A 112,204-nucleotide genomic window follows, 5' to 3' on the forward strand; every position below is an offset into this window, starting at 1 on the left:
CGAGAATCCAGTTTGCGAGTGCTGGTTCGGGCAAGGGGTCTGTACGCTCAGGGCTGAGCTCAACTTCCTCCCTGGCCAAAGTGTCCTTAAAGGCGTGGGTAAAAACTGCGTTGACCGCCTTTACCAGCTCCGGACGTGAACGCCAGGATGATGGCAGGACCTCCTTGACAGCCCCCATATCCGGCAATGCCTTGAGAATGGCCTGCATGAGCTCCGTATCACTGCCCCGGAATCCATAAATCGCCTGTTTGATGTCCCCTACCCAATAGACCTTCTTGGCAAAGCTGGCGAGCTTCAAGAAGAGAGCGAGCTGGATCGGACTCGTATCTTGAAACTCATCGACCATCAGGAGATCGAGTTCATCGTCGAGTACAGCCGCTACTTCGGGGTGATCAAGCAGGCCGAGCAGTTGGTGCTCCTGGTCGGCAAAGTCCAGAACACCAAGTTCCTGCTTAAGGGCCTGATAACTCTCCAGAGCCTTGGCAGCAAGATTGAACATCAACTCAAGGTATCGGCGTAGGTCGTTATGCAACCCCGCGTGCTCGCCTGCTCGACCTGCCAAATCAGCAATTGGCTCGATGGTCAGGCGCAAGCTCACCTCGGGAGACTCTTCCGCGACCTTGACCCACTCGCCCCAAGAAGCTGTCTGCCGCTCCAGGCCACGAGCGAAGCCTTTGATCAACGCCAGGTAGGCATTGGTGTTCTTTTTGCCTCCAGACTGAGCAGTGGCTTCAATGGTCGGCAGTGCTGCGTGAATCGCCTTCAGCAGATCAGCACTGAGATCCTGCTTCGACGGCTTCGGGAAATAGCTCAACAGATCGTCTGCATTCGCCGATGCAAAACAAGGAACCTGAGCCGCTGGGATGTCATTGCTACGAATCTGGTCAACCAACTTCTTCAGGTCAGACTGCCAATGATCCTTGTATTTATCCCGGGGATCCGGCTCCAGTCCCAATCGGCGCACCAGGCTCAACAGCTCTTGCATTGCTGGGCTATCCAGCACCGTATCGATGGCATGACCTAGCAGAGCCTTGCTCTGCACCTCCTCCAGAACCTGCAGGTCGGTGGACATGCCGGCCTCAAAAGCAAAGCGCGCAATTAGCTGGCCGCAAACGCTGTTGACCGTGCCGATGCGAGCCTGCCCCATTGCATTGGCGAGACTGAAGTCCCCCTGATTGAGCAGATGCCCGCGCACGCGCTCCCGGAGCTCAGCCGCCGCTTTTTTAGTAAATGTGGTCGCAATGACACCCGAAGGACGGATATTGCCTGCGGTCAATTCGTCATGCAGAAGATCGGTTAGCCGGTGCGTCTTGCCACTGCCAGCCCCTGCACTAATGAAGGTGATATGGGCTTTCATTCTGCTCTCCATACTCAGCGCCCCCACCCGGCAAGCGTCCGGTAATCGTTATAAGCCTCATTGAGCGTTTCCATCGCCATGGCGTCCTCAGGCGCTTCTGAAGCATCGCTACCAGGAATCGCATCCAGTACGACTTCAAACTGGCCAGCCTGTATCTGCGCCACGCGCCAGCGCCAAGTTACAAGGAAGCGTTGCCACAACTGTGCTGTGTTCTCGCCATCAGTAGGCGACACCACGTCGGCATCCGGGAAAGCGCGATCGTCAGGCGCAAAGAGCCGTGCTTGATCAAGGATGTAGTAGCCAACCGATGGCCAGCGGCCGGTCTCCTGCCGCAAAAGTTCGGCATAGATGGCGAGTTGGAGATGGCGGTTTTGCCGCAGCTTTTCTGGGTACTTTTTTAGCCCGGACCATTTCATGTCGACAATAGCCAGCTCACCTCGGTCATTCTCCATCATGAGGTCAACCGATCCTGCCAGCTCGCCCCCGGCGAAATGACCAGAGACCTCCCTTTCCGGTGCAACCTGCACCATGCCAGCCTGGGAAACCTGCTCTCGCAAGCTCTGCATGGCTCGCTGCAAACGGTAGCGAAAGCTCTCCATATCAGCTCCCTTTCCGGGAGCCTTCAAACTGGCACCTTCCTGATCAATCAGCTCATCGAAGGAAGAATCGAACCACGCTTCAAACTCCTTGTCGGGCATCGTCAGCGCATCCTGGTGCAGGAAATACTGTTCAACTAATCCATGCGCCAAATTACCCAGCATGCGGAAATCCTCACCGAGGCTAACGATACGCGACGATTGCAGTCTGGCCGGGTATTGCAGCAACCAGTGATACGGATTGAAAAGCAGCTTTTCGAGACTGGAAAAAGACTCTTTGGGTCGCAAAGAGACAGATACATCGTCAGGCAGCTGCCACCAGCGTTTGGGAGCTGGAAGTGGCAGAGGTGTGACCAGCGACAGCGCTTCTCCACTTGAAGAGAGAAGCGTCTCCAAGGAAAGTATTTGGGGCTTTTCGACGACTGCTTCGATCATTTGCCAGAGAGGGTGCACTTCCTCTTCCGGTGGGGGCAGCACCAGCACCAGCTGCTCCTGAGCAGCCATTACGGGCCGCAACCAGCTGGCCGTAATTTGCTCTAGCCTCTCGGCAGCTAACGGCAACTCCACACCTGCCTCTTTCAGAGCGCGAATCTCACTGGCCGACCACGGATCATTGCCAGGCAGCGCCGGCAGCATCAACGGCGACCAAATCACTCGTGCAAACGACTCAGTAATCGCCCCTGGGTTACTCACCACCGCCCCCGCTCCGATCTCTGCGGGCCATAGCGGGTTGTCAGTACCGTTGGAGGTAGCTTGTGCAACAAGTTTTTGAAGCTGCCTCGGCCGGATAATCGTCTCCCCCTGGAGCTGCAATCCCTTAAGCGAATCCAGACAAGATTTGCACTGGCCGTATCCCGTCTGAAAAGCAAGTCGTCGAGCGATATCAGCTTCGCCGAGACGCAATCGGAAGAACTCCGCTAATCGCGCAACCCTATCCAGCACAACTTCTAACGGTGCGCCTGACTCGGAAGGGAATCGAGGGTGCTCAATCCAGAGAGCGATCTGTTCACGGACTTGACTGGCTCGCTCTTCGCCATAGTGCTCGTCGATTTGAGCCAGAGTACGTTGCCAATAGGCCCCGCCGATGCCTGGAGCGTCAGCAACCTTCTCGGCAAGGCGACGCCGAGCATATCCAGGGACAGGGCACACTGGATGAGTAAGGAATTGCACCAAAGACTGGAAGTGAAGCGGATCCCAGAGCAACTCCATAGCCAATGGCAAAACCTGCAGTGCAGGACGGAAAACACTAGCCTCCTTGAGTCCTTGTCGAGGCCGCCCAGTAGCGGAAAGCTGAGCATCAAGGCGTACGCCGTCGTGAGCGCAAACCATCAACGTCGGTCGATCCACCGCGAGTTGAGCAGCAAGCCAGTGGTTGGCCAGTGCCGGTGCCTCTGCCTGAACGACCAGTACAGTACCGTCGCCTTGCCATGCAAGCCTTGGAAGAACCTGGCCTTGCTCTGCGCAGTAGAGCTGTTTCTGGAGCATGCCCAGGAATCCCTGCCCCTGCCCTGCAAGCTCGCCCGCAACGACAACAGGCAACTCTGCAAGAACCTGCTGCCAGCGATACGGCAAGGTTTCAATCGAATCAACGAGCCGCACTTGCTCAATATCTGGTTTACGTTGCTGGAGTGCATTCAGCACAGCCTTAAGGCGCTGACCAACGCTTGGGGAAACAGCCTCACTGGCCAGCGCTTCAACCTCCCCTAGATCTCGCAAGCGCATTGGCGCCCCAGCGGGCATGGTGCCACTCCACCCATACAGGGCCCACTGATCCCTCCAGTCGAGCAGATAGGCCGCAGTGCCTAGAGGGTCAGTCGCGAAGCTGCGGTGATAGAAACGCTGCTCGGAATCAAGCTGTCGCAAGCAATCCTGGTACTGAACGATGCGCTCGGCCGACGAGGGCTGTAGCGCCAAGAGCCCTAGTTGAGTTTCGAGAATATTCAGAAAACCCAAAGGGCCAACCAACGCCGTACCGAGTGCATTGTCCGGCGCCGAAGGACGCTGGCCGTCGAGGTGCAAGCCAAAGGTTATGTGCTGTCCTTGCATAGGGGCTCCCTGTAATTGACCCTGGTCAGCTCGATTGAAGCTGACCTTTCTGAAACTTAAATGGCCTCAAGCCGGTAGGTGTCGGCGTCATCGATCAACTCAAAGAACAGCTCACCATCCGAAGATTGAGGCGTGTCAGATGCTGATGACCAGAACGAAGAATGCTGCCCCACATAAGCACAAAGCGCGGCTACCAACGGATGAGTATTCCAAAGCTCTGTCAGCTCACGCCGATACAAACCCGGCATAAACAGCGGCGCAAGCTTCTGCTTTTGCTCCAACGAAAGCTCAGCCAACTCCTGCCCATGCTGACTGATCCACTTGCTAATCAAACGAATGTCGCTGTGGTAGCGCGCATCTGTCACTTGAAGCTGAGCAATACGGATTTTCTGTGGTTCTACAACGACCCGGCAGGCAACGTATTCATCACCATCCACCAGCGGAGCACTGGCATTCTGCAAGGCGAGCTCAGGGGTTGGGCTGGCGTAAATGGCATGCCGGCGGGACGGCATATTCTTCGGCCGAAGAGACTCCCACAGGTTATCGACCACGTAGGGAACATTGCCGGGAACACGAATAGTCGACTGACCTCGAAAGCCCTTTTCTGCCTCAGCCAAGCGACTTGATGGAATTGCTCGAAACAGTTCCATGCTTCTTTACCCCAATAACCGAACCAAAGATTCAAAATACAGCGTAGATTTCAAGCGCATCATTTAGACGTCCAGTTCTGATCAGATCGAAAAATCCGCGCTCCACGTCAGCAACCCGATACTTCCCGGCATAGTAGGTACTGCTGATATGTCGGCACTCATCGCGCCAATGGTCGTAAACCTTTTCGTTGTGAACAGATATGGGGATGATTGTCGGATTAACCTTCAGCTGATCTAACGCCCGACCGATCGAGCGCCCAGGCACACCTAGCTTACTTATCTGCAAATCGAGCACGCAGAAATTCTGCGGATCAAGAAACATCAGCACTTTGGACACAAAGGAAATACCTGAGTAGCCGGGATAGCCAAGCTTTTTGATTCCGAGTAGAGACACAGTTCCCGCACGCTGAAGTGAGCAAAAGTCACCATAGGGATGAAGTGGTTTAATTTTTTTAAGAAAACTACTGAAACGATGCTGCCGATACCCTGCTCCAGTGTTCCCCCAATAGATGATGTTAGCCAGCCCCTGCTCCACATCCGCAGGAGCCCCCGACGTTAACGCCGTATAGATGATCGATTCAAGATGCTGAATGCTACTCGCCACTTGAGGGTTGGCCGTTGGCGTCCGGTTAAAATCGTAGTATTCAAGAGGGAATCCATAGCTGAGGATTGCCTGCTCTAGAACATGAATCTGGGTAGAACTTAAAGCCATCGGGTGCCGTCCCCTCTAGTCAAGAATTTACTATTTTCAACCATTGCTAGCCATCTCACTCGAGCGCCATTACCAATCGAGCCGCCGTTAATGTCTACATGCTGGAAGGCTGCCACCCACAATACACAACTCTTTAGCCCAAGAACTTCCCTGGGTAATCGCCAGATCCCTCCAGAAACGAAACAGCAGCCCATCAGGATCCGGCGGGGACTCAAAGGTAGAGAAGTAAAAATCGGTAAGCCGCTCAGTCGCCAACACCTGCCCTTTCATCGCAGCCCACTGCAACCAGTAGAGGCCAAGCGCGGGATCATACTCAGTTGACTCCTCATCCAGAGCCAGCCTGCCAAGTAAGAAACTCGCCATCACGTCATGCTCCACTACACCTCGCTTGTACCAACTGATTGCTTTGCCATGATCAGCGATGACGCTCTCGTCCCCGCGCTCATACAAGTTCCCTAATGCTTGCGCAGCACAGGGAATCCCAGCACCAAAAGCCTGCTCGTAATAGTCGATGGCCAAGGCCAGATTGGTGGCCAGCCCCTTCCCATAGAACGCCTGCTCGGCAAGGTTGAATAGTGCCTCGGCAGAGCCCATCACTGCTGCAAGCTTGAATAACCGTCGAGCCAGCGCAGGGATTGGTTTCAGCCGCGACCCATTTAGCCACAACCAGCCCAGATCATTGAGAGCCTCGGCATCGCCCTGCAAAGCCTGCCCGCGCAGCTCCGCATATCGGTGGCGAACTCTGATCGGATCAACCAAGCCAAGCAGTGGATTGGCTGCTTTGATTTGGTGATACGTCACGCCGGCCACCCCACTCAACTCCATTACTCGTAGCGATGGCATACCGATGCCGGCATACAAGCGAGTTAACTCATCAAGCTCGGCAAGCTCAACGTGCTCGGCACGAGGAAGAAGGTTGTCCATGAGATTGAACACATCTGCAGATTTGCTCATGCTACCGCCTCATCGGTGATCATGCCTGTGCATTCTCAACAGTTTTGCGACAGCTCATGTCGCATACAGACAAGGACGACAATTTGGACCAGCTACTCCGTCACGATCTGATTCTTCGCCTTCTCCCTGGAAAGGAAGACGCCATCAGCATCAACACCATTCGACAGCGGGTGGCAAGCCAAGGGATTGATGTCAGCATAAAAACCATTCAACGAGACATAGTTGATCTCGCACTGCAATACCCTCAGATACGCAGCAAGCCCATGGGAAAAGCCAATTTGTGGTGGGCCGAAAAGTCGTTGTCACGCCTGTACATGCTGCCAACCGATGCAATGAATCTCGTCATGATCATGAATCACGCAGCCCGATTTGGCATGGCCGCTCAGGTGCAGAAACTAGCGCCGATACGGGACTATGCAGTCTCCTTACTCAAGGGAAACCGCCCTGCTCAGGACTGCACTGGCAAGGTGATCAGCAACACTCGCTTCGTCGTGCTGGAGCCAAGCCCAGTAAATCCTGACGTGCTAGAAGTCATCCAACAGGCTCTACTGGAGGATGAGTCTGTCGAAGCTCTTTACCTAAAGCGCGGAGCCCACGAGCCACGCCTGCTTCACCTCAAACCCTTGGGGCTTTCCTACCAGGACTCCAACATCTACCTGTCATGCATTTTCAAGGGTTTGCCAAAAGGCCAAGTCGCCGCCCTCCCCCTGCATCGTTTTCAATCCGCCAAAGCCACCTGGGAGAATCTGGAAGCACCTAACGACTTCGATATCAACTCGAACGAAGCCAGACGAAGCCTTATCAGTCAGAGATCAGAGCATCCTGTTCGATTCAAACTGCGTGTTTCGCAAGCCCTCTATGAACGCCTGGACGAAAACGCACTCACCACCGATCAACAGCTACAACCGACAGCCGATGGCTGGTGGTTGATGACAGGCAGCCTGCATCTCAGTCAAGGACTGGACCTATGGCTGTTAAGCCAAGGCGAACACCTGGAGGTTCTCGAACCCATGGAGCTGAGAGAGCAAATCGCTACTTCGGCGAAACGGATGGCGGCGCTGTACGAAAAAAGCTAATGCGACACAGGCTGTCGCATACCCGAAGCACCCTGTCTCATGCCATCTAACCACGGAGACTCAGCGATGAAGACCTACTCTGCCTTCCTGCAACGCGTGACGCCCAATGCGGGACCGCGCGCCAACTTTACGATCACGGTACAGGCCGTCAGCTCCGAGATGGCACGAGTGACAGCCGAGGCCCAGTACCCCGGCTACAAATGCGTGAACGCCCCCGTGCAGGTGCGCTGAAGGTGCCCAAGCCACACGCAAGCAAATCGGGGCTTCGAGAGTATCTGTACTACCTGATCAACCAAGGAGAGACTCTCGAAAGCCCACACAGCGCCACGAGTCAGACAGCTGCACAAGAGAGCCCATGCCTGGTGGTGAACCAAGTTGGGCTGATTGCCGCTACGCAAGCGGAAGCTGACCGACTCAACGAGCGTATTGCAGGGGCCATGCATAAACATCTATCCAGCCCGGCAAGGCACCGCTTTACGGCTTATGGTTTGGATCAGGCATGGCGCCCGCAACACCTTTTTGATGAGATCCATTGGTTTCATGGCCTTTCTACCTGCACACCACCGCAAGAGCTTCTGCAGAGCCTGGGAAGCAGCGTGCACATCCATCGTTATGAACACAGCGAGACAAAACTACAGCCTGGATTTCGCATTTATCACTGGAGGTCAGAAAAGGACCTTACAGATTTTTGGGCAAGCTTATATCTCTCCCGGGAGATAGGCTGGCCATCAGGTCTGGACTGGGAAAGCTATTGCAGGTGGCAGCCACCTATTGAGTGCATTGCCACAGTGATCTCTGGCTGGGGCTCGACACCTAGGACTGCTCTGGATGCTCTACTAGCGTCCGTGGACGCAACCAATCCAATTCACTCGGAAGGTGAAATCCTGATCATTGAGGGCGGCATGGATACATGTCTTGGTGATTACGTCGATATTGTCAGAGCGCTGGAACGAAGCATCGAACTCGAATGCATAACCACTATCTGGGTGAGCCCGAACTATTCAGGCTTTGGCCTGAAGCTTCTGACGTTTCGAGCCCCATAACAAAGCAACGGCACCATCCTCGCCAATATTCGGGACAGGTTCTTCAGCCTGACTGGGAGGCAACGAATGAAAGAACTTTCAAGATGCTTTCGCCGAACACTGAAGACATGTCGACCGACAGATCAACACATCGCCTGGCACCAACGACGCCGACCTCGAATGCTCAGCAGCGCGGAGGAAGCCCTATTGACCGAGCTTCTACACCGACTTGAATCCGCCGAACTGTTACACACCTCAGAGAACGAATTATGGCTCGTCTTCTACCTCCCCAGCCCTGGACATCCGGCTGGACTGCGGACAATCAGTCTCCGTTGAAGCCTTCATCTACGACCTGACCTATGGAGGACTCATTGAAGGAGCGCCCAATGAGAGCCTCAATATCATGATCATGGAGCGCGCGCTGATTCGCCACGAGGCGTTATGGGGAGAACGCCAGACTTACATGATTCCACCTGCAGTGGATGTCAGTGATCCGGCACACCCTACCCTACCCCGACTCAACCTGCATGTATGGCTGACCAGCGCTGAGCCTATAACGCCAATGTTCGATGGCTCTCAAATGGTGGTCACCTGGTTTGTGGACGAGTGCCATACGCAACCTCTGGCGGAGGTGATTTCAAGCGCTATTCGACATCTGCCATGGAAGCATCTGGCACGCGACTTCGACCATTAGCGCACCACTCCAGTCAGTCAAAATCATTACTGCCTTCCTCAAAGCCTTGGTATGGTCTGGTTTTCAGTAAAGGGAGTTATTGCATGCACTACCAAGCTTTGAAGGAACGTCACCGCCAAGAGCGCGACCAACAGCATCCCAATCTCAGCCTACGACTGCATCGAGCACTGAGCTGGCTAAACCGAGCAGAACAAGCAGAAGACAGTGATGGCCGATTCATTTTTCTGTGGATCGCATTCAACGCTGCCTACGCCACCGATATCGACGAGCAATTGCGATTATCCGAGCAGGAAACCTTCAAAGCCTTTCTCGAAAAGCTTTGCTCACTTGATAGCACCAACAGCATCGAGAAGCTCGTCTGGTCGGAGTTCCCTAGCAGCATTCGGGTGCTGCTGGACAACCAGTATGTCTTCCAAAGTTTCTGGGATCATCAAAGCGGAAAAATCAGCGCAGAACAGTGGAAAGAACGTTTTGCCAGTGGAAAAAAAGCAGCAGCTTTAGCGCTGGCCAACCGCAACACACCAGCAGTACTCGGTGTGATGTTCAATCGGATCTACACCCTGCGGAACCAGCTCATTCATGGCGGAGCGACCTGGAATGGCCGAGTGAACAGGGATCAACTCCGAGACTGCTGCAGCCTGCTAGGCAAACTGGTGCCATTGATCATCCAGATCATGCTGGACAACCCAGACACACTATGGGGCGATGCCAACTACCCAGTGGTTGGCTGACGTTGGACGCCGGCTCATCTTGAATAGATGAATAACCATCAATCTATTTTTGAGGGAGCAACAGCAGCTACCTCGACAAGCGAAGGATTGCCGCCATGCAGAAGAAACTTAGAGACGAAAAGGGTGGTAGTAACCCTCCAGAGACCCCACCGCTACCCAATGGCGACCTATTCGCCGGCATCACTCCTTCGCGTAAGGGAGCAATCAGTGCTGCGCTTAGCGACGAGATAAATTCGCACCGGGCCAGGCTGGCACCGTTTTTCAATGGGCACGCCAAGCCTAACCCTTCGGTAAGTTTCGCCAACGACGGCACCGGCTTCGGCAAGTCCTACAACGTGTTCGACCAGTTCATCGAGCACGCAGCAGTGCGTGGCGAACGTGGTGGCCACCGCAACCTGTTCTTTATCACCCCGCACAAGGCACAGATAGACGTCTCTAAGGCAACCCAGGAGAAGGCGGCTGCTCAGGGCGTCAGTATCCTCAGCTTCCTGGCGGAACAGGACTTATCCGACCTAAATTTTGTCGGCTGGGTATCGGGTATTTGCAATGAAGATCTCTACGTCGGCTGGACTAGGACTCTCAAAACTGACTACTACCGCGAGACTATTGGCGAACTGAGTAGCGCGATTAGTGGACTCAAGATCACTGAGGCGGAGCAGACTCGATTCCTGAAGTCAGGGGTCACCGACTACCTGCGAGAAGCTGACCTTGAGCGTCGGATTGATGCCGCTAAAAGCCGGCTGCTCTATGCGTTGCAAGACTTGGCCAAGGCTGTAATCCGGGAAAAGATTGGCTCTGAGTTCCAGACCATTCACGAGCGTTTTCAGCGCGCCAAGGACGACCGTGATCGGGCTAAGATCCAAATCATCGATCACGTTCTACCGTTCGAGCGGGCCAAGGTGGGACCTACCATCTTCGTTGCCACCACCGCCCGATTCCTGAAACGCGCGTTCATCGGATATTTAGACAACAAGAAAGAACCCAATATCAAGAAGTTGGGCTTTGACTGTTGGCGCTGATGGAAAATTGACCCACCCTGCCGATTGAAATTTGACCCAGGGCGGATTGCTGATTTTGTTACCAGCAACTGTGGATAAGTCTACCAGCGCAGCTGCTGTTGCCCCCACTCCCTCGCTGTCCCAGTTCAGCTGTTGAAGACCTGCCACATGCAGCCATGCAGCAGGCCGTCGTCACCATGAAATCAGAACGGCTCATCGTCCTCCGGTTCCTGGCCGCCCTTACGCTTTCGCTCGCGTGATTTGATCTTGGCCTGGGCCGCCAAGCTACTGTGTTGCAGGCGATAGGACTCGTTACCGGTTTCGACGATGTGGCAGTGGTGGGTCAGCCGATCCAGCAGGGCGGTGGTCATCTTGGCGTCGCCGAACACGCTCGACCATTCGGCGAAGCTCAGGTTGGTGGTGATCACCACGCTGGTGTGTTCGTACAGCTTGGACAGCAGGTGAAACAGCAACGCACCGCCAGCCTGGCTGAACGGCAGATAACCCAGTTCGTCGAGGATGACCAGATCCATGCGCAGCAGTGCCTGGGCGATCCGCCCGGCTTTGCCGTCGTGTTTTTCGCGCTCCAGCAGATTGACCAGATCGACCGTGGAGTAGAAGCGCACGCGCTTGCCATGCCGGGTGATGCCGGACACGGCCAGCGCGGTGGCTAGGTGGGTTTTACCGGTGCCTGGCCCACCGATCAGCACCACGTTCTGCGCGGTGTCGGTAAAGGCCAGGCTGGCCAGCTCGCTGATCAGGCGTGCGTCGGCGCTAGAGGCGTTGAAATCGAAGCTGGCCAGATCGCGGTGCATCGGCAGCTTGGCCATGTTCATCTGGTGGCTCACCGAGCGCATGGCGCGATCTGTGTGCTCTTGTTCCAGCAGGTGTTCGAGCAGCCACTTGGACGAGGCTGTGTTCGACTCACCCTGTGCAGTTAACTCCGCCCAGGCCGTGGCCATGCCGTGCAGGCGCAGCTCCTTGAGTTCCGCCATCAAATCACGCATGACCGACCTCCTCGGCCTGGCCACGCAGGCGGTCGTAGCGCGCCGTGTTAGCGACGGGGGCTTCCTTGAGCGACAAGTGGGTTTCGACGCTGGGTGGTGGTTCGGTCGCGGCCAGGCGCGCCACGACATTGAGGATGTGTTCGGCGCTCAGGCTGCCGCTTTCCAGTACCAGCTCAACAGCCACCAACACCGCATCGAGCCCGGCGACCGGTACGGCAGCCAGAACTTGCGCCATGATCCGGTCACCGCCGGCATGACGCCCCAGACCGTGCTTAAGTTGACGCAGCGGCGCCGGCAGATCAGCAAAGGGCGCGCCGTTGCGCAGCGCACCGGGCTTGCGTTCGATCAGCGGGAGGTAGTGCTGCCAGTCATAGCTGACCTGGTCGCGATCCAGCAAGCGGACATGGCTGGCGATCAGCGCGTCGTCAGCCACCACCTCGATTCGCGTCGGATACAAACGGCTGCTGACCCACTTACCCGCGTACTCACACGGCACCGAGTAGCGGTTGCGCCCGACGCTGACCAGGCAGGTGCTGGAGACCCGCGCAGGCCGCTCGACGTAACCGTCGAATGGCGCTGGCACAGGCATCAGTTCAGCGCGCTCCAACTCAAGCACTTCGGCCACACTCAGCCCGCTGTATTGAGGGTGCGTCAGCTCGTTCCAAAGCGCGCGGCAGCGCTGGCCCAGCCAGGCATTGAGTTCCTCGAAGGAGTGAAACTGACAGTCCTGGGCGTCTAGCCAGATACGCCTGCGGCTGTCTTGCACGTTCTTTTCAACGATGCCCTTTTCCCAACCAGCGGCGACGTTGCAGAAGTCCGGATCGAACAGGTAATGCGCGCACATCACCGCAAAGCGTGCATTCACCGCCCGGCCTTTGCCCTTATTGACCTTGTCGACGGCGGTCTTCATGTTGTCGTAGATGCCCCGGCGCGGCACGCCGCCCAAGGCGCCGAACGAGCGTGTATGGGCGTCAAATAACATCTCATGGCCCTGGCTCGGATACGCCACAAGCCAGAACGCACGGCTGGCACACAGCTTCAGATGTGCCACCTGCATACGCCGGTAAATGCCGCCGACCAGCAAGCCTTCCTCGCTCCAGTCAAACTGAAACGCCTCGCCAAGAGCAAAGGTCAGCGGCACAAAGGCCTGCGACGCCTTGCCCTGTCCCCCTCGCCAGGCACGGATAAACGCGGTGAGCTGGCTGTAGCCACCGTCATAACCATCGGCTTTGATTTGCGCCAACAGCGCCTTGGCACTGCGCCGCTGTTGCTTGGGGCGCAGCGAATCGGCTTTTAGCGCCTGCTCTAGCGTGGCGTGAAAAGGGCTGAGTTTGTTAAAGATCGCGCGGCGTTGGTACACCGGCTGCTTGGCCTCAGGTGCTCTGACCCACTTGCGAATCGTGTTGCGCGCCAGCCCGGTGCGCTTGGCTATCTCATGCAGCGACAGCTTGTCGCGGAAATACATCCGCCGAATTTTGCCCATCATTTCCATACTGATCACCCTGTGTTCTCCTGCTCAAAAATTGAGCAGAAGCAGTTGAACACCTGGGTCAGTTTTCAGTCGGCAGAACAGCCTCTACTGGGTCAGTTTTCGGTCAGCGGCAACACCCTGACGATTCGGCGGCTCACCGCCCCCGCCGCCGACAATGACGCAGCCGCCGAGCCCACCGTTTGAACCACCGTGCGGACGCGGGTTCGATTCCGTGTATGGGGGAATTTAACTGGCGCTGGAAAGCAGATGGGTTTGATGTCCGTTTCCGGTGACAACCAAGGTTGGAAAACCTGTGTGCAGGCCTACAATCCAGCAGGCTTTTCGATGGAGTTCGCAGCAGCCCGCAGCGCTTCGATTGCGTACTTTCAAATAGCAGTTTGGTGCGAGGTGCCATCCCACCACCATTTTAGCTCTATAAATCAGGCGCTTAGCGTATAGCTACAGTGCCTTTTTTGTGTCTTTTGAGGCTGTTCTGGCTGGGTTATACCAGCTTTATGACAGCCTCCCTGCCCGCGGAGCCCATCCGCGGCTGTCGCCTCTACCTCAACAACCGACAAAACGTTTTCCGTCGCTTTTCCGGTTTGAAAACGCGCCACGGCGGTCTGTCAGAGGTATTAAATCTGTGTCGGCTTACACACAGAGACCCACACATACCGACACATGCCCCCCAAGAAATACCGGCTCCATCATGCCGGCCGAGGATCATCCGATTCTGGTCAGCCGCCCGCTGGTAGACCCGGTAATCAGCCGCACCCTTGGCCTGGTGCGCCGCCGCGGCTCTTCACTGTCACCAGCGGCCGAACAGTTCGTCGAAACCCTGCTGCGGCAATGGCCGAGCTATACCTCCATCGGCACCAGCAGCCTCGCCGAACCCGAAAGCTGAGCTATCGCCGGGCCGGCGTCGCACTCGCCGCCGGTCCGGCGCGCCTTCGTCGCCAGCCGCCAAGCAAGACAGGCCGCCGAAAACCCGGATAATGGCGGCCATTTTGTTTCGCTCGCTGGTATTGCCCCATGGAAATCAAGGTCAACTTTCTCGACAACCTTCGCCTCGAAGCCAAGTTCGATGACTTCACGGTGATCGCCGATCAGCCGATCCGCTACAAGGGTGATGGCTCGGCGCCGGGGCCGTTCGACTATTTCCTGGCCTCCTCGGCGTTGTGCGCGGCGTACTTCGTCAAGCTGTACTGCCAGACACGCGACATTCCCACCGAGAACATCCGCCTGTCGCAGAACAACATCGTCGACCCGGAGAACCGCTACGCGCAGATCTTCAAGATCCAGGTCGAGCTGCCGGCGGACATTTCCCAGAAGGATCGCCTGGGCATCCTGCGCTCCATCGACCGCTGCACGGTGAAGAAGGTGGTGCAGCAGGGTCCCGAGTTCATCATCGAAGAGGTGGAAAACCTCGACGCCGATGCCCAGGCGCTGCTGATGCCGGTGAGTGACACCACCACCTACATTCCAGGCAAGGATCTGCCGCTGGAGCAGACCATTGCCAACATGTCGGGCATCCTCGCGGATCTCGGGATGAAGATCGAGATCGCCTCCTGGCGCAATATCGTGCCCAACGTCTGGTCGCTGCATATTCGCGACGCGCAGTCGAACCTGTGCTTCACCAACGGTAAGGGATCGACCAAGGAGAGCGCCCTGGCCTCGGCTCTGGGCGAGTTCATCGAGCGGCTGAACTGCAACTTCTTCTACAACGACCAGTTCTGGGGCGAGGACATCGCGGGCGCCGAGTTCGTCCATTACCCCAACGAGCGCTGGTTCAAGCCGGGGCCGAAAGATGCGTTGCCCGAGGAAATTCTCGACGAACACTGCCTGGCCATCTACAACCCGGATGGCGAGCTGCGCGGCTCGCACCTGTATGACACCAACTCGGGCAACACCCTGCGCGGCATCTGTTCGCTGCCATTCGTGCGCAGGAGCGACGGCGAGACGGTGTACTTCCCGTCCAACCTGATCGAGAACCTGTACCTGTCCAACGGCATGAGCGCCGGCAACACCCTGGCCGAAGCCCAGGTGCAGTGCCTGTCGGAGATATTCGAGCGGGCGGTGAAACGCGAGATCCTCGAAGGCGAGCTGTGCCTGCCGGACGTGCCGCAGGAGGTGCTGGCCAAGTACCCGGGCATCGTCGCCGGTATCCAGGGCCTGGAGGAGCAAGGCTTCCCGGTGCTGGTCAAGGATGCCTCGCTCGGCGGTGAATTCCCGGTGATGTGCGTGACCCTGATGAACCCGCGCACCGGCGGCGTGTTCGCCTCCTTCGGCGCCCATCCGAGCCTGGAAGTGGCGCTGGAGCGCAGCCTTACCGAGCTGCTCCAGGGCCGCAGCTTCGAAGGCCTCAACGACCTGCCGCAGCCAACCTTCGACAGCCTGGCGCTGACCGAGCCGAACAACTTCGTCGAGCACTTCATCGATTCCAGCGGCGTGGTCTCCTGGCGCTTCTTCGGCGCCACGCCGGACTTCGAATTCGTCGAATGGGATTTCTCCGGCGAAGGCAGCGACTCGAATGAGCAGGAAGCCGCAACGCTGTTCGGCATCCTCGAGGACATGGGCAAGGAGGTCTACGTGGCCACCTATGACGACCTCGGTGCCAACGCCTGCCGCATCCTGGTGCCGGGCTACTCGGAGATCTACCCGGCCGAAGACCTGATCTGGGACAACACCAACAAGGCGCTGCTGTTTCGCAAGGACATCCTCAACCTGCACGCCCTGAGCGATCGCGATCTCAAGTCGCTGCTGCGCAACCTCAACAACGCCGAAGTCGACGACTACACCGACATCACCACGTTGATCGGCGTCGAGTTCGACGACAACACGGTGTGGGGCCAACTGACCATTCTCGAGCTGAAGCTGCTGATCAACCTGGCGCTGAAGAAATACGACGACGCCAAGGAGTTGGTCGAGGCCTTCCTGCAGTACAACGACAACACCGTCGAGCGCGGCCTGTTCTACCAGGCAGTCAACGCCGTACTGGAGATCCAGCTGGACGACGAGCTGGAGCTGGCCAACTACGAGCACAACCTGCGGCGCATGTTCGGCAGCGAGCGTATGGACGCGGTGATCGGCTCGGTGGACGGCAGCGTGCGCTTCCATGGCCTGACACCGACCAGCATGCAGCTGGAGGGCCTGGACAAGCACCTGCGCCTGATCGACAGCTACAAGAAACTGCATACCGCCCGCGCCAAAGCGGCAGGTCTGGCCAGTTGAACATGGCCAACGAGCGCCCAGTCCAGAGGGTCGCCGCACTGATGCTGGCGGCCGGCTACAGCCGCCGCTTCGGCGCCGACAAGCGGCGTGCAACACTGGCCGACGGTCGCTCGCTACTGGCGGCCAGCCTGGCACTGCCCTGCTCGATGCTCGAAGAAATCTGGCTGGTGTTGCGCCCGGACGAGTCCATCGCGGAGATGGGATTACCCGCCAGCATCAAGCTCGTCCAGCACCCGCTAACAGCCCAGGGCATGGGCCACAGCCTGGCGGCAGGTGCAGAGCATCTACTGGCCGAATCCAACGCTGACGTCTTGGCGATCTTTCTCGCCGATATGCCGTCGATACAGCGGGACAGCCTGGAAACCCTGATCGCCCACTCCAGCGCGAACACCATCGTGCTGCCCAGCTATCAGGGCAAGCGCGGCCATCCGGTGCTGTTCGGCCGCGCTTTCTGGCCGCAGCTCGCGGCGCTGAGCGGCGATGCCGGCGCCAAGCCTGTGCTGCAGCAGCACCCCGAGGCTGTGCGTATCGTCGAGCTGGACGATCCTGGCGTACTGCAGGACATCGACACCCCGGCAGACCTGTCTCAGTTCTAGGTCCGCCAAGGGGATTCACTCGCCACAACGCAGGCGGCGGGTTTCACCCGCCCTACTGCCCGGCCTGATGCAGCAGCACCTCGCTCAATGCCTGCGCCGCGCTGGATAGCTGATGCCCGGCCTGGTGCAGCAGGCCGACGCGACGCGACACCTGTGGCTCGCTCAGCGGTAGGCAGCGGGCGCCCAGCTCTTCCATCTGCTGCCGGCACAGTTGCGGCACGGCGCTGACGCCGAGGCCTTCGGCGACCATACGCCCGACCGTCACCAACTGATGACTTTCGAACGCTACCGGCAGCTTGCCGTGGCTGGAGATCACACTGTCTTCCAGCAGCAGGCGCACCGCCGAAGGCCGTTGCAGGGTGATGAAGGGCTGCTCCAGCAGCTGTGCCCAGGTCAGCGCGGACTGCTCGGCCAACTTGCTGGCGACCGGCACCACAGCGACGAAACGATCCTCGTACAGCGGCGTGAACTGCAGGCCATCGAGGGTTGCCGGTTCGAAGGCGATGCCCAGCTCGACGCGACCGTCGCGCACCATCTCCATCACCTGTTCGTTGATCACGTCGTGCACCGCCACGTTGACCCGTGGGTAGGCGTCGCGGAAGGCGCGCAGCGCCGCCGGCAGGCGGTTGCCGGCGAACGACGGCATGGCTGCCACCGCCACCTTGCCCATCTGCAGGGTGAAGTGCTGGTGCAGCAGATCCTCGGCGTTGTCCCAATCGGCCAGCAGACGCACGGCAATCGGCAACAGCGTCTCGCCTTCCGGCGTCAGCGCCACACTGCGGGTGGTACGTACCAGCAACTGGCCGCCGAGCGATTGCTCCAGATTCTTGATCGCCAGGCTCAGTGCCGGCTGCGACAGATGCAGGCGTTCACAGGCCTGGACGAAGCTCAGGCTCTGCGCTACGGCAAGAAAGGCGCGTAGCTGTTTGACGGTCATTAATTTACTTACCTGATCAATCAAGAGGAAAAACAAACTTAACAAATAAGACGGCAGCACTGAAGCTTGGTCTCACCCCAGATAAAAACAAAAGAGGCAGCCTCTAATGAGCGGACTCGACAAACGCGTCGGCAGCTATGCAGAAGCCCTGGACGGCCTGCAGGACGGCATGACTGTGCTGGCCGGCGGTTTCGGCCTGTGTGGCATCCCCGAGAACCTGATCGCCGAGATCCGCCGCCGTGGGGTGCGCGATCTGACCGTGGTGTCCAACAACTGCGGCGTCGACGGCTTCGGCCTCGGCGTACTGCTGGAAGACCGGCAGATTCGCAAGATGATCGCCTCCTACGTCGGCGAGAACGCCCTGTTCGAGCAGCAACTGCTCTCCGGCGAGCTGGAAGTCGAACTGACCCCACAAGGCACCCTGGCCGAGAAGCTGCGCGCTGGCGGCGCCGGCATCCCCGCGTTCTTCACCGCCACCGGCTACGGCACCCCGGTCGCCGAAGGCAAGGAAGCGCGCGAGATCAATGGCCGCCACTACATCCTCGAACCGGCCATCACCGGCGACTTCGCCATCGTCAAAGGCTGGAAGGCCGACCACTTCGGTAACGTGGTCTACCGCCACACCGCGCAGAACTTCAACCCGGTGGTCGCCACCGCCGGGCGCATCACCGTGGTCGAGGTCGAAGAGATCGTCGAGCCCGGTGAACTCGACCCTACGCTGATTCACACCCCCGGCATCTACGTCGACCGGCTGATCTGCGGCAGCTTCGAGAAACGCATCGAAAAACGCACCCTGCGCGCCTGAGGAGAGACCAGCATGGCACTGACCCGTGAACAAATGGCCCAGCGCGTCGCCCGCGAGTTGCAGGACGGCTTCTACGTCAACCTCGGCATCGGCATCCCGACTCTGGTGGCCAACTATGTGCCCGAGGGCATGGCCGTGATGCTGCAGTCGGAGAACGGCCTGCTCGGCATGGGCGCCTTCCCCACCGAAGAGGAAGTGGACGCCGACATGATCAACGCCGGCAAGCAGACCGTCACCGCGATCAAGGGCGCAGCGATCTTCGACTCGGCACAATCCTTCGCCATGATCCGTGGCGGCCATGTCGACCTGACCGTGCTCGGCGCCTTCGAGGTGGACGTACACGGCAACATCGCGTCCTGGATGATCCCCGGCAAACTGGTCAAAGGCATGGGCGGCGCCATGGACCTGGTGGCCGGCGCCGACAACATCATCGTCACCATGACCCACGCGTCCAAGGACGGCGAGTCCAAACTGCTCGAGCGTTGCAGCCTGCCACTGACCGGCAGCGGTTGCATTCGCAAGGTGCTGACCGACCTGGCCTACCTGGAGATCGAGAACAACGCCTTCGTCCTGCGCGAGCGTGCACCGGGCGTGAGCGTCGAGGAAATCGTCGCCAAGACCGCCGGCAAGCTGATCGTCCCCGAGCACGTCCCGGAAATGCAGTTCTAGGTTGACTACCGCCCTGCAGAGCGCCACCACGACTGGCGTTTTGCGGGGTGTTTTTATTTGGTGTTATCTGCTGCACTCCCTGTAGGAGCGGATTCATCCGCGAAGCTCTCCGTCCTACCGTACCCAGAGGATTACCCATGCAAGACGTCGTCATCGTCGCCGCCACCCGCACCGCCATCGGCAGCTTCCAGGGCAGCCTGGCCGACATCCCCGCGCCGGAACTCGGCGCCATCGTCATCAAGCGCCTGCTGGAGCAAACCGGCCTCGACGCCGCCCAGGTCGATGAAGTCATTCTCGGCCAGGTGCTCACCGCTGGCAGTGGCCAGAACCCCGCACGCCAGGCCGCCATCCACGCCGGCCTGCCCCATGCCGTACCTGCCATGACCCTGAACAAGGTCTGCGGCTCGGGCCTGAAAGCCCTGCACCTGGCCACCCAGGCCATTCGCTGCGGCGACGCCGAGGTGATCATCGCCGGCGGCATGGAGAATATGAGCCTGGCGCCCTACGTGCTGCCCAAAGCCCGCACCGGTCTGCGCATGGGTCACGCACAGATGCTCGACAGCATGATCGTCGACGGCCTGTGGGATGCCTTCAACGACTACCACATGGGCATCACCGCCGAGAATCTGGTGGAGAAGTACGGCATTAGCCGTGAAGCCCAGGACGCCTTCGCCGCTGCATCGCAACAAAAGGCCGTGGCTGCCATCGAGGCCGGTCGCTTCGACGCTGAAATCACTCCAGTGCTGATCCCGCAGCGCAAGGGCGACCCGATCGCCTTCGCTCGTGACGAGCAGCCACGCGCCGGCACCACCGCCGAATCCCTGGCCAAGCTCAAACCCGCATTCAAGAAGGACGGCAGCGTCACCGCCGGCAACGCCTCCAGCCTCAACGACGGCGCCGCTGCCGTGCTGCTGATGAGCGCAGCCAAAGCGCAGGCGCTGGGTCTGCCCGTGCTGGCGAAGATCGCTGGCTATGCCAATGCCGGCGTCGATCCGGCGATCATGGGCATCGCCCCGGTATCGGCTACCCGCCGTTGCCTGGACAAGGCCGGCTGGAGCCTGGCCGACCTTGACCTGATCGAAGCCAACGAAGCCTTCGCCGCTCAGGCGCTGTCCGTCGGCCAGGAACTGGGCTGGGATGCCGACAAGGTCAACGTCAACGGTGGCGCCATCGCCCTCGGCCACCCCATCGGCGCCTCGGGCTGCCGCGTGCTGGTCAGCCTGTTGCACGAGATGATCCGCCGCGATGCCAAGAAAGGCCTGGCCACGCTGTGCATCGGTGGCGGCCAGGGCGTAGCGCTGGCCATCGAACGCGAGTAAAGCGCGAAACCGTAGGGCGGGTGCAACCCGCCACTATCGGAACCGGCGGGTTTCACCCGCCCTACGGAGCAACACAACCACTCGCTCGGCTCCGGCCGGGCGTTGTCATTTCCACCCGCCAGGCACAACCGACCTGAATGCCTGGAACAGCCCTTACACAACCATAAGAAAGAGGCGTCATCGATGTTCAATACCCTCACCCGCATGAGCGTGAGCCTGGTACAGAAGTACCTGCCTTCGCCCTTCGTGTTCTCCGCCTTGCTCACGCTGGGCGTACTACTGGCTGGTATCTTCTCCACCGGCCAATCGCTACCGGCCATGGTGCAGCACTGGAGCGGCGGCTTCTGGACACTGCTCGGTTTCGCCATGCAGATGGCGCTGATCTTCGTCACCGGCCATGCACTGGCCAGCGCACCGATCATCAACCGCCAACTCGATCGCCTGGCCGGTATGGCCCGCACCCCCGGTCAGGCAATCATCATGGTCACCCTGGTGGCGCTGGTCGGCTGCTGGGTCAACTGGGGTTTTGGCCTGGTGATCGGCGCGGTATTCGCTCGCGCCCTCGCGCGCAAGGTCGACGGTGTCGACTACCCGCTGCTGGTGGCGTCGGCCTACTCGGGCTTCCTGGTCTGGCACGGCGGCCTGGCCGGTTCGGTGCCGCTCTCCCTGGCCACCGGCGGCCCGGATCTGGCACGCATCACTGCAGGCGTACTGACCGACCCGGTAAGCATCACCGAAACCCTGTTCAGCACCCTCAACCTGACCATCGTCGCGCTCCTGGTGATCGGCCTGCCGCTGCTCAACCGCGCCATGCACCCGCGCCAGGGCGCCAAGGTCGCCGACCCGGCCAAACTGGTGGAATCGCGTGCGGAACTGCCGTCCCGTGAAACCCCGGCGCAGCGCCTGGACGATAGCCGCATCCTCGGTCTGGCACTGGTGGCCATGGCTGGCATCTATCTGTTCAACCACTTCGCCACCAAGGGTTTCGTGCTTGGCCTGGACGTGGTCATCGCCATCTTCCTGTTCAGCGGCCTGCTGATGCACGGCACTCCGGAGCGCTACATGCGTGCGGTGGACGAAAGCGTGCGCGGCATCGGCGGCATCGTCCTGCTGTTCCCCTTCTACGCAGGGATCATGGGCATGATGATGGGCGCCAATGCCGACGGTATCTCGCTCGGCCGGCAGATCACCGAAGCCTTCATTTCCTGGTCCTCGGCCGACACCTTCCCGCTGCTGGCCTTCCTCAGCGCAGGCGTGGTCAACGTGTTCGTCCCGTCCGGTGGCGGCCAGTGGGCCGTGCAAGGCCCGATCATGCTGCCAGCCGCCCAGGCTCTGGGTGTTTCGCCGACCGTCACCGCCATGGCAATTGCCTGGGGTGACGCCTGGACCAACATGATCCAGCCGTTCTGGGCGCTGCCGCTGCTCGGCATCGTCGGCCTCGGCGCCCGCGACATCATGGGCTACTGCCTGATGATGCTGCTGTACTCGGGCGTGGTGATCTGCGGCGCGTTCTACTTCCTCGGCTAAGTGCTTTCAGGCCCGCTCGCCGTCCTGAGCGGGCCTTTCTCAACGCCAACGATCCAACAGATTCACCGCCAGCCGATCCAGCCATCCCCACAACCGCTGCTGCGCACGACGCCACCAGGGGCGCTGACGCCAGTCGTCGAGGGTGATTTCGCGGCTGACGCCAAAGTCCTCGATGAAGCTGGCCGTCACGGCCTGGGTAAAGTCCGGGTCGAGCGCCTCGACGTTGGCGTCGAGGTTGAAGCGCAGGTTCCAGTGGTCGAAGTTGCACGAGCCGACGCTGACCCAGTCGTCCACCAGGACCATCTTCAGGTGCAGGAAACGTGGCTGGTATTCGAAGATGCGTACCCCTGCCCTGAGCAACTTGGGGTAGTAGCGCTGGCCAGCAAAACGCACTGGAGGATGGTCAGTGTGGCGCCCGGCCAGCAACAGGCGCACTTCGACGCCACGGGCCGCTGCGCGGCGCAGGGCACGGCGGATTTTCCAGGTAGGCAGGAAGTACGGCGTTGCCAGCCAGACCCGCTGCTTGGCCCCGCGCAAGGCACGTAGCAGCGACAGCAGGATGTCGCGGTGCTGCGCCGCGTCGGCATAGGCCACACGCCCCAGGCCAATCCCTGCTGGCGGGCATTCGGGCAGGCTCAGCGCGGCCGGCTGATGGCTGGGGCGCCAGGAAAAACGCGCCAGCCAGAGTTGCTCGAACAACTGCTGCCAGTCGCCCACCAGCGGCCCTTCCATTTCCACCATGACTTCGTGCCAGGGGCTGCGGGGTTCCTCTGGCAGCCAGAACTCGTCGGTAGAACCGGTGCCGCCGACGTAAGCCAGGCGTTGGTCCACCAGCAGCAGCTTGCGGTGGTCGCGGTGAAAATTGCGGATGCCACGCCGCCAGCGCACCGGGTTGTACCAGCGCAGCTGCACGCCCGCGGCCGCCATCCGCTCACGCAGCGCAGCACCCAGCCCCGCCGCACCATAGGCATCGAACAGGCCGCGCACCGCCACGCCGCGCTCGGCCGCCCGGCACAGGGCATCGACCAGGCGCTCACTGCAGCGGCCGTCCTCGATCAGATAAAGCTCGATTTCCACCTGCTGCAGCGCGCCCTCGATGGCCGCCAGCATGCGTGGGAAGAACGCCGGCCCGTCCAGTAGCAACTCGAAGCGATTGCCGCCCCGCCAAGGAAAGATGCGGCCGCGCTTGTGCACGCTCAACGCGCCGTGAAGATCAGCACGGCGCCCACCGGCACCGACAGGCTGATGGCCGGCAGGTCAGCGACCTTGCGCAGCGCCTCGACGCCACTGGCCAGGGCGAAGTCTTCGGCGTGCAACACCAGCGGAGCCAGGGTCACCACCTGAAAGCGTCGATCATCCAGGCGAGTCACCAGTAGCTCGCTGTCCAGCTCGCGGCTGTGCTCGTTGAGGGTCAGTTGCAGCGGCAGGCGCAGTTCCAGCTGCGCGCCGGGCGCCAGGTCGGTGAGTTGTGGCAGGTTGACCTGAGCGCTGATGCGCGCCTCGGGCAGGCGCGAGGTATCGAACAGCAGGCTGCGCAAGCGCTCATCGCGCAGCGCGATACCGGTGCTTACAGAATCCAGACCCACCCGCAGGCGCGCACGCCCATCAGCGGCGATCTGCCCATGCAGGGTGAGAAAGCGATGCACCTCCGACTGGCTGCCGGAGTGGGTAGAAATGAACGACAGCCGCGAGGACTCGTTGTCCAGATACCAGTCGGCGTGGACGGGCAAGGCGGCAGCAAGCAGCAGGGCGAAAAACGAAAGGCGCATGGGGACTCGGAAAACGGCATGACCAAGCGGCAACGATAGTCGCCAGCGCAGGCCTTGCAAAGCCCAACGCACACAGCACCGTAGGGCGGGGGCAACCCGCCGCTGCCGAGGTGGCGGGTTTCACCCGCCCTACTTGCTCGGCAGCAACTGGCAGCCCTGCCGCTCACCCAGCCAGGCTGCGCTGTGGGTGCGGCCTAGGCCGCTGGCGGCCACACGCTTGGCGCTTTCGTCATCCAGCAGGCTGCTAATCGGCACGTACTGCACGACATAGCCTTCACAGTAGGCCGCCGGGTTACCGCTGACGTAACGGCAGGAGCAGTATTCCTTGGCCGTGTAGGCGCCGATGATGTCCGGAAACGCTTGCAGGTAAACGCGGTTCGGCCATGCCCAGGCCAGCAGCAGAATCAGCAGCAGTGCCAGCGCGCTGAGAATCGGGTGACGACGGATCATGGCTGCACCCCCACGGCGAAGGCCGCACGCACGCGCTTGAGCAGCTCGTTGTGCTGGAAGCTGCCATCGCGGTCATCGGCGTAACGCACCACCACCAGGTTTTCCTGCGGCATCACGTACACGCCCTGACCCCAATGTCCGAGCGCGGCGATGGTGTCGGCTGGCGCATCCGGCCAGGGCCGCGTGCTACCCGGCAGTTCAGCGTTGAGCCACCAGTGCCCGCCCGGCACCGCGTCGCCAGGCGCGAAGCCCTGTGGTTGATAGCCGGCGAAGGGCGTGGCGACAAAATCGACCCAGGCTGCCGGCAGCAACTGGCGCTCACCCCAACGGCCACCGCGCTGCATCAGCAGGCCGACACGGGCCAGGTCGCGCGCAGTCATGTAAGCGTAGGACGAGGCGATGAAGGTGCCGCTGGCATCGCGTTCCCAGGTCGCGCTGCTGATACCCAGCGGCTCGAACAATGCAGTCCAGGGATAGTCGGCGTAAGCCCGCTCGCCGACCATGCCACGCAGAGCTGCCGCCAGCAGGTTGCTGTCGCCGCTGGAATAACGAAAGCGCGTTCCCGGCGCGGCATCGGCCTCATGTGCGGCGGTAAACGCGGCCATATCATCGCGGCCACGGGTATAGAGCATGGCCACCACCGAGGATTTCAGCGGCGCGTACTCGTAGTCCTCCTGCCAAGCCAGGCCCGAGGCCCAGTTGAGCAGGTGACCGATCTTGATCTGCGGGTGGTCCGCCATCGGCGGGTAGTACTGCGCCACCGGTGCATCGAGCTTGAAGCGCCCCTCGCCATAGGCCACACCGAGGGTGGTGGCGAGCAGGCTCTTGGCCATCGACCAGGAGAGGTGCGGCGTCTGCGCGGTGGTCGGCTCGGCGTAGCGTTCGTAGACGATCTGCCCATCGCGGATCACCAGCAGCGCATCGGTGCGCACACCTTTGCGTTCGGCATCGTCGCGCGGGGCAAAGGCATAGGCCTCCAGCTTGGCGATGGCGGCGGACGGTGGTGCGGGTTGGCTCTGCCAGTCAGCTTGCGGCCAGCTTTCCGCCACGGCGGTGCTGACAGCCAGGCTGAAACCGAGCGCCAGGCTCAGTCGACGAAGCAAGGAAGTGGGCATGGGCGGCCTCGATCAGAAATCGTGGCGCACCCTAGCACGGCGATGATGACGGCTTGAAGCGACGAAACCGCCATCGCCAGCCTTCATTTGGGCAGTTGGTAATCCTCAGGCCCCATCAGATCGAGACCGCATTCGAGATTCTCGATCCAGTAGAGGAAGGCGCTGATCATTTCCGGGCCGACGAAGGGCCGGCCATGCTGCGGCACGATCATCGCCACGTCCATCTGCCGCACCATCGCCGCCCACAGCCGACAGGCCTTGTTACCAGCCATGTAACGCCGGTGGAAGCCTTCCATGTTCGGCACATGGTTGACGAAGTCGCGCACCGGCGTGGCGTCATCCACCAGCGAGGCGCCCATGTCGCCGGAGAAGAGAATCTTGCTCACCGGGTCGTACACCTGGAAGTTGCCCACCGAGTGCAGGAAGTGCGCCGGCACGGCCTTGAGCGAGCATTTGCCCAGCGGGATGCTCTGGCCTCGATCCGGCAGCGCGATGATGCGATCGAAGGTGTTGATGCCGCGGCTCAGCACCAGGTAGTTGGCGGTCAGGTGCGGCAGAAAACGCGCCCACAGCTTGGAGCAGATCACCCGCGCGCGGGTGTGCAGCAGCCACTTGTCCAGCGAGGCGATGATGTCCGGGTCCTGGTGCGAGGCGAAGATGTAGGTCAAGTCCTGCACCGGAATGTGCTTGGACAGCTCCAGCGACAGCGGCGTATAGGTCAGGTCGCCGCCTGGATCGAGCAGCAGGTACTGCTCATTGTCGGTGATCAGGAACTGGTTGGATTGCACGCCTTCGCCGCTGACCAGGTCATCGAACATCAGGCATTGGTGGCTGCCGTTATCGAACAGCACGATGGGCTCGCGGCGCATGGAAACCTCGTAGATGAATCGCGAGGCAACCTTATGCGCACACTGCCGAGAGGGTACTGATATGGATCAAGAGCCGGCGACAATCTGCCGCGCTTTCTCCAGGCGTTTGCTGCGCGCCGCCTCTGCAATGCGCAGCAAACCCTTGTCGCGCTGCCACAGCGCGGCCCAGTGCGTAGGCCCCGTGGCGAAAGCGTCATCCAATTCACCAGCCAGCGCCTGCTGTTGGGCGAACAGGCCGGCGAGCAGCAGATGAGTGGTGGCAGCATTGGGCGCTTGCCGCGCCACCTCGGCGCAGCCGGCCAACAGTGCCTGCAAACGCAACTGCAGGGATTCGGGCCAGGCGCTTTCGCGCCCGACACCGAACAGCCAGGCCGCCACTGCCGCGAGGACGTGCGCGTCTTCCAGCGTACGAAAGGGTTTGACGTAGTCGTCCCAGCCATCGCCTGCCAAACGCTCGCCCTGCGCCTGATCCAGATGCAAACGGGCATGGCCGATATCCGGCATCAGCGGCAAGGCAGGCAGCGGCTCGATGCGCACGCCGGGTGCGCCCTGGCGCACCACACCGAGGGCTAGACGCGGCGCCTGCCCTTCGCCTTCTTCGCGCGCCGCTACCAGCAGCCAGTCGGCGCATTCGGCGGCGGTGACAAAATCCTTGCGACCCACGATGTGCAGACCGTCTATACGCGTGTTCATGTCCGCCGGGCGGGTGCTGCGGTTCTCCGTCACACACAGCGCACCGGCCGTCCAGGGCGCCGCCGGCCACAGCACACGCAGCGCCGCCTGATAGCCAGCGAGAAAGGCCAGCCCAGGCGTAGCCGCCTGCAAACCGCCCACCAGCGCCAGTTCGAAGGGCTGTGGCGTGCCGCCCAGACGCGCCAGCAGGCGCGCATACCAGTCTTCCAGCCCGGCGTCGGCTGTCAGACGCTCGACCGGCTGAAACAGGCTCGACCAGGGCATCACAAACCTCCTCGCAGCAGCAGTCGGACACCTCTAAAAACTACCTGCGTTGCCATTGCTGCGTAAAAACAGGCTCAAAATGCTCATTTACAGCTCGTAAACTCCGCTTTTTCGCCTGTTTTTGCCTTGCACTGGCTGCCTCGCCTACGTTTTTAAAAGTGTCCACCTGAGCCGCCGTCACATAAGCATCAAAAAAGCTTCACGGTGGTGACACCGCAGCTACCTAGCCTGAGCTTGCCCAACAAGATCGACCGGCTGCAAGCATCCAGCCGGCACACGGAGGATCTGGCATGACTCAAACTGCTCGCCGACTGCAGGCCGAACGCCTGCAAGGCCCCGCCGCCCTGCGTGAAGCGCAGGCCTTGCGCTACCGCGTATTCAGCGCGGAATTCGACGCCAAGCTCAACGGCGCCGAACTGGGTCTGGACATGGACGACTACGACATTCACTGCCGCCATATCGGCGTACGTGACCTGGAAAGCGGCGAGCTGGTGGCCACCACCCGCCTGCTCGACCATCAGGCGGCGGCCGGCCTTGGCCGCTACTACAGCGAAGAAGAATTCGCCCTGCACGGCCTTGCCGGTCTCGAAGGCCCGGTGCTGGAAATCGGCCGCACCTGCGTCGATGTCGCCTACCGTAACGGCGCCACCATCGCCGTGCTCTGGGGCGAGCTGGCTGAGGTGCTCAATGAAGGCGGCTACCGCTACCTGATGGGCTGCGCCAGCATCTCCATGCAGGACGGCGGCATCCAGGCCCATGCGGTCATGCAGCGCCTGCGTGAACGCTACCTGTGCACCGAGCACCTGCGTGCCGAGCCGAAACACCCGCTGCCGCAGCTGGACCTGCCGGGCAACGTCATCGCCGAAATGCCGCCGCTGCTCAAGGCCTACATGCGCCTGGGCGCGAAGATCTGCGGTGAACCCTGCTGGGACAAGGATTTCCAGGTCGCCGACGTGTTCATCCTGCTCAAGCGCGACGAGCTGTGCCCACGCTACGCCCGGCACTTCAAGGCGGCAGTCTGAAACCCGGCTGTAGGAGCGAGCTCTGCTCGCGAACGAGAGTGTCCAGCATTCGCGAGCAGAGCTCGCTCCTACACATCAGCATGCCCCCAAGCATCGCCAAACGACTCTATCAATGGATAATGCCGCCACTCGTCCTCAAGCGGAGGCCTCGATGGCCAAACTGCGTCTGTCCCTGCGCCTCTTTCATCTGGCCCTGGTAATCGCTTTTGGCGCCCTGCTGGCCGGCATCGTCAGCCTGTTCGAGCGGGTAGTTCGGCACGACCTGATGCCGCTGCGCCAACGTCTGACCCGCTGGTTCCTGGCGCGCCTGGGCGGCGCCCTGCCGTTTCGCGTACGAGTGGAGGGGGAGCTGCCCACGCAACCGATGCTGTGGGTCGCCAACCACGTGTCGTGGACCGACATTCCGCTGCTGGGCGCCCTGCAGCCGCTGTCCTTTCTGTCCAAGGCGGAAGTACGCGGCTGGCCGCTGGCCGGCTGGCTGGCGCACAAGGGCGGCACGCTGTTCATCCGCCGCGGTGCAGGCGACAGCAGCCAGGTGAGCCAGCAGCTCACCCGCCACCTGCAGCAGGGCCATCACCTGCTGATCTTTCCCGAAGGCACCACCACTGACGGCCTGGCCCTGCGCACCTTTCACGGTCGTCTGCTGAGTAGCGCCATCGACAGCGGCGTGGCGCTGCAACCGGTGGCCATCCGTTATTTGCGCGATGGCCAACCCTGCCCGGTGGCGCCGTTCGTGGGCGACGACGACATGCTCTCGCACCTGCTGCGCCTGCTCTCGAGCTCGGCCTGCGAGGTCGAGATCCGTCTGCTCGCGCCGATCCCCAGCGAATCACGCAGCCGCAACGAACTGGCCCGGCACAGCCAGGCCATCATCGCTAGCGCCCTGCAGTTGGATACAACCGAGGCGCAACCGGCCGCAGCGGCCTAGGCGGTACGATCAAGGCGTCGCTGTCGAGCGAGGCCAGCAAGCGACTGGCAACGCTGCCCAGGAAGAAACGCGACGCCCCTTCGCGGGCATGGGTGCCAAGCACCAGCAGGTCCGCACCAGACTGACGCAAGGCCTCGCCGATCACCCCTTCCGGCGAGCCGATCTGCACCAGCAGGCGCTCGTGACTCAGGCTCACGCCGACTGCACTGAGGCGCTCCACCAGTTGCTGACGCTGCAGCTCGCGCTGATTCTCCAGCACCTCGGCGCTGATACCCGCCTCCATCATCGCGCCCGCTACAACCGGCTCGACCGCGCTGGCCACATGCAGGTCGTCCAGGCTCGCCAGACCCAGCTCACGCACCCGGTTCAGGGCTTGCTGCGAGGTGCGCGAAAGGTCCATCGCCAGCAACGCATGACGGTATTCATGGGTCACCGGACCATTGACCCGCAGCACCGGCAGATGACTGCTGCGCACCACCCGCTCGAGCGTGGTGCCGACGAAGAAGTCACGCAGCGCCGACTTGCGATGCGCGCCCACCACCAGCAGGTCGGCGCCCATGCCTTGCGCGCTTTCGACAATGACCGAGGCGGCTTCACCAGTGCCCACGATCACCCGCGGCACACTGCCCGCCTGCTCGCCGAGGCGTTCGGCCTGCGACTGCAACAGGGTTTCGGCCTGCTGCACCTGACGTTGCACGTGCGCAGCCGGCGCATCGTCATCGATCACGTGCAGCAGGGCCCATTCGCCACCACCTTGGCGGCGGATCAATTGCACGGCGCGCTGTACCGCGTGCGCCGAACGTTCGGACAGATCGGTCGCTACCAGAATCTTGATCATCTCGTGTTCCTCCATGGGTTTAACACCGCGTTACATTCAAGCGCCTCGCTACCTCGTACTCCTTGATGCAGGTCAGGTCCGACGCGCTAAAGCGGTCTAGGTTAGTAAGGACTGCGGGGTGCGCCGGCCGTTGGCGATCGACAGGCGCAGCCGGCCCAACCAAGGAGACGCGCCCCATGGGCAATCCCCCCTCACAACATAGTGACCACGCCTGGCACGGTTTGACTGCACAACAAGCGCTCGACGAGCAGCGCAGCAGTGCCAGCGGCCTCAGCCAGGAGGAAGCCGAGCAGCGCCTGCAGCGCTACGGCGCCAACCGCCTGCCGCCGCCGCAACGCCGTGGCCCGCTACTGCGCCTGCTCTATCAGTTCCACAACGTGCTGCTCTACATGATGCTGGTCGCAGCGCTGATCACCGCCCTGCTCGGCCATTGGCTCGATACCTCGGTGATCCTCGCCGCCGTGCTGATCAACGTGATCATCGGCTTCATCCAGGAAGGCAAGGCGGAGAATGCGCTGGACGCTATCCGCAGCATGCTCTCCCCCCACGCGATGGTGCTGCGTGGCGGTGAACGCCATGAAATCGATGCCGAGCGCCTGGTGCCCGGCGACATCGTGTTGCTGGTATCCGGCGACAAGGTGCCAGCCGACCTGCGCCTGACCAGCGTGAAGAACCTGCTGGTGGAAGAAGCGGCGCTGACCGGCGAATCGGTGCCGGTGGAAAAATCCGTGGCGCACTGCAACGCCGATGCCCCGCTCGGCGACCGCCGCTGCATGGCTTATTCCGGCACCCTGGTCAGCAGCGGCCAGGCCAGCGGCGTGGTGGTAGCGACCGGTGCCAACACTGAACTCGGCCGTATCGGCGCCATGCTGCAACAGGTGCAGGCGCTGTCCACGCCGCTGCTGCGACAGATCGAACAGTTCAGCCGCTGGCTGGCGGTGATCATCCTGATCCTGGCCTTGGCCACCTTCATCCTCGGCATCCTCTGGCACGGCCAGAACCCCGGCGAGATGTTCATGATGGTGGTGGCACTGACCGCCTCGGCCATCCCCGAAGGTCTGCCGGCGATCATAACGGTGATCCTCGCCCTCGGCGTGCAGCGCATGGCCGGCCACAACGCCATCGTCCGCCGCCTGCCGGCGGTGGAAACCCTGGGCTCGGTGACGGTGATCTGCTCGGACAAGACCGGCACCCTGACCCGCAACGAAATGACCGTGCAACGAGTGGTCAGCGCCAGCCGCATCCTCGATGTCTCCGGCGTCGGCTACGCCCCGGAAGGCGCCTTTCATCAGGATGGTGCGCTGCGTGAGCCTGACGCCGCCCTACTGGAAGTCGCCCGCGCCGCGCAGTTGTGCAACGACGCCCGCCTGCAACAGGATGATGCCGGCCACTGGCGGCTGCATGGCGACCCGACCGAAGGCGCACTGCTGACCCTGGCGCTGAAAAGCGGTGTGGATGGTCAGACCCTGCACGCGCAACTGCCGCGCAGCGATGCGATCCCGTTCGAGTCCGAACACCGCTTCATGGCCACCCTGCACCATGACCACACTGGCCATGGCCTGGTTTACCTCAAGGGCGCCCCCGAGCGCGTGCTGGAAATGTGCGCTAGCCAGCGCAGCGCCAATGGCGGCAATGCGCCCCTGGACGCCGACTACTGGCGGCGCCAGGCCACCGACCTGGCTGCCCGTGGCCTGCGCCTGCTGGCCCTGGCCAGTAAACAGGCCGCAGCCGAGCAGCGCACGCTCAGATTCGACGACGTCGAAAGCGGGCTGACTCTGCTCGCGCTGGTCGGCATCATCGACCCGCCACGCGAGGAGGCCATCGCCGCTGTCGCCGAATGCCAGCGTGCCGGCATCCGGGTAAAGATGATCACCGGCGACCATGCCGAGACGGCCCGCGCCATCGGTGCACAACTAGGCATCGGCGTCGGCCTGCCGGCGATGACCGGCGCCGAGCTGGAACTGCTCGATGACCGCCGTCTGCGCGAGGTGTTGCCCGGCGTCGAGGTATTCGCCCGCGCCAGCCCCGAGCACAAATTGCGCCTGGTACAGGCCATGCAGGACAGCGGCGAGGTCGTGGCCATGACCGGCGACGGCGTGAACGACGCACCGGCCTTGAAGCGCGCCGACGTCGGCGTGGCGATGGGCAACAAGGGCACTGAAGCGGCCAAGGAAGCAGCCGAAGTAGTGCTGGCCGACGACAACTTCGCCACCATCGCCGGGGCCGTGCGCGAAGGCCGCGCGATCTACGACAATCTGAAGAAATTCATCCTATTTTCTCTACCGACCAATGGCGGCCAGTCGCTGATCGTGATCTTCGCCATTCTGTTCCAGGTGGTGCTGCCACTGACGCCGGCGCAGGTGCTGTGGATCAACATGGTCACCTCAAGCACCCTGGGCCTGGCGCTGGCCTTCGAACCCAGCGAGCGCGGTTTGATGCAGCGCGCCCCACGCGCGCCGAACGAGCCCCTGCTGTCCGGCTTCTTCGTCTGGCGCGTGGTGATGGTTTCTGTACTGATTGCCGGCGCGGGCATCGGCCTGTTCCTCTGGGAGCTGAAGCTTGGCAACAGCCTGGAAAGCGCCCGCACCATCGCAGTGAATGCCGTGGTGATGTGCGAAATCTTTTACCTGTTCAACAGCCGCAGCATCTTCGGCTCAGTGCTCAACCGCGAAGCCCTGCTGGGCAACCGCGCGGTACTGGTGACCATCGCCATCTGCCTGGTGCTGCAGCTGCTGTTCACCTATGCACCGCCGCTGCAGGGGGTATTCGGCTCGGTCGGCCTGAGCCTGGAGGAATGGCTGCGGGTACTGCTGGCAGGCCTGACACTGTTCGCCGTGGCGGAGCTGGAGAAATGGGTGGTGCGGCGCTTTGGCCTGCATGCCCAGGCGGCCTGAACCGCTGGAGGAGAGGTTGCAGTGATGGTCGTCGCGGCTGAAGCCCCTCCCACAGCGCTCGACGCGAAACCTGGTGGGAGGCGCTTTGGCGGCGACCGTTGAAGCGGCGAAATCCCCGGTGCGCACGGCGCACCCTACGGTTCAGACTCGGTTCACATGTAGGGTGCGCTGCGCGCACCGCCGCTACCTCGATGCGTTCAGTTCGGCCTCGGCGAAGGCCATCAGTTCGGGGTAGAAGGCGCGGAAGTCTTCGCTGAGCGGCTCATATAACTGCTCCAACTCAATCAGGCTGCCGTCGAGCAACTGCGGTTTGGAGAGGCGCCGCTGCATGCCGGCAATCACCTGCTCCAGCACCGCGAACTCGCGGTAGCTGCCGAGCCAGTCCTGCGCGGCCATGCGCGGTGCCATCAGTGCCAAGCGCCCGGGCAACTCGGGCTCGGCCGCCAGCACGCGATATACCCGACCAGTGAAGTGATCCAGCGGCTGCGACGCGTACGCCGACCAGTCACGGGCCAGGCAATGATCGAAGAACAGATCCAGCAGCATGCCGGCTGTTCTTCGCCGCTCGACAGGAAAGCGCGCCCGTGCGCGGGCTTGCAGTGGGTGGCTGTCGGTGAAGGCATCGATGCGCCGGTGCAGACGAATGGCCGCCTCGATTTGTGCCGGCCAACGCCCGCTCAACGGGCCTTTGACGAAATCGCCGTAGAGGCTGCCGAGCAACTGCGGTGGTGCGTCGCCACCAAGATGAAGATGGGCCAGATAGTTCATCCCGCGAGCTTACCGCCGTGAGCAGAACAATCGAAGCCGTTGATGGAGACTATTGGAACAATCAATCTGTATATCGCTCAGAGACGATATAAGGTTCGCCACATGACGATACAGACCCACACCGCCATGGAAATCGACCTCGACGCCATCATCAAGGCTCTCGCCCATCCGGTACGCCGTGACATCCTCGACTGGCTGAAGGAGCCCGAGCTGAACTTCGCCGAGCAGGATCACCCGCTGGAGATCGGCGTGTGCGCCGGCAAGATCTTTCAGCGTACGGGGCTGTCGCAGTCCACCGTTTCTGCCCATCTGACCACTCTGCAACGCGCCGGTCTGGTGACCAGCCGCAAGGTTGGCCAGTGGCACTTCTTCAAGCGCAACGACGAGCTGATTCAGGTATTCGTCGAGCGCCTCGGCCAACAACTCTGATTTGACCTTTCCTCCGGAGAAACCACCATGCCTACACTGTTCGACCCCATCCAGATCGGCGACCTACAGCTGAACAACCGCATCATCATGGCACCGCTGACCCGCTGCCGCGCCGACGAAGGCCGTGTGCCCAACGCGCTGATGGCTGAGTACTACACCCAGCGCGCCTCGGCTGGGCTGATCATCAGCGAAGCCACCGCTGTCACGCCGATGGGCGTCGGCTACCCGGACACTCCCGGCATCTGGTCGGATGAGCAGATTCGTGGCTGGAGCAACATCACCCAGGCAGTCCATGCCAACGGCGGCAAGATCGTCCTGCAGCTGTGGCACGTCGGACGCATCTCCGACCCGATCTACCTGAACGGTGAACTGCCGGTGGCGCCAAGCGCCATCCAGCCTGCCGGCCACGTCAGCCTGGTGCGCCCGATCAAGGAGTTCGTCACCCCACGTGCTCTGGAGACCGAAGAGATCGCCGATATCGTCGAGGCGTATCGTCAGGGCGCCGAAAACGCCATGGCCGCCGGTTTCGATGGTGTGGAAATCCACGGTGCCAACGGCTATCTGCTCGACCAGTTCCTACAAAGCAGCACCAACCAGCGCACCGACCGCTACGGCGGCAGCGTCGAGAACCGTGCGCGCCTGCTGCTGGAAGTGACCGATGCCGCCATCTCGGTATGGGGCGCCGGTCGCGTCGGTGTGCATCTGGCGCCGCGTGCCGACGCTCACGACATGAGCGATGCCAACCGTGCCGAAACCTTCGGCTACGTCGCCCGTGAACTGGGCAAACGTGGTATCGCCTTCATCTGCGCCCGTGAGAAATCCGGCGACGACAGCCTGACACCGCAACTGAAGAAGGAATTCGGCGGCGTGTTTATCGCCAACGAGCGCTTCACCAAGGATCAGGCCAATGCCTGGCTGGCAGAAGGCAATGCCGATGCCGTGGCCTTCGGCATCCCCTTCATCGCCAACCCGGACCTGCCGCAGCGCCTGGAGCAGAACGCCGCGCTAAACGAGCCGCACCCGGAAACCTTCTACGGTTCCGGCCCGGTCGGTTATATCGACTATCCGCGTCTGTAAGATCGCAGCTGAGGCACCTCCGGCAAGCGATATCCCGTGGGAGGGGCTTCAGCCGCGACCAATAAATGAACAAGCCCCGCATTGCGGGGCTTGTTCATTTAGCGAATTGCCTTAGCGCTGATTGATCTGCTGCTGCAGATTCACCACCTGGCTCTGCAGGGTATTGATGTTGCGCGTCATCTGCGCGCGGAAGGCATCGAACTCGGCAGTATTCGGGCCGGCACTGGCAGCCGGGCGATTGTCCAGCTCGCTACGCAGCACCAGCAGGTCCTGCTCAAGGCTGCGGATGGCCTGGGCCGGATTACCCTGTTTTTTCAGCGCCTCGATATCGCCGCCGAGCCCCTTGATACGGGTATCGAGCTTGGCCAGTTCGGCCTGGGTTGCCTTGGCATCGCCTTGCGCGGCCTTCAGTGCCGCCTGCTCGGTGGAAAGCGCCTGCAGGCGCTTGTCGAAATCGGCGCTGGCGCCGATTCCGCTCTTGAGCTCTGTACCCAACTGCTCGACGCGCTTGTCCAGCGCAGACTGCGCCGTGGCGCTCTGCTGTTGCTGCTTGCTCAGCTCGGCCAGACGCGTTTCCAGCTGCTTGACCTGCAGCTTGAGCGCCTCGCTACCGCTGGTGACGTTGGATTCGGTCGCCACCACCTTGCCGGAAATATCCTGAATGCGTCCTGCCGCCTCCTCGCTGATGCGAGCGAAGCTCTCCTGGGTCGCCACCAGGCGCTGCTCCATCAAGCCGATCTGCTGCAGGCTCCACCAGCCCAGGCCAGCCAGAGCGAAACTCAGTGCACCCACCAGCGCCCACAGCGGCCCGGTACTGGCGCCCTTGACCACTGGAGCCTTGCTGCTGGTAGCGCGGCTGCTGCGCGGCGCGGGCTCTTCGCGCGGCTCGGCAAACTCCTCGCGGCGCTCCGGGGTCAGGCTGGGCAGATTGTCGAGTTCGTCGTTGGCGTCGTTGCGCATGGTCGGACCTATGGTTGGAACGAATAAACAGAAATGCCGCGCAGTATACCGATTCGCCATTACACCATCAGCGTCGCGCCAAGCAGGTGCGCGATGCACCGAGGAAGGGCGCGACAGGGCCATCGACTCGCCTGCAACCCAGCAGTTCCGCAAAACATGAACTGGTACGCAGTTTGCTTTTGATCCTGTCGTGAACGCGCCGATAGAGCGTCGCTAACGAGCCAGCAGGCGGCCTGAAAAGTTCTGCAAAGCAATACAGCACACGTTCGTGTTACAGCCGTTGGGAATAGGCTGCTCAGGTCGCGGAGGGCGTGGAACGCCGAAGCCCGTGACCCTTCAACCAATCGGGGGAAGTGGCAATGGAACTGAACAAAGAAGTACTGGACTGCATGAAAGCGCTGCGTCGCCGTCTACGCGAAGAGCAGGACGTGGATATTCGCATGAGCCAGCCCAACGCGGTCGTCGCCATGCTCGATGGCAGCCTTAAATCCGACAATGAAGAAACCCGTCGCCTCGGCCAACGCCTGGCTGAACTGTCTGATCAACCGCAGCGTGCCACCGTGACGCCACTGGCCGCAGTCGAGCTACCGGTCGGCACGCCAACCGGCTCGGTACGCGTCTATCGCGGCCAGCGCATCTACGCCTGAGGCCCCATCTGCGCCTGCCACCAGGTGCAGAACTCATCCAGCGCATCCCACAGGCTGGCTCGGGGCGCGTAGCCAAGGAACTCGCGGGCGCGATCGATGTTCAGGGAAAAATCCCTGGCCATCACCGCCACGCCGAGGCGAAACAGACTTGGCTCTGGCCGCCCGGGCAGTACCCGGCATACGCCTTCGTTGAGCGTCGCCGCAGCATAGGCCAGCGGGAACGGTACATGCCGCGTCACTGGCGGCAGCTCCAGGCGACGCAACACATAATTGACCACGTCCCACAGCGGTACCGGCGCGCCATTGCTGATGTTGTACACCTGGCCGAGCGCCGCCCCGTCCACCTGCAGCGCGCTGAGCAGGGCATCGTTGAGATTGTGCACGTTGGTGAAGTCGACCTTGTTCAGGCCATTGCCGATGATCGCCAGGCGACCCTTGCGCTGCATGCCGATCAAGCGTGGGAATATGCTGGTATCGCCCGCGCCGGTGACGAAGCGCGGACGCAGGGCGATCACCTCCAGACCAAACTCCTGAGCAGCGAACACCTGCTGCTCGGCCAGGTACTTGGTCTTGCCATAGTGATCGGAGAAGCGTTCGGGCACCTGCTCCTCGCGGATATCGACATGGGACTTGCCATCGAAATAGATCGACGGCGAGGACAGATGCACTAGGCGCTGGACCTTCTGCTTGAGGCAGGCGTCGACGATATTCTCGGTGACCGTGACGTTGGCTTGATGAAAGTGCGCGTAATCGCCCCATACGCCAACCGCGCCGGCGCAGTGCACCACGGCCTCGACATCCTGGCACAAGGCCTGCGCCAGCTCAGCATCACCGAGGTCGCCCTGAACGAACTCGGCGCCACGCTTGATCAGGTGCTGCACACCTTCTGCGCGGCGGCCATTGACCCGCACGGCCAGCCCTTGCTCGAGCGCAAAACGAGCGAAGCGCCCACCGATGAAGCCACTCGCGCCGGTGACCAGAATCTTCATCGTCATCCCCTACCCTTGATTCTTGTAGTTGCCGCACTCTAGCAGTGCCATTGTCGTAGCACGCTGTCGGCGGCGGCCATAACTACGACCCGGCGAGCCGCTCACGGGTGCAACGGCACCAGCACCGACGCGGAGTGACGACGCAGTTGCTCAGTCAATTCGCCGAGCAATTCGCCGCCATTGCGCCAGTGGTGCCAGTACAACGGCACATCGATGCAGTGCTCGGGCACCAGGTCCACCAGCCTGCCGCCGGCCAGCTCTTCTCGTACCTGCAATTCCGGCACCAGGCCCCAGCCGAGGCCGCCTTCGGTCAGGCGCACGAAGCCTTCGGACGAGGGGCACAGATGATAGGCGAAGGCGCCAGTGACACCGAGGCTCGCCAGGTAGCGATGCTGCAACTGATCATCCGGGCCGTAGACGATGGCCGGTGCCCGCGCCAGGGTTTCGGCGCTGACGCCTGCGGCAAAATGCCGGGTGATGAAGCCCGGGCTGGCCAGCGCGCGATAACGCATCGCGCCCAGCGCCAGGCTGCGCGCACCCGCTACTGGGCGCTCGGCAGCACACACGCAACCGGCTACTTCACCGGCGCGCATGCGCTTGAGGCCCACTTCCTGATCTTCCACCACCAACTCCATCAGCACTTGCTGGTCGGCGCAGAACTCGGCCGTCGCCGTCGCCCACCAGGTCGCCAGGCTGTCGGCGTTGATGGCGATGCGCAGGCGCTCGGGCAAGGCCTGCTCGTCCAGCCCTGGCACCTGGCCCTGCAGGTCGCGCTCGAGCAGGCGTACCTGCTGCACGTGGTTGAGCAGACGCCGGCCAGTTTCGGTTGGCGCTGGTGGCGTCGCGCGGACCAGCACCGGCTGGCCGACCCGTGCTTCGAGCAACTTGATGCGCTGCGACACCGCCGACTGCGACAGCCCCAGCACCTGCGCAGCACGCTCGAAGCCGGCCTGCTCCACCACCGCCGCCAGCGCAGCGAGAAGTTTGTAATCGAACAATCGATTTCCCTAATGAGTGATCAGCAATATTGGTTTCTCTTATACATCCAGCCACCGCAGACTCGCCAGCATTCAGCCCAATCAGGAGCCCGCCATGTCTGGCGAAACCAACCTCGCACGCCTGCTGCAGAGCATGACGCCGCGGCTCAATCCCGGTCAGTACGTGTTCTGCTGCGTCCCGGCCGAGCATGACTGCAGCGGCCTGCAGCCCATCGCTAGCCTGCGCGAAACCGAAGGACTGAGCCTGGTACTGACGCGCGAAGTCGCCGACGCCCATGGCCTGCACTACGACTACATCGCTGCCTGGATCACCCTTGAGGTGCATTCGTCGCTGGCTGCCGTAGGCCTCACAGCATCCTTCTCTGCCGCCCTGGCGCAAGCGGGGATCAGTTGCAACGTGGTCGCCGGCTTTCATCACGACCATATCTTCGTGCCCAACGAGCGCGCCGAAAAGGCGCTGTCCAGCCTGCGCGCTCTGTCGGCGGCGTCGATACCGGAGTCAGCGTGATGTGGCAGAGCTATAGCAACGGTCTGTTGGTGGCCATCGGCCTGATCATGGCCATCGGCGCGCAGAATGCCTTCGTCCTGGCGCAGAGCCTGCGCCGGGAACACCATCTGCCGGTGGCCGCCCTGTGCATCGTCTGCGATGCCCTGCTGGTGGCTGCTGGTGTGTTCGGCCTGGCCACCCTGCTGGCGCAGAGCCCGACCTTGCTGGCCATCGCTCGCTGGGGCGGTGCTGCCTTCCTGCTCTGGTACGGCAGCCAGGCGCTGCTGCGCGCTGCGCGCCCGCAATCACTGCAAGCGGCAGGTAGCGAGCCGCGCTCATTGCGCGCGGTGATGCTCGCAGCACTGGCGGTCACCCTGCTCAACCCGCATGTCTATCTGGATACCGTGCTGCTGATCGGCTCGCTCGGCGCCCAGCAACCAGAACCTGGCGCCTATGCCGCAGGAGCTGCCAGCGCCTCCTTTCTCTGGTTTGCCACCCTGGCACTTGGCGCCGCCTGGCTTGCGCCCTGGCTGGCCAGGCCACTGACCTGGCGCCTGATCGACCTCGGCGTGGCGGCGATGATGTTCGCGGTGGCGGCGCAGTTGATCTTGGGAACGCTTTAGGCCCTGACTTTGCCTGACACGCACAAACGCTGCACTAAACCGCCCGCCATCCGGACGGGTGAACGTCTCGTACCGCCGTTAGTCCTCCCCCTGCAGCGACTAATCCTTAGTCATACCGCCCCCACCTCAGCCGGAAAAGATAGCGCAGTCCGCTTCCGACGACCGGGAGCCACACTGCTGCAATCCTGCGGTCTATGCTGAACAGGTGTAACCCAGTCGCGATCGTGATCGACGCCTTGACCTTCCCAGCGCGGAGCCCCCACATAGGGGTAGCACCAAGGTTGCACCATGATGACGCAGCTTATCGGCACGCTGGATAGCACGAGTGCGTGCTAGCGCGCCAACGTCCACGCTGCGAAATGCATTCATGCTCTGAAACCGCCATATTCAGGCGCTATAGCGGCAGACACGTAGACAAAATTAACGTCCATCGGGATGCCGAGCTAATTGGTTGCACCTAGTTGCACCAAGCACCGAAGCGGGTTTAATCTCCCGCAGCTTTTTTGTTGCCCGCCATTCATGGCGGCACCGCTTCGGGCCGTCGCAAGCGACGTCAAAAACTGCTCCGGCAGTTTTTACCGTGCATAACCTGACAATAAGTAGGACTCCCCATGGCTACTACCACTCTTGGCGTAAAACTCGACGATGCCACCCGCGAACGCCTGAAAAAGGCCGCCGCGCAGATCGACCGCACGCCGCACTGGATGATCAAGCAGGCGATCTTCAATTATCTGGAGCAAGTCGAGAGTGGCCTGACGCCCGCCGAGCATGCCGGCCTGGCCGCAGCCGCCGGTGAAGAAGCCCTGGAATCGCTGACCGAACAGGGTCTGCAGGTGTTCCTCGATTTCGCCGAAAGCATCCTCCCGCAGTCGGTGCTGCGCGCCGCCATCACCAGCGCCTACCGCCGCCCGGAAACCGAAGTGGTACCGATGCTGCTGGAGCAGGCGCGCCTGAACCCGGAGCAAGCCGAGGCCTCGCAGAAGCTGGCCCTGGGCATCGCCGAGAAGCTGCGCAACCAGAAAAACGCCAGCGGCCGTCAGGGCCTGGTGCAGGGCCTGCTGCAGGAGTTCTCGCTGTCATCGCAGGAAGGCGTGGCCCTGATGTGCCTGGCCGAAGCCCTGCTGCGCATCCCCGACAAGGCCACCCGCGACGCGCTGATTCGCGACAAAATCGCCAACGGCAACTGGAGCCAGCACCTCGGCCAGAGCCCGTCGATGTTCGTCAACGCGGCGAGCTGGGGCCTGCTGATCACCGGCAAACTGGTCTCGACCCACACCGAAGCCGGCATGACCTCGGCGCTCAACCGCATCATCGGCAAGAGCGGTGAGCCGGTGATCCGCAAGGGCGTGGACATGGCCATGCGCCTGATGGGCGAGCAGTTCGTCACTGGCGAAACCATCGCCGAAGCCCTGGCCAACGCCTCCACCCTGGAAGCCAAGGGCTTCCGCTACTCCTACGACATGCTCGGTGAAGCCGCGCTGACCGAGGAAGACGCCAAGCGCTACCTAGCCTCCTACGAGCAGGCCATCCATGCCATCGGCAAAGCCTCGCACGGTCGCGGCATCTACGAGGGCCCGGGCATCTCGATCAAGCTTTCCGCCCTGCACCCACGCTACAGCCGCGCCCAGTACGAGCGCGTGATGGACGAGCTGTACCCGACCCTGCTGGGCCTGACCCAATTGGCCAAGCAGTACGACATCGGCCTCAACATCGACGCCGAGGAAGCCGACCGCCTGGAGCTGTCGCTGGACCTGCTCGAGCGCCTGTGCTTCGAGCCGAGCCTGGCCGGCTGGAACGGCATCGGCTTTGTCATCCAGGCCTACCAGAAGCGCTGCCCGTACGTGATCGACTACGTCATCGACCTGGCCAAGCGCAGCCGCCACCGCCTGATGATCCGCCTGGTAAAAGGCGCCTACTGGGACAGCGAGATCAAGCTGGCCCAGGTCAACGGCCTCGAAGGCTACCCGGTGTACACCCGCAAGCCTTATACCGACGTGTCTTACCTGGCCTGCGCACGCAAGCTGCTGGCCGCGCCGGAAGCGATCTACCCGCAGTTCGCCACCCACAACGCCCATTCGCTGTCGGCCATCTATCAGTTGGCCGGGCAGAACTACTACCCGGGTCAGTACGAGTTCCAGTGCCTGCACGGCATGGGCGAGCCGCTGTACGAGCAGGTGGTCGGCAAGATCGCCGACGGCAAGCTGAACCGCCCGTGCCGCATTTACGCGCCAGTGGGCAGCCATGAAACCCTGCTGGCCTATCTGGTGCGCCGCCTGCTGGAAAACGGCGCCAACACCAGCTTCGTCAACCGCATCGCCGACCACAGCATCTCACTGAAAGACCTGGTGCTCGACCCAGTGCTGCAGGTCGAGCAGATGGCCGCGCAGGAAGGCACGATTGGTCTGCCGCACCCGCGCATCCCGCTGCCGCGTGATCTGTATGGCAAGGAGCGGGTCAACTCGTCGGGCCTGGATCTGGCCAACGAACACCGCCTCGGCTCGCTGTCCTCGGCGCTGCTGTCGACCGCCAACCACTGCTATCTGGCCGAGCCGATGCTCGGTTGCGATGGCGCCAATCCGGGCGAGCCGGAGCCAGTGCGCAACCCGGCCGATCACCGCGACCTGGTTGGCCATGTGCGCGAAGCCAGCGTCAAGGATGTCGACAGCGCCATCCTCTGCGCCCTAGCCAGCGGCCAGATCTGGCAGTCCACCCTGCCGGCCGAGCGTGCCGCCGTACTGGAGCGCGCCGCCGACCTGATGGAAGCCGAGCTGCAGCAACTGATGGGCCTGCTGGTGCGTGAGTCCGGCAAGACCTTCGCCAACGCCATCGCCGAAGTGCGCGAGGCGGTGGACTTCCTGCGTTACTACGCGATCCAGGCACGCAGCTTCGGCAATGACAGCCACCGCCCGCTGGGCCCGGTGGTGTGCATCAGCCCGTGGAACTTTCCCCTGGCGATCTTCAGTGGCCAGGTGGCCGCTGCACTGGCCGCCGGCAACACCGTGCTGGCCAAGCCGGCGGAACAGACGCCGCTGATCGCTGCGCAAGCCGTGCGTATTCTGCTCGAGGCCGGCGTACCGGCTGGCGCCGTACAACTGCTGCCGGGTCGTGGCGAAACCGTCGGCGCGCGCCTGGTGGGTGACGAGCGTGTGCGCGGGGTGATGTTCACCGGTTCCACCGAAGTGGCCGGCATCCTCCAGCGCAACATCGCCGGTCGCCTGGATGCCCAGGGCCGCACCATCCCGCTGATCGCCGAAACCGGCGGCCTCAACGCCATGATCGTCGACTCCTCGGCGCTGACCGAGCAGGTGGTGATGGACGTGGTCGCTTCCGCCTTCGACAGCGCCGGCCAGCGCTGCTCGGCCCTGCGCGTGCTGTGCGTGCAGGACGACGTGGCCGACCGCGTGCTGACCATGCTCAAGGGCGCCATGGCCGAGTACACACTCGGCAACCCGGAACGCCTGAACACCGACATCGGCCCGGTGATCGACGCCGAAGCCAAGGCTGGCATCGACACCCACATCGCCAAGCTGCGCGAGAAAGGCCGCAAGGTTACCCAACTGGCGCGCGTCAACGGTGAGGAGATCAAGCGCGGCACTTTCGTCGTGCCGACCCTGATCGAGCTGGACAGCTTCGACGAGATGAAGCGCGAAATCTTCGGCCCGGTGCTGCACGTGGTGCGCTACCAGCGCGCGGACCTGGGCAAGCTGCTGCAGCAGATCAACGACAGCGGCTACGGCCTGACCCTCGGCGTGCACACCCGCATCGACGAGACCATCGCTCAGGTGGTCGGCACCGCCAAGGTCGGTAACCTGTATGTGAACCGCAACATGGTCGGCGCCGTAGTCGGCGTACAGCCCTTCGGTGGCGAAGGTCTGTCCGGCACCGGCCCGAAAGCCGGTGGCCCGCTGTACCTCTATCGCCTGCTCTCGACCCGCCCGCAGGAGGCCGTCGCCCAGTACCTGCAACAGGCCGAGGTGCAAGCCCTGCCGGTGCCGAGCGAGCTGGACAAGGTGCGCAGTGCCTTCGCCGACTGGGCAGGCAAGCAGGAGCCGGCCATCGCCGCACTGTTCGAGCACTACCGTGCGCTGTCGCAGAGTTACAGCAGCCACGTGCTGACCGGCCCGACCGGCGAGCGCAACAGCTACACCCTGCTGCCGCGCGAGCACGTACTGAACCTGGCCGACGAGCGTGGTGACCTGCTGACTCAGCTGGCTGCCACCCTGGCCGTCGGCAGCCGGGCGATCTGGCTGGAAGGCCAACGCGCGCTGTACGCCGAACTGCCGAAGGAGGTGCAGAAGCACATCCAGCTGGTGACCGACTGGAACAGCGTCGACGTGGAGCTGGACGCCATCCTGCACCATGGCGACTCCGACCAGCTGCGCGCAGTCAGCGAGCAAGCCGCGCAGCGCAAGGGTGCCATCGTCGGTGTACACGGCCTGAACAAGGGCGAGACCGACATCGCTCTGGAACGTCTGCTGGTGGAGCACGCCCTGAGCGTCAACACCGCTGCGGCTGGCGGCAACGCCAGCCTGATGACCATCGGCTGATCGCAGCCGATAACGCCGCGGAAAGCTGGCTGAAAGCTTTCCACGGCATGCTGTAACCACATGACGCAACTGCCTGCAGGGGCTACCCGCCCGGCGTCATGCTCCTCCCTTTGACCTTCGGGTCTGCGCCAGCCTATCCGGCCGGCGCGTCGAGCGGGGCCAAACGCCCCGTTCGTTCCCTCCCTCCTCGCTATTCCATCTCGCCTGGCCATCATTGCGTAACGAAAAGTTCGGACTATGGTGTCAGTCGGAGCTGCAGTCCTGATGCTCGTCAGGGGCTCGACAACGCTTAAGGAATGGATGTGCGTTGACGAATCCTGAGCTATTGATTCAGGTCAGGATGCAGTGCTCGCCAAACGCGCTCAATACTCAAGTCCCGCTGTGACAAGGAGGTAATTGAGATGTCTGATTCGACGCAAAAACTCCGCCTTGGCGCGCTGATCGCGCTGGTCGTCGGCTCCATGGTCGGCGGCGGTATCTTCTCGCTTCCGCAAAATATCGCCGCCAGCGCCAGCGCCGGCGCTACCCTGATCGGCTGGCTGATCACCGGGGTCGGCATGCTGACCCTGGCGTTCGTGTTCCAGTCCCTGGCTAACCGCAAGCCCGAACTCGACGGCGGGGTGTACGCCTACGCCAAGGCCGGTTTCGGCGACTACATGGGCTTCTCCTCAGCCTGGGGCTACTGGATCAGCGCCTGGATCGGCAACGTCAGCTACATGGTGCTGCTGTTTTCCACTTTGGGTTACTTCTTCCCGGTATTTGGCGAAGGCAACACCCTGCCGGCAGTGATCTGCGCCTCGGTGCTGCTCTGGCTGCTGCACTTTCTGGTGCTGCGCGGGATCAAGGAAGCGGCCTTCATCAACACCGTCACCACCATCGCCAAGATGCTGCCGCTGGCGCTGTTCATCGTCATCGCCGCCATCGCCTTCAAGCTCGACGTATTCACTGCGGACTTCTGGGGCCGCGGCAATACCGAGCTGGGCAGCGTGATGGATCAGGTGCGCAACATGATGCTGGTCACCGTCTGGGTGTTCATCGGCATCGAAGGCGCGAGCATCTTCTCCGCTCGCGCCGAGAAGCGCAGCGATGTCGGCAAGGCCACGGTGATCGGCTTCGTCGGTGTGCTTCTGCTGCTGGTTCTGGTCAATATCCTGTCCCAGGGCATCATGGCCCAAGCCGAACTGGCCGGGCTTAAGAACCCATCCATGGCCGGCGTGCTGGAGCAGGTGGTCGGCCCCTGGGGTGCACAGTTGATTTCGATCGGCCTGATCGTCTCACTGGCAGGCGCCTTGCTGTCGTGGACGCTGCTTTGCGCCGAGATTCTCTTCGCCAGCGCCCGCGACCACACCATGCCGGCGTTCCTGCGCAAGGAGAACGCCAACCACGTTCCGGCCAACGCGCTGTGGCTGTCCAACGGGCTGATCCAGCTGTTCCTGATCATCACCCTGTTCAGCGCCTCCACCTACCTCAGCCTGCTGTACCTGGCCACCTCGATGATCCTGGTGCCGTACTTCTGGTCCAGCGCCTACGCGGTATTGCTGGCGGTACGCGGCGAGACCTACGAGAACGCGGCCGGTGAGCGCAACAAGGATCTGCTGATCGCCGCCATCTCCACCCTGTACGCGGTGTGGCTGGTGTATGCCGCCGGCGTGCAGTACCTGCTGCTCTCGGCGCTGCTCTATGCCCCTGGCGCGATCCTCTTCGCCAAGGCCAAGCGCGAGCTGGGGCAGCCCATCTTCACCGGCGTCGAGAAATTGATTTTTGTCGCCGTACTGATCGGTGCCGCCATCGCCGCCTACGGGCTGTATGACGGTTTCCTGAGTCTGTGAGAGAAGGAGTTCGAAATGTCCAAGAAAGCCCTCGGCGTTCATTCCGAAGCCGGCAAACTGCACAAGGTGATGGTCTGTTCACCAGGCCTCGCCCACCTGCGCCTGACCCCCGCCAACTGCGATGAACTGCTGTTCGACGATGTGATCTGGGTATCCCAGGCCAAGCGCGACCACTTCGACTTCATGACCAAGATGCGCGAACGTGGCGTCGAAGTGGTGGAGATGCACAACCTGCTGGAAGATACCGTCAGCGACCCCAACGCGCTGAAGTGGATTCTCGACCGCAAGATCACCCCCAACAGCGTCGGCCTCGGCCTGCAGAATGAAGTGCGCGCCTTCATCGAAGGACTGGAGCCACGCAAGATCGCCGAGTTCCTCATCGGTGGCGTATCCGGCGCCGACCTGGTCAAGCACAAGGATTCCGAGGCAGCGAAGATGTTCAACGCCTACCTCGGCGAAGCCAGCTTCATCTTCCCGCCGCTGCCCAACACCCAGTTCACCCGCGACACCACCTGCTGGATCTACGGCGGCGTCACCTTGAATCCCATGTACTGGCCAGCGCGCCGTCAGGAAACCCTGCTCGCCAGCGCCATCTACACCTTCCACCCGGACTTCGCCAATGAGCCCTTCGAGATCTGGTACGGCGACCCGGACCAAGAGCACGGCTCAGCCACCCTGGAAGGCGGTGACGTCATGCCCATCGGCAATGGCACCGTGTTGATCGGCATGGGCGAACGCAGCTCGCACCAGGCCATCGGCCAGGTAGCGCGCGCACTGTTTGCCAAGGGCGCGGCCGAGCGGGTCGTGGTCGCTGGCCTGGGCCGCTCCCGCGCCGCCATGCACCTGGACACCGTATTCAGTTTCTGCGACCGCGACCTGGTGACCATCTTCCCGGAAGTGGCCAACAGCATCGTGCCCTTCATTCTGCGTCCGGACGAGAGCCGCCCAGGCGGCATCGACGTACGCCGCGAGGACAAACCCTTCGTCGACGTGGTTGCCGAATCCCTCAACCTGAAAAAACTGCGTGTAGTGGAAACCGGTGGCGACGCCTACGAGGCCGAACGCGAGCAGTGGGACGACGGCAACAACGTGGTCTGCCTGGAACCCGGCGTGGTCATCGGCTACGACCGCAACACCTACACCAACACCCTGCTGCGCAAGGCCGGCGTCGAGGTCATCACCATCAGCGCCAGCGAACTGGGACGCGGCCGTGGCGGCGGCCACTGCATGACCTGTCCGATCATCCGCGACCCCATCGATTACTGATCACCCAGCCCACCCCTCTCCCCCCGAGAGAGGGGCCGGGGGTGAGGGGCGTCCCTCGCACAGCATTCTCAACGGAGAAAGAACCATGGCGTTCAACATGCACAACCGCCACCTGCTCAGCCTGATGCACCATAGCACCCGCGAGCTGCGCTACCTGCTCGACCTGTCACGCGACCTCAAACGCGCCAAGTACACCGGCACCGAGCAGCAGCACCTGACCCGCAAGAACATCGCGCTGATCTTCGAGAAGACTTCGACCCGCACCCGCTGCGCCTTCGAAGTGGCAGCCTACGACCAGGGGGCCAACGTTACCTACATCGACCCCAACTCCTCGCAGATCGGCCACAAGGAAACCATGAAGGACACTGCCCGCGTACTCGGGCGCATGTATGACGCCATCGAGTACCGCGGCTTCAAGCAGGAGATCGTCGAGGAGCTGGCCAAGTATGCCGGCGTGCCGGTGTTCAACGGCCTGACCGATGAGTACCACCCGACGCAGATGCTCGCCGATGTGCTGACCATGCGCGAGCACAGCGACAAGCCGCTGCACGACATCGCCTACGCCTACCTGGGTGATGCGCGCAACAACATGGGCAACTCGCTGCTGCTGATCGGCGCCAAGCTCGGCATGGACGTGCGCATCGCCGCGCCCAAGGCACTGTGGCCGAGCGACGAGCACGTCGCCGCCTGCAAGAAATTCGCCGAAGAAAGCGGCGCACGCATCCTGCTCACCGAAGACCCGAAGGCAGCGGTCAAGGGCGTGGATTTCGTCCACACCGACGTCTGGGTGTCCATGGGCGAGCCGGTGGAAGCCTGGGCTGAGCGCATCCAGGAGCTGCTGCCCTACCAGGTCAACGCCGAGATCATGAAGGCCGCCGGCAACCCACGGGTGAAGTTCATGCATTGCCTGCCGGCCTTCCACAACAGCGAAACCAAGATCGGCAAGCAGATTGCCGAGCAGTATCCGCACCTGAAGAACGGCATCGAGGTCACCGAAGAGGTCTTCGAGTCACCCTGGAACATCGCCTTCGAGCAGGCGGAAAACCGCATGCACACCATCAAGGCCATTCTGGTGGCGACCCTGGCTGACATCTGACGCTGCACGCTTGTCTCCCCTCTCCCATTAATGGGAGAGGGGGCGGGGAGAGGGCCTGGCTGGCAGCACCGTTGTGTAGCCCGGAGAAATCCGGGAACGACCTGTTCCACTGCCCCGGATTGCATCCGGGCGACGAACACGAACAAGGAGAACACCATGCGACTCGTCATCGCCTTGGGCGGCAACGCCCTGCTTCGTCGCGGCGAAGCCATGACCGCAGAAAATCAACGAGAGAACGTGCGCGTCGCCTGCGAGCAGATCGCCAAGGTGGCAGATGGCAACGAGCTGGTCATCGCCCACGGCAACGGCCCGCAGGTCGGCCTGCTGGCCCTGCAGGGCAACGCCTATGACGCGGCCAATCCTTATCCGCTGGACGTGCTCGGCGCCGAAACCGAAGGCATGATCGGCTACATGATCGAACAGGAGCTGGGTAACCTGCTGCCCTTCGAAGTGCCCTTCGCCACCCTGCTCACCCAGGTGGAAGTGGACAGCGCCGACCCAGCCTTCAAGAACCCGACCAAGCCCATCGGCCCGGTCTACAGCAAAGAGGACGCCAAGCGGCTGGCCGCCGAGAAAGGCTGGAGTATCGCCCCGGACGGCGACAAGTTCCGCCGCGTGGTGGCGAGCCCGCGCCCGCAGCGCATCTTCGAAATCCGCCCGATCAAATGGCTGCTGGAGAAGGGCAGCATAGTGATCTGCGCCGGTGGCGGCGGCATTCCCACGATGTACGACGGCAACCAGTTACGCGGCGTCGAGGCGGTGATCGACAAAGACCTGTGCTCGGCGCTACTGGCCGAACAGCTCAATGCCGACCTGCTGGTGATCGCCACCGATGTTGACGCTGCCTATATCGAGTGGGGTAAGCCCGGACAGAAAGCTATCGCCGCCGCTCACCCCGATGAAATCGAAAAGCTCGGCTTCGCCGCCGGTTCCATGGGTCCGAAAGTGCAGGCCGCCTGCGAGTTCGCACGCAATACTGGTAGCAGCGCGGTGATCGGTTCGCTGGAAAATATCGAAGCCATCGTCCAAGGTCGTTCAGGCACACGCATCAGCCTGGACTGCAACGGCATCGTCTATCGCTGAGAGGGCACGATCATGTTCACTCCCGGTCACCTGCACCGCGACAATCACGACCGCCCCGAGCATATGCGCCTGCTGCCGCCCTTCTCGGTGGACTTCTACTACGAAGTACGCAAGGACCCGCAGCAGGGGCCGATGCTGCATATGCGTCTGGTCGGCGACGTGGACGGTCGGCACTTTGAGGAAGCGTTCGAACTGCATCGCGATGTCGCCTTCAACTTCGCCAGCGTCGCGACCCGCATCGCCGCCCGCCATGGCCTGCCTCCCAACTCCAGCCCGGTGATGCGTGGCCACGACGAGTACGACAAAGTGTTCGCCGATATCCGCAGCAAACTCAATGTCCAACCGGGCGAGCCGGTCAACCTCGATCACATCCTATGACGTAGCCCGGATGTAATCCGGGGCTCTCGCTCATTTCCCGAATTGCACCCGGGCTACGCGCAGAAACAACCATTTATCGTCACTCCCGCGAAGGCGGGAGCCCAGATGATTCCTAGGTTCTGGATGCCGCCTGCGCGGGTATGACGGCGCTTTCAGATGCGTTCGTTCAAACAACGTAACACCCGCTCCGCGCGACCTGAGCAGCCCCACAACGCCCTGCCCGTTTTCACGCCTGCATCGTCCAGCCATGCACACCCATCGCCGCCTGGCGCCCTGCCTCCGAGCGGGTCGGGTGCGGGTGGCAGGTCAGCGCGATGTCCTCGGCCGAGACGGAGAACTCCATGGCCACGCAGTACTCGCCGATCAACTCGCCAACGCTCGGGCCGATCATGTGCACGCCGAGAATCTGGTCGGTGTTGGCATCGGCCAGAATCTTCACGAAGCCTTCGGTCTCGTGGTTGATCTTTGCCCGGCTATTGGCAGTGAAGGGGAACTTGCCCACCTTGTAGGCGCGGCCCTCTGCCTACAGCGCCTCCTCGCCGCCACTTCCGGGCGCGTGTAGATCACCCCGGGTATGACCCCGTAGTTGACCTCTGCCGCATGCCCGGCGATGCGTTCGATGCAGGCCACTGCCTCGTCTTCGGCCTTGTGCGCCAGCATCGGCCCGGAGGTGACGTCGCCGATTACCCACACGCCCGGCACGCCGCTCTGGTGCCTTTCGCTGGCGAGCATGCCGCGTTTGTCGGTGTTCAGGTCGACGTTCTCCAGCCCGAGCCCTTTGGTATACGGACGCCGACCGATGGCCACCAGCACGTAGTCTGCTTCCAGCACTTCAGCCGCGCCGCCTGCCGCCGGCTCCAGCGTCAGGCTCACACCGGACTTGCCTGGTTTTGCGCCGGTAACCTTGTACCCAGCTTGAAGCTCATGCCCTGCTTACCCAGTGTGCGTTGCAGGGTCTTGGCCGTCTCACCATCCAGGCTTGGACAGATGCGGTCGAGGTATTCCACCACGGTCACCTCGCTACCCAGCCGACGCCATACCGAGCCAAGCTCTAGGCCGATCACCCCGGCGCCGATCACCACCAGGTGCTTCGGCACCTCGGGCAACGACAGCGCGCCTGTAGAGTCGAGGATGCGCGCGTTATCGATGCTTACGCCCGGCAACGGCGTCGGCTCGGAGCCGGTGGCAATGACGATGTTCTGCGTCTCCAGCAGGCGCTCGCCGCTTTCGCTCAGTTTGACCTGTACACGCCCGGGGCCGTCGATACGTCACCAGCCCTTGACCCATTCCACCTTGTTCTTGCGAAACAGGAACTCCACGCCCTTGGTCAGCGCTTCGACGCTGCCGGCCTTCTGCTTCATCATCTGCACCAGGTTGAGCGTCGGCGTGACCTCAACACCCAGGGCACTGAGCTCACCACCGGCAGCGGCCTCGCAGAGTTCGGACGCATGCAGCAACGCCTTGGACGGCATGCAACCGACGTTCAAGCAGGTACCACCGAGGGTTTCGCGGCCCTCCACACAGGCCTCCTTGAGCCCCAATTGGCCGGCACGAATCGCCGCGTTGTAACCGCCAGGGCCGGCGCCAATGATGACCACGTCATAGCTGTTCATTGCTTTGTCCTCGAATCAAGGAAGTTTGCCGGCCACCGCAGCCGTGACGACCGGGCGGGTGCGCGCGGAAGGCCGGATCATCCATGTCGGTCGCTCCACCGCCTTGGCTGAAGGGCGTCTCTATGATGTCGACGAACGCCTGTATGCCGTTGCCTCCACCATTTGCCTGATTCTCGATATGAATGCGCCGCGCCAGAACAGCGACGCCAGTGTAAGATGACAAGCATCATTTGATAGACAGACGAGGCCCGCCATGCGCTATTCGGAAGACCACAAGGCCAAGACTCATCAACGCATCATCGAAGAAGCGGCCCTGCGTTTTCGCCGCGATGGAGTCGGGGCCACCGGCCTGCAGCCACTGATGAAAGCGCTCGGCCTGACCCATGGCGGTTTCTACGCGCACTTCAAATCCAAGGACGACCTGGTCGAAACCGCGCTGCAGCACGCCGTACAGACGCTGGAAAGCAGCACAGCCGAGTCGCTGGAAGGGGCCGAAGCGCCGCTGCAGACGTTCATCCAGCATTACCTGTCCAGCCTGCATCGCGCCAACCCTGGCGCTGGCTGCCCACTGCCGACCATATCTGCAGAGCTCGGCCAGCGCGGTGAACCCAGTGCCACCAGCGATGTGATCGTGCGCAACCGCCTGGCGCTGATCGAGAACAACCTGAAAGGCGAACACGCGAAAGACGAAAGCGTGCTGATGCTCTCGGCCATGGTCGGCGCCCTGCTGCTGTCGCGCAGCGTCAAGGATCCTGAGCTATCCGACCGCTTGCTGAAAACCACCCGTCGCCTGCTGATCGAGCAGGCGCAGGACGCGTAGTGACAAGGCTATGCCTGAGTTAACCGTGCACCCGTAGGAGCGGATTTATCCGCGAAATTCGCGGCTGAAGCCGCTCCTACAACGTCACTCACGTGCATATAGCCAATAACGAGACTGCTTCGGACTCACTTGTAACGTGCCGCCGCCTGGCTGTGCGAAAGGTTCGGCCCCAGCGCGGCGCGGGCAGCGACGAAGGCATCCCAGTCGGCTGCATTCGGCAGCGAGGGTATGGTCACCAGTTCACCCTGATCGAAACTAGCCAGCGCAGCATCGACCATCTCGCCCACTTCCATGATCATCGACGGCGGCAGAGCCGACGCATCGGTTCCGCTGCGCTCCCAGATTTCGGTGGGAGTCACGCCTGACATCACCGCCTGCAGCTGCCCCCCCCCCGAACCACGCAATTCGCCAGCCAGGGTCTGGGTCATGCTCAGCACATAGGCCTTGGTCGCGCTGTACACGGCGTTGAACATTTCCGGTGTCAGCGCCACCACCGAGCCGAGGTTGATGATGCCGCCACGCCCAGCTGCTGAGAAATTGCCAGCTGCCGCGGCCGCCAGACGGTTGCGCACCAAGTTATGGCTGTTTTTGTCCTTTTGGTCAGAAAAAGGTGCATCGAAGGCACTGGAGCGAACCTGAAAATTCCGCGCATCCTTTTGATTTGCAAGGGATATGCACAATCAAGAGAATTGGCGCCGTTTTTGCTCTAGCAGCACCAGCCTGACCAGACGGACAGGTTTAAAACCGCCGGGAGCGACTTTTGACGTCGGCTCCGCAAGGGCGACCGCCATGAATGGCAGGCAAAAAACCATAACGACACGTCTTAACCACCAGGAGCTTCCATGAATCGCACTCTCTCTTCGCTGGCACTGGCCGGCGGTTTGCTGGCGGGCGGCCAGGCCATTGCCGGTGACCTGATGCAGTGGCAGAACAACAGCCTGACCTACCTCTATGGCCAGGACTTCAAGATCGACCCGGAGATTCAGCAGACCGTCACCTTCGAGCACGCCAGCGGCTGGAGCTTCGGTGACCTGTTCCTGTTCGTCGACGTGATCAAGTACAACACCGACGCCACCAACGGCGCGGGTGACGGCCATACCTTCTACGGCGAATTCAGCCCGCGCTTCTCGCTGGGCAAGATCACCGGTGCCGACTTCTCCTTCGGGCCGATCAAGGACGTGCTGATCTCCACCACCTACGAGTTCGGTGAAGACGACGTCGAGTCCTACCTGATCGGCCCTGCGGTCGACCTGGACATCCCCGGCTTCGATTACTTCCAGCTCAACACCTACCTGCGCACTACCGACGGCAGCCGCCCCGGCAGCAACGTCTGGCAGATCACCCCGGTGTGGAGCTACACCATCCCCGTCGGCGAATCGGACATTCTCATCGACGGTTTCATGGACTGGGTGGTGGACAATGACCAGAACCGTCGCGGCGAGTACCACGCCAACCTGCACTTCAACCCACAGATCAAGTACGACCTGGGCAAGGCGCTTAAGTGGGGCGAGAAGCAGCTCTACGTGGGTATCGAATACGACTACTGGAAGAACAAGTACGGCATCAAGGACGGCGGCGACGTCAGCCAATTCGTTGGCCCGACCGACCAGAACACCGCCAGCCTGCTGGTCAAAGCGCACTTCTGATCATCTGCCCCCTGCCTGAATGGCCAAGGTCGCAGCCACTTGCGACCTTCTGCCAATGCCATCGACCAGCCGGGCGTGGTTAGCTGCACGGCATCACCAGACCTTCACCCAAGGATGGACGATGCCACCGCGTATCCTGCTGCTTACCTGCCTTGCCATGCTGGCGTTCGCCGGCAACTCACTGCTGTGCCGCCTCGCACTGCGTGAAACCGACATCGATGCCGCCAGCTTCACGGCGATCCGCCTGTTCGCTGGCGCGCTGACGCTCTGGCTGTTGCTCAGGCTGAGGCAGGCCAGACAACCCGTCGCCGGTAACTGGCCAGGCGCACTGGCACTGTTCACTTACGCCGCGACGTTTTCCTTCGCCTATCTGCAGCTGGATACCGGCATCGGCGCCCTGCTGCTGTTCGGCTCGGTGCAATTGAGCATGCTGCTCTGGGGCTTGCTGCGTGGCGAACGCCTGGGGCTGGGCGCCAGCCTCGGCACGGCGCTGGCGACGGCCGGCCTGCTGGCGCTGCTGCTACCCGGCGCCAGTGCGCCACCACTGCTGGCGGCCTTGCTGATGCTGCTGGCCGGCATCGCTTGGGGAGCGTACTCACTGCTGGGGCGTGGCCAGGGTGATGCGCTGGCCGTGACCGCCGGCAACTTCCTGCGTGCAGCCCCCTTGGCCCTGCTGCTGGCGCTGGTGCAGCTGCCACATCTCGACAGGGACGGGCCAGGCCTGTTCTACGCCGTGCTGTCCGGCACCCTGACCTCCGGCGTTGGCTACGCCATCTGGTACAGCGCCCTGCCAGGACTACGCGCCAGCCAGGCCGCCACGGTGCAACTGAGCGTGCCGATTCTCGCCACTCTCGGCGGCAGCCTGCTGCTGAGCGAAGCGTTGTCTCTGCGCCTGACCTTGAGTGCCGTCGCCGTGCTCGGCGGCATCGCACTGGTGCTGGGCAGCCGGCAACGTGCCGGGAGCTAATGGCGCGCACTGCGGTCTTCTATCCTGAACCCATCAAGTCCAGGGAAGATCGTCATGCCTCGCCTGCTCCGTCTCTGCCTCATAAGCCTGCTCGCAGCCACCCTGGGCGCCTGCGCCAGCCTGAGCAATCGTGATCCGCTACGGGTTGATCTGGTCGGCCTGGAACCTTTGCCCGGTCAGGGCCTGGAAGTACGTTTCGCGGTCAAACTGCGAGTGCAGAACCCCAATGACAGCGCGGTAAGCTTCAACGGCATGGCGTTGGATCTGGACGTAAACGGCCAACCGCTGGCCAGTGGCGTCAGCGACCAGAGCGGCAGCGTGCCACGCTTCGGCGAGACGGTACTGAGCGTCCCGGTGAGCATTTCGGCGTTTTCAGTGGTGCGTCAGGCCTGGGGCGCGGCCGGCTATCAACCCGGCCAGGAAGTGCCCTACGTGCTTCGCGGCAAACTCGCCGATGGCCTGTTCGGCACGCGTCGCTTCAGCGACAGCGGCACCCTGAACTGGCCGCAACCGCCAAGCCCCTACTGATGTAGGGACCAGCGGTGCGTTTGGCGCGGATCAGGCAGCCTGACGGCTGTTGCGCGAGGCGACTCGGCGGTGACAGGCGTCACCGAAAGCCTGGAAGATCTTCACCGAATCCGGGTTCAGTGCAGCCTGCCATTCCGGATGCCACTGCACCGCGAACAGGAAGGGCGACAGGCTCGGCGCATGCACCGCCTCGATCAGACCATCCTCGGCGGTCGCCAGCACTTCCAGCCCCTTGCCCAGGTTGCGAATGGCCTGGCCGTGCAGGGAGTTGACCTGAATCTCGTCCTTGCCCATCAGCTCGGCGAACCAGCTACCGGCTACCGGGCGCACACTGTGGCTGGGCGCGTACTGCACCTCGACCGGGTCATCAGGATTCTCGCGATGGTCGTTGAAACCCGGCTCGGCGTAGACCTTCTGGTAGATGTCGCCACCAAGCGCCACGTTGATTTCCTGCATGCCGCGGCAGATACCGAAGATCGGCAGACCGCGGGCGATGGCGGCACGGATCAACGGTAGATCGAACAGATCGCGATCGCGGTCCTGGCCTTTGTTCGGCGTCTCGTTTTCCTGGCCATAGAGCGCCGGGTCGATGTTGCTGCCGGCACCGGTCAGGTACACGCCATCAGCCATGTCCAGATACTGCTCGAGGTCGTCGATGCCACAGCAGGTGGGCACCAGCACCGGAACGCACCCGGAGAATTCGACCAGGGGCTGGATGTATTTGTGGGTCATTACCTGATAGTCGTGGCCCTTGCGCTCTTGAGCGCCCATGGACATCAACACGACGGGCTTGCGGAGATTGTTCTTGCTGGGGGTGTTGCGGATCTTGTTGTCGGACATACGTCACCTTGGGACAGGCCGGGCCTATCGTTGCTGTGCAGACCGCTGGCCAGCAGAACATTCTGCTGTAGCACGTGCGGCCTGTTTGGCTAACCCCGCGCACCGAGACTCATCCTGAGCCTGAGTGCCGCCTTCCGACGGCGGCTCGAACCGGGTCAACTCCATCCAGAGAGGGGCTGCAGCGATGCTGCCCGTTACCCGGTTCGGCAACGGAATCTGCAGCCAGCCTGCCCGAGCCGTAAAATATGTCAAACAAATCTGCTCGATATTTTCTGGTACCTCATTGTTGGCATATCAAGTAAACGCCCATAAAAAGGCGCTTAAAGGGAAATACAGGTAAACCACCTCCCGCTGATAAGTCCAATATTTAAAACACCCATATCTCGGTGGCTTCACGTCCTAGAGCGGCGCCCGCGAACAAAACCCTATATAATCTGCGGTTTATTCCAGCTCACCGAGGACAAGCCTTGACCACTCTGCCGCCCTGCCCCAAATGCAACTCCGAATACACCTACGAAGACGGCACGCAGCTGGTCTGCCCCGAATGTGCCCACGAGTGGAAAGCCGGCGAGAGCGCCGAGAACAGCGATGACGCGCGCGTGATCAAGGACTCGGTCGGCAACCTGCTGCAGGACGGCGACACCATCACCGTGATCAAGGATCTCAAGGTCAAAGGCTCGTCGCTGGTGGTCAAGGTGGGTACCAAGGTGAAGAACATCCGCCTGGTCGACGGCGATCACGATATCGACTGCAAGATCGATGGCATCGGTGCGATGAAGCTCAAGTCCGAGTTCGTCCGCAAGGTCTGATTTACACCTGCCCTGAGCAACTGGTGTCGATGCTGCTGGACGGAGGCTCGACACCATTGCCGGCGATCCCACCCAGCGAGCGCGCCCAGGGACAGGGGCGCGTGCTACTGCACCGGCAGGAAATTCAGCAGGAACAGGCTCTGGGCGTAGTTGGCGCCCATCCGCCGGTAACGCTCTTCCAGCACATGGGTGAGCAGATCGAGGCGCGCCACCATCTTGCCGAACTCCACTGCATAGCTGAGGTTGTTGCCCTGCTCGGAGAACTCGTTGGATAGCAGCATCGGCTGGCCCGTAGCGTCACGCCGTTGCGAGAGCATCCAGCCGGCCTTCTCAAGATTGCGCGCGGCGTTGTGGATGAACTGCGCATTGAAGCTGTCGGTCAGGTAGAACTCGGTGCGCCCACCGTGAGCCGTCACCAGCATGCTGCCAATGGCATAGGTGAAGGCCGCTACGCGGTCGCCCTGAAATGCCGGGCTCAGCGAATAATCCAGCGCCGCAACATCACGTCGGCCGCCCAAGGTTGGCCAGTCCTGGTTATGTTCGATGGCGTACTGGATAGCGCGCTCGGCAGCAGCGGCGTCGGGCAGGGAATTCTTGCGCCATTCGCGTGGGTTACGTTGATACAGCTTGTTCATCAGCCTATAGAGGCTGTTGAGGTTGTTACGCATGGCCAGGGTAGCCATGCGATCAACGTCCGTCTGCAGCACCTCAGTGGGTTTGAGCGGATTGCGCGTGTGCAGGATGGAATCGTTATCCAGACGACCACTGCAGCCGCTGAGCAGCAACAGCACAGCCAGCACCGACAGCACTAACCGCGGCAAAAATACCGAGTTGTTGATTGGCCTGCCGTGTGCAGCAGACGCTGGCCTCGCTCCCATGCAGAGGTTCCCTGGCTGGCACGCGCCCCAATGGCGCGCGCAACACTCAGAACCTCAGTAAAGCGCAAAAATTCCACGCTGCCTGTGCCCTGGCGCATAAATCGTGCCGATCAACGCACGACACGGCAGGAAAATGCGCCTGCTCAGGCCACATTAGCGGCCCATTGCTCCAACCGCGTGACGCTTGCGCGGTACGGCTTGAGGCTCTTGGCCAGGAGGATGATCGACGTCGACACTGCCAGGGTGGTGACGATCAGCAGCGAATAGCGCAGCGCGGCGTCATCGGCGAAGACGAAGTCGGTGACCAGCGCCACAGCGGTCGGCCCCACTCCCAGGCCGATCAGGGTGATGACGAACAGATAGATGGCCGACGCCTGGCCGCGCATCGAATTGGGCATGATTTCCTGGATCGCCGCTGGCGCCACGCCGAACGGCATGCTCAGGCAGAACACCGTGGGGGCCATCAGCACGCTGGCCCAGAATGCGCTGTCCACCAACGGATACAACACCACCATGGGCAAGGCACCCAGAGCCGCGTAAAGGCCGACACGCATGTTGGCATCGCTGCGCCCGCGCTTGGCCATCCAGTCAGCCAGTCGCCCACCGAAGACGATCCCCAGGCAACCGAACACCGCAACGATACTGCCGTAGACGATGCCGACCTGGCCGGCATCCCAACCGTGGGTACGGATGAAGAAGGTCGGTATCCAGGCGGCGCTACCGTAACCGGCGAAGGCCAAACCGGCGAAGCCGAAGTTGTGCAGCAGCACGGTACGTCGATTGGCACGAATGTAGCGCCCCACTTCGCTGAGCGGCACCGCCACCCCAGCACCGGCGCCACGCCGAGCAGGCTCCTTGACCGCGAACATCAACAACGTGAAGAGCACGCCGGCACCGCCGAGAATGAGGAAGATAAGCTGCCAGGGACGCACCTCACCCAGCATCGGCAACGTAACGTCGCCCTGCGCCGAGGCGAACTGAATGACCAGGCCGCCAACCAGAAAGGCCAGGCCCGAACCGAGGTAGACGCCCATGGAGTAGACGCTGATGGCCGTGGCCCGGCGCTCGGCGGGAAAGCTGTCGGCAATCAGCGAATAGGCCGCGGGCGACAACGCCGCCTCGCCCACACCCACGCCGATGCGGCACAGGAGGAACTGCCAGTACAGCTTGGCCATGCCGCAGGCGGCGGTAGCGGCGCTCCAGAACAGAATGCCGACCGCGATCAGCCCGCGCCGGCTGCGGGTATCGGCCACACGGCCCAGCGGAATGCCGCACACGGTATAGAACAGAGCGAACGACAGGCCCATCAGCAGGCTCATCTGCGTGTCATTGATCGCCAAATCGCGACGAATGGGCTCGACCAGCAAGTTGAGAATCTGCCGATCAACGAAGGACAGGACATACGCCACCATCAGGATGGCAACAGTGGTCCAGGCTCGGGCACTGGAGGGATAGCCGTTATTGTTGTTATGCACGGACGCTCTCCTCGGCACCGCAGAACGCGATGCGCGACGGTTGAAAGAAGCGCCAGCTTAGGACGATATAAACGGCAGTGAGTATCGCTCGAAGGTGTTATCAGATCGGCGAATGCTTCATACCCGCCGAGGCGAATGGCTCGCCCCGACGGTCAACAGTCCCTCAGACCATAACGGGCGCGCGCTCGCACAACACCTTCAATGCCGCCGCCCAGTCAGGATGATCGTTCAGGCAGGGGACCAGCTGCAGGCTTTCGCCACCGGCTTCGACGAACTGCTCGCGGCCACGGTCACCGATCTCCTCCAGGGTTTCGATGCAGTCGGCGACGAAGGCCGGACACATCACCAGCAGTTTCTTCACGCCCTGCGCCGCCAGCTCGTCGAGACGCGTCTCGGTGTAGGGCTCGATCCACTTGGCGCGCCCCAGGCGCGACTGGAAGCTCACCGACCACTGTTCCGGGCGCAGGCCCATGCGCTGAGCGAACAGCTCGGCGCTGCGCAGGCATTGCGCGCGGTAGCAGTTGGCGAGTACCGCGGGCGAAGCGCTGCGGCAGCAGTCGTCGCCTTTCAGGCAGTGACCGCTGGGATCGAGCTTGTGCAGGTGACGTTCCGGCAGGCCGTGGAAGCTCAGCAACAGGTGATCGAATTCCTGCTCCAGGTAAGGCTTGGCACTGGCGATCAGGGCGTCAAGATACTCCGGCTGATCGTAGAACGGCGGCAGCGTGGACAGACGCATGTCCAGCCCACGCTCACGCACCACCCGCTTGACCTCCTCGATCACCGTGGTGGTGGTGCTGTCGGCAAACTGCGGATACAGCGGCGCCAGGGTCACCTCACGAATCCCCTGCGCGGCCAGACGCTGCAGGGTCGACTCGATGGAAGGCTCGCCATAACGCATGGCCAGTTCCACCGGGCCCTGGGTCCACTGAGCCTTCATCGCTTCCCGCAGACGGCGGCTGATCACTACCAGCGGCGAACCGTCTTCCCACCAGATCGAGGCATAGGCGTGCGCCGATGCCGCAGGACGCTTGATCAGAATCAGCGACACCAGCAAACGACGCAGCGGCCAGGGCAGGTCGATGACATAGGGATCCATCAGGAACTGATTGAGGTAACGGCGAACATCGGCTACTTCGGTGGACGCGGGCGAACCCAGGTTAACCAGCAACAATGCGTGATCGGTCATGCGAAATCCTAGCTATTGATGGCCCAGCAGATCGGCTAGTGCCACATCCAGATGGGTGAAACGAAAACTGAAACCTGCCTCCAGCAGACGTGTCGGCACGGCGCGCTGACCGCCCAGCAGCAGCTCGGACATCTCGCCGAGTGCAGCGCGCAGAACGAAGGCCGGCGCCGGGAAAATGGTCGGGCGGCTCAGCGCCTGGCCCAGCGCTTTGCTGAACTCGGCATTACGCACCGGTAGCGGCGCGCAGGCATTATAAGGACCGCGAGAATCTCCGTGCTGTAAGAGAAAATCGATCAGGCCGATTTGATCGGCGATATGAATCCAGGGCATCCACTGCCGGCCATCACCAATCCGGCCGCCAACACCAAGCTTGAACGGCAACAACAAACGCTTGAGCATGCCGCCGTCAGGGCTCAGCACCAGGCCGGTGCGCACCAGCACCACACGAACCCCCAACTCCTCGGCGCGTTGTGCAGTTTCTTCCCAGGCGCCACACAACTGGGCGGCGAAATCATCAGTGACCGGCGGCGTATCCTCACTCAGCTCACGTTCACCGCCGTTGCCGTACCATCCCACCGCCGAGCCCGACAACAACACCGCTGGACGCTGTGTACGCCCCTGCAGCCAGGCCAGCAACTGCTCGGTGACCCCGATACGGCTGGACCACAGCAGCGCCTTGCGCTTGCTGCTCCAGGGGCGGTCAGCAATGGGCGCGCCGGCCAGATTGATCACCGCATCCAGTGGTTCTTCACCCAGCTCTTCAAGCCGGGCAATGCCTCGAACATCGGCCCCGCAGAGACGCGCCACCTTGCTTGGCTCACGACTCCAGACAGTCAAGCGGTGGCCCTGCTCGCTCCAGTGCGCGCAGAGCGCTCGTCCGATCAGACCGGTGCCGCCGGTCAGCAGGATATGCATGGCATCGTCCTCGCATGGCAATGGAAGAAACTTCACCTTTAGTCTGGTTCATGACGCGCATACCTGTCGCGTTTGTCCTAAACCTAAAGCAAGGGAGCGCCGCTTTCGGCGACAGCTGTACATGAAAACACTCTTGTATAGCTTTTGTCCAAACCTTAGCCTGTATAGCATTCAGCGCTGACGAGGTAACCATGAACGCACCCATCGCCATCATTGGCACCGGCATCGCGGGGCTATCCGCCGCCCAGGCCCTGCACGCCGCCGGCCAGGATATCGAACTGTTCGACAAGAGCCGTGGTAGCGGCGGGCGCATGGCGAGCAAGCGTAGTGACGCAGGCAGCCTGGATCTCGGCGCGCAATACTTCACCGCACGCGACCGCCGCTTCGTCGAGGTGGTGCAGCAATGGCAGGCGCGTGGCTGGGTCGCCGAGTGGCAACCGAGCCTGTACAACGCCCAGGACGGCCAGCTCAGCGCCTCACCTGACGAGCAACTACGCTGGGTCGGCAGCCCGCGTATGAGTGCCATCACCCGTGCCATGCTCGGCGCCCTGCCGGTCAAATTCAGTTGCCGTATCACCGAAGTGTTCCGCGGCGACCGCTACTGGAGCCTGCTCGATGCCGAAGGCAACAGCCACGGCCCCTACAGCCATGTGATCGTTGCTACGCCCGCCCCCCAAGCCAGTGCCCTATTGGCAGCCGCGCCGAAACTGGCTGGCACCGCAGCGAGCGTGATCATGGAGCCGACCTGGGCGGTGGCGCTGGGCTTCGAGCGCCCGCTTGATACCCGCGTGGAAGGCTGCTTCGTGCAAGACAGTCCGCTCGACTGGCTGGCGCGCAACCGCAGCAAACCCGGCCGCGACAACCACCTCGACACCTGGGTGCTGCACGCCAGCAGCGCCTGGAGCCGACAGAATCTGGATCTGCCCAAGGAAGCGGTGATCGAACAGTTGCACGGCGCCTTCGCCGAGCTGATCGGTTGCGCCGTGCCGGCCCCAAGCTTCACCCTCGCCCACCGCTGGCTCTATGCCCGCCCGGCCCAAACCCACCAATGGGGCGCGCTGGCCGACGCCGACCTGGGCCTGTACGCCTGTGGCGACTGGTGCCTGTCGGGCCGCGTCGAAGGTGCCTGGCTCAGCGGCCAGGATGCTGCACGCCGCCTGCTCGAGCACCTGCAATGAGCACGCCCGACAAGCGTCGTCTCAACCCACGCAAACTGCTGCTGTCGAAATGGACGGCCGCGCAGCCGCAGAATCGCGAGCGTCATTTCCTGGTGACCGAACTGATCCGCGACGAGCAAGACAACGTCCTCGGCGTCGAGCTTCAGGCGGTGCTCACACAACGCAGCCAGCGGCTCGACTGGCGCCAACTGCAAGATACCGAGCGCTGGCTGCAAGGTTGGCGCTGAACCCAGGGCGATGGCCTGTGATGCCCCCACGGGCAGACACCGCTTGCCCGCACAAGAAACCAACACCAAACCTATACAAATAATTTGACTTGTATAACCACACACCTATGATAGACACAAGTTGTACATGGATTGCTTCATGTACAAGGTCTAACGAGGTCAAGTTATGCAAGCGAGCAAAGCCAAACTGGGTATCAGCGCCTGCCTGCTGGGCGCCGAAGTCCGCTATAACGGCGGCCACAAGCTGTCGCGCCTGTGCAGCCGCAGCCTCACTGAACACTTCGATTTCATCCCGGTTTGCCCCGAGGTCGGCATCGGCATGTCGATCCCGAGGGAACCGATTCGTCTGGTTGGCGACCCACATGCGCCGCGTGCTGTCGGCACCGTCGACCGCGCGCGCGACGTCACCGCTGCCCTGGCCGCCTACGGCGAGCGCATGGCCAACGAGCTGCAAGGCATCAGCGGCTACATCTTTATGCAGCAGTCGCCCTCCTGCGGCCTGGAGCGGGTCAAGGTCTACCAGGAAGGCGGACGCCCGAGCGAGCCGGGCCGCGGCATCTTCGCCGCCGCCTTCTGCGCGCGGCACCCGGATCTGCCGGTGGAAGAAGACGGTCGCCTCAACGACCCGGTCCTGCGCGAGAACTTCATCACCCGCGTATACGCCCACGCCGAATGGCAACGCCTGCTGCTGCAGGGGCTGACGCGCCGTTCACTGATCGCCTTCCACTCGCGCTACAAGTACCTGCTGATGGCCACCGATCCGGTGCGCTACAAGTCGCTCGGGCGCATGCTCGGCGACCTCAGCCAGCACGACCTGGGCGAGTTGGCGCCGCGCTATTTCAGCGAACTGATGAGCGCGCTGAAGAAATGCGCCACCCGTGGCACCCACAGCAATGTGCTGCAGCACCTTAGCGGCTACCTCAAACGCACCCTGAGTGCCGACGAGAAGCAGGAGATGCAGCAACTGATCGGTCAATACCGCGAGGGTATCGTTCCGCTGGTGGTACCGCTGACGCTGCTCAAGCACCACTTCCGCCGTCACCCGGATCGCTACATCGCCGAGCAGGCGTATCTGCAGCCGCACCCCGAGCCACTCAGCCTGCGCAACGCGCTGTGATGCCATGACCAGCGAAACCATCGCCGAAGAAGAAACCGGCCACGACTACCGCCAGGCGCTCGACGAGGGCTACCTGCCGATCCGCGAGGTAGCCCGCAGCACCGGCATCAACGCCGTGACCCTGCGTGCCTGGGAACGCCGCTATGGCCTGATCGTGCCGTACCGCACACCCAAGGGGCACCGCCTCTACTCGCCGGCCAACCTCGTGCGCATCAACGCCATTCTCGCCTGGCTGGCGCGCGGCGTTGCAGTCGGTCAGGTCAAGGCGCTGCTCGACCATGAGCAGGTGCCGCAAGCCACTACTACCGATACCTGGTCACGTCAGCGCAACGAATTACTCGGCTGCATCGCCCAGCTCAACGAGCGACGCCTGGATGACCGCTTCAATTCGGCACTGGCGCTCTACCCGGCCAGCACCCTGGTGGAACAGCTGCTGTGGCCACTGCTGGGTGACTTGCGTCAGCGCTGGCAAGGCCAGTTCGGCGCACGTGCCGAGCAAGTGTTCTTCCTCTCCTGGCTGCGCAGCAAGCTGGCCACCCGTATCTACCACTGCAATCGCCAGGTTGGTGGCGCGCCGCTGCTGCTGATCAACCTCGGCGAGGCACCGATGGAGCCGGGCCTGTGGTTGTGCGCCTGGCTGGCCAGCGCCAGTGATTGCCCGGTAGAGGTCTTCGATTGGCCGCTACCGCCCAACGAACTGTTGACGGCGCTGGAGCACATCGCCCCGCGCGCCGTGCTGCTATACGCCGAAGAAGCCCTGGACGGTGCCCTGGTGCGCCGCCAGCTACCCCGGCTGGCCGAACAATGCCAAGTGCCGCTGTTGCTCGCTGGCCCCGCCGCCCACATTCACCGCGACTCGTTGACTGATCTGGAATCGGCCAGCGACCCGCTCAACGCGCACGCCTGGCTATTGCGCCGTGGCTTGCTCGGTGCCCAAGAGGTCCCCCCATGCAGCAACTGATGTGGTTTCGCAGCGACCTGCGCACCCAGGACAACACCGCCCTGAACCACGCCATGAGCAGCGGCGCGACCATCGCCCTGTATCTCGTCACGCCCGGCCAGTGGCAGCGCCATGACGACGCCGCGAGCAAGGTAGACTTCTGGCTGCGCAACCTGGCGCAGCTGAGCAAGGCCCTGGCGGCGCTCAATGTGCCGCTACTGGTACGTCACTGCCACGACTGGAGCGAGGCGCCGCTGCAGGTCGCCGAGGTCTGCCATGACCACGACATCAGCGCCGTGCACGTCAACGAGGAATACGGCATAAACGAAAGCCTGCGCGATCAGCAGGTCTGCGCCTACCTCAGCCAGCAGGCCATTGCCTGGCACAGCCACCTCGATCAACTGTTGTTCAAACCTGGCAGCGTACTGACCCGCTCCGGCGGCTACTTCCAGGTCTACAGCCAGTTCCGCAAGGTGTGCTACGAGCGCCTGCACACAGCCCTGCCAGCCTTGATCGCCCCTCCGAAGGCACAAACGCCGCTGGCCATCAGCAGTGACGTCGTCCCCGAAACCGTAGAGGGTTTCGCTACACCCAGCGACAGCCTGCGCCTGCTCTGGCCCGCCGGAGAGAACACTGCGCTGCAGCGCCTGGAGCGCTTTGCCGACGAGCAGGTGGCCTACTACAAGGATGAACGCGACTTCCCCGCCAAACCTGGCACCAGCCAGCTGTCGGCCTATCTGGCCGCCGGCGTCGTATCGCCGCGGCAATGCCTGCATGCCGCACTCGCGGCCAATCAGGGTGAGTTCGACAGTGGCAACCCAGGCATCGTTACCTGGATCAACGAACTGCTCTGGCGTGAGTTCTACAAGCACACACTGGTCGGCTATCCACGAGTATCGCGCCACCGTGCCTTCCGCCTGGAAACCGAGGCTGTGCCATGGCGCCACGCCCCCGAAGACCTGGCCGCCTGGCAAGAGGGCCGCACCGGCTTGCCGATCATCGATGCGGCCATGCGCCAACTGCTGGAAACCGGCTGGATGCACAACCGCCTGCGCATGATCGTCGCCATGTTCCTGACCAAGAACCTGCTGATCGACTGGCGCGAAGGCGAGCGTTTCTTCATGCGCCACCTGATCGACGGCGACCTGGCCGCGAACAACGGTGGCTGGCAGTGGAGCGCCTCCACGGGCACCGACGCAGCGCCCTACTTCCGCATTTTCAACCCGATCAGCCAGTCGCAGAAATTCGATCCCGATGGCCAGTTCATTCGCCAATGGGTGCCGGAACTGGCCGGGCTGAACAAGCGTGATATTCATGACCCGTCCGCACTCGGCGGCCTGTTCGCGCCCGCCGGCTACCCTCGCCCGATCGTCGATCTGGCGCGCTCACGTGAACGCGCCCTGGCCGCGTTCAAGAACCTCTCTGCGCGGGAGGTTCCGGCATGAGTGCATTTCTTCACGACTTCGCCGAGCGTTTCGCCGCGCTGAACAAGGACAACCTCAATCTGCTCGGCGAGCTGTACAGCGACGATGTGCTGTTTCGCGACCCGCTGCATGAAGTGCATGGGCTGACGGCGCTGCGCCGCTATTTCGCCGAACTCTACGCCAACGTCGAAGCGCTGCGTTTCGAGTTCCATGGTTTCGATCAGGTCGCCGACGGTGAAGGCTACCTGCGCTGGACCATGCGTTATCGCCACCCACGCCTACGTGGCGGCGAGGAAATCGTCGTAGAGGGCTGCTCGCATCTGCTCTGGCGTGAGCGCGTTTATCAACACCGTGACTACTTCGATGCTGGCGCACTGCTCTATGAACATCTGCCAGTGCTCGGCAGCGTGATCGCCTGGTTGAAGCGGAGGCTGGCATGAAACGTATCTGGCTCACTGGCGCCAGCAGCGGTATCGGTGCCGCACTGGCCGAGGAGTTGCTCAAGGGCGGCCATCAACTGGCGCTGAGCGCACGCAGCAGCGGCCCATTGCAGGATTTCGCCGCGCGCTATGGCGAACAGGTGCTGGTCGCTCCCGGCGACCTGACCGACGCCGAGCAGGTGCGCGCGATTGGCGAGCGCATCGCTCAACAGTGGGGCGCGCTGGATTGCGTGATCCTCAACGCCGGCACCTGCGAATACATCGAGGTGCGCCAGTTCGAGGCCGCGATGATCGAACGCGTGGTCAGCACCAACCTGTTCGCCGCCAGCTACTGCATCGAGGCCGCCCTGCCCTTGCTGCGCCGAGGCAACCGCCCGCACCTGGTTGGCGTCGGCAGTTCGGTCACCTTCCTGCCGCTGCCACGCGCCGAGGCCTACGGTGCGTCCAAGGCGGCGATGCGCTACCTGATGCAAACATTGCGTATCGACCTGGCGGCAGAAGGCATCGACGTCACCCTGGTCAGTCCCGGTTTCGTCGATACCCCGCTGACGCAGAAGAACGACTTCCCCATGCCCATGCGCTGGCCGGTGGAACGCGCCGCACGGCACATCGCCGCACGCCTGGACAAGCGCCCGCACGAGATCGCTTTCCCCACCCCCTTCATCGCCATCCTGAAACTGCTCGGTAGCCTGCCCAGCAGCCTGCAACTGGCCATAGGTCGCCGCTTGGCGCGTAACGAGGACAACGCATGAAAATCGCCATCGTCGGCAGCGGCATTGCCGGCCTGACCTGCGCCTACCTGCTCAACCGCCAGCACGACATTCAGGTGTTCGAGGCCAGCGACTGGATCGGCGGCCACACCCATACCGTCGACGTGCAGGTGGACGGCCGCAGCTATGCAGTAGATACCGGTTTCATCGTCTTCAACGACTGGACCTACCCCAACTTCATCCGCCTGCTGGGACAAGTCGGCGTCGGCTTCAAACCCACCGAAATGAGCTTCTCGGTCAGCGACCCGGCCACCGGCGTGGAATACAACGGCCACGACCTCAACACCCTGTTCGCCCAGCGCCGCAACCTGCTGTCGCCGGCGTTCTGGGGCATGCTGCGCGACATCCTGCGTTTCAATCGCCAGTCGCTGGACGACCTGGCCAACAGCCGCATCGACGCCGACACCACCCTCGGCCAGTACCTTGAGCGCAACGGCTACGGCCGCCGCTTCATCGAGCATTACATCGTGCCGATGGGTTCGGCCATCTGGTCGATGTCGCTGGCCGACATGCTCGGTTTCCCGCTGCAGTTCTTCGTGCGCTTCTGCAAGAACCACGGCCTGCTCTCGGTCAGCGACCGCCCGACCTGGCAGGTGATCGAAGGCGGCTCACGCAGCTATGTGGCACCGCTGACCGCCAGCTTCGCCGAGCGCATTCGCCTCAACTGCCCGGTCAGCCGCGTCGTCCGTGATCAGGACGGCGTCATCCTGCACAGCGCAGCCGGCAGCGAGCGCTTCGACAAGGTGATCTTCGCCTGCCACAGCGACCAGGCCCTGGCCCTGGTCGAGCAGCCCAGCGAACAGGAGCGGGACATTCTCGGCGCCCTGCCCTACGCCAACAACGACGTGGTGCTGCATACCGACACGCGCCTGCTGCCCAAGCGCAAGCTGGCCTGGGCCAGCTGGAACTATCGATTGGGCGGGCCGACCGATCAGCCGGCAGCCGTCACCTACAACATGAACATTCTGCAGGGCGTCGAGGCAGACACCACCTTCTGCGTCAGCCTCAACCAGACGGCCGCCATCGACCCGAGCAAGATCCTTGCACGCTTCCAGTACGCCCACCCCCAGTACAGCCTGGCCGGAACCGCCGCCCAGGCGCGCTGGGAAGAATTGCTCGGCGCCCAGCACACCTATTACTGCGGTGCCTACTGGGCCAACGGCTTCCATGAAGACGGTGTGGTCAGCGCCCTGCGCGTGGCGCGCGCCTTCGGAGAGACGCTGTGATGCACAGCGCGCTGTACAGCGGCTGGGTGCAGCATCGTCGCTTCGCCCCGCGCGCGCATGCCTTTCGCTATCGCATGGGCCTGCTGTACCTGGACCTGAGCGAGCAGGCGCAGCTGTTCGCTCTCTCCAAGCTGGCCGGACGCGGCCGCTTCGCACCGTTCGCGTTTCGCGAGAGCGATTACCTGCCCGAGTCCACCCGCCAGGGCGTGGCGCTGCATGACGCGGTGCGCGATCGCGTGGAGCAGGCACTGGGCACACGCCCGCAAGGTCGCATCTGCGTGCTGACGCAGCCGCGCAGCTGGGGCCTGGCGTTCAATCCAGTGAGCATCTTTTACTGCCACGACGCCGACCAGCGCCTGATGGCAATTCTCTGTGAAGTCAGCAATACGCCGTGGCGTGAGCGTTATCACTACGTGCTGCCGGCAGAGGGCGAAGGCCGTCACCAGGTCAGCGTAGACAAGGCCTTTCATGTCTCGCCTTTCCTGCCGCGCGAGCTGCAATACCGCATGAGTTTCAGCGCCGTCGGCGAACGCCTTGGCGTGCACATGGCCGACTGGCAAGGCGATACTAAGATGTTCGATGCCAGCCTCAGCCTGCACCGCGAAGCTCTCGACCGCGCCAGCCTGCACCGCTATCTGCTCAGTTTCCCCTGGATGACCGGCAAAACCCTGGCCGCCATCTACTGGCAGGCGATGCGCCTGCTGTTCAAGCGCATCCCGATTTTCGACCACAAGCCCGCGGAAGGCAGCTTCCGTGTAGCCCGCCCGCAAGCGAAGGACATGCCCCATGAAGAGCTCTAGCCTGACCGCAACGAGAAGCCTGGTACGCAGTGGCAACGGCATTGGCGCCGGTCTGTTGCGGCGCGCCGTGATGCGCCAACTGCAGAACCTGCACCACGGCCTGCTGGTGATTCATGAAGCGGGGGACAGCCTGCATTTCGGTGACCCGCAGGCTCCTCTGCGCGCCGAAATCACCGTGCATGACCCTGCGGTCTGGGGTCTGGTGGCGGGCAATGGCTCGATCGGCTCGGGCGAAGCCTACATACATGGCTACTGGAGCACGCCGGACCTGACTGCGGTGATTCGCATCTTCGTCGCCAACCTCGACGTACTGGATGCCATGGAAGGCGGCCTGGCACGCCTGGGGCGCCCGCTGATCCAGGGCCTGCACTGGCTCAACCGCAACACTCGGCAAGGTTCGCGCCGCAACATCGCCGCGCACTACGACCTGGGTAACGACCTGTTCGAACAGTTCCTCGACCCGACCATGATGTACTCCGCGGCGATGTTCACGAGCGAGGAGGACACTCTGGAACAGGCTCAGCTCAACAAGCTCGAACGCATCTGCCAGAAGCTCGTACTGCAACCGTCCGACCATCTGCTGGAAATCGGCACGGGCTGGGGCAGCATGGCCATCTACGCCGCGACCCATTACGGCTGCCGGGTGACCACAACCACACTGTCGCGCGAGCAGCACGCCCACACCGAGCGACGCATTCGCGAGCTGGGCCTGGAGGATCGCGTCACCCTGCTGCTGGAGGACTACCGCGACCTCGATGGCCAGTACGACAAACTGGTGTCCATCGAGATGATCGAAGCCGTCGGCCACCGATTCCTGCCCACCTATTTCGAGCAATGTTCGCGCCTGCTCAAAGCCGATGGGCTGATGTTGCTGCAGGCCATCACCATTCGTGATCAACGCTATGAGCAAGCCTGCAAGTCGGTGGACTTCATCCAGCGTTACATCTTCCCCGGCGGCGCCCTGCCTTCGGTAAACAAGATGCTCGATGTCGTAACCCGACACACCGACTTCAACCTGCATCACATGGAAGATTTCGGCCTGCACTACGCGCGCACCCTGCGCCTGTGGCACGACAACCTGCGTCACGCGCGGCAGCGCCTGGAGCAATTGGGCTACGACGATTACTTCTATCGCCTGTGGGAGTTCTACCTCTGCTATTGCGAAGGCGGCTTCCTCGAACGCACCATTGGCACCGCGCAATTGCTGCTGGCCAAACCGGCCGCTCGCCCTGCGCCTCTGTTAGGAAATTTCGATGCCTAAGCTGATCGCCAATGCCCTCCTGTTCCAGCTCGGCTGGCTAGTCTGCGTCTTCGCAGGCGACAGCCCCTGGCTGCTGGTGGTGGCGGCAATCATCGGTGTGCACCTGCTGTGGGTCAGCAGTTGGGCTGCCGAAGGCAAGTTGCTGCTCAGCGTGTTTCTCGCCGGCAGTGCGCTGGACAGCTTTCTGCTCAACCTCGGCGTGTTCGACTTCGGCGAGGAGCGCCAGCTGATCCCTCTTTGGCTGGCCTTGCTCTGGCTGTTGCTGGCCAGCACCCTCAATCACTGCCTGGCCTGGACTGCCCAGCCCTGGTGGCGAGCCAGCCTGCTCGGCGCGGTTGCCGCGCCGCTGTCCTACTACGGCGGCGCCAAGATCGCCGGCGTCGAGCTGCCGCTGGGCACCTGGCCAACCCTGGCGATTTTCGCAGGTGTCTGGGCGGTGGTGATGCCGGTATTGCACGGCTTCGCCAAACTCTACCGCACGCAATACGAACAAAGCCTGCGCAGCCGCCAATCGGCCTGACGGCTAGCCTCCGCAGGAACGGCGCCCCGCCGCGAACCTGAGCGGCGCGGCCCCAAAACGCTCGCCCCGAGGCGGGGCTCCTACGACAAGCACCAATGCCCGCCGCGAACCAGGCGTCACGGCCCAAAAACGCTTCGCCCCGGGGCGGGGCTCCTACGTAAAGTGGCTTGCGGCCTGCGACACTGTCCGCTGCACCTTGTCAGCCCAAGCCCCCGCGTATCCACTGCATGGCGTACACTGCCACGCCATGAGCCAGACCATTGCCCATACCCAACTGCCCACCGAACCCGAGATCAGTTGCAGCACCTGCGCAGCCTGCTGTTGCCAGCTGGAGGTGATGCTGCTCGGCGACACCGGCGTGCCGCAGCGCTACATCGACACCGATGACTGGGGTGGCGAGGTCATGCGCCGCCTGGACGACGGCTGGTGCATCGCACTCGATCGCGACACCATGCGCTGCACCATCTACGCACAACGCCCGCTGATCTGCCGCGAGTTCGAACTCGGCGCTGCCGAATGCCTGGAAGAACGCCGCGGCATTGCCACTGCCTACAGCCAGTAACATTTTATGTATGAACTTTAATGCTGATTAAGTGCATTTCTATAAATACATAACGATCAACCATGAAGGAACACCCTGGCTCAACACCGAGCCATTTCAGTGCGCCAGCACCAATCCAGTGCATTACTTGGCCGCACTTTATGGTTTGATATCAAAAAAATAGAATAAAAGCGTATTTATTATTAATTAGTCGAACCTATCGCCGTCCCGCACACTTTCGGTGCTCTCTCCTTCGCCCCCGCCACGCTCTCGCAAACCCGCCAACAGCCCGTTACGAGCGACAGGAGAGGCACGCCTGAAATTTCTCAGCAAGACGGAATCATGATGGCTACCCTTGCGACTGCCCCTCACTATTACAACTACGAGATCGTTCGCCGTTTCACCCTCACAACCCTGTTCTGGGGCATCCTCGGAATGGCCATGGGTGTATTCATCGCGGCCCAACTGGTCTGGCCCGAATTGAACTTCGGTATTCCATGGCTCAGTTTCGGACGCATCCGCCCCGTCCACACCAATCTGGTGATCTTCGCCTTCGGCGGCGGCGCGCTGTTCGCCACCTCGTTCTACGTGCTGCAACGTACCTGTCGAGTACGGATCATTTCCGACGGTCTGGCCAACTTCCTGTTCTGGGGCTGGCAGGCAGCCGTGCTGGCGATGATCGTCAGCTATCCGCTGGGCATCACCTCCTCCAAGGAATATGCCGAGATGGAGTGGCCGATCGCCTTGTGGGTCACCCTGTTGTGGTTGATCTACGCCTACCTGTTCTTCGGTACCATCGCTCGCCGCCAGGTGCGCCACATCTACGTGGGCAACTGGTTCTACGGCGCATTCATCATCGTCACGGGCATGGTGCATGTGGTCAACCACATCGCCAAACCGGTCTCGCTGCTCAAGTCCTATTCGGTGTACTCCGGCGCCACCGATGCAATGATCCAGTGGTGGTACGGCCATAGTGTGGTCGGCTTCATCCTCTCGGTAGGCTTCCTGGGGATGATGTATTACTTCGTGCCCAAGCAGGCCGAGCGGCCGATCTATTCCTATCGCCTGTCCATCGTGCACTTCTGGGCGATCATCACCCTGTATATCTGGGCCGGCCCGCATCACCTGCACTACACCGCTCTGCCGGACTGGGCGCAAACCCTCGGCATGGCCATGTCGGTCATCCTCCTGGCGCCAAGCTGGGGCGGCATGATCAACGGCATGATGAGCCTGTCCGGCGCCTGGCATAAGCTGCGCACCGATCCGATCCTGCGCTTTCTGGTCGTTTCGCTGGCCTTTTACGGCATGAGCACCTTCGAAGGCCCGATGATGGCCATCAAGACCGTCAACGCGCTGTCCCATTACACCGACTGGACCATCGGCCACGTACACGCGGGAGCACTGGGCTGGGTGGCGATGATCTCCATCGGCGCGCTCTACCACATGCTGCCCAAGCTCTACGGCCGCACGCAGATGCACAGCGTCGGCCTGATCAATACGCACTTCTGGCTGGCGACCATCGGTACCGTGCTGTACATCGCCTCGATGTGGGTCAACGGCATCACCCAAGGCCTGATGTGGCGTGCGGTGAACGAGGACGGCACCCTCACCTACTCCTTCGTCGAGGCGCTGGAAGCCAGCCACCCCGGCTATGTCGTGCGCCTGCTGGGCGGGGCGGTCTTCGCCAGCGGCATGCTGCTGATGGCCTGGAACACCTGGCTGACGGTGCGCAGCGGCGAACGCATCGATGCCGTGCACTCCACCCCGGATGTTGGAGCCGCCGCCCATGCCTAACGCCCTGATCCTGCCGGTTCTCGCCACGCTGGGTTGCCTGCTCGGTTGCTGGCTGAGCTGTAGCATTCCGTCGACGCTCGACCAGGCCAGCCTGCTGCCCTTCGCCGACGATCCAGAAGCGGCGGCGCGCATGACGCAAGCCACGGGCCGCCCTTGCAAGGTCACCACGCAGCCACTCGAAGAGCCCGGCAATCCGACCGAAGAGTCTCTGCTCGCTTGACGTTCCTTCGCCCACGGACGGGCGTCCAGAAGTGCCGCTTGCGGCACCCTCAGGGCTTTTCAGTAGTGAAGGGCCCTCTTTTTTGACCGGATACCATGAACACACCATCACGCCTGCACCAATGGTGCATCGCCTTTCTCCCCGAGGCTCCACACACGCGGCCACGCGAATGGCTGCGCGCGGCACTCGGCGCCAGCCTGGGTTTTGTCTTCACCACCTGGCTATGCGGCCAGCTTTTCGGCCCGCAGCTGGCCGTGCACTTCTCCGGCCCGCTGGCCGCCTCGGCGGTACTGCTGTTCGCCGTCTCTTCGGGCGCACTGGCGCAACCCTGGTCGATCCTCGGCAGCTATCTGTGCGCCACGCTGGTCGGTGTGCTGGTCGGTCATCTGCTCGATCACAGCCTGCTTGGCGCCGCCCTGGCGATAGGTCTGAGCCTGTTGCTGATGTGCCCGCTGCGTTGCCTGCACCCGCCAGGCGGTGCCATCGCCTTCTGCGTCGTATTCGCGCCCGTGGCACCGGGTATACCCGCCTGGCACCCAGCCATGACGGTGGTGATCGCCGCGCTGGGCCTGCTGAGCAGTGCTCTGATCTATAACAACCTCACCGGCATGCGCTACCCGCGCCAGACTGCGCCAGCAGCCGATGCACACCATACCCGCGACCCGTTGCCCGGCGAGCGCGTAGGCATCCGCGATACCGACCTCGACCAGGCGCTCGACGAACTCGGCGCCTTCGTCGACGTGACTCGCGAAGACCTGGCGATGATCGTCAAAAGCACCGAGCGCTATGCGCTGCGCCGCAGCATGGGCGATATCCGTGCCGGCCAGGTGATGTCACGCGACCTGATCTGCGCCACGCCGGGCACCAGCATCAAACAGGGCCTGCACCTGCTGCGCCACCACCACCTCAAGGCGCTGCCAATCCTCGACCATAACCAGCAACTGGTCGGCATCGTCAGCCTCAGCGACCTGATCGCCCCCCTGCATCACCGCCCGGCCAAGCGCCTTGGCCTGTTCAAGCGACGCCCTCGCCCACGCCTGGGGGAGCTGATGAGCAGCCCGGTACGCTGCACCGATGTCGATACGCACGTCGTCGACCTGATTGGGGTGTTATCTGATCGCGGCCTGCACTGCCTGCCGGTGCTGGAGAACGAAAAGCTGGTGGGGATCATCACCCAGACCGACGTGATTGCGGCGTTGCAACGAGATCTGTTGGCCCACTTCGATTGAGGCAGCGACCTGCTGCGATCCAAGCTCGCTCCCCCTAATGCGGCTGCTCATCGAAAAGTGCCAGAGCAGCCCTTACACTGCCCGTCTGCCCATCTGCCCGCTTGCTGAGCACCGCCACGACATGGACATCGATCTGACCCGCACCTTTTTGGAAATCGTTCGCAGCGGCAGCTTCATCGCCGCCGCCGAACGCCTGCACGTTACCCAGACAGCCGTCACGGCGCGCATCCAGAAGCTCGAAGGTCACCTCAACTGCACGCTGTTCGTACGCAACCGAGCCGGGGCCAAGCTGACGGCCGACGGCGAAGCCTTCGTCGCCTATGCCAACCAGATACTGCAAACCTGGGAGGCGGCGCAGCGCGACCTGCCCCTGCCGGATGGCTATCACAACGTCATCCACATCGGCGGCGAGGTCAGTCTGTGCAACCCGTTGATGCTGCGCTGGGTCAGCCGCATCCGCACCCACATCGACCAGTACGCCGTGCACTCCCATATCGGCGCTGGTCAGGAGCTGCTGCGTCAGCTTGAACTGGGCGTGCTCGATGCAGCCTTGGTTTATCAGCCGAACTACTGGCCGGGCATGCAAGTGGAGCAGTTGCTGGAAGAAAAGCTGATCCTGGTGCGCGCGAAGAATCCCGAACCCTATGTGTACGTCGACTGGGGCGAGGCCTTCCGCCTGCAGCACGACAGCGCGCTACCGGATCGGGCAAAGGCGCCAGTATCGTTCAACCTCGGGCCGCTGGCCCTTCAGTACATTCTCGAGCACGGCGGTTCTGGCTACTTCCGCACGCGAGTGGTGCAAAGCTACCTGGACAAGAAAGTGCTCAAACGCGTGCCGCGCGCACCCGAGTTCAGCTACCCGACCTACCTGGTGTATTCCCGCGAGCGCGACTCGGTAGTGCTGCAGCAGGCGTTCGATCTACTGCGCGGAATCATCGCCGAGGACACGGACTGGTCGCAGCGCTGGGACCCGATGATCTAAGTACCATCTGAAACGAAATCGCCCCTCGTATAGAGGGGCGATTTCTTCATAGCCATGTCAATGACTGTTCAGAAGCTCATGCGGTAATGCACGGTGTAGGCTTCTGCGCCATCGTTTGGCTTCTTCAGACCGGCGTTGGAATAGTGGATCGCACGCAGGCCGATTTCCTGCCCGGCGAAACGCAGGCCGACGCCGATGCGGTCTTCGAACTGAAACGACGAACCCAGTTCGTTGCTTTCCAGCTCGGTGCTGGAGAAAGCGGCAACGCCGATACCGGCTTCGATGTAAGGACGCACGTTCTGCCCGGCGAACTCGTAAACGAATACTGGCGCGAAGGAAACGCTGTGGTTGCTCGCCGTGTCGTCACCGTCCCAGTAGGTGTAACCCAGGTCCCAGTAGCCAGTCAGACGGCCGTAGCTACTCTCCAGCCAGCTGTGGTTCCAATCCCACTGCGCGCCCAGGCGATAAACCATCGTTGAATCACCGCTCTGACCAATAGCCGCGGTTACATCCGCAGCCTGTGCAGCCCCCATAGTTCCGAACGTGAGGGCTGTTGCTGCGGCAAAGGCGTACAACTTCTTCATGAGTCATTCCTTTTTAGCGAGGGTTTTTATCAGGCTGTGACAAAAATATAGAAGCATCCGATAACAGGGATAGCCTGATCGGAAAAAAATTCACTATATGGAAAGAACCTGGGCCTTTTCACCCAGTAAAATCGGCAAAACCCGGCGAAGTTGCGCTGGCTCCCCACTGCTCCAGTAACGCGTTTCCCTGGCCTGCAGCGTCGCCAGCTGATCGTGACGCGAGAGCAGGCGTTGCAACTGCCGCGCCACTGCCGCACCGGTATCGATCAGCGTTACCGACGCCGGCACCAGCTCACTCAGCAATGGACGCAGGAAGGGGTAATGCGTGCAGCCGAGAATCAGCGTGTCACAGCCCTCGGCCAACAGCGGCGTGACATAACCTTGCAGCAACTCTCGCGTGGCGGGCGCCTGCAGCTCGCCCGCCTCGATGCATTCCACCAACCCCGGGCAGGGCTGAGTGATCACCCGCACGTCATTGGCGAAGCGATCGAGCAGCGCGGCGAACTTGGCGCTCTTCAGCGTACCGGTGGTCGCCAGCACGCCGACCACGCCACTGCGCGTGGCTGCCGCGGCGGGCTTCACCGCAGGCTCCATGCCGACGATGGGCAGGTTCGGATAACGTTCGCGCAACTCTGCAGCCGCAGCGGCAGTCGCGGTATTGCACGCCAGCACCAACGCCTTGGCACCTTGTGCCAGCAGATGTTCGGTAATCACCACACAGCGCTCGCGAATGTACTCCGGGCTTTTCTCGCCGTAGGGCACATGGCCGCTGTCAGCGACGTAAAGCAGCGACTCGTTCGGCAGTAGCTGACGAATCTCGCGCAGCACCGACAGGCCGCCAACGCCGGAGTCGAACACGCCAATCGGCGCCTGCGACTGATTCATCTCAAATCATCCTCGTAGGCGCGAGCTTTGCTCGCGAATGGTGCTGTCGACGCAAGAAGCTTCGCGAGCAGAGCTCGCTCCTACAGTTCTGCAGCCTATTCTTAACGCCCACCGCACACCTCGCAGGCCGGATCGCGCTTGACCCGCAACTCGCGAAAACGCGTACCCAGCGCGTCGATCAGCAGCAGGCGGCCCACCAGCGGCTCACCGAAACCGGCCAGCAACTTGAGCGCCTCCAGCGCCTGCAGGCTACCGACCAGGCCAACCAGCGGCCCGACCACACCGGCCTCGCTGCAGGTCAGCTCGGCTTCGCTACCGTGGCCGTACAGGCAGTGGTAGCAGGGGCTGGCTTCATTGCGCGGATCGAACACCGACAGTTGCCCTTCCAGGCGGATCGCAGCACCGGAGACCAGCGGTTTGCCGGCCGCGACGCAGGCGGCATTGACCGCCTCGCGGGTGGAGAAATTGTCCGAGCAGTCCAGCACCAGATCGACACCACTGACCGCGGCGGCTAGCGAATCGGCGTCCAGCGCCTGACGATGCGGCACCAGGGTGACCTGCGGGTTGATCGCCGCCAGGCGCGCCATGGCCGAGTCCACCTTGGCCTGGCCGATGCTGGCGGTGTCGTGGGCGATCTGCCGTTGCAGGTTGGTCAGTTCCACCGTATCGAAGTCAGCCAGGTGCAACTCGCCCACACCGGCAGCAGCCAGGTACAAGGCCACGGGCGAGCCCAGCCCGCCCATGCCGACGATCAGCACACGCCCCTGCTTCAGGCGCAGTTGGCCTTCCACATCGATCTGTTTCAGCAGGATCTGCCGGCTGTAACGCAGCAGTTCATCATCGCTCAGCATCTGATCACTCACGGTCGAAACGTCCCAAACTGATGCGCTCGTGGTCGCCCAGGTCACGCCGGCTCTCGACCTCGACGAAGCCGCCCTCGCCAAGCAAGCTGCGTACGTCCTCGGCCTGGTCGAAGCCGTGCTCCAGCAGCAGCCAGCCTCCGGATAGCAGATGGTCCGGCGCGGCCTGGATGATCGCACGAATATCGTCCAGGCCGTCGCTGCCGGCGATCAGAGCGCTGCTCGGCTCGAAACGCACGTCACCCTGTTCGAGATGCTGGTCGTCCGCACGGATATAAGGCGGGTTGCTCAGGATCAAGCCATAGCGCTGTCCAGCCAGGGCGGAAAACCAATGGCTGTGCAAGAACGCTGCGTTAGCCAGTTGCAGGCGCTGACGATTGCGCTCAGCCAGGGCCACGGCGTCCTCGACACGATCCACGCCGGTCACTTGCCAGGCCGGGCGCTCGCTGGCCAGGGCCAGGGCGATGGCGCCAGTGCCAGTGCCCAGATCGAGCACGGCCAGCGGCGTGGCGGGCAGCAGCTCGAGCGCTGTTTCAACCAGCAGCTCGGTGTCAGGACGTGGGATCAGGGTATGTGGCGCCACCTCCAGATCGAGGCTCCAGAAGCCCTGATGACCGAGGATATAAGCAACCGGCTCACCCTCGCGGCGGCGCTGCAGATTCGCCTGGAACAACGCCAGTTGATCGGCCTCCAGCTCGCGCTCCGGCCAGGTGCGCAGGTAGCTGCGTGGCTTGCTCAGCGCGGCGGCCAGCAGCAACTCCGCATCCAATCGCGGTGTGGGCGAGTCGGGCAGGTCAGCGGTGTCGAGCAGGGATTCGATGGTGGCCATGGTTCATCCTGGCGGCATTCTTCTCCCCTCTCCCGCTTGCGGGGCTTGAGCGGAAATAGCGAAGCATCGCTTCGCCCGCTCAAGCGCCCTGAACTCTGCGAGGGGCTGGGGCGCAGAGCGGGGGCCGGGGGAGAGGGTGTACCATTGCGCCCCCTCTCCCTACCCCACCCCCCGAGGGGAGAGGGGACTGTTCGGCGCTAAGTTAGCGCTTGCTGTCAGTTCCTCCCGGATTGCTCCGGGCTACGGTGCGCACGGCGCACCGCAACGAGATCAAGCGAAACTCAATCGCCCAGTGCCGCCAACTGGTCGGCCTGATATTCGGCCAGCAGCGGCTCGATCACCGCTTCCACGCCACCGGCAATCACTTCATTGAGCGAATACAGGGTCAGGTTGATGCGGTGGTCGGTTACCCGACCCTGCGGGAAGTTGTAGGTGCGGATGCGCTCGGAGCGATCACCGGAGCCCACCAGCAGCTTGCGCGTTTCGGAGATTTCCTTGTGCGCCGCCGCTTCCTGTTGATCCTGCAGCTTGGCCGCCAGCCAGGCCATGGCCTTGGCGCGGTTCTTGTGCTGCGAGCGCTCTTCCTGACATTCCACCACGGTGCCGGTGGGAATGTGGGTGATGCGGATCGCCGAGTCGGTGGTGTTGACGTGCTGACCACCTGCGCCGGAGCTGCGGTAGGTATCCACACGCAGATCGGCTGGGTTGATCTCGATGGCGGCCTGTTCGTCCGGCTCCGGCAGCACCGCCACGGTGCAGGCGGAAGTGTGGATACGCCCCTGCGACTCGGTCTCCGGCACGCGCTGCACGCGATGAGCACCGGACTCGAACTTGAGCTTGGCGTAGACGTTGTCGCCCTCGACACGGGCGATCACTTCCTTGAAGCCGCCGTGCTCGCCCTCGTTGGCCGACAGCACCTCGACCCGCCAGCCCTGCCTCTCGGCATAGCGCGAGTACATGCGGAACAGGTCGCCGGAGAAGATCGCCGCCTCGTCACCGCCAGTACCGGCGCGGATTTCCAGGTAGACGTTGCGACCGTCGTTGGGGTCCTTGGGCAGCAGCATGCGTTGCAGCTTGTCTTCGAGACTGGCCAACGCTTCCTTGGCCTGTGCCACTTCTTCCTCGGCCATCTCGCGTAGATCCGGGTCGCTTTCCTTGAGCAGCGCCTGAGCGCCTTCGAGGTCGCTCTGCACCTTGCGCAGCTCACGGAAGGTCGCGATCACCGGCTCGATTTCGGCATATTCCTTGGAATATGCGCGGAACTGCGTCTGCTTGGAAATTACCTCGGCATCGCCGAGCAGCGCCGTGAGTTCCTCGAAGCGGTCGCTGAGGTTGTCCAGCTTGTTCAACAGTGAAGCTTTCATTGCAGACCTTTGTCCTGCGGCGCGCTCTCGTCGAGGGCGAACAATTCCTGGGCCAGGCTGAGCGCGTCGACGCGCCCCTCGGCGGTGAGTTTCTTCATGCGTACGCTGGGCGCGTGCAGCAGCTTGTTGGTCAGGCCTCGCGCCAGTTGCGCCAGCACGTCCTCGGGATTGCTGCCATTGACCAGCATGCGCTGGGCCTTGGCCAGTTCCTCGTCGCGCAGGCGTTCGGCCTGCTGGCGGTAGGCCTTGAGCACATCGACCGCGGCCAGCTCGCGCAGGCGCTGCATGAAGCCGTCGGTGCCGGCAGCCACCAGTTCCTCGGCAGCCTGCGCTGCGCCCTGGCGGCTCTTGAGGTTTTCCTCGATGACTTCGTGCAGGTCATCGACGGTATAGAGGTAGACGTCATCCAGCTCGCCCACCTGCGGCTCGATATCGCGTGGCACGGCGATGTCGACCATGAAGATCGGCTTGTGCTTGCGCTTTTTCAGCGCACTTTCCACCGCGCCCTTGCCGAGGATCGGCAACTGGCTGGCAGTGGAGCTGATGACGATATCGCTGTGCGCCAATTCGTCGGGAATGTCCGACAGCAGCACGGCATGGGCACCGAATTGCTCAGCCAGCTGGCTGGCACGCTCCAGGGTGCGGTTGGCGACAACGATGCGCTTGATGCCCTGATCGTGCAGATGGCGCGCTACCAGGCTGATGGTCTCGCCAGCACCGATCAGCAACGCCTGGCTGCGGTGCAGGTCGGCGAAGATCTGCTTGGCCAGGCTGACCGCGGCGAAGGCCACGGAGACCGGGTTCTCGCCGATGGCGGTGTCGGTGCGCACGGTCTTGGCGGTGCTGAAGGTGGCCTGGAACAGGCGCCCGAGCAATGGCCCGACGGTGCCGGCCTCACGCGCCACGGCATAGGCGGACTTGAGCTGGCCGAGAATCTGCGGCTCGCCCAGTACCATCGAATCCAGCCCGCATGCCACACGCATCATGTGCCGAACCGCATCGTCCTCGCTGTGCACATAGGCGCAGGCACGCAGTTCGTCGACGCTCAAACGGTGATAGTCGGCCAGCCACTGCAGCACTTCGTCGCTGCTCAGCTGATCCTGCTCCAGGTACAACTCGCTGCGGTTACAGGTGGAAAGGATCGCTGCCTCACGGCTGGGCGTCAGCCGACACAGCTGCTGCAACGCCTCGACCAGTTGCTCAGGGGTAAAGGCAACGCGCTCGCGCACCTCTACCGAGGCGGTCTTGTGGTTGATACCGAGGGCGATAAAGGCCATGCAGGGTCGCTGAGGGGCAATACGGGAGCCGGCAATTGTCCTACTTCGCCCCCGAGAGAACAACTCCCGCGACCTATTGTCCCAATAGACAGTTCGCCGCATCGTCCTGGCCAGTGGGCTTGCTCCAAGGCTTGTGTCATGATGCCGCGAACGTCGCAGGGCACGCGCCAGCACGGCCCCCGCCCCGGAATAACGCACGACAAGGCACTATGAACAGACCCCTCGCGTTGCTCACTGCATTCGCCTTCCTCAGCGGCTGCCAAACCTTCGCCCCCAGCGAGCCGGACGGTACACCGCCGGTACAGGAAGCCGACCAGACCACCCAACTGGAGCCGAGCGAGTACGGCTCGTTCAGCCAGGAAACCCTGTTCGCCCTGCTCACTGCGGAGCTGGCCGGGCAGCGCAATCGCTTCGATATTGCCCTCGGCAACTATGTGCAGCAGGCACAGATCACCGGCGATGCCGGCGTCGCCGAGCGCGCCTTCCGCATTGCCGAGTACCTCGGCGCTGAACAGCCTGCGCTCGATAGCGCACTGATCTGGGCCCGTAACGCGCCGAGCAACATCGATGCGCAACGCGCCGCTGCCGTGCAGTTGGCCCGCGCCGGCCGTTACGACGAATCCATGACCTTTATGGAGCAGGTGCTGCAGCGCCAGGGCGACACCCACTTCGATTTCCTCGCCCTGTCCGCCGCGGAAACCGACCCGGACACCCGCGCCGGGCTGCTGCAAGGCTTCGACCGCCTGCTGAGCAAGAACCCGGACAACAGCCAACTGCTGTTCGGCAAGGCCATCCTGCTACAACAGGACGGCCGTGCCGAAGAGGCCTTGGAACTGCTCGAAGAAAGCGCTGCGAGCACCAACGAGGTGTCGCCGATCCTGCTGCGCGCTCGCCTGCTGCAGAGCCTCGACCGCGGCAAAGAGGCCATGCCACTGCTGCAGAAAGGCATCCGCAACAACCCCGAAGACAAGCGCCTGCGCCTGACCTACGCGCGCCTGCTGGTCGAGCAGGATCGCCTCGACGACGCCAAAGGCGAATTCTCCAAGCTGGTGCAGGAAAACCCCAACGACGACGACCTGCGTTTCTCCCTGGCCCTGGTGTGCCTGGAAGCCGAAGCCTGGGAAGAAGCCATCGTTTATCTGGAAGAGCTGGTCGAACGCCGCAGCCATGTCGATGCCGCGCACTACAACCTTGGTCGCGCTTATGAGGCGCTGAACGACAACGACAGCGCCCTGCAGGAATACGCCCTGGTCGGTCCGAGCAACGACTATCTGCCGGCCCAGCAACGCCAGGCCGAGCTGCTGTTCGCCCAACAGCGCATCGACGAAGCCAGCGCGCGCCTGGCCCAGGCACGCGACGCGCAGCCCGATTACGCCATCCAGCTGTACCTGATCGAAGCCGAAGGCCTGAGCAATCGCCGCCAGGTCGAGCCGGCCTGGAAAGTGATCAACGAGGGCCTGGAGCAGTACCCCAACGACCTCAACCTGCTCTACACCCGCGCCATGCTCGCGGAAAAGCGCGACGACCTGGCCCAGCTGGAAACTGACCTGCGCTACATCATCCAGCGCGAGCCGGAACACGCCATGGCACTCAATGCCCTCGGCTACACCCTGGCCGACCGCACCACGCGTTATGAAGAAGCGCGCGAGCTGATCGAGAAAGCGCACCAGCTCAACCCGGACGACCCGGCGATTCTCGACAGCCTTGGCTGGGTCAACTACCGCCTGGGCAACCTCGACGAGGCCGAGCGCCTGCTGCGCCAGGCCCTGGAGAAATTCCCCGACCACGAAGTCGCCGCACACCTGGGCGAAGTGCTCTGGGCCCAGGGCAAACAGCGCGAAGCCAAACGCGTCTGGCGCGACGCCTTCGCCGATGCGCCAGACAGCCCCATTCTGCGTGACACGCTGTTGCGCCTGACCGGTTCCGAGACTCTTTGATGCTTCGTCACCTACTCGTATTCAGCCTTATCGCCCTGCTTGCCGGTTGCGCCGGCCTTACCTCGCGCGAAGCGCTGGAAGGCCAGGGCGACCCGGCCAAATGGAAGGCTCACAAGCAGCAGATCACCCAGCTCGATGGCTGGCAAATCAACGGCAAGATCGGCATTCGCGCCCCGCAAGACTCCGGCAGTGCCACACTGTTCTGGCTGCAGCGCCAGGATTACTACGACATTCGCCTGTCCGGTCCACTCGGTGGCGGTGCCGCCCGCCTGACTGGCCGCCCGGGTGACATCCTGCTGGAAGTGTCCAACCGTGGCCGCTACCGCGCCGAATCGCCGGAAGACCTGCTGCGCGAACAACTGCGCCTGGACCTGCCGGTGTCCAACCTGCTCTGGTGGATTCGCGGCCTGCCCGCCCCGGAAAGCCGCAGCCGCATCACCCTCGATGGCGAAAGCCACCTGGCGCAGCTGGAGCAGGACGGCTGGAAGGTCGAATACCAACGCTACACCGAGCAGAACGGCTACGCCCTGCCGGAGCGCCTGAAGCTCTACGGCCAAAACCTGGAAGTGACCCTGGTGATCAAGGACTGGCAGCCGCGTCAGCTCGGCCAATAAGCCAGCGGCACAACCTGTGGGAGGGGCTTCAGCCGCGACAGCTTGCCCAGCGCCTCCCATAGCACGCAGCCGCGTGGATAGGCCACGCGGCGGACCACTCCCTCTCCCATTTATGGGAGAGGGCCGGGGAGAGGGTGATTTGCCGCCCCTCTCCCCCGCCCCTCTCCCGCAAGCGGGAGAGGGGAGACAAGCCCCTAACACGACTCTTCAGCGCACCCCATGACCAACACCGCCATCCCCACCCACGCCGAACTGATCCTGCCCGCCCCTGCCAAGCTCAACCTGATGCTGCATATCCTCGGCCGTCGCGCCGACGGCTATCACGAGCTGCAGACCCTGTTTCAGTTTCTCGACCACGGCGATGAACTTGGCTTCAGCGTCCGCCAGGATGGCGAAATCTGCCTGCATACACCCATCGACGGCGTGCCACATGACAGCAACCTGATCGTGCGCGCCGCCAGGCGCCTGCAGGAAGCTTCAGGCACCGCGCTGGGCGCCGATATCTGGTTGGACAAACGCCTGCCCATGGGCGGCGGCATCGGCGGCGGCAGTTCGGACGCTGCCACCACCCTGCTCGGCCTCGACTATCTGTGGAACACCCAATTGGGCGAAGATCGCCTGGCCGAACTGGGTCTGGCCCTGGGCGCCGATGTGCCGGTATTCGTGCGCGGTCGTGCGGCCTTTGCCGAGGGTGTTGGCGAGCGCCTGACGCCCGTCGAACTGGAGGAACCCTGGTTCCTCGTCGCCGCACCGCAAGTCTTTGTAAGCACAGCAGAAGTTTTCGGCTCGCCCGAGTTGACACGGGATACGCCGCCCATTAAAGTTCGCAGCCTTCTTGCGGGGGGTGGTCGAAACGACTGCCAGCCGGTCGTAGAGAAGCGTTACCCTGAAGTTCGTAACGCTTTGATCTTGTTGAACAAATTTGTTCAGGCTAGATTGACCGGCACTGGAGCTTGCATATTTGGGAGCTTCCCAAATAGGGACGATGCTGATAAAGTCGCCCGCCAACTTCCAGGCACTCTGCCGAGTTTTGTCGCTCAAGGTCGCAACATTTCGATGCTGCACCGCAGGCTCCAAGCATTGGCCAAGAAGTGAATGCTCAGCATTCGGTTATACGATACAGGGGCGTCGCCAAGCGGTAAGGCACCAGGTTTTGATCCTGGCATGCGTTGGTTCGAATCCAGCCGCCCCTGCCATAACCTCCTCCGGGAGGCATCGCAAACCGAGTCAAGCAGCATTCGATACTGAATATAGGGGCGTCGCCAAGCGGTAAGGCACCAGGTTTTGATCCTGGCATGCGTTGGTTCGAATCCAGCCGCCCCTGCCATTTTCCATACCCATCCAGGTATACCCCCAGCCGGCAGGTACTGCGCGTGTCCAAGATGATGGTCTTCACGGGGAACGCAAACCCCGATCTGGCGCGACGGATCGTTCGTCAGCTGCACATTCCCCTCGGCGATGCGTCGGTCGGTAAGTTCTCCGACGGCGAAATCATGATCGAAATCAACGAAAACGTCCGCGGTAAAGACGTCTTCCTGATTCAGCCGACCTGTGCACCCACCAACGATAACCTGATGGAACTGGTCGTGATGGCTGATGCCTTCCGCCGTTCCTCGGCGACTCGCATCACCGCAGTCATCCCCTACTTCGGCTACGCCCGTCAGGATCGCCGCCCGCGTTCTGCACGTGTGGCGATCAGCGCCAAGGTAGTGGCCGACATGCTCACCGTGGTCGGTATCGACCGCGTGCTGACCGTCGACCTGCACGCTGACCAGATCCAGGGCTTCTTCGACATTCCGGTGGACAACATCTACGGCTCCCCGGTCCTGGTCGACGACATCGAAGACCAGCGCTTCGACAACCTGATGATCGTCTCCCCCGATATCGGCGGCGTCGTTCGTGCCCGCGCCGTGGCCAAGAGCCTGGGCGTCGACCTGGCGATCATCGACAAGCGTCGTGAGAAAGCCAACCAGTCCGAAGTGATGCACATCATCGGTGACGTCGAAGGCCGTACCTGCATCCTCGTCGACGACATGGTCGACACCGCCGGTACCCTGTGCCACGCCGCCAAAGCGCTGAAAGAGCGCGGTGCCGCCAAGGTCTACGCCTACTGCACCCACCCGGTGCTGTCCGGCCGCGCCATCGAGAACATTGAAAATTCGTCGCTGGACGAGCTGGTGGTCACCAACACCATCCCGCTGTCCGCTGCAGCGCAGTCTTGCTCGCGTATTCGCCAGCTCGACATCGCCCCGGTCGTCGCCGAAGCGGTTCGCCGCATCAGCAATGAAGAATCGATCAGCGCGATGTTCCGCTAAGGAACCCGCTGACGTTAAGCGCCCCGCCTCGTGCGGGGCTTTTTGCCCTACCGCCCGAGGCTGGTCGCAAGCCACAAGGCGGTTTGGTTATTTTGGAGAAGTGAAATGACTGTTGAATTTGCCCTGAATGCCGAAGTGCGTTCCGACCTGGGGAAAGGTGCGAGCCGCCGCCTGCGTCGTAACGTGTCCATGGTGCCTGCCGTGATCTACGGTGGCGACAAAGCCCCGCAATCCATCAGCCTGCTGGCCAAAGACCTGGCCAAGCTGCTGGAAAACGAAGCTGCCTTCAGCCACGTCCTGAGCCTGGACGTTGCCGGCACCAAAGAAAACGTACTGATCAAAGCCCTGCAGCGCCACCCGGCCAAAGGCTTCGTTCTGCACGCTGACTTCCAGCGCGTCGTTGCCGGCCAGAAACTGACCGCCCACGTACCGCTGCACTTCATCAACGAAGCCAGCTCCGTTGGCGTCAAGCAAGGCGGCGGCGAAGTTCTGCACGCCCTGAACGAAGTCGAAGTTTCCTGCCTGCCGAAAGACCTGCCGGAATTCATCGAAGTCGACATGGCTGCAGTCGCTGTTGACCAGACCGTTCACCTGTCCGACATCAAGCTGCCGAAAGGCGTTGAGCTGGTTGCTCTGGCCCACGGCAGTGACCTGCCGGTAGCCAGCATCCATCTGCCGCGCGTTCGTGAAGAAGCTGCCGGCGAAGGCGCTGCCGAGTAATCGTCAGCAGCTGGCCCGGCATGCGATCACGCCGGGCCATGTTCACGAAAGGGCTCCTGTATGACTGCCGTACAACTGATCGTTGGCCTGGGTAACCCGGGCCCCGAATACGACCAGACCCGGCACAATGCAGGGGCCCTTTTCGTTGAGCGCGTGGCCGCCAGCCAGCGCGCCAACCTCTCCGTAGATCGCAAATATTTCGGCCTGGTGGGCAAATTCGTCCATCAGGGGCGCGAAGTTCGTCTGCTTATCCCCACCACCTACATGAACCGCAGCGGCCAGTCCGTGGCGGCCTTGGCCAATTTCTTCAAGCTCAAGCCTGAAGAGATCCTGGTGGCTCACGACGAACTCGACATGCCTCCCGGCGTCGCCAAGCTCAAGCAGGGCGGCGGCCACGGCGGGCATAACGGCCTGCGCGACATCATCGCCCAGCTCGGTAACCAGAATAACTTTCATCGCCTGCGGCTCGGCATCGGCCACCCGGGGCACGCCAGCCTGGTCTCCGGCTACGTGCTCGGACGCGCCCCACGCAGCGAACAGGAACTGCTCGAGCAGAGCATCGACTTCGCCTTGGACGTCCTGCCGGAAATACTCGCCGGCGACTGGACCGTGGCCATGCGCAAACTGCATAGCCAGAAGGCCACCAAGTAACCACCTTTCCCCCGAGGGACACACCATGGGATTCAACTGCGGCATCGTCGGCCTGCCCAACGTCGGCAAGTCCACCCTGTTCAACGCCCTCACCAAGTCCGGCATCGCCGCAGAAAACTTCCCCTTCTGCACCATCGAGCCGAACAGCGGCATCGTGCCCATGCCCGACCCGCGCCTGGATGCCCTGGCCGAGATCGTCAAGCCCGAGAAGGTCATCCCCACCACCATGGAATTCGTCGACATCGCCGGCCTGGTAGCGGGCGCGTCGAAAGGTGAAGGCCTGGGCAACAAGTTCCTCGCCAACATCCGCGAGACCGACGCCATCGCCCACGTGGTGCGCTGCTTCGAAGACGAGAACGTCATCCACGTGGCCAACAGCGTCGACCCCAAGCGCGACATCGAGATCATCGACCTCGAACTGATCATGGCCGACCTCGACAGCTGCGAGAAGCAACTGCAGCGCGTAGCTCGTACCGCCAAGGGTGGCGACAAGGAATCCGTGGCGCAAAAGGCCCTGCTGGAAAAGCTCATCCCCCACCTCACCGAAGGCAAGCCGGCGCGCAGCCTGCTCAAAGACCTGGGTGACGACGAGAAGCGCCTGGCCAAGACCTTCCACCTGCTCACCACCAAGCCGGTGATGTACATCGCCAACGTCGCCGAAGACGGCTTCGAGAACAACCCGCACCTCGACGTGGTGCAAGCCATCGCCGACGCAGAAGGCGCCATCGTCGTGCCGGTGTGCAACAAGATCGAAGCCGAGATCGCCGAACTGGACGATCTCGAAGAAATGCAGATGTTCCTCGAAACCATGGGCATGGAAGAGCCGGGCCTGAACCGCGTGATCCGCGCCGGTTACTCGCTGCTCAACCTGCAGACCTACTTCACCGCTGGCGTGAAGGAAGTGCGTGCCTGGACCGTCAAAGTCGGCGCCACCGCCCCGCAGTCAGCTGCTGCGATCCACACCGACTTCGAAAAAGGCTTCATCCGCGCCGAAGTCATCGCCTACGACGACTTCATCCAGTACAAGGGCGAAGCCGGCGCCAAGGAAGCCGGCAAATGGCGCCTGGAAGGCAAGGACTACATCATCAAAGACGGCGACGTGATGCACTTCCGCTTTAACGTTTGATCGTTGTAGGCAGTGCATAAACAGAACCCCGCAAAAGCGGGGTTTTTTGTTTTTGGGGTGGGAAATTGTTGGGTTGGGGGGCGAGCTGGGATTATGAATCCGCTACGAACCGCCCCGCTAAGCCAGATAGCTGTTGGCGCTGATGGAAAATTGACCCACCCTGCCGATTGAAATTTGACCCAGGGCGGATTGCTGATTTTGTTACCAGCAACTGTGGATAAGTCTACCAGCGCAGCTGCTTTTGAACCCACTCCCTCGCTGTCCCAGTTCAGCTGTTGAAGACCTGCCACATGCAGCCATGCAGCAGGCCGTCGTCACCATGAAATCAGAACGACTCATCGTCCTCCGGTTCCTAGCCGCCCTTACGCTTTCGCTCCCGTGATTTGATCTTGGCCTGGGCCGCCAAGCTACTGTGTTGCAGGCGATAGGACTCGTTACCGGTTTCGACGATGTGGCAGTGGTGGGTCAGCCGATCCAGCAGGGCGGTGGTCATCTTGGCGTCGCCGAACACGCTCGACCATTCGGCGAAGCTCAGGTTGGTGGTGATCACCACGCTGGTGTGTTCGTACAGCTTGGACAGCAGGTGAAACAGCAACGCACCGCCAGCCTGGCTGAACGGCAGATAACCCAGTTCGTCGAGGATGACCAGATCCATGCGCAGCAGTGCCTGGGCGATCCGCCCGGCTTTGCCGTCGTGTTTTTCGCGCTCCAGCAGATTGACCAGATCGACCGTGGAGTAGAAGCGCACGCGCTTGCCATGCCGGGTGATGCCGGACACGGCCAGCGCGGTGGCTAGGTGGGTTTTACCGGTGCCTGGCCCACCGATCAGCACCACGTTCTGCGCGGTGTCGGTAAAGGCCAGGCTGGCCAGCTCGCTGATCAGGCGTGCGTCGGCGCTAGAGGCGTTGAAATCGAAGCTGGCCAGATCGCGGTGCATCGGCAGCTTGGCCATGTTCATCTGGTGGCTCACCGAGCGCATGGCGCGATCTGTGTGCTCTTGTTCCAGCAGGTGTTCGAGCAGCCACTTGGACGAGGCTGTGTTCGACTCACCCTGTGCAGTTAACTCCGCCCAGGCCGTGGCCATGCCGTGCAGGCGCAGCTCCTTGAGTTCCGCCATCAAATCACGCATGACCGACCTCCTCGGCCTGGCCACGCAGGCGGTCGTAGCGCGCCGTGTTAGCGACGGGGGCTTCCTTGAGCGACAAGTGGGTTTCGACGCTGGGTGGTGGTTCGGTCGCGGCCAGGCGCGCCACGACATTGAGGATGTGTTCGGCGCTCAGGCTGCCGCTTTCCAGTACCAGCTCAACAGCCACCAACACCGCATCGAGCCCGGCGACCGGTACGGCAGCCAGAACTTGCGCCATGATCCGGTCACCGCCGGCATGACGCCCCAGACCGTGCTTAAGTTGACGCAGCGGCGCCGGCAGATCAGCAAAGGGCGCGCCGTTGCGCAGCGCACCGGGCTTGCGTTCGATCAGCGGGAGGTAGTGCTGCCAGTCATAGCTGACCTGGTCGCGATCCAGCAAGCGGACATGGCTGGCGATCAGCGCGTCGTCAGCCACCACCTCGATTCGCGTCGGATACAAACGGCTGCTGACCCACTTACCCGCGTACTCACACGGCACCGAGTAGCGGTTGCGCCCGACGCTGACCAGGCAGGTGCTGGAGACCCGCGCAGGCCGCTCGACGTAACCGTCGAATGGCGCTGGCACAGGCATCAGTTCAGCGCGCTCCAACTCAAGCACTTCGGCCACACTCAGCCCGCTGTATTGAGGGTGCGTCAGCTCGTTCCAAAGCGCGCGGCAGCGCTGGCCCAGCCAGGCATTGAGTTCCTCGAAGGAGTGAAACTGACAGTCCTGGGCGTCTAGCCAGATACGCCTGCGGCTGTCTTGCACGTTCTTTTCAACGATGCCCTTTTCCCAACCAGCGGCGACGTTGCAGAAGTCCGGATCGAACAGGTAATGCGCGCACATCACCGCAAAGCGTGCATTCACCGCCCGGCCTTTGCCCTTATTGACCTTGTCGACGGCGGTCTTCATGTTGTCGTAGATGCCCCGGCGCGGCACGCCGCCCAAGGCGCCGAACGAGCGTGTATGGGCGTCAAATAACATCTCATGGCCCTGGCTCGGATACGCCACAAGCCAGAACGCACGGCTGGCACACAGCTTCAGATGTGCCACCTGCATACGCCGGTAAATGCCGCCGACCAGCAAGCCTTCCTCGCTCCAGTCAAACTGAAACGCCTCGCCAAGAGCAAAGGTCAGCGGCACAAAGGCCTGCGACGCCTTGCCCTGTCCCCCTCGCCAGGCACGGATAAACGCGGTGAGCTGGCTGTAGCCACCGTCATAACCATCGGCTTTGATTTGCGCCAACAGCGCCTTGGCACTGCGCCGCTGTTGCTTGGGGCGCAGCGAATCGGCTTTTAGCGCCTGCTCTAGCGTGGCGTGAAAAGGGCTGAGTTTGTTAAAGATCGCGCGGCGTTGGTACACCGGCTGCTTGGCCTCAGGTGCTCTGACCCACTTGCGAATCGTGTTGCGCGCCAGCCCGGTGCGCTTGGCTATCTCATGCAGCGACAGCTTGTCGCGGAAATACATCCGCCGAATTTTGCCCATCATTTCCATACTGATCACCCTGTGTTCTCCTGCTCAAAAATTGAGCAGAAGCAGTTGAACACCTGGGTCAGTTTTCAGTCGGCAGAACAGCCTCTACTGGGTCAGTTTTCGGTCAGCGGCAACAGCCAGGGAACAGCAGGGCATAGGCTCCAGTGATCGGTCGCAGTTCTTCCAGCAGGGCAATGGCTTGGCGGCAGAGTGGCACCAGGTGTTCGCGGCCCTTCTTGCGGCCTTTGCGTTCTACCGGGATCGTCCACACCTGTTTGGCAAAGTCGAACTCTGACCACTGGGCTTCGCGTAGCTCGCTGGGGCGGACGGCCAGCAGGGTTAGCAGGCGCAAACCTATTTGCACATCCTTGGCGTGTGGGTAGGACTGAATTGCCCGGAGCAGCGCGGGCAGCTCGTCCCGGGAGACGTGGGCATAGTTCTCGGCTTTGCCGGAGGAAAGGAACTTGTGTATGCCCTCAAGCGGATTGTTCACGGCCCGGCCGGTAACCCTGGCCAGGTCGTACACGTCCTTGCAGTAGGCACGCACCCGGCTCATCTGCTCGAGGATGCCTTGCTGCTCCATGCCGCGCAGCAGCTCCATCCACTCCATGGACAGGATCTCTGTGTAAGGGCGCTTGCCGAAGGTGGGGAACACATGGCGCTCAAGCGCACCCATCACCCTCGCAGCGGTTCCGCTGTCCCATCCACCAAGGCGCGAGGTGTGCCACTCCCGGGCTAGGTGCTCGAACGTGTTGTTGGCAGTCGCCAGTGCCTCGGCTTTGCGCGCTTGCTTGCTGGCAAGGGGGTTGCGCCCGGCAGACGCATCGGCCTTCAGCTCAGCGGCCTTCTGTCGGGCGAGGGCGCCGCTGACTTCCGGGTAACCACCCAACCCCAACCATGACCATTTGCCGTCCGGTTTCTTGTAGCGCAGCTCCCAGGACTTGCCGCCGTTGGGCTTCACCCTGAAATACAGGCCGGCACTGTCCAATTCGCGGTAGGCAGCTGCCTCCGACTCGAGGCTGGCCAGCGTGGTATCTGCCAGGGGGCGGCGCTTGATCTCCGAACGCTTCATTGTGTGTATGCCTCGAGTTCAACTTTTGTCGAAGCATACACAGGGGCATACACGGCGGGAAGGGCTAGGGGTAGATAAGTAGATACAGACAGAGACAAGAAAGCCCGCACAGGGCGGGCTTCTTGGGGTGTTTCGTAGACTGCTGTAGACAGCTAGAAGGAGGATATGGTGGCTACACCGGGACTTGAACCTGGGACATCAGCATTATGAATGCTGCGCTCTAACCAACTGAGCTATGTAGCCAACGGCGCGCATTGTCCGCGTCTCGCCTATCGCTGTCAACCCCAGATCATCGATAAATTTACGTTTTATCAAGCGGTTAGGCTTCGCGGGTGGCGACTCGCTGAATCGCTCGTTTCTGAGCCTGCGGCTCGCCCCTCAACCGCTTAGACGGTGCTTGCGGGGCTGTCGGGCGATGCCGGAAAATCCGCGTCCAGCAGGCTGCAGCGCCGCCGCGCGCTGGCCCATGAACCAGGAGAGCACCTTGAGAGCGAGAGACGACTTCGACGATCTGCGGGCGGAGCGTGATATGCCGACGCATTACCGCAACGAACCCAACCGCCATGCCGGGCTGTGGAAGCAGATCGCTATTGGCATCGTCGTCGGCTACAGCGTGTTGGGCATCCTCAGCGCGGTTGCCTGGATGCTTGTCGCCCAGGTTGCGCTGAGTGGTATGTCGATCACCCTGCCTTAACGCCCGCACCATTGCCCTTCACAGGGCACGCCATCGTTGTCGCCGTCCATCTTGGTGTCGGGACAGTTGCGCAGGAAGAAGGTGGCTTCGTCGCAGGAGGTCATCTGCGAGCAGTGGGTGCGGCCATCGCAGCGATATTGCTTGCTGGCGACCTGGGTTGTAGGTTGGCTGATCGTGGGTGAAGGGCGCAGGCTGTCCAGCGAGAAGCTGGACGAGCCGGGCTGAGTGACCACCGGGTTGTCCATCACCGAGCCATCGCTGGCGATGTTGCTGATGATCGGGCTGCCAGGCTTGCTCAGGTAGAACTGCCAGAAGGCGGCGCCCAGCAGCAGAATGATGATCAGCTTCTTCATTGCACAGTCCCTTGCCGGTTTCGGTGGTTGCCAGTATTGGCTCGCCGCGCGGACAAATCCAGAGCGGAGCATTGGCACTTGCCATCCCCTGCCCGCCTCTTCATCCTGCCCCATTGTTTACCCAGCGAGTCCTGTCATGACGCCCATCCAGAATCTCGGCCTGGCGCTATTCGTTGTGCTTTCCATCGGTTTCGCCATCGGCCACAAGACCGAATGCAGCGATGGCCGCGTGGTTGAAACCTATCTCGCCAAAGGGTTGGCTTCGCAGTTGCTGGGGCATGATCTTTGCCAGCAACCCTGAACAACCGTCATTAAGGAATGATGTGATGAAACAGTTCGCCTTGCTTGTCAGCCTTGGCTTTCTCGGCGCTTGCGCCAATCTGGGTTCGCAGCCACCGGTGCCGGTCACTTCGCCCGTGGTGCAGGCCTTTCGCGATATCTGCCTGCAGACGGCGCCGAGCTTTGCCGAGGCGCATCGCGTGGCGCGGCAGTATGGCGTCACCGAGATGACCGATATGGGCTTCGCCACCATCGGCTTCAATGCGGACAAGAGCCTGAGCATTCAGGTGAAGGTCAGCCATGAATGCGTGGTGACCAGTGAGGCGCAGGAGGATGACACCCTGACTCGCCAGTTGCTCAGCGCCGCGGCGATCAACGCCGGCACCACGGTGCCGCGCAAGGTACCGGTGAAGCTGATGATCGCTGGGCAGCCGTTCATCCTGATGCACGATCGCGAAGGCGGTGAAGCCTTCGTGATGCTGAAGCCGGAATGAAGGGATCGCCGTAGGGCGGATGACGCCTTTTTCATCCGCCGCCGCTGAAAGGTGGATCGGTGAAGCGTGATCCACCCTACGCGGCTGCCATCCTCTCCCCAGAGCCGCGTTCGGCGGGGTGCCGGCAGACTTACGGCGTTTTCAGCCCTCTCCCCCAACCCCTCTCCCATAAATGGGAGAGGGGAGCAAAGCGCGCAGGACCTTGAACGGCATTACGCTGATCGGGGTATTTTCAGGCGCTTTTGCCTGGTCGCGTGGCCAGCAGCAGGCCGCCGAAGATCATCGCGGCGCCCAGCCAGTGGTAGACCTGAAGGCTCTCGTTCAACAGCACCCAGCCCAGCAATGCGGTGAATACCGGCATGACGTAGTTGGTCAGCGCCGCCTTGGCCGCACCGATCACGCGAATACCGTGGTTCCAGGCCAGGTAGGCCAGCAGCGAGGCGAACACAGCGGTGTAGGCGACGGCCGAGAGGTTGGCGACGTTGAACGCCAGGTGCGCGCCCTGGCTCAGCTCGTAGAGGTAGAACGGCAGGATCAGCGGCACGCCGAGCAGGATGAATGCCCCCAATAGCGCCAGCGGCGGAATCGGCTGCAGATATGCCGCCCAGCGCCGCAGCAGCAGCGAATACAACGCCCAGTCGACCACGGCCAGCAGCATGATCAGGTCACCCTGATTGAACGACAGGCTGGCCAGGCGGCTCCATTGCCCCTGGCTGATCAACACCGCCAGCCCCGCCACGGCCACCAGCATGCCCCACCAGGCACGGCGCGCCGGCCATTCGTTGAGCAATAGCCCGGCGCCGATGAAGGTCACCAGCGGCAGGCAGGTGTTGACCAGCGAGATGTTGATCGCCGCAGTGGTCTGCGCAGCGCAGTAGAGCAGTGAGTTGTAGCCGGCGATGCCCAGCGCCCCGAGCACTAGCAGGCGCCAGCCTGCATGACGGAGGGCTGCGCGGTGACGCCACAGCGGCACGGCAACGAAGGGCAGCAGTAATGCCAACGCCAGGCACCAGCGCCAGAACGACAGGGTGAACGGCGCGATTTCACCGGCAAAGGCGCGCGCCACCAGGGCGTTGCCGGACCAGCAAAGGTTGGCCAGCAGCAGGCCGAACAGCGCCAGCGGGCGCGAATGATTGAGTGCGTTCATAAGGCGAGCACCGCGCCAGTGGCGCGGCCTTTATCTGGGCGAGGGTTGGACGGTTGAGCACGGTCACCGAGCAGGCAGTGCTGAGCGATCATTGCGTAGCTTCCGAATCAGGCGGCTTTGCACCATACGGAGGCACGCAAGGCTTGGCAAGGTGGCGGCCCCTCGGGGGCGCCGTGCGCACCAAGCCAACGGAGTCATGACGTTCAGCCGGGCGCGCCCGGAAACTATGGGCGCGTTGTGCGAGCGTGAAGGCCGAGTAGCGCGTCACTCCCGGTGCGCGCGGCGCACCCTGCGGCCGTCAACGCTGACTGCGGCGGCGCAGCGGGCGGCTTAGCAACCAGAGAATCAGCAGCACGCAGGCCAGAATCACGGCACTGGCGCCCCACTGCATCGGCCCGGCCAGGCGAAACATATCGGCCGGATGCAGGCTCGGCGCGCGGATCATGCGCGCCTCGGCCGCCGCGCCGGTGGTGGGAATGTCGGCCAGACCGTCACCGTCGATATCCGGCAGGCTGCGTATATGGTCGAGCAACACCTGCCATTCCTTGAGTTCCTGCACGCCTTCTTTATCCGGGTCCTGGTCGACGATGGCGTCTTCGATACGCGGCAATGGGCGGCCCTCGGCGTCCTTGGGGATGACGTCGAGCAAACCCTTGGTCAACTCCGGCACCAGCCAGGTGAAACTGCCAACGTAGCTGGTGGCACCGATGCTGTAGAGACGCGTGTCGTCGAGATCCAGGTCGCGGTAACCCTTGACCGCATCACCGATCTCGATGCGGCTGACGCGGTCGAACGGCACGCGCCAGGGGTTGTAGGTAAAGCGCACGCCGGAAACGCGCGGGTAATAGCTCTGGCTATCACGCAGTTGATAGGCGAGTAGCAGCACTTCCAGCAGCGACTTGATTTCGCGCGCGCTGATGTAGGCCTTGATCATCGGATAACCGGGCTCGTCGTCGAACTCGCCGATGCCCAGCGGGGCGATGCGGAACAGGTCGGAGACGTCCTGCACACCGTTGCGACCCTTGAGCAGGTCATCGCGGATGGTGCCGTTGCCGGTGAACGCCAGGTCGGCATCGACGGCATGACGCAGCGCATCGGTCACCAGGTTGGCCAGGGTCTGATCGGTGAAATCACGGCCCAGACTCTGGTCGACCTTGGCCAGCGGCTGGTCGAATCGGTAGCCCTTGGGCGTGAGCATGCGCTCGCTGACCACCTGCTTGAAGTCTTCCACCTTGGCGGTGATGGCGGCATCGCCGGCGATACTGTCGTTGACCGGATGCAGGCGGTAGTCGCGCACACGCGGTACGCCGTCGTCGCCGAGGGTCATGCGCAGTTCGCCGAGGTACTGGATTTCCGAACCGGCCTGCACCACCGGGGTATGCCCGTTGACCAGCACCGGCTGCGGCAGAGCCACATGCGAGTGGCCGCCGACGACAATATCGATGCCCGGCACCTGCTCGACCAGCTCCACTTCCTCGCCGCGCCAGCTGCCATCGGCCTGCTGGGTAACGCCCATATGCGACAGCAGGATGACCACCTCGGCGCCCTCCTCGCGCAGCTTGGCCACGGTATCCCTGGCGGTGGCGACCGGGTCGGCAAAGGTTAGCGGCTTGATCATCGGGCTGACGGCCACAGCATCGTTGCCGAGCAGGCCAAACAGGCCGAAGCGGATGCCACCGCGCTCGATCAGCTTGTACGGCAGGATGCGCCCGGCGTCGGCGTGTGCCTGGAGGCTGTCGTCGGCCTTGCTGGTCGGATCGAAACGCATGTTGCTCGACAGCAGCGGCACCAGCGCGTCGCCCTTGGCCTTGTGCGCGGCGCTGATCATCGCGGCGAGCCCGGCCGGGCGGAAGTCGAATTCGTGGTTGCCGATCACTGCCGCGTCGTAGCCCAGCTCACTCATCAGGCGCAGTTCGCTGCCCATCTCGCGGGCGATGGTGTGAAACAGCGTGCCCATGGTGAAGTCACCGCCGTCGAGCAGCAGCAGAGGCTCTTCGCCGGCTGCCGCTCGGCGTTCGTTCAACAAGGTGGCCAGGCGCGCGACGCCGCCAACGGTGTCGTCATCGTTCACCGTCGCCGGGGTGTATTCGTTGTTCGGGCCGAAACCGAGCAGGCGCGACTGCCAGTCGTTGCTGTGCAGGATGGTGAAACTGCGCTCGGCAGCGGCCAGCGGCGTGGCGGCCAGCAGGCCGGCGAGCAGGAGTGAGGGGAACAGGCGCATGGACGATCCTTGACGATGACTGCGCACAGTATGGAGCAGGCCCTGGCGCCAGACAGCGACCAATCGAGACGCCTTTTGTCGCCAATCGAGTCAGGCATTCATTGCCCCAGATCAGCCCCCAAGCCAGACGGCGGGACTAAGCTGTAATCAGGACTGCAACGTGGAGAAGCGCCATGGACCACTATCACCTGATGCTGATGCTGCTGATCGGTGGCTTTCTGCTGTTGGGCGTCGGCTTCAACTTCCGCGAGCACGAATGGGGCGTACGCGTGCTGGGTTTGGGCGTATTGCTGATGTTGGTGCCGATTGCGTTGCGGGTGCATCTGGCGCTGGCGTAGAGCTCAGGGCACCGTAGGGTGCGCCATGCGCACCGAGCGATGTTGATGATGTCGCTGTCTATTCGAGCGCGGTGTAGCGAAGGGCCGGTGCGCGCGGCGCACCCTACGGGCGCTGCCAACGCTCGGCGGCGCTCTGGTCGCTGCAGCGGCCTTCGACCCAGCATGGGCCCTGGCTGGTGTCTTCCTTCTTCCAGAACGGCGCGCGGGTTTTCAGATAATCCATGATGAAGTTGCAGGCATCGAACGACGCCTGGCGGTGGGCGCTGCTGGTGCCGACGAAGACGATGGGTTCGCCCGGCTCCAGGCGACCGACGCGGTGGATGATCTCGATGCCCAGCAGCGGCCAGCGCTCGCGCGCCTCATCGGCGATCTTGCCCAGAGCCTTTTCGGTCATGCCGGGGAAGTGCTCGAGGAACATGCCACCGACTTCGCGGCCATCATTGAAATCGCGCACGTAGCCGACGAAGGTGACCACCGCGCCGATGCCGAGGTTGGCGGCATGCAGGGCGTTGAGCTCGCTGCCGGGATCGAAGGGTTGGGCTTGGACGCGGATGGTCATGAGGATCTCGTTTGCAAAGGACGCTGGTCAAGAGCAGGCGGCTTGGAGAGATTGGTGGGCTGAAGCCCACCCTACGGTACCTGCGTCAACCGCCGGTAACGGTGGGGAAGAAGGCGACTTCATCGCCCTCGGTCAGCGGCTCGTCGAGGCTGCAGAGCTCCTGATTACGCGCGCACATCAGGTTCTGCTCACCCAGCACTTCCCATTCGCCACCACGGGCCACCAGGTGCAGGCGTACGTCGTCGAGGGTGGCGAAGTCGCCGCTCAGTTGTTCATCGTCACGGCCCAGGGCTTCACGGTAGCGGGCGAAGTATTGCACGCGGATCATGCTTGTTCCTCCAGCTTGTAGTGACCGCTCTTGCCGCCGAGCTTTTCCAGCAGGCGTACCTGCTCGATGACCATGCCGCGATCCACGGCCTTGCACATGTCATAGATGGTCAGCGCGGCGACGCTGGCGGCAGTCAGTGCTTCCATCTCGACACCGGTTTGCCCGGACAGTTTGCAACGGGCAGTGATATGCACGCTGTCGTCGCCTTCGGCGCGTAGCTCGACCTTGACGCCGGTGAGCATCAGCGGGTGGCAAAGGGGGATCAGGTCACTGGTTTTCTTCGCGGCCTGGATGCCGGCAATGCGCGCCACGGCGAACACGTCGCCCTTGGGGTGCTCACCAGCAACGATCATCTGCAGGGTGGCGGGCAGCATGCGCACGCGCGCTTCTGCGGTGGCTTCGCGGAAGGTGGTCGCCTTGTCGGTGACGTCGACCATATGCGCGCGGCCTTGGGAATCGAGGTGGGTCAGCACGGGAAAGCTCCTGGCGGGAATCGGCGGATTGTAAACCTGCAGGTCAGGATTTCGTAGCCCGAATGAAATCCGGGCCGGAGCGGCAAAAATACCCGGATTTCATCCGGGCTACTGACTGCATCCGGCGACACAACTGTAGGAGCGGATTTATCCGCGATCATCGCGGCTGAAGCCGCTCCCACGGGACCTGCAGAAATTCGTTGATGCAGACTAAAACGCCCCTGCTCTTGCGAGCAGGGGCGCCGGTGTTTAACAGCTACAGGGTTACATATGGGTTTCCGCGTACTCCGCGAGGATCGAGCGCGGTACGCCTTGCAGGGTGATGTGCACGCCGTGCGGGAAGTCCTTGAAGCGTTCGGTGAGGTAGGTCAGGCCCGAGCTGGGCGCGGATAGGTAAGGGGTGTCGATCTGCGCCAGGTTGCCCAGGCACACCACCTTCGAGCCGTTGCCGGCACGGGTGATGATGGTCTTCATCTGGTGCGGGGTGAGGTTCTGGCATTCGTCGATGAGGATCAGGCTCTGCTGGAAGCTGCGCCCGCGGATGTAGTTCAGCGACTTAAATTGCAGCGGTACCTTCTGCAGGATGTAGTCGACGCTGCCGTGGGTGCTCTCGTCCTCCATATGCAGCGCTTCGAGGTTGTCGGTAATCGCGCCGAGCCAGGGCTCCATCTTCTCCGCCTCGGTACCGGGCAGAAAGCCGATCTCCTGGTCCAGCCCCTGCACGCTGCGGGTGGCGATGATCCTGCGGTAGCGCTTGCTGACCATGGTCTGCTCGATGGCCGCGGCCAGCGCCAGGATGGTCTTGCCCGAGCCGGCGGCGCCGGACAGGTTGACCAGGTGAATGTCCGGGTCGAGCAGCGCGAACAGCGCCAGCGCCTGATGGATGTCGCGGGGTTTCAGGCCCCAGGCTTCCTGGTGCAGCAGCGGTTCCTGGTGCATGTCGAGGATCACCAGTTCATCGCCCTTGATCGCCTTGATCCAGCCGACGAAGCCCTGCTCATCGAGGATGAACTCGTTGACGTGCACGGCCGGCAGGTTGTCGGTCAGTTGCACGCGGTGCCAGGTACGGCCGTGATCCTGACGGGTGTCGACCTTGCTCACGCGATCCCAGAACGAGCCGGGCATGTCGTGATACCCCTTCGACAGCAGCGAGACGTCATCGACCAATTGGTCGGTGTGATAGTCCTCGGCGTCGATACCACAAGCGCGCGCCTTCAGGCGCATGTTGATGTCCTTGGTCACTAGCACCACGGACAGCCCGGGGTTGCGCGACTTCAATTCCACCAACTGGTTGATGATCTTGTTGTCGTTGAGGTTTTCCGGCAGCCAGGTCACCGGCGCCGCACTTTTACTCATAAGGATGGAAAGACGACCACAGGGGCCGCTCTTGCCGCGCTGGATGGGTACCCCGTACTCGACGTCCTCAGGTTCGGCACCGGCGAGAATCTGATCGATCAGGCGGATGGCCTGGCGACATTCGGCGGCAACGCCATGCTTGCCGGATTTCAGTTTGTCGAGTTCCTCCAACACCGTCATCGGGATGGCGACGTGGTGTTCTTCGAAGTTGAGCAAGGCGTTGGGATCGTGGATCAGAACATTGGTGTCGAGGGCGTAGAGGGTTGGAGCGGTGGGCTTGGAGCGTCCGTGGTCATCCATACTCGGTCACCTTCTTGTAGTAGCCAGGCGACGCAATACCTGGGCGGTGCTGCGCCGGACAGAGACCGCCGACTTTTTCAGGTCGGGGCCGAAAGGTGGCAAGCAAGGTGAGGGCCAATGGCCGCCACCTGTATGCAGGTTTCGGCGGTCTTGCTTTTTTATTACTCCAATTCACATGACAGAAAAACGTTTTTTTTTGTCATGCAGGTTTATTTGCAGACGCGACAGATAGTGCTTGGCGAGCCGCCAGCACCCCGTTACAGTCCGAAGTCCTACCTGCTGTCACTCCCTTCTCTACCCCGCCCCCTCTTGCAGCATGCCGCGCCAATCAGGTGCAGGTAACGCTCCGCCTGTGCTCAATTGCCCGCGAACGCTTCGCGAGCAGGGCTCGTGCCTACCACGCGTTGCTCAATCACCCCGATAGGTGGTCTTGCCGCCCCCTGACCTCTAGAATCGCCGTCACGCTTTCTGGAGATTCCGCACATGCTGATGGTGATTTCACCGGCCAAGACCCTCGACTACGAGACGCCACCCGCCACCCCGCGCTTCACCCAACCCGAACACCTCGACCACGCCCAGGAACTGATCGCCCAACTGCGCGATTTCAGCCCGGCGCAGATCGCCGAGCTGATGCATCTGTCGGACAAGCTTGCCGGCCTCAATGCCGCGCGTTTCGGTAGCTGGGAGCGGCCGTTCAACCCGTCCAACGCCAAGCAGGCGCTGCTGGCGTTCAAGGGCGACGTGTACACCGGGCTGAACGCCGAGGATTTCTCCGAAGAGGATTTCGACTTCGCTCAGACTCACCTGCGCATGCTTTCCGGCCTGTACGGCGTGCTGCGCCCGCTGGACCTGATGCAGGCCTACCGCCTGGAAATGGGCACCAAGCTGGCCAACGGCCGCGGCAAGGATCTGTACGCCTTCTGGGGCGAGCGCATCAGCGGCTGGCTCAACGAAGCGCTGGCGGCCCAAGGCGATGACGTGCTGCTCAACCTGGCCTCCAACGAGTACTTCGGCGCGGTCAAACGCAAGGCGCTGAACGCACGCCTCATCGACACCGAGTTCAAGGACCTGAAGAACGGCCAGTACAAGATCATCAGCTTCTACGCCAAGAAGGCCCGCGGCCTGATGGCGCGCTACGTGATCAAGGAGCGCCTGACCAACCCTGAAGGCCTGAAAGACTTCAACTATCAGGGCTACCGTTATTCAGCCGAGCATTCCAAGACCGACAGTCTGGTTTTCCTGCGCGACCAGCCGCAAGACTGACCCCTCCTCCAGCCAAGCCCATGCACCGCTCATCGGTTGTCGCATGGGCTTGGCCGCTGCGCTTGCCCTCTTCCGCCTCTCTCTCGCCTGCCGCTTCGCTGCAGCGCGAGCGTTGCGCTTGCCCGTGGTTCCTGCGGCCACATGCCTGCACCTGAAAACCTGCTTGGCGTCACACTTTCAGCGCAACTGCACTTCTTCGCGAACTTATTGCACGGCTTAGTTATCCGATAGTTTCAAGCATATTAATGAACATATTGCCATCATGCATTTTGCAACTTGCCATTATATTGCAATCAAATTAGCCGTTCAGCTCCGGTTCAGCTTCAGGACGAACGGTAGGAACTATCCGAAAGGGCCGCTACTCATACAGCCCGTAACACATTTCAATACATAACTTTCTGAACACTTGAACCTGCCAGATAGCGAATTAAGTTTTGCCGAACAGTTTCACCCAAAAGAAAGTTTGTGCGCGCCAAAGGGAGAGATGGCAACCCGCCACAGTACCGACATAGAGGCCTCAAGCGAGGCGACAGCGACAACATCAAAGGGCCAGCCTTCAATATAAAGGCCCGCACTTGGTGCCACTTCCGGCGCCCACTCTACTTATGCCTGAATGAACTCAAACCTATTAAAACGGTGAGTTCACGGACGAGCTTTGGCCATAAGGCCAGTATTTAAAACTGCATCAAACGGACGAGGTTAATACCATGCGAATCAGTATCTTTGGTTTGGGTTATGTAGGTGCCGTTTGTGCCGGCTGTTTGTCGGCACGAGGTCACGACGTGATTGGCGTGGATATCTCCGCGAACAAGATCGACCTGATCAATAACGGCAAATCGCCCATCGTTGAACCGGGCCTGGAAGAACTGCTGCAACAAGGTCTGCGTCAGGGCCGCCTGCGTGGCACCACCGACGTTGCCGCTGCCGTTCTGGAAAGCGATGTGTCGTTCATCTGCGTCGGTACGCCGAGCAAGAAGAACGGCGACTTGGAACTGAACTACATCGAAGGCGTGTGCCGCGAGATCGGTTTCGCCATGCGCGACAAGAAAGAGCGCCACACCGTAGTGGTTCGCAGCACCGTACTGCCGGGCACCGCGAAGAACGTGGTACTGCCGATTCTCGAAGACTGCTCGGGCAAGAAGGCTGGCGTCGACTTCGGCCTGGCGGTGAACCCCGAGTTCCTGCGCGAGAGCACCGCGATCAAGGACTACGATTTCCCCCCGATGACCGTCATCGGTGAGCTGGACAAAGCCTCCGGCGACCTGCTGGAAAGCATCTACAGCGAGCTGGACGCACCGATCATCCGCAAGGACATCGAAGTCGCCGAGATGATCAAGTACACCTGCAACGTCTGGCACGCGGCCAAGGTCACCTTCGCCAACGAGATCGGCAACATCGCCAAGGCAGTCGGCGTCGACGGTCGCGAGGTGATGGACGTGGTCTGCCAGGACCACAAGCTGAACCTGTCCAAGTACTACATGAAGCCTGGCTTCGCCTTCGGCGGCTCCTGCCTGCCCAAGGACGTGCGTGCGCTGAACTACCGCGCCAACAGCCTGGACGTGGAAGCGCCGCTGATCGGTTCGCTGATGCGCAGCAACGCCGCCCAGGTGCAGAAGGCCTTCGACATCATCGCCAGCCAGGATTCGCGCAAGGTCGCCCTGCTCGGCCTGAGCTTCAAGGCCGGCACCGATGACCTGCGTGAAAGCCCGCAGGTGGAACTGGCGGAAATGCTCATCGGCAAGGGTTTCGACCTGAGCATCTACGACCGCAACGTCGAATACGCCCGTGTCCACGGGGCCAACAAGGAATACATCGAGTCGAAGATCCCGCACGTTTCCTCGCTGCTCAACAGCGACCTCGAAGACGTCGTGGCCAAGGCCGACATCATCGTTCTGGGCAACAGCGACGAGCGTTTCGCCAAGCTGGCTGAGCAGGCGCCGAGCGGCAAACGGGTGATCGACCTGGTCGGCTTCATGCCCCACGCCAGCAATGGCGTGGCCGAAGGCATCTGCTGGTAAGGGCCCGAGCGTACCTGCGCGCCCAGCGCGCGCAGGTACTCGGAGACGCATATGGACAAGCTCAAGAACGACCTCAACCAAGCCAGCGGCTGGATGCTCTATCTCAGCCTGCTGATGCTGCTGGCACTGGCCCTGCCACGCACGGTGTTCGACCCCGAAGCGCGAGATTTCATCCTGCTCATCGGCATCGTCGGCATCTGGCGCTATTCCATGGGCGCCATGCACTTCGTGCGTGGCTGCCTGTTCCTTTACCTGGTGTACCCCTGGTATCGCCGCAAGGTTACAAAACTCGGCAAGGACGCCGACCCCTCTCATGTGTTCCTGCTGGTCACCAGCTTTCGCATCGAGGCGCTGACCACCGCCATGGTCTACCGCTCGGTGATTCGCGAAGCCATCGACTGCGGGTATCCCTGCACCGTGGTGTGCTCGATCGTCGAGCTCTCCGACGAGTTGCTGATCAAGAACCTCTGGGCTCAGGCCGAGCCGCCGGCGCATGTCACCCTGGACATCGTACGCATCCCCGGCACCGGCAAGCGTGATGGTCTGGCCTATGGTTTCCGCGCCATTTCCCGGCAGATGCCGGACCGCGATGCGGTGGTGGCGGTGATCGACGGCGATACCGTGCTCGAGCCGGGCGTGGTGATCAAGACCGTGCCCTGGTTCAAGCTCTTCCCCAACGTCGGCGGGCTGACCACCAACGAGTTCTGCGAGGTACGCGGCAGCTACCTGATGAGCGAGTGGCACAAGCTGCGCTTCGCTCAGCGCCACCTCAACATGTGCTCGATGGCGCTCTCCAAACGCGTGCTGACCATGACCGGGCGCATGTCGGTGTTCCGCGCCAGCGTGGTGACCGACCCCGAGTTCATCCGCGACGTGGAAAGCGATCACCTGGAACACTGGCGCCTGGGGCGCTTCCAGTTCCTCACTGGTGACGACAAGTCCAGCTGGTACAGCCTGATGCGCCTGGGCTACGACACCTTCTACGTGCCGGATGCGGCGATCAACACGGTCGAGCACCCGCCGGAGAAGAGTTTCATCAAGGCCAGCCGCAAGCTGATGTTCCGCTGGTACGGCAACAACCTGCGGCAGAACTCGCGCGCCCTGCGTCTGGGCATGGGCCGCCTCGGCGCCTTCACCAGTCTGGTGCTGTTCGACCAGCGTGTGTCGATGTGGACCTGCCTACTGGGCCTATCCGTAGCGATCATCGCCAGCATCAAGTACAGCCTGATGTACCTGCTGATCTACCTGCTGTGGATCGGCAGCACGCGGCTGATCCTGACGCTGCTGCTGATGCTCTCCGGGCACCGCATCGGCCCGGCCTTCCCGGCGCTGCTCTATTACAACCAGATCGTCGGCGCCCTGGTGAAGATCTACGTGTTCTTCCGCCTCGACCAGCAATCCTGGACGCGCCAGAACACCAAGCTCAACCGCCGCCTGTCCAGCTTCGCCAACTGGTTCAACAGCTGGTCGTCGCGTGCCATGACTTTTTCTGCTGCCTCCGTCTTCATCGCCGCGCTGCTGGCGCTGGTATGACCGTACTCGAATAGGAATTAGCCACCATGAACTCCGTCGCCAATCTCAACGTCGTCCATGAGTCCGAGGCCCAGCGCCAGCACGCCCGCGTCAAGCTACCGGGGCGCCTGCGCTACACCAACGCCAAGGGCGAACGCATCGATGCACGCCTGCAGGATGTCTCTGCCGGCGGCTTCAGCTTCACCAGCGAAAGCGCCACGCACAAGGTCGGGGACTTCCACCGCGGCCAGTTGCAGTTCCAGCTCGACAGCCTGGTACTGGGCCTGGACATCGAATTTCAGGTCACCTCGGTACAGCCCGAGCACAACCGCGTCGGCTGCCAGTTCCACGGCCTCGGCGCACGTGAAACCGCGGCCCTGCGCCACCTGATCAGCAGCCACCTGGCCGGTGAGCTGGTCAACGTCGGCGAGGTGCTGCACATCCTCCAGCGCGACAACTTCACCAAGGCACGCAAGAACGGCGCTGGCGGTGGCATGGGCATGTTCGGTCGCCTGCGCGCCGTGACCTTCAGCGCCGCGATCTTCGTGATCGGCCTGGCCGCCTTCGGCTACATCGGCAAGTCGATCTACGGCCTGTACTTCGTCACCCACGCGCAGTCGGCACAGATCAGCCTGCCGGCGCTGCAGGTGACCATGCCACGCGAGGGCAGCGTGCAGAGCCTGGCGCAGCCCGATGGCATCGTCGAGAAAGGCGCACCGATCGCGACCTTCACCACCAGCATGCTGGAAATGCTCAAGGGCCATCTGGGCGACGACCAGCTCGAACCGAGCCAGATCGAAGCGCTGTTCGCCCGCGAGATGCAGGGCACGCTGACCAGCCCGTGCAACTGCAAGATCGCCCGCCAACTGGTGGCCGACGGCCAGTTCGCCAGCAAGGGCGACGTGATCTTCGAACTGGTCCCGCAGGATGGCGTGACCACCGTCAGCGCCAACTTCCCCTACCGTCACCTGGAGCAGGCACGCCCCGGCACGCCGGTGACCTTCAAAGTCGCGGGCGAAGACCAGGCGCGTCACGGCGAGATCGTCAGCAGCGCGCTGCATGATGGCGGCCTGAGCTCGGATATCCGCGTGGTGATCAAGCCGCAGGACACCCTGCCGGCCAGCCTCGCCGGTCAGCCAGTGGATGTGGTGATCGACCGTGGCCCGTCGCTGGGCTGGCTGGTCGACCGCGCTGTCGCGGCAGGTCGCTAAGGAGGTCACGCCGTGAGCATGCCCCTCCTTCGCCCTGCCCTGCTCGGCCTCGCCGTCAGCGCCACGCTGGCTGGCTGCGCCGGCCTGCCGGATGAGCGCCTGGCCCGCGAAGCCCTGCAGAGCGGTGACCAGCAGACCGCCGAATGGCATTTCCGCCAGCTCGCCGAGATGGGCTACAGCGACGCGCAGATCGGCCTGGCCGACATCTACGCCGCCAATGGCCAGACCCAGGATCTGGATGAGGCCGAGCGTATCTACCGTCAGGCACTCGACGGCTCACCGCGCGCCAAGGCGCGCCTCGGCAAGCTGCTGGCGCGCAAGCCCGGCAGCAGCCTGGCCGAGCGCCAGGAGGCCGTCGAGCTGCTGGAGAGCGCAGCGCAGGCTCACGAGCCCAGTGCGCTGCTGCCGCTGACCGAACTCTACCTGTTCTACCCACAGGACTTCCCCGCCATGAACCTTGCGCAACGTATCCAAGACTGGCGCCAGCAGGGTCTGCCCCAGGCAGAACTGGCGCAGATTCTTCTGTACCGCACCGATGGCACCTACGACCAGCACCTGGGCGAGATCGAGCGTATCTGCCAGGCACGCCTGGCCAGCAACGACGCCTGCTACGCCGAGCTGGCCACCGTGTACCAGAAGCAGAACCGCGAAGACGACCGCCAGGCGCTGATCGACCAACTGCTCGCGGGCTACCGCGCTGGCAATGTTTCGCCCAACCAGGTCGAGTCCGTGGCTCAAGTCCTCAGCGACCCTGAGCTCGGCCAGCCGCAACCGCAGCAGGCACAGGACCTGCTCGAGGCCATTGCGCCGAATTATCCGGCAGCCTGGGTCAGCCTGGCGCGTCTGCTCTATGACTATCCGGGACAAGGCGATATCGACACCCTGCTCGGCTATCTGGAGAAGGGTCGCGAGGCGGCCCTGCCGCGCGCCGAACTGCTGCTCGGGCGCCTGTACTACGAAGGCAAGCTGCTGCCGCAGCAGCCGAAGAAGGCCGAGGAGCATCTGCGCAAGGCCGCACCCAGCGAGCCCAGCGCCAATTACTACTTGGGCCAGATCTACCTGCGCGGCTACCTGGGCGAGGTCTACGCCCAGCAGGCGCTCGATCACCTGCTCAGCGCCGCGCGCGCCGGCCAGCTCAGCGCCGACTTCGCCCTGGCGCAGATGTTCAGCCAGGGCCGCGGGGTCAAGCCCAACCCGGTCAACGCCTATGTCTTCAGCCAGCTGGCCCTGCCGCGCAACACGCCACCGACCTTCGAGCTGGCGCATGAAGTGGCCGAGAGCCTGACCCCGGCACAACTGGCCGAGGGCCAACGCCTACTGCGCGAGGAGCGTGATGCCCGCGGCATCGTCCTGCAGCAGCAGGCCGCCCTGCAGGTCAGCCAGCCATGAACAAGGATGCACGCATGCAGTTGAACAAAATCGTCAGCCAGCTGGGTCTGAGCGCCAGTCTGCTGGCCGCGAGCGCTGCCTGGGCGGCGGATGCGCCGAAGAATTTCGGCCTGGATGTGAAGATCACCGCGCAATCGGAAGACGACCGCGACCTCGGCACCCGCTCGGGTGGCGACGTCAACGGTATCGGTCTTGACCTGCGCCCCTGGGTCTACGGCGAGCGTGGTGACTGGAGCGCCTTCGCCATGGGCCAGGCGGTTACCGCCACCGACACCATCGAAACCGACCCGCTACAGGATGACGGCGAAGGCAGCGAACAACGCAGCGACGCGCGCCAGCCGGACAAGAGCTACCTGGCCATGCGCGAATTCTGGGTCGATTACGCCGGCCTCACCGCCTACCCGGGTGAACACCTGCGCGTCGGCCGTCAGCGTCTGCGCAGCAACGAAGGCACCTGGTGGGACACCAATATCGAAGCCGTCAATTGGCGCTTCGATACCACTCTGCTGCAAGCCACGGTCGGCGTTGCCGAGCGCTTCTCCGATTACCGCACCGACCTCGATGACCTGGCGCCCGAAGACGAAGATCGCCAGCACTTCTTCGCCGGCCTCGACTACCAGTGGACACCAGGCCACCGCATCGGCGCCAAGCTGCACCACAGCCGCGACGACGGCCGCCTGGCCAATCCTGGCGAGCGTGTCGACGAACTGAGCAAACGCTACACCGGTGACCTCACCTGGTTCGGCCTGCATGCCGACGGCGGCTTCTTCGAGCGCAATTCGCGCAATCGTCTCAACTACTGGGCGCAGCTGACCTGGCTGCAAGGCGATACCGATCAGCTGCAGCAGGAAGTGGTCGGCAACGACCGTATCGCCACCGGTTCGCGCAGCCAGGATGTCGACGCCTGGGCGATGGACCTGGGCCTACGCTACAGCCTCGATGACAACTGGAAGATCGGCGCCGCCTATGCCCGTGGTAGCGGCGGTGGCGATGAAGGCAAGTCGCGCCAGTTCATGCAGACAGGCCTGCACAGCAACCGCGCCAACTTCACCGGCGTCGAATCGCGTCTGCACCGTTACGGCGAGGCCTTCCGCGGCGAACTGTCGAACCTGCAGGTGGCCAGTGCGTTCAGCTCCTGGCAGCTGGGCGAGGACTACGACGCCAGCGTCGTCTATCACCGTTTCTGGCGCGTCGATGGCGACCAGGACGTCGGCGACAGCGGCATCACCGCACCGCTGGTAGCCGGCGAGAAAGACATCGGCCAGGAAGTCGACCTGGTGCTGACCCGCTACTTCAAGCAGGGCCTGCTGCCGGCCACCGTCGCCGAACAACTGGATGATCGCTCGGCCCTGGTACGCCTGCGCGCCGGCGTGTTCCTGCCGGGCGACGCCTACGGCAGCGGCACCGATTCGGTGATGCACCGCGCCTTCGTCGACTTCATCTGGCGCTTCTGAGGGATCGGACCATGCAACCCAACGGCTTAGCCCTACCCCTGCTGCTCGGCGCGCTGTGCCTCACCGCGCCCCTGGCCCAGGCCAACCCGACGCAGCATCAGTTCGACTACCGCGTGCGCAGCGCCCCGGCGGACGAACTGCATATGGAAGCGCCCAAACTGCCGGACCTGTCCGGCTACACCAAGGAGGCCGTGCTGGCCAAGATTCCGCGTGAACAACGCGGTCAGGTGGTGGTGCGGCGCATGCTGCGCCAGGACGCGCTGAAGGACTTCACCGGCGGCAACGAACGCCTGCGCGAATGGATCAAACGTCAGCAGGGCATGCCCCAGGCGATCTTCATCGAAGGCGGTCTGGTCACCGCCCAGGATCTGGCCAAGGCGCTGCCTGACAGCCAGTTCGCCGAGCAGGAGCCAGGCGTGTACCTGGCTCGTCTACCCATCGTGGTGGCCGAGGGTGCCGCGCTGCACATCGGCAAGGAAACCCGCGAACTGCGCCTGTCGCAGGAGCGCGGCTCGTTCCTGGTCAACGACGGCCTGATGTTCATCACCGACACCCGCGTTACCGCCTGGCGCGAGGCAGACAACGGCCCGGCGACCATGCGCGACAACGGCAAGGAGTTCCGCCCCTTCCTGGTGTCCTGGGGCGGTAGCGAGCTGTATATCGCCAGCAGCGTGATCACCAGCCTGGGCTACAGCAACTCGAAGTCCTACGGGGTATCGATTACCCAGTACACGCCGAACATGCACGAGCGCCTTCAGCGCGACGAGCCGACCGGCTGGCTGATCGATTCGGAGTTCGTCGATCACTGGTACGGCTTCTACTGCTACGAAGCGCAGAACGTGGTGATCAAGGGCAACACCTACCGCGACAACATCGTCTACGGCATCGACCCGCACGACCGCTCGCATGGCCTGATCATCGCCGAGAACACCGTGTTCGGTACCAAGAAGAAGCACGGAATCATCATCTCGCGCGAGGTCAACGACAGCTGGATCATCAACAACGAGAGCTACGACAACAAGCTCTCCGGCGTGGTCATCGACCGTAACAGCGAACGCAATCTGATCGCCTACAACCGCGTGCACGGCAACCACTCCGACGGCATCACCCTGTACGAGAGCGGCGACAACCTGCTGTGGGGCAACCATGTACTGGGCAACCGGCGCCACGGCATTCGCATCCGCAACAGCGAGAACATCCGCCTCTACGAGAACGTCT

At 62.6% G+C, this 112,204-nt stretch carries 105 protein-coding genes, 3 tRNA genes and 5 pseudogenes (2 of these 113 running past the window's edge); 70 read left to right on the forward strand and 43 right to left on the reverse strand.

What is annotated here, in order from left to right; all coding sequences use genetic code 11:
• The 5 genes from AAEQ75_RS02470 to AAEQ75_RS02490 all read right to left on the reverse strand — a co-directional run.
• Window positions 1-1,357 carry the 5' portion of a UvrD-helicase domain-containing protein gene (locus tag AAEQ75_RS02470; RefSeq protein ID WP_343350787.1) on the reverse strand. Its footprint begins 1,832 nt before the window's first position, so 1,357 of the gene's 3,189 nt are visible here — the first part of the coding sequence; its start codon is at window positions 1,355-1,357; the stop codon falls past the left edge of the window.
• A gap of 14 nt (window positions 1,358-1,371) precedes the next feature.
• Complete coding sequence (locus tag AAEQ75_RS02475) at window positions 1,372-3,999, reverse strand: PD-(D/E)XK nuclease family protein (RefSeq protein WP_254299644.1); 2,628 nt, start codon at window positions 3,997-3,999, stop codon at window positions 1,372-1,374.
• A 56-nt stretch (window positions 4,000-4,055) separates the two neighbouring features.
• Complete coding sequence (locus AAEQ75_RS02480; RefSeq protein ID WP_343350788.1) at window positions 4,056-4,649, reverse strand: hypothetical protein; 594 nt, start codon at window positions 4,647-4,649, stop codon at window positions 4,056-4,058.
• Between the two features lie 31 nt (window positions 4,650-4,680).
• Window positions 4,681-5,361 carry a hypothetical protein gene (locus AAEQ75_RS02485; RefSeq protein ID WP_343350789.1) on the reverse strand — a complete coding sequence of 227 codons (681 nt, stop codon included), beginning with the start codon at window positions 5,359-5,361 and terminating at the stop codon, window positions 4,681-4,683.
• 87 nt (window positions 5,362-5,448) lie between these two features.
• Entirely contained in the window at window positions 5,449-6,315 is an 867-nt protein-coding gene (locus AAEQ75_RS02490; protein ID WP_343350790.1) for a tetratricopeptide repeat protein, read from the reverse strand.
• An 83-nt stretch (window positions 6,316-6,398) separates the two neighbouring features.
• On the opposite strand from AAEQ75_RS02490, the gene AAEQ75_RS02495 reads away from it, so the two are divergent.
• The 6 genes from AAEQ75_RS02495 (at window position 6,399) to AAEQ75_RS02520 (ending at window position 10,857) form a co-directional block, all read left to right on the forward strand.
• On the forward strand, window positions 6,399-7,391 hold the full coding sequence (locus tag AAEQ75_RS02495; RefSeq protein ID WP_343350791.1) for a helix-turn-helix transcriptional regulator: 993 nt from the start codon (window positions 6,399-6,401) through the stop codon (window positions 7,389-7,391).
• A gap of 66 nt (window positions 7,392-7,457) precedes the next feature.
• Window positions 7,458-7,622, forward strand: a complete 165-nt coding sequence (locus AAEQ75_RS02500; protein ID WP_343350792.1) for a hypothetical protein — start codon at window positions 7,458-7,460, stop codon at window positions 7,620-7,622.
• 2 nt (window positions 7,623-7,624) lie between these two features.
• The gene (locus tag AAEQ75_RS02505) at window positions 7,625-8,434 is read left to right on the forward strand and encodes a hypothetical protein (protein WP_343350793.1); all 810 of its coding nucleotides are present in this window, start codon (window positions 7,625-7,627) and stop codon (window positions 8,432-8,434) included.
• Between the two features lie 208 nt (window positions 8,435-8,642).
• Window positions 8,643-9,107, forward strand: a complete 465-nt coding sequence (locus AAEQ75_RS02510; protein ID WP_343350794.1) for a hypothetical protein — start codon at window positions 8,643-8,645, stop codon at window positions 9,105-9,107.
• An 83-nt stretch (window positions 9,108-9,190) separates the two neighbouring features.
• Window positions 9,191-9,838, forward strand: a complete 648-nt coding sequence (locus AAEQ75_RS02515) for a hypothetical protein (RefSeq protein WP_343350795.1) — start codon at window positions 9,191-9,193, stop codon at window positions 9,836-9,838.
• Window positions 9,839-9,933: 95 nt separating this feature from the next.
• A complete protein-coding gene (locus tag AAEQ75_RS02520) occupies window positions 9,934-10,857 on the forward strand; it encodes a hypothetical protein (RefSeq protein ID WP_343350796.1) in 924 nt (307 codons plus the stop codon).
• A gap of 182 nt (window positions 10,858-11,039) precedes the next feature.
• On the opposite strand, the gene istB (AAEQ75_RS02525) is transcribed toward AAEQ75_RS02520, so the two are convergent.
• On the reverse strand, window positions 11,040-11,843 hold the full coding sequence (istB, locus tag AAEQ75_RS02525) for an IS21-like element ISPst3 family helper ATPase IstB (protein WP_011911830.1): 804 nt from the start codon (window positions 11,841-11,843) through the stop codon (window positions 11,040-11,042).
• Window positions 11,836-13,335: an IS21-like element ISPst3 family transposase gene (istA, locus tag AAEQ75_RS02530; protein ID WP_153605164.1), complete on the reverse strand. Its 1,500-nt coding sequence runs from the start codon at window positions 13,333-13,335 to the stop codon at window positions 11,836-11,838. Before istA (AAEQ75_RS02530) ends, istB (AAEQ75_RS02525) begins: the two co-directional genes overlap by 8 nt.
• Before the next feature lie 45 nt (window positions 13,336-13,380).
• Here istA (AAEQ75_RS02530) and AAEQ75_RS02535 point away from each other — a divergent pair, with 45 nt between their 5' ends.
• From AAEQ75_RS02535 to AAEQ75_RS02550, 4 genes and pseudogenes are all read left to right on the forward strand, one after another.
• The gene (locus AAEQ75_RS02535) at window positions 13,381-13,518 is read left to right on the forward strand and encodes a hypothetical protein (RefSeq protein WP_343350797.1); all 138 of its coding nucleotides are present in this window, start codon (window positions 13,381-13,383) and stop codon (window positions 13,516-13,518) included.
• 505 nt (window positions 13,519-14,023) lie between these two features.
• Window positions 14,024-14,218 (forward strand): annotated as a pseudogene (locus AAEQ75_RS02540) (LysR substrate-binding domain-containing protein); the annotation flags it as partial.
• Window positions 14,219-14,346: 128 nt separating this feature from the next.
• Window positions 14,347-16,545: an OsmC domain/YcaO domain-containing protein gene (locus AAEQ75_RS02545; protein ID WP_343350798.1), complete on the forward strand. Its 2,199-nt coding sequence runs from the start codon at window positions 14,347-14,349 to the stop codon at window positions 16,543-16,545.
• 2 nt (window positions 16,546-16,547) lie between these two features.
• Window positions 16,548-17,141 carry a nucleotidyltransferase family protein gene (locus tag AAEQ75_RS02550; protein WP_343350799.1) on the forward strand — a complete coding sequence of 198 codons (594 nt, stop codon included), beginning with the start codon at window positions 16,548-16,550 and terminating at the stop codon, window positions 17,139-17,141.
• Window positions 17,142-17,193: 52 nt separating this feature from the next.
• Here the strand turns inward: AAEQ75_RS02550 and AAEQ75_RS02555 are convergent, their stop codons facing one another.
• On the reverse strand, window positions 17,194-18,078 hold the full coding sequence (locus tag AAEQ75_RS02555) for a LysR family transcriptional regulator (protein WP_343350800.1): 885 nt from the start codon (window positions 18,076-18,078) through the stop codon (window positions 17,194-17,196).
• 106 nt (window positions 18,079-18,184) lie between these two features.
• Here AAEQ75_RS02555 and AAEQ75_RS02560 point away from each other — a divergent pair, with 106 nt between their 5' ends.
• The 4 genes from AAEQ75_RS02560 (at window position 18,185) to AAEQ75_RS02575 (ending at window position 22,398) form a co-directional block, all read left to right on the forward strand.
• On the forward strand, window positions 18,185-18,883 hold the full coding sequence (locus AAEQ75_RS02560) for a CoA transferase subunit A (protein ID WP_343350801.1): 699 nt from the start codon (window positions 18,185-18,187) through the stop codon (window positions 18,881-18,883).
• A 12-nt stretch (window positions 18,884-18,895) separates the two neighbouring features.
• Window positions 18,896-19,552, forward strand: coding sequence for a CoA transferase subunit B (locus tag AAEQ75_RS02565; RefSeq protein ID WP_343350802.1), 657 nt, complete (start codon window positions 18,896-18,898; stop codon window positions 19,550-19,552).
• A 137-nt stretch (window positions 19,553-19,689) separates the two neighbouring features.
• Entirely contained in the window at window positions 19,690-20,871 is a 1,182-nt protein-coding gene (locus AAEQ75_RS02570; RefSeq protein ID WP_343350803.1) for an acetyl-CoA C-acetyltransferase, read from the forward strand.
• A 183-nt stretch (window positions 20,872-21,054) separates the two neighbouring features.
• Window positions 21,055-22,398, forward strand: coding sequence for a short-chain fatty acid transporter (locus AAEQ75_RS02575; protein WP_343350804.1), 1,344 nt, complete (start codon window positions 21,055-21,057; stop codon window positions 22,396-22,398).
• A gap of 39 nt (window positions 22,399-22,437) precedes the next feature.
• Here AAEQ75_RS02575 and AAEQ75_RS02580 read toward each other — a convergent pair whose 3' ends face one another.
• From AAEQ75_RS02580 to AAEQ75_RS02605, 6 genes are all read right to left on the reverse strand, one after another.
• Window positions 22,438-23,592, reverse strand: coding sequence for a phospholipase D-like domain-containing protein (locus tag AAEQ75_RS02580; RefSeq protein WP_343350805.1), 1,155 nt, complete (start codon window positions 23,590-23,592; stop codon window positions 22,438-22,440).
• A 2-nt stretch (window positions 23,593-23,594) separates the two neighbouring features.
• On the reverse strand, window positions 23,595-24,167 hold the full coding sequence (locus AAEQ75_RS02585; protein ID WP_343350806.1) for a YceI family protein: 573 nt from the start codon (window positions 24,165-24,167) through the stop codon (window positions 23,595-23,597).
• A gap of 129 nt (window positions 24,168-24,296) precedes the next feature.
• Window positions 24,297-24,617 (reverse strand): amidase, encoded by a 321-nt coding sequence (locus AAEQ75_RS02590; RefSeq protein ID WP_343350807.1) that lies wholly within the window; start codon window positions 24,615-24,617, stop codon window positions 24,297-24,299.
• A complete protein-coding gene (locus AAEQ75_RS02595; protein WP_343350808.1) occupies window positions 24,614-25,732 on the reverse strand; it encodes a serine hydrolase domain-containing protein in 1,119 nt (372 codons plus the stop codon). Before AAEQ75_RS02595 ends, AAEQ75_RS02590 begins: the two co-directional genes overlap by 4 nt.
• An 83-nt stretch (window positions 25,733-25,815) precedes the next feature.
• A complete protein-coding gene (locus AAEQ75_RS02600) occupies window positions 25,816-26,601 on the reverse strand; it encodes an MBL fold metallo-hydrolase (RefSeq protein ID WP_125836323.1) in 786 nt (261 codons plus the stop codon).
• A 66-nt stretch (window positions 26,602-26,667) separates the two neighbouring features.
• Window positions 26,668-27,558 (reverse strand): acyl-CoA dehydrogenase family protein, encoded by an 891-nt coding sequence (locus AAEQ75_RS02605; protein ID WP_343350809.1) that lies wholly within the window; start codon window positions 27,556-27,558, stop codon window positions 26,668-26,670.
• Window positions 27,559-27,848: 290 nt separating this feature from the next.
• On the opposite strand from AAEQ75_RS02605, the gene olsB reads away from it, so the two are divergent.
• Both olsB and AAEQ75_RS02615 read left to right on the forward strand, forming a co-directional pair.
• Entirely contained in the window at window positions 27,849-28,580 is a 732-nt protein-coding gene (gene olsB, locus AAEQ75_RS02610) for an L-ornithine N(alpha)-acyltransferase (protein ID WP_099522304.1), read from the forward strand.
• A gap of 151 nt (window positions 28,581-28,731) precedes the next feature.
• On the forward strand, window positions 28,732-29,508 hold the full coding sequence (locus AAEQ75_RS02615) for a lysophospholipid acyltransferase family protein (RefSeq protein WP_343350810.1): 777 nt from the start codon (window positions 28,732-28,734) through the stop codon (window positions 29,506-29,508).
• Here AAEQ75_RS02615 and AAEQ75_RS02620 read toward each other — a convergent pair.
• On the reverse strand, window positions 29,456-30,346 hold the full coding sequence (locus tag AAEQ75_RS02620; RefSeq protein WP_343350811.1) for a universal stress protein: 891 nt from the start codon (window positions 30,344-30,346) through the stop codon (window positions 29,456-29,458). The genes AAEQ75_RS02615 and AAEQ75_RS02620 overlap by 53 nt on opposite strands.
• A gap of 176 nt (window positions 30,347-30,522) precedes the next feature.
• On the opposite strand from AAEQ75_RS02620, the gene AAEQ75_RS02625 reads away from it, so the two are divergent.
• Window positions 30,523-33,240: a cation-transporting P-type ATPase gene (locus AAEQ75_RS02625; RefSeq protein WP_343350812.1), complete on the forward strand. Its 2,718-nt coding sequence runs from the start codon at window positions 30,523-30,525 to the stop codon at window positions 33,238-33,240.
• Between the two features lie 183 nt (window positions 33,241-33,423).
• Here AAEQ75_RS02625 and AAEQ75_RS02630 read toward each other — a convergent pair whose 3' ends face one another.
• A complete protein-coding gene (locus AAEQ75_RS02630) occupies window positions 33,424-34,008 on the reverse strand; it encodes an ACP phosphodiesterase (RefSeq protein ID WP_179545617.1) in 585 nt (194 codons plus the stop codon).
• Window positions 34,009-34,134: 126 nt separating this feature from the next.
• On the opposite strand from AAEQ75_RS02630, the gene AAEQ75_RS02635 reads away from it, so the two are divergent.
• Window positions 34,135-34,437 carry an ArsR/SmtB family transcription factor gene (locus AAEQ75_RS02635; protein ID WP_099522956.1) on the forward strand — a complete coding sequence of 101 codons (303 nt, stop codon included), beginning with the start codon at window positions 34,135-34,137 and terminating at the stop codon, window positions 34,435-34,437.
• Window positions 34,438-34,464: 27 nt separating this feature from the next.
• Window positions 34,465-35,514 (forward strand): alkene reductase, encoded by a 1,050-nt coding sequence (locus AAEQ75_RS02640; protein ID WP_343350813.1) that lies wholly within the window; start codon window positions 34,465-34,467, stop codon window positions 35,512-35,514.
• A 111-nt stretch (window positions 35,515-35,625) separates the two neighbouring features.
• On the opposite strand, the gene AAEQ75_RS02645 is transcribed toward AAEQ75_RS02640, so the two are convergent.
• Entirely contained in the window at window positions 35,626-36,474 is an 849-nt protein-coding gene (locus tag AAEQ75_RS02645) for an ATPase (protein WP_343350814.1), read from the reverse strand.
• 359 nt (window positions 36,475-36,833) lie between these two features.
• On the opposite strand from AAEQ75_RS02645, the gene AAEQ75_RS02650 reads away from it, so the two are divergent.
• The gene (locus tag AAEQ75_RS02650; RefSeq protein WP_279922884.1) at window positions 36,834-37,121 is read left to right on the forward strand and encodes a hypothetical protein; all 288 of its coding nucleotides are present in this window, start codon (window positions 36,834-36,836) and stop codon (window positions 37,119-37,121) included.
• Here AAEQ75_RS02650 and AAEQ75_RS02655 read toward each other — a convergent pair.
• Complete coding sequence (locus AAEQ75_RS02655; protein WP_343350815.1) at window positions 37,112-38,110, reverse strand: NAD-dependent epimerase/dehydratase family protein; 999 nt, start codon at window positions 38,108-38,110, stop codon at window positions 37,112-37,114. The two genes, AAEQ75_RS02650 and AAEQ75_RS02655, sit on opposite strands and share 10 nt — an antisense overlap.
• 101 nt (window positions 38,111-38,211) lie before the next feature.
• Window positions 38,212-39,108, reverse strand: coding sequence for a LysR family transcriptional regulator ArgP (locus AAEQ75_RS02660; RefSeq protein WP_343350816.1), 897 nt, complete (start codon window positions 39,106-39,108; stop codon window positions 38,212-38,214).
• Window positions 39,109-39,202: 94 nt separating this feature from the next.
• On the opposite strand from AAEQ75_RS02660, the gene AAEQ75_RS02665 reads away from it, so the two are divergent.
• The 8 genes from AAEQ75_RS02665 (at window position 39,203) to AAEQ75_RS02700 (ending at window position 50,417) form a co-directional block, all read left to right on the forward strand.
• Complete coding sequence (locus AAEQ75_RS02665) at window positions 39,203-39,616, forward strand: ACT domain-containing protein (RefSeq protein ID WP_343350817.1); 414 nt, start codon at window positions 39,203-39,205, stop codon at window positions 39,614-39,616.
• Entirely contained in the window at window positions 39,616-40,218 is a 603-nt protein-coding gene (locus AAEQ75_RS02670) for a LysE/ArgO family amino acid transporter (RefSeq protein ID WP_343350818.1), read from the forward strand. The genes AAEQ75_RS02665 and AAEQ75_RS02670 overlap by 1 nt, the downstream gene beginning before the upstream one ends.
• Before the next feature lie 611 nt (window positions 40,219-40,829).
• A complete protein-coding gene (gene putA, locus AAEQ75_RS02675; protein WP_343350819.1) occupies window positions 40,830-44,765 on the forward strand; it encodes a trifunctional transcriptional regulator/proline dehydrogenase/L-glutamate gamma-semialdehyde dehydrogenase in 3,936 nt (1,311 codons plus the stop codon).
• A gap of 401 nt (window positions 44,766-45,166) precedes the next feature.
• The gene (arcD, locus tag AAEQ75_RS02680; protein ID WP_343350820.1) at window positions 45,167-46,594 is read left to right on the forward strand and encodes an arginine-ornithine antiporter; all 1,428 of its coding nucleotides are present in this window, start codon (window positions 45,167-45,169) and stop codon (window positions 46,592-46,594) included.
• A gap of 15 nt (window positions 46,595-46,609) precedes the next feature.
• Window positions 46,610-47,860 carry an arginine deiminase gene (gene arcA / locus AAEQ75_RS02685; RefSeq protein ID WP_343350821.1) on the forward strand — a complete coding sequence of 417 codons (1,251 nt, stop codon included), beginning with the start codon at window positions 46,610-46,612 and terminating at the stop codon, window positions 47,858-47,860.
• 85 nt (window positions 47,861-47,945) lie between these two features.
• Complete coding sequence (locus AAEQ75_RS02690) at window positions 47,946-48,956, forward strand: ornithine carbamoyltransferase (protein WP_143507359.1); 1,011 nt, start codon at window positions 47,946-47,948, stop codon at window positions 48,954-48,956.
• Window positions 48,957-49,112: 156 nt separating this feature from the next.
• On the forward strand, window positions 49,113-50,039 hold the full coding sequence (gene arcC, locus AAEQ75_RS02695) for a carbamate kinase (protein ID WP_343350822.1): 927 nt from the start codon (window positions 49,113-49,115) through the stop codon (window positions 50,037-50,039).
• A gap of 12 nt (window positions 50,040-50,051) precedes the next feature.
• Window positions 50,052-50,417, forward strand: coding sequence for a DUF5064 family protein (locus AAEQ75_RS02700; protein ID WP_343350823.1), 366 nt, complete (start codon window positions 50,052-50,054; stop codon window positions 50,415-50,417).
• A 226-nt stretch (window positions 50,418-50,643) separates the two neighbouring features.
• On the opposite strand, the pseudogene lpdA reads toward AAEQ75_RS02700, so the two are convergent.
• A pseudogene (gene lpdA / locus AAEQ75_RS02705) lies at window positions 50,644-52,030 on the reverse strand (dihydrolipoyl dehydrogenase).
• Window positions 52,031-52,082: 52 nt separating this feature from the next.
• Between lpdA and AAEQ75_RS02710 the strand changes: the two are divergent.
• Together AAEQ75_RS02710 and AAEQ75_RS02715 are read left to right on the forward strand one after the other, a co-directional pair.
• Window positions 52,083-52,250: pseudogene (locus AAEQ75_RS02710) on the forward strand (PaaI family thioesterase); the annotation flags it as partial.
• Between the two features lie 33 nt (window positions 52,251-52,283).
• Window positions 52,284-52,850, forward strand: a complete 567-nt coding sequence (locus tag AAEQ75_RS02715; protein WP_179575727.1) for a TetR family transcriptional regulator — start codon at window positions 52,284-52,286, stop codon at window positions 52,848-52,850.
• Window positions 52,851-52,975: 125 nt separating this feature from the next.
• On the opposite strand, the pseudogene AAEQ75_RS02720 reads toward AAEQ75_RS02715, so the two are convergent.
• Window positions 52,976-53,413: pseudogene (locus AAEQ75_RS02720) on the reverse strand (SDR family NAD(P)-dependent oxidoreductase); the annotation flags it as partial.
• A gap of 279 nt (window positions 53,414-53,692) precedes the next feature.
• Here AAEQ75_RS02720 and AAEQ75_RS02725 point away from each other — a divergent pair.
• The 3 genes from AAEQ75_RS02725 (at window position 53,693) to AAEQ75_RS02735 (ending at window position 55,991) form a co-directional block, all read left to right on the forward strand.
• Window positions 53,693-54,496, forward strand: coding sequence for an outer membrane protein OmpK (locus AAEQ75_RS02725; protein WP_343350824.1), 804 nt, complete (start codon window positions 53,693-53,695; stop codon window positions 54,494-54,496).
• Between the two features lie 121 nt (window positions 54,497-54,617).
• A complete protein-coding gene (locus AAEQ75_RS02730; RefSeq protein ID WP_343350825.1) occupies window positions 54,618-55,463 on the forward strand; it encodes an EamA family transporter in 846 nt (281 codons plus the stop codon).
• A gap of 54 nt (window positions 55,464-55,517) precedes the next feature.
• Entirely contained in the window at window positions 55,518-55,991 is a 474-nt protein-coding gene (locus AAEQ75_RS02735) for an LEA type 2 family protein (protein WP_125881042.1), read from the forward strand.
• 30 nt (window positions 55,992-56,021) lie between these two features.
• On the opposite strand, the gene AAEQ75_RS02740 is transcribed toward AAEQ75_RS02735, so the two are convergent.
• Window positions 56,022-56,831, reverse strand: a complete 810-nt coding sequence (locus AAEQ75_RS02740; RefSeq protein ID WP_143507343.1) for a gamma-glutamyl-gamma-aminobutyrate hydrolase family protein — start codon at window positions 56,829-56,831, stop codon at window positions 56,022-56,024.
• A 467-nt stretch (window positions 56,832-57,298) separates the two neighbouring features.
• On the opposite strand from AAEQ75_RS02740, the gene AAEQ75_RS02745 reads away from it, so the two are divergent.
• Window positions 57,299-57,640 carry a zinc ribbon domain-containing protein YjdM gene (locus AAEQ75_RS02745; RefSeq protein ID WP_143507341.1) on the forward strand — a complete coding sequence of 114 codons (342 nt, stop codon included), beginning with the start codon at window positions 57,299-57,301 and terminating at the stop codon, window positions 57,638-57,640.
• A 104-nt stretch (window positions 57,641-57,744) separates the two neighbouring features.
• Here AAEQ75_RS02745 and AAEQ75_RS02750 read toward each other — a convergent pair whose 3' ends face one another.
• From AAEQ75_RS02750 to AAEQ75_RS02765, 4 genes are all read right to left on the reverse strand, one after another.
• The gene (locus AAEQ75_RS02750; protein ID WP_343350826.1) at window positions 57,745-58,518 is read right to left on the reverse strand and encodes a hypothetical protein; all 774 of its coding nucleotides are present in this window, start codon (window positions 58,516-58,518) and stop codon (window positions 57,745-57,747) included.
• A 143-nt stretch (window positions 58,519-58,661) separates the two neighbouring features.
• Window positions 58,662-59,993, reverse strand: coding sequence for a spinster family MFS transporter (locus AAEQ75_RS02755; RefSeq protein ID WP_143507339.1), 1,332 nt, complete (start codon window positions 59,991-59,993; stop codon window positions 58,662-58,664).
• Window positions 59,994-60,156: 163 nt separating this feature from the next.
• Window positions 60,157-61,179, reverse strand: coding sequence for a ferrochelatase (hemH, locus tag AAEQ75_RS02760; RefSeq protein ID WP_256836564.1), 1,023 nt, complete (start codon window positions 61,177-61,179; stop codon window positions 60,157-60,159).
• A gap of 12 nt (window positions 61,180-61,191) precedes the next feature.
• On the reverse strand, window positions 61,192-62,094 hold the full coding sequence (locus AAEQ75_RS02765) for a TIGR01777 family oxidoreductase (protein ID WP_143507335.1): 903 nt from the start codon (window positions 62,092-62,094) through the stop codon (window positions 61,192-61,194).
• Window positions 62,095-62,285: 191 nt separating this feature from the next.
• Between AAEQ75_RS02765 and AAEQ75_RS02770 the strand changes: the two genes are divergently transcribed.
• From AAEQ75_RS02770 to AAEQ75_RS02845, 16 genes are all read left to right on the forward strand, one after another.
• Window positions 62,286-63,272 carry an NAD(P)/FAD-dependent oxidoreductase gene (locus tag AAEQ75_RS02770; RefSeq protein WP_256836567.1) on the forward strand — a complete coding sequence of 329 codons (987 nt, stop codon included), beginning with the start codon at window positions 62,286-62,288 and terminating at the stop codon, window positions 63,270-63,272.
• The gene (locus AAEQ75_RS02775) at window positions 63,269-63,499 is read left to right on the forward strand and encodes a TIGR02450 family Trp-rich protein (RefSeq protein WP_256836569.1); all 231 of its coding nucleotides are present in this window, start codon (window positions 63,269-63,271) and stop codon (window positions 63,497-63,499) included. Before AAEQ75_RS02770 ends, AAEQ75_RS02775 begins: the two co-directional genes overlap by 4 nt.
• Window positions 63,500-63,665: 166 nt before the next feature.
• Entirely contained in the window at window positions 63,666-64,616 is a 951-nt protein-coding gene (locus AAEQ75_RS02780; RefSeq protein WP_256836570.1) for a YbgA family protein, read from the forward strand.
• A 4-nt stretch (window positions 64,617-64,620) separates the two neighbouring features.
• Window positions 64,621-65,577, forward strand: coding sequence for a MerR family transcriptional regulator (locus AAEQ75_RS02785; RefSeq protein ID WP_256836571.1), 957 nt, complete (start codon window positions 64,621-64,623; stop codon window positions 65,575-65,577).
• Window positions 65,565-67,001 (forward strand): deoxyribodipyrimidine photo-lyase, encoded by a 1,437-nt coding sequence (phrB, locus tag AAEQ75_RS02790; protein WP_343350827.1) that lies wholly within the window; start codon window positions 65,565-65,567, stop codon window positions 66,999-67,001. The genes AAEQ75_RS02785 and phrB overlap by 13 nt, the downstream gene beginning before the upstream one ends.
• The gene (locus tag AAEQ75_RS02795; RefSeq protein WP_343350828.1) at window positions 66,998-67,420 is read left to right on the forward strand and encodes a nuclear transport factor 2 family protein; all 423 of its coding nucleotides are present in this window, start codon (window positions 66,998-67,000) and stop codon (window positions 67,418-67,420) included. The genes phrB and AAEQ75_RS02795 overlap by 4 nt, the downstream gene beginning before the upstream one ends.
• On the forward strand, window positions 67,417-68,172 hold the full coding sequence (locus AAEQ75_RS02800; protein WP_343350829.1) for an SDR family NAD(P)-dependent oxidoreductase: 756 nt from the start codon (window positions 67,417-67,419) through the stop codon (window positions 68,170-68,172). The genes AAEQ75_RS02795 and AAEQ75_RS02800 overlap by 4 nt, the downstream gene beginning before the upstream one ends.
• Window positions 68,169-69,416: an NAD(P)/FAD-dependent oxidoreductase gene (locus AAEQ75_RS02805; protein ID WP_343350830.1), complete on the forward strand. Its 1,248-nt coding sequence runs from the start codon at window positions 68,169-68,171 to the stop codon at window positions 69,414-69,416. Before AAEQ75_RS02800 ends, AAEQ75_RS02805 begins: the two co-directional genes overlap by 4 nt.
• Entirely contained in the window at window positions 69,416-70,216 is an 801-nt protein-coding gene (locus AAEQ75_RS02810; protein WP_343350831.1) for a DUF1365 domain-containing protein, read from the forward strand. Before AAEQ75_RS02805 ends, AAEQ75_RS02810 begins: the two co-directional genes overlap by 1 nt.
• Window positions 70,203-71,477 (forward strand): SAM-dependent methyltransferase, encoded by a 1,275-nt coding sequence (locus AAEQ75_RS02815; RefSeq protein ID WP_143507315.1) that lies wholly within the window; start codon window positions 70,203-70,205, stop codon window positions 71,475-71,477. Before AAEQ75_RS02810 ends, AAEQ75_RS02815 begins: the two co-directional genes overlap by 14 nt.
• Complete coding sequence (locus tag AAEQ75_RS02820; protein ID WP_343350832.1) at window positions 71,470-71,997, forward strand: DUF2878 domain-containing protein; 528 nt, start codon at window positions 71,470-71,472, stop codon at window positions 71,995-71,997. Before AAEQ75_RS02815 ends, AAEQ75_RS02820 begins: the two co-directional genes overlap by 8 nt.
• A gap of 247 nt (window positions 71,998-72,244) precedes the next feature.
• Window positions 72,245-72,559 carry a YkgJ family cysteine cluster protein gene (locus tag AAEQ75_RS02825; RefSeq protein WP_128579529.1) on the forward strand — a complete coding sequence of 105 codons (315 nt, stop codon included), beginning with the start codon at window positions 72,245-72,247 and terminating at the stop codon, window positions 72,557-72,559.
• 324 nt (window positions 72,560-72,883) lie between these two features.
• Entirely contained in the window at window positions 72,884-74,332 is a 1,449-nt protein-coding gene (ccoN, locus tag AAEQ75_RS02830; RefSeq protein ID WP_185965415.1) for a cytochrome-c oxidase, cbb3-type subunit I, read from the forward strand.
• Complete coding sequence (locus AAEQ75_RS02835; protein ID WP_343350833.1) at window positions 74,325-74,552, forward strand: hypothetical protein; 228 nt, start codon at window positions 74,325-74,327, stop codon at window positions 74,550-74,552. Before ccoN ends, AAEQ75_RS02835 begins: the two co-directional genes overlap by 8 nt.
• A gap of 95 nt (window positions 74,553-74,647) precedes the next feature.
• Window positions 74,648-75,781 carry an HPP family protein gene (locus AAEQ75_RS02840; RefSeq protein WP_074939033.1) on the forward strand — a complete coding sequence of 378 codons (1,134 nt, stop codon included), beginning with the start codon at window positions 74,648-74,650 and terminating at the stop codon, window positions 75,779-75,781.
• 121 nt (window positions 75,782-75,902) lie between these two features.
• Entirely contained in the window at window positions 75,903-76,763 is an 861-nt protein-coding gene (locus AAEQ75_RS02845; RefSeq protein WP_125835894.1) for a LysR family transcriptional regulator, read from the forward strand.
• A 68-nt stretch (window positions 76,764-76,831) separates the two neighbouring features.
• On the opposite strand, the gene AAEQ75_RS02850 is transcribed toward AAEQ75_RS02845, so the two are convergent.
• The 6 genes from AAEQ75_RS02850 to hemA all read right to left on the reverse strand — a co-directional run bounded on the left by AAEQ75_RS02850 (window position 76,832) and on the right by hemA (window position 82,562).
• Window positions 76,832-77,347, reverse strand: coding sequence for an acyloxyacyl hydrolase (locus AAEQ75_RS02850; RefSeq protein WP_125835895.1), 516 nt, complete (start codon window positions 77,345-77,347; stop codon window positions 76,832-76,834).
• Between the two features lie 93 nt (window positions 77,348-77,440).
• A complete protein-coding gene (murI, locus tag AAEQ75_RS02855; RefSeq protein ID WP_343350834.1) occupies window positions 77,441-78,232 on the reverse strand; it encodes a glutamate racemase in 792 nt (263 codons plus the stop codon).
• A gap of 101 nt (window positions 78,233-78,333) precedes the next feature.
• On the reverse strand, window positions 78,334-79,083 hold the full coding sequence (locus tag AAEQ75_RS02860) for a molybdopterin-synthase adenylyltransferase MoeB (protein ID WP_143507391.1): 750 nt from the start codon (window positions 79,081-79,083) through the stop codon (window positions 78,334-78,336).
• Window positions 79,084-79,087: 4 nt separating this feature from the next.
• Window positions 79,088-79,921: a peptide chain release factor N(5)-glutamine methyltransferase gene (prmC, locus tag AAEQ75_RS02865; protein WP_143507310.1), complete on the reverse strand. Its 834-nt coding sequence runs from the start codon at window positions 79,919-79,921 to the stop codon at window positions 79,088-79,090.
• A gap of 281 nt (window positions 79,922-80,202) precedes the next feature.
• Entirely contained in the window at window positions 80,203-81,285 is a 1,083-nt protein-coding gene (gene prfA / locus AAEQ75_RS02870) for a peptide chain release factor 1 (RefSeq protein ID WP_256836591.1), read from the reverse strand.
• Window positions 81,282-82,562 carry a glutamyl-tRNA reductase gene (gene hemA / locus AAEQ75_RS02875; protein ID WP_343350835.1) on the reverse strand — a complete coding sequence of 427 codons (1,281 nt, stop codon included), beginning with the start codon at window positions 82,560-82,562 and terminating at the stop codon, window positions 81,282-81,284. The genes prfA and hemA overlap by 4 nt, the downstream gene beginning before the upstream one ends.
• Before the next feature lie 209 nt (window positions 82,563-82,771).
• Between hemA and AAEQ75_RS02880 the strand changes: the two genes are divergently transcribed.
• The 9 genes from AAEQ75_RS02880 (at window position 82,772) to ychF (ending at window position 89,925) form a co-directional block, all read left to right on the forward strand.
• Window positions 82,772-84,499 (forward strand): tetratricopeptide repeat protein, encoded by a 1,728-nt coding sequence (locus AAEQ75_RS02880; protein ID WP_343350836.1) that lies wholly within the window; start codon window positions 82,772-82,774, stop codon window positions 84,497-84,499.
• The gene (gene lolB, locus AAEQ75_RS02885; RefSeq protein WP_106732853.1) at window positions 84,496-85,113 is read left to right on the forward strand and encodes a lipoprotein insertase outer membrane protein LolB; all 618 of its coding nucleotides are present in this window, start codon (window positions 84,496-84,498) and stop codon (window positions 85,111-85,113) included. Before AAEQ75_RS02880 ends, lolB begins: the two co-directional genes overlap by 4 nt.
• A 219-nt stretch (window positions 85,114-85,332) precedes the next feature.
• Window positions 85,333-86,208, forward strand: coding sequence for a 4-(cytidine 5'-diphospho)-2-C-methyl-D-erythritol kinase (gene ispE, locus AAEQ75_RS02890; protein ID WP_343350837.1), 876 nt, complete (start codon window positions 85,333-85,335; stop codon window positions 86,206-86,208).
• Window positions 86,209-86,234: 26 nt separating this feature from the next.
• Window positions 86,235-86,309: transfer RNA gene (locus AAEQ75_RS02895), tRNA-Gln, on the forward strand.
• A 56-nt stretch (window positions 86,310-86,365) separates the two neighbouring features.
• Window positions 86,366-86,440: transfer RNA gene (locus AAEQ75_RS02900), tRNA-Gln, on the forward strand.
• 46 nt (window positions 86,441-86,486) lie between these two features.
• On the forward strand, window positions 86,487-87,428 hold the full coding sequence (locus AAEQ75_RS02905; RefSeq protein ID WP_106732851.1) for a ribose-phosphate pyrophosphokinase: 942 nt from the start codon (window positions 86,487-86,489) through the stop codon (window positions 87,426-87,428).
• Window positions 87,429-87,533: 105 nt separating this feature from the next.
• Entirely contained in the window at window positions 87,534-88,148 is a 615-nt protein-coding gene (locus AAEQ75_RS02910) for a 50S ribosomal protein L25/general stress protein Ctc (RefSeq protein ID WP_256836594.1), read from the forward strand.
• A 60-nt stretch (window positions 88,149-88,208) separates the two neighbouring features.
• Window positions 88,209-88,799 carry an aminoacyl-tRNA hydrolase gene (gene pth, locus AAEQ75_RS02915; protein ID WP_099522360.1) on the forward strand — a complete coding sequence of 197 codons (591 nt, stop codon included), beginning with the start codon at window positions 88,209-88,211 and terminating at the stop codon, window positions 88,797-88,799.
• Between the two features lie 25 nt (window positions 88,800-88,824).
• Window positions 88,825-89,925, forward strand: a complete 1,101-nt coding sequence (gene ychF, locus AAEQ75_RS02920) for a redox-regulated ATPase YchF (RefSeq protein WP_343350838.1) — start codon at window positions 88,825-88,827, stop codon at window positions 89,923-89,925.
• A gap of 352 nt (window positions 89,926-90,277) precedes the next feature.
• Here ychF and istB (AAEQ75_RS02925) read toward each other — a convergent pair whose 3' ends face one another.
• The 4 genes and pseudogenes from istB (AAEQ75_RS02925) to AAEQ75_RS02940 all read right to left on the reverse strand — a co-directional run bounded on the left by istB (AAEQ75_RS02925) (window position 90,278) and on the right by AAEQ75_RS02940 (window position 93,840).
• Window positions 90,278-91,054 carry an IS21-like element ISPst3 family helper ATPase IstB gene (gene istB / locus AAEQ75_RS02925; protein ID WP_198757821.1) on the reverse strand — a complete coding sequence of 259 codons (777 nt, stop codon included), beginning with the start codon at window positions 91,052-91,054 and terminating at the stop codon, window positions 90,278-90,280.
• Window positions 91,047-92,546 (reverse strand): IS21-like element ISPst3 family transposase, encoded by a 1,500-nt coding sequence (gene istA, locus AAEQ75_RS02930; protein ID WP_153605164.1) that lies wholly within the window; start codon window positions 92,544-92,546, stop codon window positions 91,047-91,049. The genes istB (AAEQ75_RS02925) and istA (AAEQ75_RS02930) overlap by 8 nt, the downstream gene beginning before the upstream one ends.
• A 115-nt stretch (window positions 92,547-92,661) precedes the next feature.
• Window positions 92,662-93,597: pseudogene (locus AAEQ75_RS02935) on the reverse strand (tyrosine-type recombinase/integrase); the annotation flags it as partial.
• Window positions 93,598-93,763: 166 nt separating this feature from the next.
• Window positions 93,764-93,840: transfer RNA gene (locus AAEQ75_RS02940), tRNA-Met, on the reverse strand.
• 223 nt (window positions 93,841-94,063) lie between these two features.
• Here AAEQ75_RS02940 and AAEQ75_RS02945 point away from each other — a divergent pair.
• Window positions 94,064-94,291, forward strand: coding sequence for a hypothetical protein (locus AAEQ75_RS02945; RefSeq protein ID WP_143506860.1), 228 nt, complete (start codon window positions 94,064-94,066; stop codon window positions 94,289-94,291).
• On the opposite strand, the gene AAEQ75_RS02950 is transcribed toward AAEQ75_RS02945, so the two are convergent.
• Window positions 94,288-94,644, reverse strand: coding sequence for an excalibur calcium-binding domain-containing protein (locus AAEQ75_RS02950; RefSeq protein WP_343350839.1), 357 nt, complete (start codon window positions 94,642-94,644; stop codon window positions 94,288-94,290). The genes AAEQ75_RS02945 and AAEQ75_RS02950 overlap by 4 nt on opposite strands.
• A gap of 136 nt (window positions 94,645-94,780) precedes the next feature.
• Between AAEQ75_RS02950 and AAEQ75_RS02955 the strand changes: the two genes are divergently transcribed.
• A complete protein-coding gene (locus AAEQ75_RS02955) occupies window positions 94,781-94,945 on the forward strand; it encodes a hypothetical protein (RefSeq protein ID WP_099522372.1) in 165 nt (54 codons plus the stop codon).
• Between the two features lie 25 nt (window positions 94,946-94,970).
• A complete protein-coding gene (locus AAEQ75_RS02960; RefSeq protein ID WP_343350840.1) occupies window positions 94,971-95,417 on the forward strand; it encodes a hypothetical protein in 447 nt (148 codons plus the stop codon).
• Between the two features lie 232 nt (window positions 95,418-95,649).
• Here AAEQ75_RS02960 and AAEQ75_RS02965 read toward each other — a convergent pair whose 3' ends face one another.
• Together AAEQ75_RS02965 and AAEQ75_RS02970 are read right to left on the reverse strand one after the other, a co-directional pair.
• Window positions 95,650-96,564 carry a DMT family transporter gene (locus AAEQ75_RS02965; protein WP_343350841.1) on the reverse strand — a complete coding sequence of 305 codons (915 nt, stop codon included), beginning with the start codon at window positions 96,562-96,564 and terminating at the stop codon, window positions 95,650-95,652.
• A gap of 298 nt (window positions 96,565-96,862) precedes the next feature.
• Window positions 96,863-98,785, reverse strand: a complete 1,923-nt coding sequence (locus tag AAEQ75_RS02970; protein WP_343350842.1) for a bifunctional metallophosphatase/5'-nucleotidase — start codon at window positions 98,783-98,785, stop codon at window positions 96,863-96,865.
• Between the two features lie 173 nt (window positions 98,786-98,958).
• Between AAEQ75_RS02970 and AAEQ75_RS02975 the strand changes: the two genes are divergently transcribed.
• A complete protein-coding gene (locus AAEQ75_RS02975; RefSeq protein WP_003459472.1) occupies window positions 98,959-99,123 on the forward strand; it encodes a hypothetical protein in 165 nt (54 codons plus the stop codon).
• 103 nt (window positions 99,124-99,226) lie between these two features.
• On the opposite strand, the gene moaE is transcribed toward AAEQ75_RS02975, so the two are convergent.
• From moaE to AAEQ75_RS02995, 4 genes are all read right to left on the reverse strand, one after another.
• A complete protein-coding gene (gene moaE, locus AAEQ75_RS02980; RefSeq protein WP_343350843.1) occupies window positions 99,227-99,682 on the reverse strand; it encodes a molybdopterin synthase catalytic subunit MoaE in 456 nt (151 codons plus the stop codon).
• Window positions 99,683-99,767: 85 nt separating this feature from the next.
• Entirely contained in the window at window positions 99,768-100,010 is a 243-nt protein-coding gene (locus AAEQ75_RS02985) for a MoaD/ThiS family protein (RefSeq protein WP_099522377.1), read from the reverse strand.
• Window positions 100,007-100,483, reverse strand: coding sequence for a cyclic pyranopterin monophosphate synthase MoaC (gene moaC / locus AAEQ75_RS02990; protein ID WP_003459465.1), 477 nt, complete (start codon window positions 100,481-100,483; stop codon window positions 100,007-100,009). Before moaC ends, AAEQ75_RS02985 begins: the two co-directional genes overlap by 4 nt.
• Window positions 100,484-100,747: 264 nt before the next feature.
• Window positions 100,748-102,139 (reverse strand): PhoH family protein, encoded by a 1,392-nt coding sequence (locus tag AAEQ75_RS02995; protein WP_037005508.1) that lies wholly within the window; start codon window positions 102,137-102,139, stop codon window positions 100,748-100,750.
• A 483-nt stretch (window positions 102,140-102,622) separates the two neighbouring features.
• On the opposite strand from AAEQ75_RS02995, the gene yaaA reads away from it, so the two are divergent.
• From yaaA to algG, 7 genes are all read left to right on the forward strand, one after another.
• Window positions 102,623-103,402: a peroxide stress protein YaaA gene (yaaA, locus tag AAEQ75_RS03000; RefSeq protein WP_296232555.1), complete on the forward strand. Its 780-nt coding sequence runs from the start codon at window positions 102,623-102,625 to the stop codon at window positions 103,400-103,402.
• Between the two features lie 707 nt (window positions 103,403-104,109).
• Complete coding sequence (gene algD / locus AAEQ75_RS03005; protein ID WP_343350844.1) at window positions 104,110-105,420, forward strand: GDP-mannose 6-dehydrogenase; 1,311 nt, start codon at window positions 104,110-104,112, stop codon at window positions 105,418-105,420.
• 51 nt (window positions 105,421-105,471) lie between these two features.
• Window positions 105,472-106,953, forward strand: coding sequence for a mannuronan synthase (gene alg8 / locus AAEQ75_RS03010; protein WP_343350845.1), 1,482 nt, complete (start codon window positions 105,472-105,474; stop codon window positions 106,951-106,953).
• A 26-nt stretch (window positions 106,954-106,979) separates the two neighbouring features.
• Window positions 106,980-108,143 carry an alginate biosynthesis protein Alg44 gene (locus AAEQ75_RS03015; RefSeq protein WP_343350846.1) on the forward strand — a complete coding sequence of 388 codons (1,164 nt, stop codon included), beginning with the start codon at window positions 106,980-106,982 and terminating at the stop codon, window positions 108,141-108,143.
• 12 nt (window positions 108,144-108,155) lie between these two features.
• Window positions 108,156-109,532 carry an alginate biosynthesis TPR repeat lipoprotein AlgK gene (gene algK, locus AAEQ75_RS03020; RefSeq protein WP_343350847.1) on the forward strand — a complete coding sequence of 459 codons (1,377 nt, stop codon included), beginning with the start codon at window positions 108,156-108,158 and terminating at the stop codon, window positions 109,530-109,532.
• Between the two features lie 14 nt (window positions 109,533-109,546).
• Entirely contained in the window at window positions 109,547-110,986 is a 1,440-nt protein-coding gene (locus tag AAEQ75_RS03025; protein WP_147811287.1) for an alginate export family protein, read from the forward strand.
• An 11-nt stretch (window positions 110,987-110,997) separates the two neighbouring features.
• A protein-coding gene (algG, locus tag AAEQ75_RS03030) for a mannuronan 5-epimerase AlgG (RefSeq protein WP_343350848.1) crosses the window boundary here: on the forward strand, window positions 110,998-112,204 show its 5' portion. It continues 329 nt past the right edge of the window; 1,207 of the gene's 1,536 nt are visible here — the first part of the coding sequence; its start codon is at window positions 110,998-111,000; the stop codon falls past the right edge of the window.

Source organism: Pseudomonas sediminis, assembly GCF_039555755.1.
Lineage (GTDB): Bacteria > Pseudomonadota > Gammaproteobacteria > Pseudomonadales > Pseudomonadaceae > Aquipseudomonas > Aquipseudomonas mendocina_D.

Bases quoted from the DNA above. Each gene is read 5' to 3' on its own strand.
- AAEQ75_RS02810 (WP_343350831.1), top strand. From the start codon at position 69,416: ATGCACAGCGCGCTGTACAGCGGCTGGGTGCAGCATCGTCGCTTCGCC.
- AAEQ75_RS02840 (WP_074939033.1), top strand. From the start codon at position 74,648: ATGAACACACCATCACGCCTGCACCAATGGTGCATCGCCTTTCTCCCC.
- AAEQ75_RS02620 (WP_343350811.1), bottom strand. From the start codon at position 30,346: ATGATCAAGATTCTGGTAGCGACCGATCTGTCCGAACGTTCGGCGCAC.
- AAEQ75_RS02550 (WP_343350799.1), top strand. From the start codon at position 16,548: ATGGCCAACGAGCGCCCAGTCCAGAGGGTCGCCGCACTGATGCTGGCG.
- AAEQ75_RS02825 (WP_128579529.1), top strand. From the start codon at position 72,245: ATGAGCCAGACCATTGCCCATACCCAACTGCCCACCGAACCCGAGATC.
- phrB (WP_343350827.1), top strand. From the start codon at position 65,565: ATGCAGCAACTGATGTGGTTTCGCAGCGACCTGCGCACCCAGGACAAC.
- istB (WP_011911830.1), bottom strand. From the start codon at position 11,843: ATGCGTGATTTGATGGCGGAACTCAAGGAGCTGCGCCTGCACGGCATG.
- AAEQ75_RS02690 (WP_143507359.1), top strand. From the start codon at position 47,946: ATGGCGTTCAACATGCACAACCGCCACCTGCTCAGCCTGATGCACCAT.
- istA (WP_153605164.1), bottom strand. From the start codon at position 13,335: ATGGAAATGATGGGCAAAATTCGGCGGATGTATTTCCGCGACAAGCTG.
- AAEQ75_RS02590 (WP_343350807.1), bottom strand. From the start codon at position 24,617: ATGATCCGTCGTCACCCGATTCTCAGCGCGCTGGCACTGCTGCTGATT.
- AAEQ75_RS02955 (WP_099522372.1), top strand. From the start codon at position 94,781: ATGACGCCCATCCAGAATCTCGGCCTGGCGCTATTCGTTGTGCTTTCC.
- AAEQ75_RS02485 (WP_343350789.1), bottom strand. From the start codon at position 5,361: ATGGCTTTAAGTTCTACCCAGATTCATGTTCTAGAGCAGGCAATCCTC.
- AAEQ75_RS02700 (WP_343350823.1), top strand. From the start codon at position 50,052: ATGTTCACTCCCGGTCACCTGCACCGCGACAATCACGACCGCCCCGAG.
- AAEQ75_RS02480 (WP_343350788.1), bottom strand. From the start codon at position 4,649: ATGGAACTGTTTCGAGCAATTCCATCAAGTCGCTTGGCTGAGGCAGAA.
- AAEQ75_RS02570 (WP_343350803.1), top strand. From the start codon at position 19,690: ATGCAAGACGTCGTCATCGTCGCCGCCACCCGCACCGCCATCGGCAGC.
- AAEQ75_RS02770 (WP_256836567.1), top strand. From the start codon at position 62,286: ATGAACGCACCCATCGCCATCATTGGCACCGGCATCGCGGGGCTATCC.
- AAEQ75_RS02775 (WP_256836569.1), top strand. From the start codon at position 63,269: ATGAGCACGCCCGACAAGCGTCGTCTCAACCCACGCAAACTGCTGCTG.
- AAEQ75_RS02490 (WP_343350790.1), bottom strand. From the start codon at position 6,315: ATGAGCAAATCTGCAGATGTGTTCAATCTCATGGACAACCTTCTTCCT.
- AAEQ75_RS02730 (WP_343350825.1), top strand. From the start codon at position 54,618: ATGCCACCGCGTATCCTGCTGCTTACCTGCCTTGCCATGCTGGCGTTC.
- AAEQ75_RS02785 (WP_256836571.1), top strand. From the start codon at position 64,621: ATGACCAGCGAAACCATCGCCGAAGAAGAAACCGGCCACGACTACCGC.
- yaaA (WP_296232555.1), top strand. From the start codon at position 102,623: ATGCTGATGGTGATTTCACCGGCCAAGACCCTCGACTACGAGACGCCA.
- AAEQ75_RS02985 (WP_099522377.1), bottom strand. From the start codon at position 100,010: ATGATCCGCGTGCAATACTTCGCCCGCTACCGTGAAGCCCTGGGCCGT.
- AAEQ75_RS02715 (WP_179575727.1), top strand. From the start codon at position 52,284: ATGCGCTATTCGGAAGACCACAAGGCCAAGACTCATCAACGCATCATC.
- putA (WP_343350819.1), top strand. From the start codon at position 40,830: ATGGCTACTACCACTCTTGGCGTAAAACTCGACGATGCCACCCGCGAA.
- ispE (WP_343350837.1), top strand. From the start codon at position 85,333: ATGACCAACACCGCCATCCCCACCCACGCCGAACTGATCCTGCCCGCC.
- arcD (WP_343350820.1), top strand. From the start codon at position 45,167: ATGTCTGATTCGACGCAAAAACTCCGCCTTGGCGCGCTGATCGCGCTG.
- AAEQ75_RS02850 (WP_125835895.1), bottom strand. From the start codon at position 77,347: ATGAAGAAGTTGTACGCCTTTGCCGCAGCAACAGCCCTCACGTTCGGA.
- AAEQ75_RS02585 (WP_343350806.1), bottom strand. From the start codon at position 24,167: ATGCGCCTTTCGTTTTTCGCCCTGCTGCTTGCTGCCGCCTTGCCCGTC.
- AAEQ75_RS03025 (WP_147811287.1), top strand. From the start codon at position 109,547: ATGCAGTTGAACAAAATCGTCAGCCAGCTGGGTCTGAGCGCCAGTCTG.
- AAEQ75_RS02735 (WP_125881042.1), top strand. From the start codon at position 55,518: ATGCCTCGCCTGCTCCGTCTCTGCCTCATAAGCCTGCTCGCAGCCACC.
- AAEQ75_RS03015 (WP_343350846.1), top strand. From the start codon at position 106,980: ATGAACTCCGTCGCCAATCTCAACGTCGTCCATGAGTCCGAGGCCCAG.
- AAEQ75_RS02555 (WP_343350800.1), bottom strand. From the start codon at position 18,078: ATGACCGTCAAACAGCTACGCGCCTTTCTTGCCGTAGCGCAGAGCCTG.
- AAEQ75_RS02520 (WP_343350796.1), top strand. From the start codon at position 9,934: ATGCAGAAGAAACTTAGAGACGAAAAGGGTGGTAGTAACCCTCCAGAG.
- AAEQ75_RS02645 (WP_343350814.1), bottom strand. From the start codon at position 36,474: ATGCGCAACGACGCCAACGACGAACTCGACAATCTGCCCAGCCTGACC.
- AAEQ75_RS02640 (WP_343350813.1), top strand. From the start codon at position 34,465: ATGCCTACACTGTTCGACCCCATCCAGATCGGCGACCTACAGCTGAAC.
- AAEQ75_RS02575 (WP_343350804.1), top strand. From the start codon at position 21,055: ATGTTCAATACCCTCACCCGCATGAGCGTGAGCCTGGTACAGAAGTAC.
- AAEQ75_RS02625 (WP_343350812.1), top strand. From the start codon at position 30,523: ATGGGCAATCCCCCCTCACAACATAGTGACCACGCCTGGCACGGTTTG.
- hemH (WP_256836564.1), bottom strand. From the start codon at position 61,179: ATGACCGATCACGCATTGTTGCTGGTTAACCTGGGTTCGCCCGCGTCC.
- arcA (WP_343350821.1), top strand. From the start codon at position 46,610: ATGTCCAAGAAAGCCCTCGGCGTTCATTCCGAAGCCGGCAAACTGCAC.
- AAEQ75_RS02815 (WP_143507315.1), top strand. From the start codon at position 70,203: ATGAAGAGCTCTAGCCTGACCGCAACGAGAAGCCTGGTACGCAGTGGC.
- AAEQ75_RS02475 (WP_254299644.1), bottom strand. From the start codon at position 3,999: ATGCAAGGACAGCACATAACCTTTGGCTTGCACCTCGACGGCCAGCGT.
- AAEQ75_RS02880 (WP_343350836.1), top strand. From the start codon at position 82,772: ATGAACAGACCCCTCGCGTTGCTCACTGCATTCGCCTTCCTCAGCGGC.
- AAEQ75_RS02995 (WP_037005508.1), bottom strand. From the start codon at position 102,139: ATGGATGACCACGGACGCTCCAAGCCCACCGCTCCAACCCTCTACGCC.
- AAEQ75_RS02740 (WP_143507343.1), bottom strand. From the start codon at position 56,831: ATGTCCGACAACAAGATCCGCAACACCCCCAGCAAGAACAATCTCCGC.
- ychF (WP_343350838.1), top strand. From the start codon at position 88,825: ATGGGATTCAACTGCGGCATCGTCGGCCTGCCCAACGTCGGCAAGTCC.
- AAEQ75_RS02945 (WP_143506860.1), top strand. From the start codon at position 94,064: ATGAACCAGGAGAGCACCTTGAGAGCGAGAGACGACTTCGACGATCTG.
- murI (WP_343350834.1), bottom strand. From the start codon at position 78,232: ATGAATCAGTCGCAGGCGCCGATTGGCGTGTTCGACTCCGGCGTTGGC.
- AAEQ75_RS02500 (WP_343350792.1), top strand. From the start codon at position 7,458: ATGAAGACCTACTCTGCCTTCCTGCAACGCGTGACGCCCAATGCGGGA.
- AAEQ75_RS02565 (WP_343350802.1), top strand. From the start codon at position 18,896: ATGGCACTGACCCGTGAACAAATGGCCCAGCGCGTCGCCCGCGAGTTG.
- prfA (WP_256836591.1), bottom strand. From the start codon at position 81,285: ATGAAAGCTTCACTGTTGAACAAGCTGGACAACCTCAGCGACCGCTTC.
- AAEQ75_RS02650 (WP_279922884.1), top strand. From the start codon at position 36,834: ATGGAACTGAACAAAGAAGTACTGGACTGCATGAAAGCGCTGCGTCGC.
- AAEQ75_RS02725 (WP_343350824.1), top strand. From the start codon at position 53,693: ATGAATCGCACTCTCTCTTCGCTGGCACTGGCCGGCGGTTTGCTGGCG.
- AAEQ75_RS02860 (WP_143507391.1), bottom strand. From the start codon at position 79,083: ATGCTGAGCGATGATGAACTGCTGCGTTACAGCCGGCAGATCCTGCTG.
- istB (WP_198757821.1), bottom strand. From the start codon at position 91,054: ATGCGTGATTTGATGGCGGAACTCAAGGAGCTGCGCCTGCACGGCATG.
- alg8 (WP_343350845.1), top strand. From the start codon at position 105,472: ATGGACAAGCTCAAGAACGACCTCAACCAAGCCAGCGGCTGGATGCTC.
- AAEQ75_RS02635 (WP_099522956.1), top strand. From the start codon at position 34,135: ATGGAAATCGACCTCGACGCCATCATCAAGGCTCTCGCCCATCCGGTA.
- AAEQ75_RS02965 (WP_343350841.1), bottom strand. From the start codon at position 96,564: ATGAACGCACTCAATCATTCGCGCCCGCTGGCGCTGTTCGGCCTGCTG.
- AAEQ75_RS02910 (WP_256836594.1), top strand. From the start codon at position 87,534: ATGACTGTTGAATTTGCCCTGAATGCCGAAGTGCGTTCCGACCTGGGG.
- arcC (WP_343350822.1), top strand. From the start codon at position 49,113: ATGCGACTCGTCATCGCCTTGGGCGGCAACGCCCTGCTTCGTCGCGGC.
- moaE (WP_343350843.1), bottom strand. From the start codon at position 99,682: ATGACCATCCGCGTCCAAGCCCAACCCTTCGATCCCGGCAGCGAGCTC.
- AAEQ75_RS02960 (WP_343350840.1), top strand. From the start codon at position 94,971: ATGAAACAGTTCGCCTTGCTTGTCAGCCTTGGCTTTCTCGGCGCTTGC.
- AAEQ75_RS02515 (WP_343350795.1), top strand. From the start codon at position 9,191: ATGCACTACCAAGCTTTGAAGGAACGTCACCGCCAAGAGCGCGACCAA.
- pth (WP_099522360.1), top strand. From the start codon at position 88,209: ATGACTGCCGTACAACTGATCGTTGGCCTGGGTAACCCGGGCCCCGAA.
- istA (WP_153605164.1), bottom strand. From the start codon at position 92,546: ATGGAAATGATGGGCAAAATTCGGCGGATGTATTTCCGCGACAAGCTG.
- algD (WP_343350844.1), top strand. From the start codon at position 104,110: ATGCGAATCAGTATCTTTGGTTTGGGTTATGTAGGTGCCGTTTGTGCC.
- hemA (WP_343350835.1), bottom strand. From the start codon at position 82,562: ATGGCCTTTATCGCCCTCGGTATCAACCACAAGACCGCCTCGGTAGAG.
- AAEQ75_RS02560 (WP_343350801.1), top strand. From the start codon at position 18,185: ATGAGCGGACTCGACAAACGCGTCGGCAGCTATGCAGAAGCCCTGGAC.
- AAEQ75_RS02835 (WP_343350833.1), top strand. From the start codon at position 74,325: ATGCCTAACGCCCTGATCCTGCCGGTTCTCGCCACGCTGGGTTGCCTG.
- AAEQ75_RS02820 (WP_343350832.1), top strand. From the start codon at position 71,470: ATGCCTAAGCTGATCGCCAATGCCCTCCTGTTCCAGCTCGGCTGGCTA.
- ccoN (WP_185965415.1), top strand. From the start codon at position 72,884: ATGGCTACCCTTGCGACTGCCCCTCACTATTACAACTACGAGATCGTT.
- AAEQ75_RS02545 (WP_343350798.1), top strand. From the start codon at position 14,347: ATGGAAATCAAGGTCAACTTTCTCGACAACCTTCGCCTCGAAGCCAAG.
- AAEQ75_RS02970 (WP_343350842.1), bottom strand. From the start codon at position 98,785: ATGCGCCTGTTCCCCTCACTCCTGCTCGCCGGCCTGCTGGCCGCCACG.
- AAEQ75_RS02845 (WP_125835894.1), top strand. From the start codon at position 75,903: ATGGACATCGATCTGACCCGCACCTTTTTGGAAATCGTTCGCAGCGGC.
- AAEQ75_RS02795 (WP_343350828.1), top strand. From the start codon at position 66,998: ATGAGTGCATTTCTTCACGACTTCGCCGAGCGTTTCGCCGCGCTGAAC.
- AAEQ75_RS02950 (WP_343350839.1), bottom strand. From the start codon at position 94,644: ATGAAGAAGCTGATCATCATTCTGCTGCTGGGCGCCGCCTTCTGGCAG.
- AAEQ75_RS02615 (WP_343350810.1), top strand. From the start codon at position 28,732: ATGGCCAAACTGCGTCTGTCCCTGCGCCTCTTTCATCTGGCCCTGGTA.
- AAEQ75_RS02630 (WP_179545617.1), bottom strand. From the start codon at position 34,008: ATGAACTATCTGGCCCATCTTCATCTTGGTGGCGACGCACCACCGCAG.
- AAEQ75_RS02805 (WP_343350830.1), top strand. From the start codon at position 68,169: ATGAAAATCGCCATCGTCGGCAGCGGCATTGCCGGCCTGACCTGCGCC.
- AAEQ75_RS02975 (WP_003459472.1), top strand. From the start codon at position 98,959: ATGGACCACTATCACCTGATGCTGATGCTGCTGATCGGTGGCTTTCTG.
- AAEQ75_RS02800 (WP_343350829.1), top strand. From the start codon at position 67,417: ATGAAACGTATCTGGCTCACTGGCGCCAGCAGCGGTATCGGTGCCGCA.
- AAEQ75_RS02665 (WP_343350817.1), top strand. From the start codon at position 39,203: ATGTCTGGCGAAACCAACCTCGCACGCCTGCTGCAGAGCATGACGCCG.
- AAEQ75_RS02595 (WP_343350808.1), bottom strand. From the start codon at position 25,732: ATGCCCACTTCCTTGCTTCGTCGACTGAGCCTGGCGCTCGGTTTCAGC.
- AAEQ75_RS02765 (WP_143507335.1), bottom strand. From the start codon at position 62,094: ATGCATATCCTGCTGACCGGCGGCACCGGTCTGATCGGACGAGCGCTC.
- AAEQ75_RS02605 (WP_343350809.1), bottom strand. From the start codon at position 27,558: ATGCCCTGGTCGAGCCTGTTTCAGCCGGTCGAGCGTCTGACAGCCGAC.
- olsB (WP_099522304.1), top strand. From the start codon at position 27,849: ATGACTCAAACTGCTCGCCGACTGCAGGCCGAACGCCTGCAAGGCCCC.
- AAEQ75_RS02600 (WP_125836323.1), bottom strand. From the start codon at position 26,601: ATGCGCCGCGAGCCCATCGTGCTGTTCGATAACGGCAGCCACCAATGC.
- AAEQ75_RS02780 (WP_256836570.1), top strand. From the start codon at position 63,666: ATGCAAGCGAGCAAAGCCAAACTGGGTATCAGCGCCTGCCTGCTGGGC.
- AAEQ75_RS02655 (WP_343350815.1), bottom strand. From the start codon at position 38,110: ATGAAGATTCTGGTCACCGGCGCGAGTGGCTTCATCGGTGGGCGCTTC.
- AAEQ75_RS02670 (WP_343350818.1), top strand. From the start codon at position 39,616: ATGTGGCAGAGCTATAGCAACGGTCTGTTGGTGGCCATCGGCCTGATC.
- AAEQ75_RS02750 (WP_343350826.1), bottom strand. From the start codon at position 58,518: ATGGGAGCGAGGCCAGCGTCTGCTGCACACGGCAGGCCAATCAACAAC.
- prmC (WP_143507310.1), bottom strand. From the start codon at position 79,921: ATGGCCACCATCGAATCCCTGCTCGACACCGCTGACCTGCCCGACTCG.